Origin of the sequence: Nocardia rhizosphaerihabitans, assembly GCF_014646295.1 — a bacterium.
GTDB lineage: Bacteria > Actinomycetota > Actinomycetes > Mycobacteriales > Mycobacteriaceae > Nocardia > Nocardia rhizosphaerihabitans.
The window spans coordinates 755,641-870,983 of the sequence record NZ_BMNE01000004.1 but is presented as its reverse complement, the minus strand read 5'-3'; the positions used below and the strand labels follow the sequence as shown (position 1 = coordinate 870,983).

96 protein-coding genes, 1 tRNA gene and 1 pseudogene (2 of these 98 only partly in view) are annotated in these 115,343 nt (G+C 69.0%); 47 read left to right on the top strand and 51 right to left on the bottom strand.

Features of this window, described 5'->3' with window-relative positions; genetic code table 11:
* From IEY60_RS21365 to IEY60_RS21350, 4 genes are all read left to right on the top strand, one after another.
* Positions 1-387 carry the final stretch of an isochorismate synthase gene (locus tag IEY60_RS21365; protein WP_189030981.1) on the top strand. Its footprint begins 762 nt before the window's first position, so only the last 387 of its 1,149 coding nucleotides appear in the window; its start codon lies beyond the left edge, outside the window; the stop codon is at positions 385-387.
* Positions 388-418: 31 nt separating this feature from the next.
* Positions 419-1,075, top strand: coding sequence for an isochorismatase family protein (locus IEY60_RS21360; RefSeq protein WP_189030970.1), 657 nt, complete (start codon positions 419-421; stop codon positions 1,073-1,075).
* Between the two features lie 142 nt (positions 1,076-1,217).
* Positions 1,218-10,070 carry a non-ribosomal peptide synthetase gene (locus IEY60_RS21355; protein ID WP_189030968.1) on the top strand — a complete coding sequence of 2,951 codons (8,853 nt, stop codon included), beginning with the start codon at positions 1,218-1,220 and terminating at the stop codon, positions 10,068-10,070.
* 35 nt (positions 10,071-10,105) lie between these two features.
* Positions 10,106-11,104 carry an ABC transporter substrate-binding protein gene (locus IEY60_RS21350; RefSeq protein WP_229740005.1) on the top strand — a complete coding sequence of 333 codons (999 nt, stop codon included), beginning with the start codon at positions 10,106-10,108 and terminating at the stop codon, positions 11,102-11,104.
* Positions 11,105-11,196: 92 nt separating this feature from the next.
* On the opposite strand, the gene IEY60_RS21345 is transcribed toward IEY60_RS21350, so the two are convergent.
* From IEY60_RS21345 to IEY60_RS21325, 5 genes are all read right to left on the bottom strand, one after another.
* Positions 11,197-11,610 carry a type II toxin-antitoxin system VapC family toxin gene (locus tag IEY60_RS21345; RefSeq protein WP_189030966.1) on the bottom strand — a complete coding sequence of 138 codons (414 nt, stop codon included), beginning with the start codon at positions 11,608-11,610 and terminating at the stop codon, positions 11,197-11,199.
* Positions 11,607-11,867 (bottom strand): FitA-like ribbon-helix-helix domain-containing protein, encoded by a 261-nt coding sequence (locus tag IEY60_RS21340; RefSeq protein ID WP_189030964.1) that lies wholly within the window; start codon positions 11,865-11,867, stop codon positions 11,607-11,609. Before IEY60_RS21340 ends, IEY60_RS21345 begins: the two co-directional genes overlap by 4 nt.
* Before the next feature lie 142 nt (positions 11,868-12,009).
* A complete protein-coding gene (locus tag IEY60_RS21335; protein WP_189031382.1) occupies positions 12,010-13,431 on the bottom strand; it encodes an NAD(P)(+) transhydrogenase (Re/Si-specific) subunit beta in 1,422 nt (473 codons plus the stop codon).
* Between the two features lie 17 nt (positions 13,432-13,448).
* On the bottom strand, positions 13,449-13,751 hold the full coding sequence (locus IEY60_RS21330) for an NAD(P) transhydrogenase subunit alpha part 2 (RefSeq protein WP_056818017.1): 303 nt from the start codon (positions 13,749-13,751) through the stop codon (positions 13,449-13,451).
* Positions 13,751-14,869 (bottom strand): Re/Si-specific NAD(P)(+) transhydrogenase subunit alpha, encoded by a 1,119-nt coding sequence (locus tag IEY60_RS21325; protein WP_189030962.1) that lies wholly within the window; start codon positions 14,867-14,869, stop codon positions 13,751-13,753. The genes IEY60_RS21330 and IEY60_RS21325 overlap by 1 nt, the downstream gene beginning before the upstream one ends.
* A 409-nt stretch (positions 14,870-15,278) precedes the next feature.
* On the opposite strand from IEY60_RS21325, the gene IEY60_RS21320 reads away from it, so the two are divergent.
* From IEY60_RS21320 to IEY60_RS21310, 3 genes are read left to right on the top strand one after another with little or no spacing between them, the layout of a single operon-like run.
* Positions 15,279-15,731 carry an HIT family protein gene (locus IEY60_RS21320; RefSeq protein ID WP_189030960.1) on the top strand — a complete coding sequence of 151 codons (453 nt, stop codon included), beginning with the start codon at positions 15,279-15,281 and terminating at the stop codon, positions 15,729-15,731.
* Entirely contained in the window at positions 15,728-16,570 is an 843-nt protein-coding gene (locus IEY60_RS21315; protein ID WP_189030958.1) for a maleylpyruvate isomerase family mycothiol-dependent enzyme, read from the top strand. The genes IEY60_RS21320 and IEY60_RS21315 overlap by 4 nt, the downstream gene beginning before the upstream one ends.
* Positions 16,570-17,241 carry a Type 1 glutamine amidotransferase-like domain-containing protein gene (locus tag IEY60_RS21310; protein ID WP_189030956.1) on the top strand — a complete coding sequence of 224 codons (672 nt, stop codon included), beginning with the start codon at positions 16,570-16,572 and terminating at the stop codon, positions 17,239-17,241. The genes IEY60_RS21315 and IEY60_RS21310 overlap by 1 nt, the downstream gene beginning before the upstream one ends.
* Here the strand turns inward: IEY60_RS21310 and IEY60_RS21305 are convergent.
* Positions 17,212-17,685, bottom strand: a complete 474-nt coding sequence (locus tag IEY60_RS21305; protein WP_189031380.1) for a GtrA family protein — start codon at positions 17,683-17,685, stop codon at positions 17,212-17,214. The genes IEY60_RS21310 and IEY60_RS21305 overlap by 30 nt on opposite strands.
* A 94-nt stretch (positions 17,686-17,779) precedes the next feature.
* Positions 17,780-18,109, bottom strand: a complete 330-nt coding sequence (locus IEY60_RS21300; protein WP_189030954.1) for a hypothetical protein — start codon at positions 18,107-18,109, stop codon at positions 17,780-17,782.
* A 365-nt stretch (positions 18,110-18,474) separates the two neighbouring features.
* On the opposite strand from IEY60_RS21300, the gene IEY60_RS21295 reads away from it, so the two are divergent.
* Positions 18,475-19,848, top strand: coding sequence for an FAD-binding oxidoreductase (locus IEY60_RS21295; RefSeq protein WP_189030952.1), 1,374 nt, complete (start codon positions 18,475-18,477; stop codon positions 19,846-19,848).
* A gap of 37 nt (positions 19,849-19,885) precedes the next feature.
* On the top strand, positions 19,886-20,170 hold the full coding sequence (locus IEY60_RS21290; RefSeq protein WP_189030950.1) for a GNAT family N-acetyltransferase: 285 nt from the start codon (positions 19,886-19,888) through the stop codon (positions 20,168-20,170).
* On the opposite strand, the gene IEY60_RS21285 is transcribed toward IEY60_RS21290, so the two are convergent.
* The 6 genes from IEY60_RS21285 to IEY60_RS21260 form a co-directional block, all read right to left on the bottom strand.
* Positions 20,167-33,822 carry a non-ribosomal peptide synthetase gene (locus tag IEY60_RS21285; protein ID WP_189030948.1) on the bottom strand — a complete coding sequence of 4,552 codons (13,656 nt, stop codon included), beginning with the start codon at positions 33,820-33,822 and terminating at the stop codon, positions 20,167-20,169. The two genes, IEY60_RS21290 and IEY60_RS21285, sit on opposite strands and share 4 nt — an antisense overlap.
* A complete protein-coding gene (locus tag IEY60_RS21280; RefSeq protein ID WP_229740004.1) occupies positions 33,819-34,541 on the bottom strand; it encodes a DUF6875 domain-containing protein in 723 nt (240 codons plus the stop codon). Before IEY60_RS21280 ends, IEY60_RS21285 begins: the two co-directional genes overlap by 4 nt.
* A 516-nt stretch (positions 34,542-35,057) precedes the next feature.
* Positions 35,058-36,215: an acyl-CoA dehydrogenase gene (locus tag IEY60_RS21275; RefSeq protein ID WP_189030944.1), complete on the bottom strand. Its 1,158-nt coding sequence runs from the start codon at positions 36,213-36,215 to the stop codon at positions 35,058-35,060.
* A gap of 155 nt (positions 36,216-36,370) precedes the next feature.
* On the bottom strand, positions 36,371-37,030 hold the full coding sequence (locus IEY60_RS21270; protein ID WP_189030942.1) for a TetR family transcriptional regulator: 660 nt from the start codon (positions 37,028-37,030) through the stop codon (positions 36,371-36,373).
* A gap of 43 nt (positions 37,031-37,073) precedes the next feature.
* A complete protein-coding gene (gene purE, locus IEY60_RS21265) occupies positions 37,074-37,580 on the bottom strand; it encodes a 5-(carboxyamino)imidazole ribonucleotide mutase (protein ID WP_268241485.1) in 507 nt (168 codons plus the stop codon).
* Between the two features lie 151 nt (positions 37,581-37,731).
* Positions 37,732-38,955 (bottom strand): 5-(carboxyamino)imidazole ribonucleotide synthase, encoded by a 1,224-nt coding sequence (locus IEY60_RS21260; protein WP_189030940.1) that lies wholly within the window; start codon positions 38,953-38,955, stop codon positions 37,732-37,734.
* Between the two features lie 39 nt (positions 38,956-38,994).
* Between IEY60_RS21260 and IEY60_RS21255 the strand changes: the two genes are divergently transcribed.
* Positions 38,995-39,543: a GtrA family protein gene (locus tag IEY60_RS21255; protein WP_189030938.1), complete on the top strand. Its 549-nt coding sequence runs from the start codon at positions 38,995-38,997 to the stop codon at positions 39,541-39,543.
* A 124-nt stretch (positions 39,544-39,667) separates the two neighbouring features.
* Here the strand turns inward: IEY60_RS21255 and IEY60_RS21250 are convergent, their stop codons facing one another.
* Genes IEY60_RS21250 through IEY60_RS21240 form a run of 3 tightly spaced genes read right to left on the bottom strand, consistent with a single transcriptional unit; the run spans position 39,668 to position 42,247 of the window.
* A complete protein-coding gene (locus tag IEY60_RS21250; RefSeq protein ID WP_189030936.1) occupies positions 39,668-40,975 on the bottom strand; it encodes a sensor histidine kinase in 1,308 nt (435 codons plus the stop codon).
* Positions 40,975-41,676: a response regulator transcription factor gene (locus IEY60_RS21245; RefSeq protein ID WP_189030934.1), complete on the bottom strand. Its 702-nt coding sequence runs from the start codon at positions 41,674-41,676 to the stop codon at positions 40,975-40,977. The genes IEY60_RS21250 and IEY60_RS21245 overlap by 1 nt, the downstream gene beginning before the upstream one ends.
* A 40-nt stretch (positions 41,677-41,716) precedes the next feature.
* Complete coding sequence (locus tag IEY60_RS21240; RefSeq protein ID WP_189030932.1) at positions 41,717-42,247, bottom strand: PH domain-containing protein; 531 nt, start codon at positions 42,245-42,247, stop codon at positions 41,717-41,719.
* A 128-nt stretch (positions 42,248-42,375) separates the two neighbouring features.
* On the opposite strand from IEY60_RS21240, the gene IEY60_RS21235 reads away from it, so the two are divergent.
* Positions 42,376-43,344: an acyl-ACP desaturase gene (locus IEY60_RS21235; protein WP_189030930.1), complete on the top strand. Its 969-nt coding sequence runs from the start codon at positions 42,376-42,378 to the stop codon at positions 43,342-43,344.
* A 56-nt stretch (positions 43,345-43,400) separates the two neighbouring features.
* Here IEY60_RS21235 and IEY60_RS21230 read toward each other — a convergent pair whose 3' ends face one another.
* Entirely contained in the window at positions 43,401-44,195 is a 795-nt protein-coding gene (locus tag IEY60_RS21230; RefSeq protein WP_189030928.1) for a biotin--[acetyl-CoA-carboxylase] ligase, read from the bottom strand.
* A gap of 124 nt (positions 44,196-44,319) precedes the next feature.
* Between IEY60_RS21230 and IEY60_RS21225 the strand changes: the two genes are divergently transcribed.
* From IEY60_RS21225 to IEY60_RS21215, 3 genes are all read left to right on the top strand, one after another.
* Positions 44,320-45,960 (top strand): acyl-CoA carboxylase subunit beta, encoded by a 1,641-nt coding sequence (locus IEY60_RS21225; RefSeq protein ID WP_189030926.1) that lies wholly within the window; start codon positions 44,320-44,322, stop codon positions 45,958-45,960.
* Positions 45,961-46,125: 165 nt separating this feature from the next.
* Positions 46,126-46,455 carry an acyl-CoA carboxylase epsilon subunit gene (locus tag IEY60_RS21220; RefSeq protein WP_229740003.1) on the top strand — a complete coding sequence of 110 codons (330 nt, stop codon included), beginning with the start codon at positions 46,126-46,128 and terminating at the stop codon, positions 46,453-46,455.
* 5 nt (positions 46,456-46,460) lie between these two features.
* Positions 46,461-47,096, top strand: a complete 636-nt coding sequence (locus IEY60_RS21215) for a Maf family protein (protein WP_189030924.1) — start codon at positions 46,461-46,463, stop codon at positions 47,094-47,096.
* Here IEY60_RS21215 and IEY60_RS21210 read toward each other — a convergent pair.
* Entirely contained in the window at positions 47,022-47,795 is a 774-nt protein-coding gene (locus IEY60_RS21210) for a helix-turn-helix transcriptional regulator (protein ID WP_189030922.1), read from the bottom strand. The two genes, IEY60_RS21215 and IEY60_RS21210, sit on opposite strands and share 75 nt — an antisense overlap.
* Before the next feature lie 153 nt (positions 47,796-47,948).
* On the opposite strand from IEY60_RS21210, the gene IEY60_RS21205 reads away from it, so the two are divergent.
* The 4 genes from IEY60_RS21205 (at position 47,949) to IEY60_RS21190 (ending at position 52,495) form a co-directional block, all read left to right on the top strand.
* On the top strand, positions 47,949-48,839 hold the full coding sequence (locus tag IEY60_RS21205) for a sulfurtransferase (protein WP_189030920.1): 891 nt from the start codon (positions 47,949-47,951) through the stop codon (positions 48,837-48,839).
* 188 nt (positions 48,840-49,027) lie between these two features.
* On the top strand, positions 49,028-50,833 hold the full coding sequence (locus IEY60_RS21200; RefSeq protein ID WP_189030918.1) for an acetyl/propionyl/methylcrotonyl-CoA carboxylase subunit alpha: 1,806 nt from the start codon (positions 49,028-49,030) through the stop codon (positions 50,831-50,833).
* A 144-nt stretch (positions 50,834-50,977) separates the two neighbouring features.
* The gene (locus IEY60_RS21195) at positions 50,978-51,946 is read left to right on the top strand and encodes a patatin-like phospholipase family protein (protein WP_189030916.1); all 969 of its coding nucleotides are present in this window, start codon (positions 50,978-50,980) and stop codon (positions 51,944-51,946) included.
* A gap of 204 nt (positions 51,947-52,150) precedes the next feature.
* Positions 52,151-52,495, top strand: coding sequence for a hypothetical protein (locus IEY60_RS21190; protein ID WP_189030914.1), 345 nt, complete (start codon positions 52,151-52,153; stop codon positions 52,493-52,495).
* Between the two features lie 16 nt (positions 52,496-52,511).
* On the opposite strand, the gene IEY60_RS21185 is transcribed toward IEY60_RS21190, so the two are convergent.
* From IEY60_RS21185 to IEY60_RS21170, 4 genes are all read right to left on the bottom strand, one after another.
* A complete protein-coding gene (locus tag IEY60_RS21185) occupies positions 52,512-53,627 on the bottom strand; it encodes a metallophosphoesterase (RefSeq protein WP_189030912.1) in 1,116 nt (371 codons plus the stop codon).
* Positions 53,628-53,662: 35 nt separating this feature from the next.
* Complete coding sequence (locus IEY60_RS21180; protein ID WP_189030910.1) at positions 53,663-54,865, bottom strand: YVTN family beta-propeller repeat protein; 1,203 nt, start codon at positions 54,863-54,865, stop codon at positions 53,663-53,665.
* Between the two features lie 180 nt (positions 54,866-55,045).
* Positions 55,046-56,386, bottom strand: a complete 1,341-nt coding sequence (lat, locus tag IEY60_RS21175) for an L-lysine 6-transaminase (protein WP_189030908.1) — start codon at positions 56,384-56,386, stop codon at positions 55,046-55,048.
* Between the two features lie 65 nt (positions 56,387-56,451).
* Positions 56,452-56,904 (bottom strand): Lrp/AsnC family transcriptional regulator, encoded by a 453-nt coding sequence (locus IEY60_RS21170; protein ID WP_071926582.1) that lies wholly within the window; start codon positions 56,902-56,904, stop codon positions 56,452-56,454.
* Positions 56,905-57,018: 114 nt separating this feature from the next.
* Between IEY60_RS21170 and amaB the strand changes: the two genes are divergently transcribed.
* Together amaB and IEY60_RS21160 are read left to right on the top strand one after the other, a co-directional pair.
* The gene (gene amaB, locus IEY60_RS21165) at positions 57,019-58,542 is read left to right on the top strand and encodes an L-piperidine-6-carboxylate dehydrogenase (protein WP_189030906.1); all 1,524 of its coding nucleotides are present in this window, start codon (positions 57,019-57,021) and stop codon (positions 58,540-58,542) included.
* Positions 58,543-58,594: 52 nt separating this feature from the next.
* Positions 58,595-58,668 (top strand) — tRNA-Met (locus IEY60_RS21160).
* Between the two features lie 45 nt (positions 58,669-58,713).
* Here IEY60_RS21160 and IEY60_RS21155 read toward each other — a convergent pair.
* Positions 58,714-59,247, bottom strand: coding sequence for a histidine phosphatase family protein (locus IEY60_RS21155; RefSeq protein ID WP_444543804.1), 534 nt, complete (start codon positions 59,245-59,247; stop codon positions 58,714-58,716).
* Between the two features lie 119 nt (positions 59,248-59,366).
* Between IEY60_RS21155 and IEY60_RS21150 the strand changes: the two genes are divergently transcribed.
* Genes IEY60_RS21150 through IEY60_RS21135 form a run of 4 tightly spaced genes read left to right on the top strand, consistent with a single transcriptional unit; the run spans position 59,367 to position 66,403 of the window.
* Positions 59,367-64,193 carry an ATP-dependent helicase gene (locus IEY60_RS21150; protein ID WP_189030902.1) on the top strand — a complete coding sequence of 1,609 codons (4,827 nt, stop codon included), beginning with the start codon at positions 59,367-59,369 and terminating at the stop codon, positions 64,191-64,193.
* Positions 64,194-64,197: 4 nt separating this feature from the next.
* Positions 64,198-64,977, top strand: a complete 780-nt coding sequence (locus IEY60_RS21145) for an Fpg/Nei family DNA glycosylase (RefSeq protein WP_189030900.1) — start codon at positions 64,198-64,200, stop codon at positions 64,975-64,977.
* 32 nt (positions 64,978-65,009) lie between these two features.
* Positions 65,010-65,570, top strand: coding sequence for a TetR/AcrR family transcriptional regulator (locus tag IEY60_RS21140; protein WP_189030898.1), 561 nt, complete (start codon positions 65,010-65,012; stop codon positions 65,568-65,570).
* Positions 65,570-66,403 (top strand): MBL fold metallo-hydrolase, encoded by an 834-nt coding sequence (locus IEY60_RS21135; RefSeq protein WP_189030896.1) that lies wholly within the window; start codon positions 65,570-65,572, stop codon positions 66,401-66,403. Before IEY60_RS21140 ends, IEY60_RS21135 begins: the two co-directional genes overlap by 1 nt.
* A gap of 9 nt (positions 66,404-66,412) precedes the next feature.
* On the opposite strand, the gene glpD is transcribed toward IEY60_RS21135, so the two are convergent.
* Positions 66,413-68,203, bottom strand: a complete 1,791-nt coding sequence (glpD, locus tag IEY60_RS21130) for a glycerol-3-phosphate dehydrogenase (RefSeq protein WP_229740002.1) — start codon at positions 68,201-68,203, stop codon at positions 66,413-66,415.
* A gap of 166 nt (positions 68,204-68,369) precedes the next feature.
* On the opposite strand from glpD, the gene glpK reads away from it, so the two are divergent.
* Entirely contained in the window at positions 68,370-69,866 is a 1,497-nt protein-coding gene (gene glpK / locus IEY60_RS21125) for a glycerol kinase GlpK (protein ID WP_189030894.1), read from the top strand.
* On the opposite strand, the gene IEY60_RS21120 is transcribed toward glpK, so the two are convergent.
* From IEY60_RS21120 to IEY60_RS21095, 6 genes are all read right to left on the bottom strand, one after another.
* Positions 69,851-71,041 carry an NADH:flavin oxidoreductase gene (locus tag IEY60_RS21120; RefSeq protein ID WP_189030892.1) on the bottom strand — a complete coding sequence of 397 codons (1,191 nt, stop codon included), beginning with the start codon at positions 71,039-71,041 and terminating at the stop codon, positions 69,851-69,853. The two genes, glpK and IEY60_RS21120, sit on opposite strands and share 16 nt — an antisense overlap.
* The gene (locus tag IEY60_RS21115; protein WP_189030890.1) at positions 71,041-71,610 is read right to left on the bottom strand and encodes a TetR/AcrR family transcriptional regulator; all 570 of its coding nucleotides are present in this window, start codon (positions 71,608-71,610) and stop codon (positions 71,041-71,043) included. The genes IEY60_RS21120 and IEY60_RS21115 overlap by 1 nt, the downstream gene beginning before the upstream one ends.
* Before the next feature lie 55 nt (positions 71,611-71,665).
* Complete coding sequence (locus IEY60_RS21110) at positions 71,666-72,838, bottom strand: aminotransferase-like domain-containing protein (protein ID WP_189030888.1); 1,173 nt, start codon at positions 72,836-72,838, stop codon at positions 71,666-71,668.
* Positions 72,839-72,930: 92 nt separating this feature from the next.
* Positions 72,931-74,292, bottom strand: a complete 1,362-nt coding sequence (locus IEY60_RS21105; RefSeq protein WP_189030886.1) for a DUF8176 domain-containing protein — start codon at positions 74,290-74,292, stop codon at positions 72,931-72,933.
* A 70-nt stretch (positions 74,293-74,362) separates the two neighbouring features.
* Positions 74,363-75,367, bottom strand: coding sequence for a hypothetical protein (locus tag IEY60_RS21100; protein ID WP_189030884.1), 1,005 nt, complete (start codon positions 75,365-75,367; stop codon positions 74,363-74,365).
* Positions 75,368-75,685: 318 nt separating this feature from the next.
* A complete protein-coding gene (locus tag IEY60_RS21095; RefSeq protein ID WP_189030882.1) occupies positions 75,686-77,086 on the bottom strand; it encodes an NAD(P)H-quinone dehydrogenase in 1,401 nt (466 codons plus the stop codon).
* 208 nt (positions 77,087-77,294) lie between these two features.
* On the opposite strand from IEY60_RS21095, the gene IEY60_RS21090 reads away from it, so the two are divergent.
* Entirely contained in the window at positions 77,295-77,756 is a 462-nt protein-coding gene (locus IEY60_RS21090; protein WP_189030880.1) for a gamma-glutamylcyclotransferase family protein, read from the top strand.
* A 114-nt stretch (positions 77,757-77,870) separates the two neighbouring features.
* Here IEY60_RS21090 and IEY60_RS21085 read toward each other — a convergent pair whose 3' ends face one another.
* The 3 genes from IEY60_RS21085 to IEY60_RS21075 all read right to left on the bottom strand — a co-directional run bounded on the left by IEY60_RS21085 (position 77,871) and on the right by IEY60_RS21075 (position 81,120).
* Positions 77,871-79,043 carry a M20 family metallopeptidase gene (locus IEY60_RS21085; RefSeq protein ID WP_189031372.1) on the bottom strand — a complete coding sequence of 391 codons (1,173 nt, stop codon included), beginning with the start codon at positions 79,041-79,043 and terminating at the stop codon, positions 77,871-77,873.
* Positions 79,044-79,168: 125 nt separating this feature from the next.
* The gene (locus IEY60_RS21080; protein ID WP_189030878.1) at positions 79,169-80,371 is read right to left on the bottom strand and encodes a M20 family metallopeptidase; all 1,203 of its coding nucleotides are present in this window, start codon (positions 80,369-80,371) and stop codon (positions 79,169-79,171) included.
* Between the two features lie 47 nt (positions 80,372-80,418).
* Complete coding sequence (locus IEY60_RS21075; protein ID WP_189030876.1) at positions 80,419-81,120, bottom strand: enoyl-CoA hydratase-related protein; 702 nt, start codon at positions 81,118-81,120, stop codon at positions 80,419-80,421.
* A gap of 116 nt (positions 81,121-81,236) precedes the next feature.
* Between IEY60_RS21075 and IEY60_RS21070 the strand changes: the two genes are divergently transcribed.
* A complete protein-coding gene (locus tag IEY60_RS21070; RefSeq protein ID WP_189030874.1) occupies positions 81,237-82,016 on the top strand; it encodes a purine-nucleoside phosphorylase in 780 nt (259 codons plus the stop codon).
* Entirely contained in the window at positions 82,017-83,519 is a 1,503-nt protein-coding gene (locus tag IEY60_RS21065) for a phospho-sugar mutase (RefSeq protein WP_189030872.1), read from the top strand.
* A 4-nt stretch (positions 83,520-83,523) separates the two neighbouring features.
* Here IEY60_RS21065 and upp read toward each other — a convergent pair whose 3' ends face one another.
* Complete coding sequence (gene upp / locus IEY60_RS21060; RefSeq protein WP_189030870.1) at positions 83,524-84,147, bottom strand: uracil phosphoribosyltransferase; 624 nt, start codon at positions 84,145-84,147, stop codon at positions 83,524-83,526.
* Between the two features lie 144 nt (positions 84,148-84,291).
* Between upp and IEY60_RS21055 the strand changes: the two genes are divergently transcribed.
* From IEY60_RS21055 to IEY60_RS21035, 5 genes are read left to right on the top strand one after another with little or no spacing between them, the layout of a single operon-like run.
* Positions 84,292-84,621 (top strand): hypothetical protein, encoded by a 330-nt coding sequence (locus tag IEY60_RS21055; protein ID WP_189030868.1) that lies wholly within the window; start codon positions 84,292-84,294, stop codon positions 84,619-84,621.
* Positions 84,618-85,754, top strand: a complete 1,137-nt coding sequence (locus tag IEY60_RS21050) for a C40 family peptidase (protein WP_189030866.1) — start codon at positions 84,618-84,620, stop codon at positions 85,752-85,754. The genes IEY60_RS21055 and IEY60_RS21050 overlap by 4 nt, the downstream gene beginning before the upstream one ends.
* Positions 85,751-86,104, top strand: a complete 354-nt coding sequence (locus tag IEY60_RS21045) for a hypothetical protein (RefSeq protein WP_189030864.1) — start codon at positions 85,751-85,753, stop codon at positions 86,102-86,104. The genes IEY60_RS21050 and IEY60_RS21045 overlap by 4 nt, the downstream gene beginning before the upstream one ends.
* Positions 86,101-86,454, top strand: coding sequence for a YbaB/EbfC family nucleoid-associated protein (locus IEY60_RS21040; protein WP_229740001.1), 354 nt, complete (start codon positions 86,101-86,103; stop codon positions 86,452-86,454). Before IEY60_RS21045 ends, IEY60_RS21040 begins: the two co-directional genes overlap by 4 nt.
* Before the next feature lie 20 nt (positions 86,455-86,474).
* Positions 86,475-87,716, top strand: coding sequence for a SatS C-terminal domain-containing protein (locus IEY60_RS21035; protein WP_189030862.1), 1,242 nt, complete (start codon positions 86,475-86,477; stop codon positions 87,714-87,716).
* Positions 87,717-87,785: 69 nt separating this feature from the next.
* Here the strand turns inward: IEY60_RS21035 and IEY60_RS21030 are convergent, their stop codons facing one another.
* The 3 genes from IEY60_RS21030 to IEY60_RS21020 form a co-directional block, all read right to left on the bottom strand.
* The gene (locus tag IEY60_RS21030; RefSeq protein ID WP_189030860.1) at positions 87,786-88,883 is read right to left on the bottom strand and encodes an adenosine deaminase; all 1,098 of its coding nucleotides are present in this window, start codon (positions 88,881-88,883) and stop codon (positions 87,786-87,788) included.
* Between the two features lie 160 nt (positions 88,884-89,043).
* Positions 89,044-90,432, bottom strand: coding sequence for a thymidine phosphorylase (locus IEY60_RS21025; RefSeq protein WP_229740000.1), 1,389 nt, complete (start codon positions 90,430-90,432; stop codon positions 89,044-89,046).
* A gap of 19 nt (positions 90,433-90,451) precedes the next feature.
* Positions 90,452-90,865, bottom strand: coding sequence for a cytidine deaminase (locus tag IEY60_RS21020; protein ID WP_189030857.1), 414 nt, complete (start codon positions 90,863-90,865; stop codon positions 90,452-90,454).
* A gap of 290 nt (positions 90,866-91,155) precedes the next feature.
* On the opposite strand from IEY60_RS21020, the gene sdhC reads away from it, so the two are divergent.
* Genes sdhC through IEY60_RS21000 form a run of 4 tightly spaced genes read left to right on the top strand, consistent with a single transcriptional unit; the run spans position 91,156 to position 94,552 of the window.
* The gene (sdhC, locus tag IEY60_RS21015) at positions 91,156-91,560 is read left to right on the top strand and encodes a succinate dehydrogenase, cytochrome b556 subunit (protein ID WP_189030855.1); all 405 of its coding nucleotides are present in this window, start codon (positions 91,156-91,158) and stop codon (positions 91,558-91,560) included.
* Between the two features lies 1 nt (position 91,561).
* The gene (locus IEY60_RS21010) at positions 91,562-91,996 is read left to right on the top strand and encodes a succinate dehydrogenase hydrophobic membrane anchor subunit (protein WP_189030853.1); all 435 of its coding nucleotides are present in this window, start codon (positions 91,562-91,564) and stop codon (positions 91,994-91,996) included.
* Positions 91,997-92,012: 16 nt separating this feature from the next.
* Positions 92,013-93,782, top strand: coding sequence for a succinate dehydrogenase flavoprotein subunit (gene sdhA, locus IEY60_RS21005; RefSeq protein WP_229739999.1), 1,770 nt, complete (start codon positions 92,013-92,015; stop codon positions 93,780-93,782).
* Positions 93,782-94,552, top strand: coding sequence for a succinate dehydrogenase iron-sulfur subunit (locus IEY60_RS21000; protein WP_189030851.1), 771 nt, complete (start codon positions 93,782-93,784; stop codon positions 94,550-94,552). The genes sdhA and IEY60_RS21000 overlap by 1 nt, the downstream gene beginning before the upstream one ends.
* A gap of 64 nt (positions 94,553-94,616) precedes the next feature.
* Here the strand turns inward: IEY60_RS21000 and IEY60_RS20995 are convergent, their stop codons facing one another.
* Entirely contained in the window at positions 94,617-95,507 is an 891-nt protein-coding gene (locus IEY60_RS20995) for a fructosamine kinase family protein (protein WP_189030849.1), read from the bottom strand.
* A 180-nt stretch (positions 95,508-95,687) separates the two neighbouring features.
* Between IEY60_RS20995 and IEY60_RS20990 the strand changes: the two genes are divergently transcribed.
* The 3 genes from IEY60_RS20990 to IEY60_RS20980 all read left to right on the top strand — a co-directional run bounded on the left by IEY60_RS20990 (position 95,688) and on the right by IEY60_RS20980 (position 98,911).
* Positions 95,688-96,917: a cytochrome P450 gene (locus IEY60_RS20990; RefSeq protein WP_189030847.1), complete on the top strand. Its 1,230-nt coding sequence runs from the start codon at positions 95,688-95,690 to the stop codon at positions 96,915-96,917.
* A 28-nt stretch (positions 96,918-96,945) separates the two neighbouring features.
* On the top strand, positions 96,946-97,662 hold the full coding sequence (locus IEY60_RS20985; protein ID WP_189030845.1) for a TetR/AcrR family transcriptional regulator: 717 nt from the start codon (positions 96,946-96,948) through the stop codon (positions 97,660-97,662).
* A gap of 79 nt (positions 97,663-97,741) precedes the next feature.
* The gene (locus IEY60_RS20980) at positions 97,742-98,911 is read left to right on the top strand and encodes a DUF1444 domain-containing protein (RefSeq protein WP_189030843.1); all 1,170 of its coding nucleotides are present in this window, start codon (positions 97,742-97,744) and stop codon (positions 98,909-98,911) included.
* Between the two features lie 3 nt (positions 98,912-98,914).
* On the opposite strand, the gene IEY60_RS20975 is transcribed toward IEY60_RS20980, so the two are convergent.
* A complete protein-coding gene (locus IEY60_RS20975) occupies positions 98,915-99,583 on the bottom strand; it encodes a JAB domain-containing protein (protein WP_189030841.1) in 669 nt (222 codons plus the stop codon).
* Positions 99,584-99,649: 66 nt separating this feature from the next.
* Positions 99,650-99,868 carry a type II toxin-antitoxin system VapB family antitoxin gene (locus IEY60_RS20970; RefSeq protein WP_189030839.1) on the bottom strand — a complete coding sequence of 73 codons (219 nt, stop codon included), beginning with the start codon at positions 99,866-99,868 and terminating at the stop codon, positions 99,650-99,652.
* Positions 99,869-100,125: 257 nt separating this feature from the next.
* Between IEY60_RS20970 and IEY60_RS20965 the strand changes: the two genes are divergently transcribed.
* Together IEY60_RS20965 and IEY60_RS20960 are read left to right on the top strand one after the other, a co-directional pair.
* Complete coding sequence (locus IEY60_RS20965; RefSeq protein ID WP_189030837.1) at positions 100,126-101,022, top strand: phenylalanine 4-monooxygenase; 897 nt, start codon at positions 100,126-100,128, stop codon at positions 101,020-101,022.
* A gap of 154 nt (positions 101,023-101,176) precedes the next feature.
* Positions 101,177-101,860 carry a nuclear transport factor 2 family protein gene (locus IEY60_RS20960; RefSeq protein WP_229739998.1) on the top strand — a complete coding sequence of 228 codons (684 nt, stop codon included), beginning with the start codon at positions 101,177-101,179 and terminating at the stop codon, positions 101,858-101,860.
* Here IEY60_RS20960 and IEY60_RS20955 read toward each other — a convergent pair whose 3' ends face one another.
* A complete protein-coding gene (locus IEY60_RS20955) occupies positions 101,861-102,445 on the bottom strand; it encodes a TetR family transcriptional regulator (RefSeq protein WP_229739997.1) in 585 nt (194 codons plus the stop codon).
* Positions 102,435-103,946: an MFS transporter gene (locus IEY60_RS20950; protein ID WP_189030833.1), complete on the bottom strand. Its 1,512-nt coding sequence runs from the start codon at positions 103,944-103,946 to the stop codon at positions 102,435-102,437. The genes IEY60_RS20955 and IEY60_RS20950 overlap by 11 nt, the downstream gene beginning before the upstream one ends.
* 119 nt (positions 103,947-104,065) lie before the next feature.
* Between IEY60_RS20950 and IEY60_RS20945 the strand changes: the two genes are divergently transcribed.
* Complete coding sequence (locus tag IEY60_RS20945) at positions 104,066-105,373, top strand: D-alanyl-D-alanine carboxypeptidase family protein (protein ID WP_189030831.1); 1,308 nt, start codon at positions 104,066-104,068, stop codon at positions 105,371-105,373.
* 1 nt (position 105,374) lies between these two features.
* On the opposite strand, the gene yhjD is transcribed toward IEY60_RS20945, so the two are convergent.
* The 3 genes from yhjD to IEY60_RS20930 are packed head-to-tail and all read right to left on the bottom strand — an operon-like array spanning position 105,375 to position 108,438.
* On the bottom strand, positions 105,375-106,397 hold the full coding sequence (gene yhjD / locus IEY60_RS20940) for an inner membrane protein YhjD (protein WP_189030828.1): 1,023 nt from the start codon (positions 106,395-106,397) through the stop codon (positions 105,375-105,377).
* A 42-nt stretch (positions 106,398-106,439) separates the two neighbouring features.
* Complete coding sequence (gene trpS, locus IEY60_RS20935) at positions 106,440-107,471, bottom strand: tryptophan--tRNA ligase (protein ID WP_189030826.1); 1,032 nt, start codon at positions 107,469-107,471, stop codon at positions 106,440-106,442.
* Positions 107,472-107,493: 22 nt separating this feature from the next.
* The gene (locus tag IEY60_RS20930; RefSeq protein ID WP_189030824.1) at positions 107,494-108,438 is read right to left on the bottom strand and encodes an oxygenase MpaB family protein; all 945 of its coding nucleotides are present in this window, start codon (positions 108,436-108,438) and stop codon (positions 107,494-107,496) included.
* Positions 108,439-108,541: 103 nt separating this feature from the next.
* Between IEY60_RS20930 and IEY60_RS20925 the strand changes: the two genes are divergently transcribed.
* The gene (locus tag IEY60_RS20925; RefSeq protein ID WP_189030822.1) at positions 108,542-109,180 is read left to right on the top strand and encodes a TetR/AcrR family transcriptional regulator; all 639 of its coding nucleotides are present in this window, start codon (positions 108,542-108,544) and stop codon (positions 109,178-109,180) included.
* Between the two features lie 43 nt (positions 109,181-109,223).
* Here IEY60_RS20925 and IEY60_RS20920 read toward each other — a convergent pair whose 3' ends face one another.
* From IEY60_RS20920 to IEY60_RS36740, 5 genes and pseudogenes are all read right to left on the bottom strand, one after another.
* On the bottom strand, positions 109,224-109,466 hold the full coding sequence (locus IEY60_RS20920) for a hypothetical protein (RefSeq protein ID WP_189030820.1): 243 nt from the start codon (positions 109,464-109,466) through the stop codon (positions 109,224-109,226).
* A gap of 107 nt (positions 109,467-109,573) precedes the next feature.
* Positions 109,574-110,044: a barstar family protein gene (locus tag IEY60_RS20915; RefSeq protein WP_189030818.1), complete on the bottom strand. Its 471-nt coding sequence runs from the start codon at positions 110,042-110,044 to the stop codon at positions 109,574-109,576.
* Positions 110,044-110,538 (bottom strand): guanyl-specific ribonuclease, encoded by a 495-nt coding sequence (locus IEY60_RS20910; RefSeq protein WP_189030816.1) that lies wholly within the window; start codon positions 110,536-110,538, stop codon positions 110,044-110,046. The genes IEY60_RS20915 and IEY60_RS20910 overlap by 1 nt, the downstream gene beginning before the upstream one ends.
* Before the next feature lie 105 nt (positions 110,539-110,643).
* A complete protein-coding gene (locus IEY60_RS20905; RefSeq protein WP_505828135.1) occupies positions 110,644-111,681 on the bottom strand; it encodes an RNA-guided endonuclease InsQ/TnpB family protein in 1,038 nt (345 codons plus the stop codon).
* Positions 111,676-111,802: pseudogene (locus tag IEY60_RS36740) on the bottom strand (helix-turn-helix domain-containing protein); the annotation flags it as partial. The pseudogene IEY60_RS36740 and the gene IEY60_RS20905, both read right to left, overlap by 6 nt.
* A gap of 921 nt (positions 111,803-112,723) precedes the next feature.
* Between IEY60_RS36740 and IEY60_RS20900 the strand changes: the two are divergent.
* Entirely contained in the window at positions 112,724-113,065 is a 342-nt protein-coding gene (locus IEY60_RS20900; protein WP_189030814.1) for a hypothetical protein, read from the top strand.
* Positions 113,047-113,373 (top strand): divalent-cation tolerance protein CutA, encoded by a 327-nt coding sequence (cutA, locus tag IEY60_RS20895; protein WP_189030812.1) that lies wholly within the window; start codon positions 113,047-113,049, stop codon positions 113,371-113,373. The genes IEY60_RS20900 and cutA overlap by 19 nt, the downstream gene beginning before the upstream one ends.
* A gap of 294 nt (positions 113,374-113,667) precedes the next feature.
* Here the strand turns inward: cutA and IEY60_RS20890 are convergent, their stop codons facing one another.
* Positions 113,668-114,447, bottom strand: coding sequence for an exodeoxyribonuclease III (locus IEY60_RS20890; protein ID WP_189030810.1), 780 nt, complete (start codon positions 114,445-114,447; stop codon positions 113,668-113,670).
* A 71-nt stretch (positions 114,448-114,518) separates the two neighbouring features.
* Here IEY60_RS20890 and ephH point away from each other — a divergent pair, with 71 nt between their 5' ends.
* Positions 114,519-115,343, top strand: partial view of an epoxide hydrolase EphH gene (gene ephH, locus IEY60_RS20885; RefSeq protein ID WP_189030808.1) — the 5' portion only. 30 nt of this gene lie beyond the right edge of the window; only the first 825 of its 855 coding nucleotides appear in the window; its start codon is at positions 114,519-114,521; the stop codon falls past the right edge of the window.

The window sequence follows — 115,343 nt, the reverse complement described above, 5'->3', positions numbered from 1 at the left end:
GCGATGTGGCACCTCGGCACACCGATCTCGGCGACCGTGCCCCTGGCCGGGCCGTCCGCGCTCGAGCTCGCGGTGGCACTGCACCCGACGCCCGCGATCTGCGGCACCCCCACCGGCGCCGCGGCGCGCCTGATCGCCGAACTCGAAGGCGAGCGCGGCTTCTACGCGGGCGCGGTCGGCTGGTGCGATGCCGACGGCAACGGCGAGTGGATGGTGAGCATCCGCTGCGCCGAACTGTCCACGGACGGCACCACCCTGCTCGCGCACGCGGGCGGCGGGATCGTCGCCGCGTCCGATCCGGCCGCCGAACTGGCCGAGACCACCGGCAAATTCCAGCGCATCCTCGGTCCGCTCGGTATCGCGGATCTGCCCGTCACCGTCGGCTGACGCCGACTTTCCACCCGAACGAGAGACCGTCATGCCTATCCCCCCGATCGCGCCCTATCCGATGCCGAGTGCCGACGAGTTCACCGCCGACCAGGTCGACTGGACCGCCGAGCCCGGGCGCTGCGCGCTGCTGATCCACGACATGCAGCAGTACTTCCTCGATGCCTACGACCTGTATCGCGATCCAGCCCGCACCCTGATCGCGAACATCGCCCGGCTGCGCGACCGCTGCCACGAGCTCGACATCCCGGTGATCTACACGATGCAGCCCGGCAACCAGCACCCGTCCCGGCGCGGCATCCTCGCCGACTTCTGGGGCAGCGGCATGGCCGAGGGTGCCGACACCCAGGTCATCAACGCCATCGCCCCCGAGCCGCAGGATATCCAGGTCACCAAGTGGCGTTACTCGGCATTCCAGCGCACCGACCTGCGCGAGCTGCTCGGCTACTACCAGCGGGATCAGCTCCTGGTCACCGGCGTCTACACCCACATGGGCTGCATGCTCAGTGCGGCCGAGGCGTTCATGGGTGACGTGCGCCCGTTCCTCGTCCACGACGCGACCGCGGATTTCAGTCGTGAAGAGCACGTGATGGCGCTGAACTACGTCGCCCGGCGATGCGGTGCGGTCACCGGTACCGAGGACCTGCTGAGTCAGCTGGACCCGGCCCGGATCGAAGCCGACGCCTGACCCGGCTCGCGTGGCGAGGGCCACAATCTGCCATTGAAAGTAAAGCTAGGCTAACCTAACTTCGCCTCCCTCCTGCTGGGGCTCATCGAGCCCGGGTGGCGCGAGGGAAGGGGTCGGGGAACGTTGATGTGAAGGAGTTGCTGTGGGCTCGGTGGAACGGGACGACGTAAGCGCCGAACATCCCGGATTGCCGCTCACCGGAGCGCAACTGGGCATCTGGAACGCCCAGCGCCTCGATCCCGATTCGCTCAGCTACATGGTCGGTGAGGTGCTCGAGATCTCCGGTCCCGAGCCCATCGATGTGGCGTTGCTGGACGCCGCGATTCGCCGCACCATCGCCGAATCCGACACCATGCGACTGCGTTTCGACGACACCGCGGAGGGACCGCGGCAGCGGATCACCGAGCTGGAGCCCGAACTACGGCCGCTGGTGGATCTGCGCGGCGAGACCGACCCGGTCGCGGCCGCGCACCGGCTGGTCGCGGCCGAACGGGAACGCTCCGCCACCTATTGCCGGGCCATGGTCGACCGGCAGCTCTACACCTACACGCTGCTGCGCCTCACCGATAACCATGTGTGGTGCATCCAGCTCTACCACCACTTGATCATCGACGGCTACAGCGCGGCCATGGTGTCGCGCCGGGTCGCCGCCCACTACACCGCGCTCCGGCGCGGCGACGACGTGCCGCGCCTGCGGTGGGGCTCGATCGAGACGCTCGTGGCCGAAGACCTGGAATACCGTGCGAGCCAGGCACATCAGCACGACCGCGACTACTGGCGGGACCGGCTCACGCCGCTGCCGCCGCTGGACGGTCGCGGCCGTGCACCCGAGGGCGTGGTCGAGCAGACCCACGAGGCTCGCGCCGTCCTCGACGCCGATCTCGTGGCACGGGTCAAGGCGGCGGCCACGGCGGCGGGCATCACCTGGGCCGATGTGCTCGTCGCCGGATACGTGGGATTCGTGCACCGGTTGCTCGGCGAGACCGATGTGGTCATCGCGCTGCCGGTGATGGCGCGCGTCGGCAAGACGGCCCTCACCACCCCGTCCATGACGGTCAACGTTCTGCCGCTGCGGATTTCGGTCTCCAGCGCCGATCGCCTCGGCGAGCTCGGGAAGCGGGTGGCCGATGCGCTGCGGGAGGTGCGCGCCCACCAGCGATTCCGTGGTGAGGACCTGGCCCGCGAATTCGGCGGCGCGCAGACCGGGGCGCTGCTGCACGGCATCGGCATCAACCTCAAGGCCTTCGACTTCGCCCTCGATTTCGACGGTGCCACCGGCACTCTGCGCAATGTCGCCGGTGGGCCGCCGGAGGACCTCGGCCTGACCGTCACCCCGCTGTCGGAGGACCGGATCCAGCTCGGATTCGAGGTCGACGCCCGATCGCTGGACGCCGCGACGGCACGGCGGCGGATGGACGCGCTGGTCGCGCTGATCACCGAACTCGTCGACGCGGCGGACAAGCCCATCGGCGCGATCACTCTGTACCCCACCGAGATCGGCGCGGGTATCGCCGTCGATCGTGCCGCTGCCGCGCTGCCCGGTAGTCCCGAGGACGCGGTCGAAGTCTTCGACAGCATGGTCGCGGCGCAACCGGACGACATCGTGCTCGTCGACGGTGCCCACCGGCTCACCGCCGCCGAACTGGGCGCCCGGGTGCACCGGTTGGCCCGGTTCTTGCGCAGCCGGGGCGTCGGCCCCGAGGACATCGTCGGCATCGCGCTGCCGCGCACGGTGGAACTGGTCGTCGCCCTGCTCGCGGTGCGGCACGCGGGCGCGGCATTCCTGATCCTCGATATCGGTCATCCCGCCCAGCGCATCGCCGACATCGTCGACGATGCCACACCGGTGCTGATCCTCACCGACGACGCGGTCGCACTGACGGTGTTCGCCGATCGATCCGAGGCGCTGATCGCGATCACCGACGAGCCCGCGGACGTGGTGTCCGCAGATCGGTCGGCACCGAGTGGTGACGCGGAGCGCGCGCGGCGATCGGGCGCATTGATCCGACTGTCGGACGGCGGGATTCGGGAGGAAGTCGCCCGCTTCGCGAGCGGTCCGCTGACCGCGGCCGAACTCGCCGCGCCGCGCTCGGCCGCGCATCTGGCCTACGTCGTGTACACCTCGGGGTCCACCGGTAAGCCCAAGGGCGTGCAGATCTCCTGCGGTGCGATGGCCCAGCTACTGCACCATCACCGGTCGACCGTCTACGCCGACACCGCCGAGCGCGCGGGCGGGCGGCGGCTGCACGTCGCGCACACCTATTCCTTCGCCTTCGACGCGGCGCTGGACCAGCTGCTGTGGCTGTGGTGCGGACATCGGGTCCATTTGTACGACACCGATATTCAGAAGGACGCGGCCGCGCAGGTCGCCGCGTTCGGCGCCGATCGCATCGATGTCGTCGACACCACCCCGTCGATGGCGACCGCCCTGATCGACAACGGGCTGCTCGGCAGCGCGCACCGTCCCGAGCTGCTGCTGCTCGGTGGCGAGGCGACCCCGCCCGCCCTGTGGTCGGTCATCGTCGCCTCAAAGGTGTCCGCCCGCAATATGTACGGCCCGACGGAGGCCACCGTCGACGCGCTCAGCGCACCGGTCACCGGCGCGCTACCGCATGTCGGCGGTCCGCTCGACGGCACCCGCGCCTACCTGCTCGACGGTGCGCTGCAACTCGTCCCGCATGGCGAGATCGGCGAATTGTATTTGGCCGGTTCGCAATTGGCGCGCGGCTACCTCGGACGCGTCGCCGTGACGGCCGAGCGGTTCGTCGCCGATCCGTTCGCCGCGGGCGAGCGCATGTATCGCACCGGCGACCGCGCGCGGTGGCTACCCGGCCACGGCTACGACTACCTCGGCCGCGCCGACCAGCAGATCAAGGTGCGCGGCTATCGCGTGGAACTGGGCGAAGTCGAAGCGTCGCTCGGCGCACTGCCCGGCGTGGCCGCCGCGGCCGCCACCATCCGCAAGTCCGGCGACAGCACCCGCTTGGTGGGCTACCTGGTCCCCGAGGCAGGCCGCTCTCTCGATGCCGACCAGCTGCGCCACCGGCTGACCACCCTGGTGCCCGACCACCTGGTGCCCTCGGCGCTCGTGGTGCTCGATGCCCTCCCGACCACCGTCAACGGCAAGCTCGACCGTGCGGCCCTGCCCGCACCCCAGCTGACCTCGACCGGACGCCCGCCCGGCACCGAACAGGAGCGCGCACTCTGCGGTGTGGTCGCCGAGGTCCTCGGCCTGGCCCAGGTCAACGCCACCGACGACTTCTTCGGACTCGGCGGCGACAGCATCACCGCGATCGGCGTGAGCAGCCGCCTGCGCGCACTGGGCTGGGAAGTGCAGCCGAAAACACTGCTGGCCCAACGCGATCTGGCCGCCATCGCCGCCGCGGCCCAGGTCGTGGACCACCAGGCCGAGACCCCGGCCCCGGACGAGGCGACCGGGGCCGTCCCGATCCCACCGATGGTGGCCACGCTGCTCGAGGCGAACCCGAGCCGCACCGCCGTCGCCGGGTACGCCCAGTGGACCGCCCTGACTCTGCACGAGGACCTCACCCTCGACAACCTGACCACCGGCCTGCAAACACTGCTCGACCGCCACGACGCGCTCCGCCTGATCCTCGAGGAAGCGGACCGGCTGGAAGTTGCGGGCGTCGGAACCGTGCGCGCATCGGACCTGGTCCGTGAGCTGTCGTTCGACGACCCACGGTTGAGCGGTGCGGTTGCCGAGTCATCGCCACCGCAGCTCTCGGACGCCCCGGACGGCGGATCGAATTCCTCGGCGCACGGCGGGTTCGCTGAGGACGCGCTGATCGAGTCGGTAGCGACCGCGCTCGCGGGGGAATTGGATCCCGCTGCGGGTGTCGAGATTCGCGCCACGGTGGTGCGCACCGCGCCGGGGGCCGCCGACCGCCTGGTTCTGGTGGCCAATCACGTGGTGGTGGACGGGGTTTCGTGGCGAATCCTGGTACCTGAGCTGTACGCGGCGTGTGTGGCGGCGCGGGACGGGCGGCCGGCACGGATGTCCGCGAAGGGTAGTTCGTGGCGGCGGTACGCCACGCTGCTCGCCGAGGCGGGCGCTGCGGGCGATCATCGCCCGGAACTGGCGCACTGGGAACGCGCTCTCGGTGACGGCACGGTCGCGCCCCTCGGGAAACGACCGCTCGACCACGCCATTGATCTCGTCGAGAGCGCCGACCGGACAAGGACTTTCGCGGCTGCGGCGGTTTCCGAAGCGCTGCTGACCACGCTCCCCACCTCCTATCGGGCCAAGACCGACGACGTGCTGCTCGCGGCGCTCATGCTGGCGCTCAACGCCTGGCGGCACGAGCGTGGCGAGGCGCTCGAGTCGGGCAGGCCTGTCACGGTCGAGGGGCACGGGCGTGAAGCCCTGCGTGCCGATACCGATTTCGCCGGCACCGTCGGCTGGTTCACCAGCGAGTTCCCGGTGTGGACGCCCGCGACGGGAATCGACGACCCGGACGGGCTCGCCGACGCCCTGGCCGGTGGGGCGGCGGCCGGACGGCTGGTGCGGGCGGTCAAGGAGGCCAAGCGGGCCGTGCCCGGCAACGGCGTGGGGTACGGCGTGCTGCGCAGGCTCGATCCGGAGACCGCGCCGCGATTCACCGGGCGGCGCGCGCCCGAGGTGCTGCTCAACTATCTCGGCCGATTCGGCGGCGGTGGGGCCCTCGGCTGGAGTCTGCCCGAACACGACGCGTTCGCGGTGACCGAGCCACCGGAAAAGGCGCTCACGGAAGTGCTTTCGCTCAACGTCTTCGTGCACGAACCCACCGCCGGGGAGCCGGGTGCGCCCCGGCTCGCCGTGGAGTGGACCGCGGCGAGCCGGATTCTCGGTGCGCACCAGGTCGCGGAAATCCAGCGGCACTTCGAACTCGCGCTGGAGGCGTTCGCCGCGCACGCGGTGCTGTTCCCCGGTGGGCTCACGCCGTCGGACGCCCCCGGCATCGCCGTCGACCAGGAGACCATCGACGCACTGGAAGCCGCACACGGCCCGCTGGCCGAACTGCTGCCGTTGTCGCCGTTGCAGGAAGGGCTGCTGTTCCATGCGATTCGCGATGGCGCCGACGATGTCTACACCCTGAGCGCCCGCGTCGACCTGCACGGGCCGCTGGACGGTCCACGGTTGTCGGCCGCTTTCGACACCGTCGTGGGCAGATACCCCACCATGGCCGCGGCCTTCCACTACGAGGGCTTGGATCAGCCGGTGCAGGCGGTCCCCCGGGCTGTCGGGATGCCGTGGCGTGAGGTCGATCTGTCCGGGTTGCCGCTGCGCGCCGCACAGGCCGCCGCCGACCGGCTGGAAGTCGAAGCGATCCGGCACCGGTTCGCGGTGGACAGGTCCCCGATGTTGCGCGCCACGCTGATTCACATGCCGGGCGATGCGCACCGCCTCGTGCTCAATACCCATCACCTGGTGATCGACGGCTGGTCCACCCCGATCGTGTTGCGCGAGGTGCTGGCCACCTACCACGGGGATGAACTACCCTCACCCGCCTCCTACAGCGACTATCTGGCCTGGATCGGCACCCGTGATCGCGCGGCCGTCCGCGCGGCTTGGTCCCGGCGACTGGCCGGATTCGCCGAGCCGACGCTGGTGCGCACCAATACCTTCCGCGAGCGCGAGTTCCGGCAGTGGCAGGTTCCGCTGCCAGAATCTTTGTCCACGGCGCTGACCGAGCTCGGCCGCCGTCGCGGCCTGACGTTGAACACCCTGGTGCAGGGCACCTGGGCACTGGTGCTGGCCGCGCTCACCGGACGCACCGACGTCGTGTTCGGCGCGACCGTCTCCGGCAGACCCGCCGAGCTGCCGGGCGTAGCGGGCATGGTCGGTCTGTTCGCCAACACCGTGCCGGTGCGCTGCGTGTTCGACCGCGATCGCACGCTGCTCGAACAGTGGGCGGACCTGCAGGAAGACCAGTTCGCCATGCAGGAGTTCGACTACGCGGGACTCGCGGAGATCGAACGGATCGCGGGCATCGGCACCCTCTTCGACACCCTGGTCGCCTTCGAGAACTTCCCGAATTCCGGTGCCGGTCAACCGGAGTCGCATGAGCTGCGCCGCGGCGAGTTCCACAATCACGGCAACACGCACTATCCGATGACCCTGATCGCCCCGCCGGGCGACCGGCTCGAACTGGTGATCTGGTACGACCGCGCCGCCGTCCACGACACCACGCTCGCCCGGATCTCCGATCGAATCGGCGCGATCCTGGGGGCCGTCACCGCCACGGCGGAAGTCCGGCCCGAGGCCTTCCTCGAGCCGCTCGCGCCGCCCACTGCCGCCATGCTGACTGCCGTTTCGCCGACTGCCGCGGCGGCGACCGCTGCCGCTTCGCCGACTGCCGCCGCGACCGCTGCCGCCATGCCGATCGTCAAGCCCGCGCCAGCCACGACACGGCCGGACCCGCGCGGTGCGACCCTGGCCGAGTGGGGCGCCCCCGTCGATCCGACGGCACCGGCTATTACGGCCGAGGGCGTCACGATCGACTTCCGGGAATTCGATTCCAGGGCGAATCGCCTCGCCCGATGGCTCATCTCGCGCGGCGTCGGCCCCGAAACCGTGGTGGCCGTTGCCATGCCACGCACCATCGATTCGGTCGTCACGGCGCACGCCATCTGCCGGGCCGGTGGCGTCTACCTGCCGGTGGACCCGGAACAGCCCGCGCAGCGTGTCGAGAAGATCCTCGACACTGCCACTCCCGCAATGGTTCTGCATTCGCTGAGCGAGGCCGACACCAGCGGATTCGCCGCTACGCCGCTCACCGATACGGACCGGCTCGCACCGCTGCGCCCCGCCAACACCGCTTGTCTGCTGTTCACCTCCGGCTCCACCGGGGTGCCCAAGGGCGTGAGCCTCTCGCACGCCGCGATCATCTCCACTTTCGAGTGGCTGCAACACGAATGCCGATTCGGACCGGGCGACACGATGCTCTTCCGCACCCCGCCGATCTTCGACGCCTCGCTCATGGAGATGTTCCTGCCACTGCATGTCGGCGCCCGGATCGTGCTGACCCGGCCCGGCGGTCACCGCGATCCCTACTATCAGGCGCGGCTCATGAGCACCGAGCGGGTGACCGCGATGTGGATGACGACCTCCATGCTGACCGTGCTCGCCGAAGAGGCCGACCTGTCGGGATGCGCGGATCTGCGCTGTGTCCTGACCGGCGGTGAGGTGCTGCCGCCCGCGACGGCGCACCGCATGCGCGCGCTGACCGGCACCGCCGTCTACAACTTCTACGGTCCCACCGAGGCCGCGATCGGCTTCACCTTCCACGAGACCGTCGATGCCGACACCGCGTCGGTGCCGGTCGGCGCACCCGCCGACGCCGTCCGCATCCTCGACGACCAGCTGCGGCCGGTCCCCGAGGGAACCATCGGCGAGCTCTACATGACCGGTGTCCGGCTGGCGCGCGGCTATCTGGCCCGTCCCGATCTGAGCGCTGCCGCCTTCGTGGCCGACCCGTTCGGGACGGGCGAAAGGATGTACCGCACCGGCGATCTGGTGAAGCTGAATCCGCAGGGGGAACTCGACTACGTCGGCCGCACCGACAGCCAGGTGAAATTGCGCGGCCAGCGCATCGAACTGAGCGATATCGAATCGGCCCTGCTCACGTGTGCCGGTGTGGCCCACGCGGTGGTGCTGCTGCGCGAGGACACACCGGGTGATCAGCGCCTGGTCGCCTATCTCATGGCCAAGTCCGGAATCGCGCTCGACACCGGCGCGGTGCGCGAGCAGATACGAACGGCGTTGCCCGCGTACATGATTCCTGCTGCCTTCGTGGTGCTGGACCACATTCCGCGCACGGCGACCGAGAAGATCGCCCGGCAGGGGCTGCCCGCGCCTGAATCCGCGGCCATCCCCATCGCGGATACGCGCTCGGGAACCGCTTCCGAACCCGCTGCGGTCGGCACGGCTGCCGTAGTCGGCACGGCCAGCCCGGGCGGCGCAGCCAACACGGTGGGCGCGGCGGGCCCGGCGCACGCCGGCGCCGTCGCCGCGCAGGACGGTGGGCCGCTCGACCTCATTCGCGAGGCGATGGCGGCCGTCTTGTCGGTCGCCGAAATCGGCGCGGACGACGACTTCTTCGACAAGGGCGGCCACTCACTGCTCGCTGTGCGACTGATCGGCCGTCTGACCCGCGCGGACCTGCCTGTCGTCCTCGACGACGTCTTCTCCGCTCCCACCCCGCGCGGGCTCGCGGCACGCATCGGCACGGTCGATCCCACCGCACCTCGACCGGCAGACGGTCTCGCCAGCCTGGGCCGCCGCCTCGATCCGGTGCTCGAGCTGCGCACCGAAGGATCGGTCCCACCGCTGTTCTGCATCCACCAAATCGGCGGCACCGCATGGAAATACGCTCCGCTGGCCAGGCTGCTACGCGCCGAGCGACCGATCATCGGCCTGCAGATGCCCCAGCTCACCGAGCCGGACAAGCAGACGCGCACGCTCGACGAACTGGCGCGGTTCTACCTGGCCGCCGTCCGCCGAATCCAGCCGCAGGGCCCGTACCACCTGCTCGGCTACTCGCTGGGCGGCAATCTCGCCCACGCGATGGCCGCCATCCTGGAAGCCGAGGGCGAGCAGGTCGGCTATGTGGGTCTGCTCGATTCGCACCCGCTGTCGAACCTGACCGATCGGGCCGCCGCGACACTGGCCGACCCCTCCGGCATGGACGCGCTGCTGCCCGAAATCGCGGAGTACGCACCGGAATTGGCGGCCGTGGTCCGCAATGCCGCGACGGAGCTGCTGCGCATGGTCACGCAATCGGAGTCCCCTCACTACAGCGGCCCGATGGCCCTGTACTGCGCGGACAACGGCCTCGAACCCGAACGCGTACACGCGCAGCTGACCGGATGGCAGGCCGCGGGCGCGCAGCTGGTGGTCCGGCGACTTCCCTACACCCACAACGACATCGCGATGCCGGCCGGCTGGATCGAGGTCGCCGCGCTGCTCGACGCGGATCCCGCGATCCGCACCTGAACTTCCACCTGGATAGAAAGAAGGAAAACACCCCCATGTCAGCGCACCGAATGACGGCACGCATGCGTGCCGCCGTCGCACTCCTGATCGTCGCGGTGACCGCGACGGCAGTGGGCTGCGGCACCTCCACCTCCGACGAGGCGGCCGACACCGGCACCCGCCAGGTGGAAACCGCCAAGGGCCCGGTCACCGTACCCGCCGACCCGCAGCGCATCGTGGTCCTCAACGGCGCTCTCGCCGGCTACCTGTTCGACCTGGACGCCAAGGTGAAAGCCGCGGATCCGCGCATTCTGGGCGTCACGCTCGCGTCCGGCGAGTTCCCCGCCTCCTGGGCCGCGGACGCCAAGGAGCAGGGCACCGTTGCGGTGCCCTCCGGTGACGACCTGAACCTGGAGTTCATCGCCGCGCAGAAGCCGGACCTGATCATCGGCGGCGGACCTGGCTGGCCGGGACAGCAGACGATCAAGAACTACGACAAGCTCGCCGCCGTCGCGCCCACCGCGCTGGTGGCGTCCGACCTCGCCAACTGGCAGGACCAGTTGAAGGCGGTGGCCGACTTCGTGAACCGCCCCGAGAAGGTGAACGGCATGATCACCGCCTACACCGACAAGGTGGCGAAGGTGAAGTCCGCTCTGAAGCTGCCGCAGGGCGCGGCGGCCGTGTGGCAGTCCCAGGCGGACGGCAAGCCCATCCTGCTCGCCCCCAACACCCCGCTGGCAACGCTGCTGACCGACGTCGGCATCACCATCGACGACAAGATCGAAGCCAAGGCGGGCAACCCGCCCCGTGCCGCGGCAGGCGACTGGGTGACCTTCAGCCCCGAACTGGTGAGCACCGTCGTCGACGCCCCGGTGCTGTTCGTGATCAAGCTCGACGGCGGCCGCGACATCGCCCAGCTGAAGCAGGATCCGGCGATGGCCATGCTGCCCGCCTTCCAGAAGGGCCAGCTCTACGAGCTGCCCGCGACCGCCAAGCGCCCGGACTACCGGGAGGCCATGGCCACCCTCGACCTGCTGGCTCAGCGCTTCAAGTGAGATAACCCCGCACCACCATCACCCCGTCCGCCGAAAGCCCGGCGGCCGGGGTGATCGCGTATCGACACGACGCACGGCGATGCGGGACGCAATCATTCCCACGGGTCGATGACAGGGACGCCAGTTGCACGGAAAGCCGCGTCACGGGTCGCGATACTCATTCCAGCGGCCTTGGCAGTGGCCGCGATATAGCCGTCGGATCGGCCGATGGCTATACCCGCAGCGCGTGCGGTGGCCATGAGCTCGGCGTACGCCGCCGCGTCGGCCAGATCGAACGGAAGCACCCGCTTGGCGAACAACGGCATGATCCGGGTTTCGAACCGGTCGCGCATTCGCTCGCGCCGAGCCCCCGCTGGCATCGCGGCCAAGCCGCATCGGATCTCGGCGACGGTGATCGCCGACAGGTAGAGGGTGCGGAACGAGGTGGCGTCGAGCCAGGCGACGACGCGCGCATCAGGCGCCTTGCGCATGGTCTCGGAGATGACGTTGGTGTCGAGAACGATCACCAGTCGAACTCCAGTGGCTCGGCGGGTGTGCGGTCACGCTCGTTGATCAGGTCGTACTCATCGTCGGTCAACTCGAAATCGCGGCCGATCTCGGCCAGGAGCGAGCCGAGCTTGATGTCTTCCTCAGGTTCCGGCGTCACGGCGTCGGTCAGGATCGCACGGACCTCGGCCTCGGTACTACGCCCGTTCGCCGCCGCCCGCAGACGTAAGCGATCGCGCACGTCGTCGGGTAGATCGCGCACTGTCAATCGAGCCATCCCGCTCACCCACTCCAGGAAATGACGACACTGACGCCATTGACTTCATTGACGTCAATGCTAGGCGCGAGGTGGCCCGCCTACAACGCACAGGGGCCCTTGCCGTTCGCGATGAACGGCAAGGGCCCCTGTGGCGTGCGACTTACAGTGCCTTCAGTTCCTCGGTGACAGCACCGACGGACTTCTTGGCGTCGCCGAACAGCATGGAGGTGTGGTCGGCGTAGAACAGCGGGTTGTCGATGCCGGCGAAGCCGGAGTTCATCGAGCGCTTGAGGACGATGACGCTCTTGGCCTGGTCGACGTTGAGGACGGGCATGCCGTAGATCGGGCTGGACTTGTCCTCGCGGGCGGCCGGGTTGGTGACGTCGTTGGCGCCGATGACCAGGACGACGTCGGTGCGGCCGAATTCGCCGTTGATGTCGTCCATTTCCTTCATGGCGTCGTAGGAGACCTCGGCCTCGGCCAGCAGCACGTTCATGTGACCGGGCATGCGGCCGGCGACCGGGTGGATCGCGTACTTGACCTCGACACCCTTGCCCTCGAGCAGGGAGGCCATCTCCTTGACCGCGTGCTGGGCCTGGGCCACGGCCATGCCGTAGCCGGGGACCACGATGACCTGGTTGGCATAGGCCATCTGGATCGCGGCGTCGGCCGCCGAGGTCGCCTTGGCCTGCTTGTTCTCGCCACCGGCGCCGCCACCGGCCGCGCCGCCGCCACCACCGAAACCACCGGCGACGATGGCCGGGATGGAGCGGTTCATGGCTTTGGCCATCAGGTTGGTCAGGATGGTGCCGGACGCGCCGACGATCATGCCCGCCACGATCATCGCGGTGTTGTTCAGCGCCAGGCCGGCGGCCGCGGCCGACAGACCGGTCAGCGCGTTGAGCAGCGAGATGACGACCGGCATGTCCGCGCCGCCGATCGGCAGCACGACCATCAGGCCGAGGATGCCCGCGAGCACCAGCAGGCCGATCATCCACAGCTGCGAGACGCCACCGTTGTCGGCGCCGAGGCCGATCACCACTGCGCACACGATCGCGCCGACGAGCAGGATCAGGTTCAGCGGCTGCTGCAGCTTGCCGATGCCGATCGGCTTGCCGGACAGGATCTCCTGCAGCTTGGCGAAGGCGATGATCGAGCCCCAGAACGAGACCGAACCGATCACCGCGGCGAACAGCGAGCCGATGATGATGTGGATATTGGGCTCTTCGTGCAGCGCCGAGAAGCCCGAGCTGTCGATGAACTCGGCCCACGCGATGAGCGCGACCGTGCCACCACCGACACCGTTGAACGCGGCGACCAGCTGCGGCATCTCGGTCATCTTGGTGCGCACGGCGGGCGGAACACCCAGTGCCACACCGACGACCAGGCCCGCGCCGATCAGGATCCAGTTGATCATGTCCGCGTGGCGCACCGAGATCAGCGTGGCGATCACGGCGATGCCCATGCCGACCGCGGCGATCTGGTTGCCGCGCACGGCGGTCTTCGGGCCGGTCAGGCCCATCAGGCCGTAGATGAACATGGAGAAGGCCACGATGTAGAGGCCGTTGACCAGGTAGGTCATGTTGTCGACTGCGTGCATCACTCGGCCGCCTTCTTCTTGCCCTTGAACATGCCGAGCATGCGGTCGGTGACCACGAAACCACCGATGACGTTCAGCGTTCCGAACACCACGGCGACGAACAGGATCACCTGCACCAGCAGGGACGGGTCCTTCACATTGCCCAGCGTCACCAGCGCGCCGAGCACCACGATGCCGTGGATGGCGTTGGTGCCCGACATCAGCGGGGTGTGCAGGGTGTTGGGGACCTTGGAGATGACCGCGAAACCGACGAACCCGGACAGCACCAGGATCGCGATATTGGCGAGGAGTTCGGTGTACATCAGGCTTCCACCTCACGGGTGACGCAGGAATCCGCCAGCACCTGATCGCTGAAGTCGGGGGCGAGCTTGCCGTCGACCAGCATCAGTTCCAGCAGGGCCGCGATGTTCTTGGAGTACAGCTCGGAAGCGTGCTCGGGCATGGTCGCGGGCAGGTTCAGCGGCGAGGCGATGGTCACCTCGTGCTTGACCACGATCTCGCCGGGCTCGGTGAGTTCGCAGTTGCCGCCGGTCTCACCGGCCAGGTCGACGATCACGCTGCCGGGCTTCATGCCCTCGACAGCGGCGGCGGTGACCAGGCGCGGCGCGGGACGACCCGGCACCAGCGCGGTGGTGATCACCACGTCGAAACCCTTGATGGCGTCTTCGAGGGCCTGCTGCTGCTGAGCCTTCTCGTCTTCGGTGAGCTCGCGGGCGTAGCCGCCCTCACCGGCGGCGTCGATGCCGAGGTCGAGCCACTGCGCGCCGACCGAACGCACCTGATCGGCGACCTCGGGGCGCACGTCGTAACCGGTGGTGCGGCCACCGAGGCGCTTGGCCGTGGCCAGTGCCTGCAGCCCGGCGACACCGACACCGAGCACCAGCACGGTGGCCGGCTTCACGGTGCCCGCGGCGGTGGTCAGCATCGGGAAGAAGCGGGTCGACTCCGACGCGGCGAGCAGCACGGCCTTGTAACCGGCCACGTTGGCCTGCGACGACAGCGCGTCCATCACCTGCGCGCGCGAGATACGCGGGATCGCCTCCACCGCGAAAGCCTGCACGCCGGCGGACTTCAGCGCGCCGATCTGGTTCTCGGCATTGCGCGGCGCGAGGAACCCGATCAGGGTCTGCCCGGAGGACAGCTTGCCCACCTCGGCATCGCTGGGCGGGGCCACCTTGACGACGACGTCGGCCGACCACGGATCACCGATGGTCGCGCCCGCCTCGACATAGGCCGCGTCGGGAATGAGCGCGCCGAGGCCTGCACCGGCTTCCACGACCACCTCGACACCCTGCTTGGACAGGGCGGGGATGATCTTGGGCACCAAAGCGACCCGCCGCTCACCCGCGCCGGACTCGCGAACGACTCCGACACGCGCGCCGCGCGGCGAACCCTCGCCCACGTTTTGCGTTGTCTCCACTAGTCAGACTTCCTTTTCGTGCTGGCTTCGAGCCTGGGAACAACGGGGTCAGCCGAAGTTACCTACGAGTAAGATCGGCTTAAATCCTCGCAACTGTACTCGGCTCGCGGTGAGCCTAGCGGAGATGCCCGTCACAGCGGAGCGCTGGACTGACGAACCACAAATCGGACACTGCCGACCCGTTTCGCCAAGTTGACGAGCTTTCCGCTCGGCGGACGCGAGCTCGCGTCCTCGATCAGATTCGTCGCCGCAGGTAGGGCCGGACAAGACCGCACGTGCGAGTGGGGTACTTACCTGAACGTCCGGATCCTGGTCGAATGACCTGCTCGACGGGCGAACGTGACGCGTGTCATGCCGGTGCACGGTTCGGACTGTTGCGCGACCTGGGCCACACCGTAGGGTCGGAGCTGTGAACGACTGCGTCTTCTGCCGGATCGTGGCGGGTGCTGCACCGGCGACCAAGGTCTACGAGGACGACGCGGTGTGCGCGTTCCTCGACATCCGGCCGATCACCCGTGGGCACACCCTGGTCGTTCCCAAACAGCACGCCACCGAACTCGACGATCTCGACCCCGAGCTCGGTGCGACGATCTTCCGCACCGGTCACCGGCTCGCGCGCGCCCTGCGCCGCAGCGGCCTGGCCAGCGACGGCGCCAATCTCGTTCTCAACGACGGCACAGCGGCCTTCCAGACCGTGGGCCACGTCCACCTGCACGTGGTGCCGCGCAAGCACGGTGACAGACTCAGTTTCGCCAAGGGCTTTCTGCTGCGCAGGCCGCACGAACCGAACGCGACCGCAGCGGCGATCCGTGCCGGCATCACCGCGCTCGACCAGAGCGAAGCAGAAGGAGCACAGGGATGACCGACCGCACGCCCGATCGCGAGCAGCTCACCGACCTGCTCTCCCAGCAGTGGGAGGCCATCGGGATCCTGGTCGCCGACCTCGACGAGAAGGCGTGGCGCAAGCCGTCCCCACTGCCCGGCTGGACATTGTTCGACGTAGTCGCCCACGTGGTCGGCACCGAGTCGTGGCTGCTCGGCGACACCCCGCCGCCGCACGACCCGTTGCGCCCCAAGACCGATGTGCGGACGCTGCCGCACGTGCGCAACGAGGTCGCCGTGCTCAACGAGATCTGGGTCGACCGGTTGCGCCCGCTCTCCGGCAAGCGTCTGCTCGCCCTGTTCGACGAGGTGACCGACCGCAGGCGCGCGGCGCTGGCCGCGATGGACGAGCAGGCCTGGCAGACGCCGACGGTGTCGCCGGTCGGGCAGGTTCCCTACGGGCGGTTCATGCGGGTGCGGCTGTTCGACTGCTGGATGCACGAGCTCGACCTGGCCGACGGGATCGGCCGCACGGTGGCCGAGGGCGGCGGGCGCGCGGAGACCGCGTTCACCGAGCTCACCCTCGGTCTGGGCCGGGCCGTGGTGAAGGGTGCGAAGGCGCCGGACGGTTCGCGGATCACCATCGACCTCAGTGGGCCGGTCACCCGGCAGATCCACCTCGCGGTGGTCGACGGGCGCGGCGCGGTGCTGGAGGCGGCCGAGGGTGAACCGACCGCCGTGATCAGCATGGACTCCGGGTTGTTCGCGCGGTTGCGTGGCGGGCGGACCACCGCGGCCGCGCACCGCGATGCGGTCACCGTCACCGGTGACACCGCTCTCGGCGAGCGACTGGTACAGAACCTGGCCTTCACCATCTGATGCGGCTGTTCCTGGCGTCCTACCGGTTCGGCGCGTTCGCCGACCGGCTCGCCGGGCTGGTCGGCACACCCGGCCGGGTGGCGGTGATCCCGAACGCCTTCGACGCGTGGCCCGACGCCTGGTCGTCGGCGGTCACCAGTGATGTGCATCCGCTACGGCAGCAAGGGTATTCACCCGAGGTGGTCGATCTGCGCGATTATGCCGGACAGCCGGGCCTGCTCGAGCGGCGGTTGCGTGAGTTCGACATGGTGTGGGTGCGCGGCGGCAATACCTTCGTGCTGCGGGCCCAATTCGCCCGCAGCGGAGCCGATTCCGTACTGCCCGAGCTGCTACGCGAGGACACGCTGGTCTACGCGGGCTACAGCGCGGGGGCCTGTCTGCTCGGCCCCGACTTGCACGGGCTGGAGACGGTGGACGATCCTGCCGAGGTACTGCCCGCCACCGGTGTCGAACCGCGGTGGGACGGACTGGGATTGGTGGATCGGCGTCTGGTCGTCCACCTCGATTCGCCGACCGATCCGGACGGCGAGGCGGCGAAGATGCTGGCAAGCTGCCGGGCCGAGGGCGTCGCGCACTGGGCGCTCACCGACGACGATGTCGTCCTGGTGGACGGCGATCGGACCGAGGTGCTGCGCGGCCGGTCACCGGCCGGCTGCGACCGGATCCGCTGATCGCTTGCGCCGGAACACGATCCAGCGCATCGCGCAGTACATATACACCGCTTCGCAGGCGCCTGCCAGCACCCGCGCCACGTGGTACTCGACGCCGAGCGCGGACAGCCCGGAGCCGACGCCGAGGATGAACGCCAGGTAGTTGACCAGCACCACGACCGCGTACACCGCGGCCTGCCTGCCCATCGGGGCGTGCGAGTGGAAGTTGAAGGTGCGGTTGAGCAGGAAGGCCAGGCCGAACGCGACGATGTAGGCCAGGCTGATCGACAGCCAGACGGGCAGGTGAAGTCCCTCGTGCAGCAGCGTCAGCAGCAGCAGGTCGACGCCGAAGGTGAAGCTGTTGATCAGCGCGAAGCCGAGGAAGGTCGCGGGCACATACCGGTTCAGCCCGAACGGCAGACGGGCGACGACGTCCTCGCACCAGCGGGTGAACCGGTCGGCCATCGAGTCGGTGACACTCGCGTGCTGCTCCACGGGGCCAGCCTGCCAGCGCGAGATGACACCGAGGTGAGCAGACGGCAAACGGGTGAGGCGGCGCTCAGTGCGGCAGGGCGACAGCCTGCGCGGCGACGGGCTCGGCCGGGCCGCGGTCGAGCGTGGTCCAGGTGGCCAGGCAGCGGCGGCGGGTGAACTCGTCGGCCTCGGTCAGGAGAGCATCGCGCAGCAGGCGCGGGTCGGCGGCCCACTCGGCGGCGATCTCGGCCAGCGCGCGGATACCGAACATCCCGGTCGCTTCCAGCGCCGACAGCCATTCCGCGTGCGCGCCCGCGTGCACACGATGCATCGCCTCGGGGTCGATCCCCGCGTCGGCGCACTCGGCGGCCAGCAGGGCGCCGACCAATTCGCTGCGGTCCTGCGGTTCCTTCATCTTCCGGCCCTCCCGGCGAAATACGGTGCGACGCGGTGCGTCGGTTGATGCGATGCGCGAGCGGGCGCACCGTAGAGCGGAATTCGAAACGCGCCGGGCGCGCGACGGCGAATCGCTGTCGAACACACCCGTTATGGGCCATTGTGACGGGTTGGACGCCGTATACACCAACTGAACGCGCGGGATCACAGTCATGCGGAAATTCACTTGGTCGGCAACACATCGCATCGGGCACGAAACTGGTCAGCTGATCACCACGCTCAGGGGGCCGTCGATTCCCGGCCGATCCCTGCACCAGAGCGTGCTGATCAATCGACCATCGCGAGTGCCCGCGCGAGGCGGGTGGCGCGGGTTAGCGTTGACATGTGGACGAGAGCAGGGTTGACCTCGATGCGTTGATTTCCGCGGTGTCCGAGGGGGCGGTGGTCATCGATCCCGATCTGCTGGCGGGGTACCGGCAGGATTGGGCGCGTGATCCCGATGCGGGCACGCCGCTCGCGGTGGTGCGGGCGCGCAGCACCGCGGACGTGGTCGCCACACTCCGGTGGGCGCATGAGCGGCGGGTGCCCGTGGTGCCGCGCGGTGCCGGGTCAGGGTTGTCCGGCGGGGCGACCGCGGTGGACGGCGGGATCGTGCTGAGCACCGAGTTGATGCGGGAGATCAGCGTCGACGCGGTCACCCGGACCGCCGTGGTGCAGCCGGGCCTGCTCAATGCCGAGGTGAAGCGGGCCGTCGCGGCGGAGGGGCTGTGGTATCCGCCCGATCCGTCCTCGTTCGAAATGTGCTCGATCGGCGGCAACGCGGCGACCAACGCGGGCGGGCTCTGCTGTGTGAAATACGGCGTGACCACCGACTACGTGCTCGGCATGGAGGTGGTGCTCGCCGACGGGACCGTGGTGCGGCTCGGCGGGCCGCGGCTGAAGGACTCGGCCGGGCTGTCGCTGACCAAGCTGTTCGTCGGCAGCGAGGGCACGCTCGGGGTGATCACCGAGCTCACCCTGCGGCTGCTGCCAGCGCAGCCGCCGCAGGCGACCGTCGTCGCGAGTTTCGGCTCGCTCACCGCGGCCACCGACGCGATCCTGGCGATCACCTCGACATTGCGGCCCGCCATGCTCGAATTCATGGACACGGTGGCGATCAACGCCGTCGAGGACGAGATGCGGATGGGGCTGGATCGCACCGCCGCCGCGCTGCTGGTCGCCCGCTCCGACGCGCCGGGCGAGTTCGCCGCGCACGAGGCGAAGCTGATGGTGTCGCTGTGCGAGAAGGCCGGGGCGACAGAGGTTTTCGATACCGAGGATCCCGCCGAGGGTGAAGCCTTCACCGCCGCACGGCGATTCGCGATTCCCGCGGTGGAACGGATCGGGCCGCTGCTGCTCGAGGACGTCGGCGTCCCGCTCCCCCGGCTCGGTGACCTGATCACCGGCGTCACCGCGATCGGGGAACGCAACGACGTGCTGGTGTCGCTGATCGCGCACGCGGGTGACGGCAACACCCACCCGCTGATCGTGCACGACCCCACCGACCCCGACAACACCGCCCGCGCGCACCGCGCCTTCGGCGAGATCATGGACCTGGCCATCGCGCTCGGCGGCACGATCACCGGCGAGCACGGCGTCGGGCGCTTGAAGAAGGCGTGGCTGCCCGACCAGGTCGGTCCCGAGGTGATGGCGCTGACCCGCCGCATCAAGGACGCCCTCGACCCGGAGGGCATCCTCAATCCCGGCGCGGTCATCTAGTGGAACATCGGGACGGGCCGCCGGGTTAGCATCCGGTATGACCACCAGGCTCGAGCACAACGTCGCCGACACTCGTTTCGAGATCTACCTCGACGACGTCCTCGCCGGCTACGCCGACTACGCCGAACGCGAGGATCCGAAGGTCCGCGACTTCCACCACACCATGACCTTCCCCGAATTCCGTGGCCGTGGGGTCGCCGCCGATGTCGTCGAGTACGCGCTGCGCGATTCCCGCGCCAACGGCTACCAGATCATCCCGACCTGCTGGTACGTCGAGAAGTACATCGCCGAGCACCGCGAATACGCCGACCTGGTGGCTTAACCGCGTAGATAGCGGGTCAGGATCGGGCCGATCACGGCGAAGGCGTCCGGGCCGGTGAGCCGGTTGTGTTCGTGGCCGGTCTGGTTGTCGATGATCTCGCCGCTGACGTAGGGGCGCCAGGTGTCGACGTTGGCTTCGTAGCCGGGGCGGGCGGTGGTGCTGCTGAAGAACAGCAGGTCACCGTCGAAGATCCCGGGTTCGTACTCGGCCGCCTCGCGCACGATCTGCTGGTAGTCGGCGTAGAGCCGACGCAGGTCCGCCGCGGTGAGCGCGCCGAGCAGACCCGCGATCGGGTTACCGATGCCGGCGTCGACGTCATTGTCGACGCCAGGCAGCGGTGCGGCGGTGTACCGGTCCGCCGCGGAATCGGCCGACGACGCTGGCGGCGCGATTCGATCGGGAGCAGCGCCGGCGGCACCGGCGCGCAAGAGTTCGGCGGCGTGTTCGGGCGACCCGTCGCCGTCGAGCACTGCCGGGTCGAGGCCGCCGAACTCGGCGAGCAGCACTTCCGGCGGCGGCAGTTCGGCGGCACCGGCCGGGTCGACATCGGCGCGGCCGTCGAGGATGGTCAGCGTGTCGACCTCGGCGCCGCGGCGCTGGAGTTCGACCGCGACAGCGTGCGCGATCGGCCCGCCCGCGGAGTAGCCGAGCAGCCGGTACGGTCCGGCTGGCTGGATCGCCTGGATCTCGTCGGCGTAGCGAACCACCCGTTCCCGCAGCGGCCGGTCGGGTTGCTCGGCCGCGATTCCGGGCGACTGCAAGCCGTAGACGGGGAAGCCGGGATCGAGGTGGCCGGCCAGACCGGCGTAGCACCAGGCCACGCCGATCGCCGGGTGTACGCAGAACAGCGCGGGACCGCTACCGCCCGCGCGCAACGGCACGAGGGTTCGCAGTGCCGGGTCGACCGTGTCCCCGGTGGTGATGCGCTGGGCGAGCGCGCCGGGCGTCGGGTCGCCGAACATCCACTGCACCGGCACCGCGACATCGAGCCGGTCACGGATCTGGGCGACCAGCCGGACGGCGATCATGGAGGTGCCGCCGAGTTCGAAGAAGTTGTCGTCCAAGCCGACCCGCTCGACGCCGAGGACGGATTCGAACGCGGCGACGACGGCTTCCTCGACGGGGGTGACCGGCGGACGATAGGGCAGGTCGGCGCGGTGTTCGGGTGCGCGGACGATGGGGTGCACGATGGTTCCCGGCGGCGCGGTGACGTCGAGTTCGCCGAGGACGCGGCCCGGGTCGGCGGTGAGCGCGTCGAGCACGTCGACGAATCGGTGCGCCAATGTCCGCGCGGTGGCCTCCTCGAACAGATCGAGGGAGAAGGTGAGCGTTCCGGACATGCCCGCTGGCGCGCCGTCGGGGCCGAAGTTCTCGGCCAGCATCCACTCGAGGTCGAATTTCGCGCCGACCGGCGGCATGTCGAGCGGGTCGACCCGCAGGCCGGGCAGTTCTACCGCCTCGCGCTCGAAGTTCTGGAAGACGAGCAGCACCTGGAACAGCGGGTGGTAGGAGGTGGATCGGGTGGGAGCCATCACCTCGACCAGTCGTTCGAAGGGGATGTCGGCATTGCCGAACGCGTCCAGGTCGCCGTCCTTGGTCGCGGCGAGCAGAGAGTCGAAGGTGGCCTCGGGATGGACGTGGCTGCGCAGGACCAGCGTATTGACGAACATGCCGACGAGGTCGTCGAGATCGCCTTCGCCGCGGCCCGCGATGACCGAGCCGATCGCCACGTCGGTGGTGTCCGACAGCCTGGCCAGCAGGGCTGCCAGCGCCGCGTGGGCCATCATGAACACGCTGACACCGTGCCAGCGGGCCAGTTCGCGCAGCCTTGTCTGGATCGCGGGGTCGATGTCGAATTCCGTCAGGCCCGCCCGGTGGGTGAGCACGGCGGGACGCGGGTGGTCGCTGGGCAGTGCCGAGACCTCGGGCAGTCCGTGAAGAGCGGTGCGCCAGTACTCGAGTTGCCGGTGCGAGACGCTGCCGGGATCGTCCTCGTCGCCGAGTAGTTCGTGCTGCCACAATGCGTAGTCGGGGTATTGCAGGGGCAGTGGGGTCCAGCTGGGCGCGGCGCCCTCCTGGCGGGCCGCGTAGGCCACCAGCACGTCGCGGGTCAGCGGCGCCACCGACCAGCCGTCGGAGGCGATGTGGTGCAGGGTCGCCACCAGCACCCAGCGGTTGTGATCGATCCGGAACAGCTGGGCGCGCAGGGGTAGTTCGGTGGTGAGGTCGAATCCCTGCCCGATCTCGGTGGCGACCCGGTCCCCGACCTGTTCCGGCTCGATCGGGGTGATCCGGATCGGCACGGAGGTCTCGGTGGCGGCACGGACGTCCTGGTACGGCTCGCCGTCGGCGTCGACCGGGTACACCGTGCGCAGGGATTCGTGGCGGGCCACCACATCCATCAGTGCGGCCTGCAACGCCGCCACGTCGAGGTCGCCCTCGACCGCCAGCGCGATCGGCACATTGTGGGCGGGCGAGGTGGGGTCGTACCGGTTGAGGAACCACATGCGCCGCTGCGCCGCCGAGAGCGGGATCCTGTCGGGGCGGGGGCGAGGACCGGGACGCGGGCCGGGTGGGGTGGCCGCGGTGCGTACGGCGGCGGCCAGTTCCGCCACGGTCGGCGAGTCGAAGACGACGCGCACCGGGATGCGGGCGTCGAGGGCGGCGCCCAGTCTCGCCGCGATCCTCGTCGCGGTCAGGGAGTTGCCGCCGAGGGCGAAGAAGTTGTCGTCGAGGCCGACCTTGGGGACGCCGAGCAGTTCGGCGAAGGTGTCGGCCACCGTCTGTTCGGTCGGGGTGACGGGTGGGCGGAACCGACCGGACCTGATGTCGGGGGCGGGCAGGGCGCGGCGGTCGAGTTTGCCGTTGTCGGTGCGCGGCAGGGCGTCCAGGACGACGATCGCCGTGGGCACCATGTAGGACGGAAGTCGCTGCGCCAGCGCCTCTTTCACCGCATCGAGGTCGAAGTGGGCCGCGCGTTCCGGCACCAGGTAGGCGACGAGCAGTTCGCCGAGCGCGGCATCGGTGTGGACGGTGACCACGGCCTGGTGCACGGCTGGGCCGGCGGTGAACGCCGCCTCGATCTCGCCCGGTTCGATGCGCAGGCCGCGCAACTTCACCTGCAGGTCGGAACGGCCCAGGTACTCGAGGCCCTGCGCGCGCCTGCGCACCAGATCGCCGGTGCGATACATCCGCTCGCCCGGCGCCCCGTACGGGTCGGCGACGAAACGCGCGGTGGTGAGGTCGGGGCGGCCGTGATAGCCGCGGGCGAGTGCGGGCCCTGCCAGATACAGCTCGCCGGCGACGCCGTCGGGGACGGGGTGAAGTCGCTCGTCGAGCACGAGCGCGGCCAGGCCGGGAACCGCTGTGCCGATGGTGATCTCGGCACCGGGAACGAGCGGCCCCGCCCCGGTGGCCCAGATGGTGGCCTCGGTGGGGCCGTAGTCGTTGAAGTGCACGCGGCCCGGCGCGGCCCACCGCTGCACCAGTTCCGGCGGGCACGGTTCGCCGCCGGTGATGATCGCCCGCAAGTCGTCGTGTGCCACCGTATCCACGGAGGCCAGCGCCGACGGGGTGAGCGCGATGTGGGTGACCCGTTCGCGGGCGAGCAGGTCGCCCAGTTCCGCGCCGCCGAACGCGGTCGGCCCGGCGACCACCAGCGTCGCGCCTGCACCCGCGGCCAGCAGTAGTTCCAGCACTGCGGCGTCGAAGCTGGGCGAGGCGACGTGCAGCACCCGCGATTCGCTGGTGGTACCCAGCCGTTCCTGTTGCGCGGCAACCAGGTTCGCCAGTCCGGCATGCGTGACGACCACACCCTTGGGGCGGCCGGTGGAACCGGAGGTGAAAATGACATACGCCGGGTGCGCGAGTTGCGGAGTCGTGTGGCGTTCGCCGGGATCGATCGGCGCATCCGAGGTGGCAGAGAGCTGCGTCGTGAAGTCTGGGTCATCCAGCAACAACCAGCGCACGCACCGGGCGTCCGAGGGCGCGATGTCGGCCCGCACAGCACCGACCGCGGCATCGCCACGCGCGCTATCCACAAGGCCGGCATCGGCCGACGCGGCACCCCCAGGCGCGGTATGGCCAGGGGTGGCATCCATGGGCACGGCATCGGCACGCGCGACATCCGCAGGCCCGGCGTTCCCGGGCTCGGCATCCGCACGCGCGGCATCGACGGGCTCGGCATCCGGGCGCCTGGTATCTGCACGCCCGGCATCCCCAAGGGCGGCATCGGGACGCGCGGCGGCGGTCCACAGGCGGATCGAATCGGCGCCTGTCGTGGTGATGCCGAGGGAGGCGCCGGAGTCGGTCAGGATTTGGGCGATGCGGTCGACGGGGTAGGCGGGGTCGACGGGGACGAATGCGGCGCCGGTCTTGGCTACGGACCAGACTGCGAGGATCTGTTCGGCGCTGCGGCGGATGGCTATGACGACCAGGTTCTCTGGGCCTGCTCCGGCCTGGATCAGCGTGCGGGCCAGGCGGTTCGAGCGTTCGTCGAGTTCGCGGTAGGTGAGCCTGGTTGTCCCGTCGACGATCGCGATGCCGTCCGGGTTCGTGGTGACGGCGGTGGACAGTAGGTCGGGGAGGATGGCGGGTGGGGCGACAGCGGATAGTGCCGTGCCGGGCAGGGTCGCGTGCTCGTGTGAGGTGAGCAGGTCGATATCGCCGACCGGCACATCGGGATTCGCCACCACCGCGCGCAGCAGGGTGAGCCAGCGGTCGGCAAAGCGGGCCGCGGTGTCGGCGTCGAAAAGATCTGTGGCGTAACCGAAGCGGACCGACAGGCCGTCCGCGGCGTCGTCGCCGACCGTGACGCTGAGGTCGAACCGCAGGCTCTGCTGGTCCAGTTCCATCGCCTCGACGTGGAGGCCGGGCAGGGCAATCTCGGTGTGGCCGAGGTTCTGGAAGACCAGCATGGCCTGGATCAGCGGGTGCCTGGCCGCCGAGCGAGTGGGTTCGAGCAGGTCGACGAGTTGTTCGAAGGGGATCTCGGCGTGGGCGAAGGCGTCGAGGTCGGTGCGACGCACCTGGTCGAGCAGGTCGGTGAACGGCAGCGCGGCAGGAACTTCGGTGCGCAGCACGACGGTGTTGACGAACATGCCGACCACGTCGTCGAGTTCGGCGACACCACGACCGGCGACCGGGGTGCCGACGGCGACGTCGGAGGTGCCGCCGAGCCGGGCGAACAGCACTGCGAGGGCGCTGTGCAGCACCATGAACAGGGAGCACTGGCGCTGTGCGGCAAGGCGTTCCAGTCCGGTGCGCAGGTCGGGTTCCATCGTGCGCACAACAGTGCCCGCGCGCAGCGACGCGACGGCGGGCCTCGGCCGGTCGGCGGGTAGCTCGAGTCGATCCGGCAGTCCGGCGAGGGTTTCGGTCCAGTACGCCAGCTGCCGAGCCGCCAGCGAATCGGGGTCGTCGGTGTCACCGAGCCGATGCCGTTGCCAGAGTGTGTAATCCGCGAACTGCACGGCATGCTCCGGCCACCGGGGTGCGGTGCCTGCCACGCGGGCGGTGTAGGCGGACATCACATCGCGCGCCAGCGTGCCCATCGAGTACCCGTCCGCGCTGATGTGGTGCACTACCACGGCCAGCACGTGTTCCTCGGGGCCGACCCGGAACAGCCGCACCCGCAGCGGGACCGCGGCGGCGACGTCGAAACCCTCGGTGACGCAGTCGAGAACGGCGGCGGGCAGGTCGGCGGCGGTGACATCGATCGCCTCGAGGTGGCCGCCGAGTTCGGCCGGTGCGACGACGACCTGGTAGCCGATGCCGTCGTGATCGGGGTACATGGTGCGCAGCGCCTCGTGGCGGCTCATCACATCGGTCAGTGCCGCCCGCAGCGCGACGAGGTCGAGCCGTCCTGTGAGCCGCAGGACGGCCGGGATGTTGTAGGCGCCCGAGGACGGGTCGTACTGGTTGACGAACCACATGCGCCGTTGCGCGGGCGCGAGCGGAATCCGCTCCGGGCGCGGGCCCGCACTCGGGCCGCCAAGCGCTGTGGGGAGCATGGTGTCGCTGTCGAGCCGGGCGGCCAGGCCGTGCACGGTCGGCGCTTCGAACAGCAGCAGTACCGGTACCTCGACGCCGAGTTCGGCACCGAGCCGGGCGGCCACCCGCGTCGCCGACAGCGAGTCGCCGCCGAGCGCGAAGAAGTCGTCGTCGGCGCCTACCTCGGGGTGGCCGAGCACCCCGGCGTAGGCCTGGGCCACCAGCCGTTCCGCACCGACCGGAGCGACGTAGGGCGCCACCGTGTGTCGAGGTTCGGGCAGGGCGCGCACATCGACCTTGCCGTTGCCGGTGACCGGCAGCGCGTCCAGGACCGTGACCGTCGCGGGCACCAGGTGCCGGGGCAGGCGCCGCACCAGGAACTCGCGCAGCGCGGTCGGGGTCAACTCGACGCCGTCGGCGGGGGCGGCATACGACGCCAGGGTCTGCTCGCCCCTCGGTCCGCGCCGCGGCACGGTGACGGCCAGCGCGACGCCGGGAGCCGCGAGCAGCGCCGCGTCGACTTCGCCCGGCTCCACCCGGATTCCGTGCAGCTTGGTCTGGGAGTCGTTGCGCCCGACGTAGCTCAGGCGGGTCGTCGACGTCCGGCGCACCAGGTCGCCGGTGCGGTACATGCGCTCACCGGGGGCGCCGAACGGGTTGGCCACGAAGCGCTCCGCGGTGCGCGCGACCGCGCCCGCATAGCCGCGAGCCAGGCCGGGGCCCATCAGATACAGCTCGCCGACCGCGCCGGGCGGCACCGGACGCAGCCACCGGTCCAGGACCGCGAGGCCGCAACCCGGCAGGAGCGCACCGAGATCGTCCGCGTCGTCCTTGGTCAGCGGGGCGCTCAGAGTCACAGCCACTGTCGCTTCGGCCGGGCCGTAGGAGTTGAGCATCGTCCGTCCGTCGCTCAGCCGCGCGAGCAGCTCGGGCGGGCAGGCTTCGCCGCCTGTCACGATCGCGCGCACCCCGGCGACGGCGGCGGTGGGCAAGGTGGTGAGGACCGCCGGCGGCGCGACCAGATGGGTCACCGCATTGGCGGTGACCACCTCGGCGAGCGGTTCGCCCGCCGAGGCCCGCGGCGGCGCGACCACCAGCGTGGCTCCGGCGTGACAACCGGTCAGCCACACCAGGATCGAGGCATCGAAGGCCGGGTTCATGCACAGCAGGAGGCGGTCGCCGGAGGTGAGGTGCAGGCGCTCGGAGACGCCGTCGACCAGTCCGCCGAGACCGGCGTGGGTCACCATCACGCCCTTGGGAGCACCGGTCGAGCCGGAGGTGTAGATCAGGTAGGCGGGATGCCCGGGGTGCAGCGGTCGGATCCGTTCGGCGTCGGTCACCGGGCTTGCGGAGCGGATCGCGACTCTGTCCGCCGACGACTCGTCATCGATGACCAGCCAGGACACTGTGTCGGGCAACGTCTTTCGATGCGCGGCGATCGTGATCCCGAGGCGGGCACGGCAGTCGTGTGCGACGGTGGCGATGCGCTCGACCGGATGGTCGACGTCCACGGGGACGAACGCCGCACCGGACTTGGCGATCGCCCACGCGGCGAGCAGCCATTCCGGAGAGCGTGGCACGGCGATCAGCACGGCACCCTCGGGACCGGCACCCGCGGCGATCAGGGTGTGCGCCAACCGATTCGACTGCTCATCGAGCTCGGCGTACCCGGGCTCCACGCCGTCCCCGACGACGGCGATCCCGCCGGAACGCACCCCGGCGGTGAGCAGCTCGGGCAGCAGACGCACCGACGGCGGCGAGGTCCGGACGACCTCGGTCCCGTCGACGCCACGCACCGCCGCGACCGGCAGGGCCGGATCCGCGAGCCGGGCGACGATGCGGCCCAGCCGATTCGCCAGCGCGGTGGCTTCGGCGTCGTCGAAATACCGGTCCGAGCAGGTGAGGTGGAGCCGCAGTCCGTCGCGTGCCTCCGCGGACAGGCACAGTGGATAGTGGGTGCCGTCGCGGCCGTGGAAGTCGCGGATTCGCAGGCGCGCGTGCTCCGAGGCCGATCGCAGTGCCTCGACGTCCATCGGATACGACTCGAAGACCATGCTCGTGTCGAACAACGGACCGACCCCGGCGAGCGACTGGATCTCGTTGAGCCCCAGTATATTCCGGTCGACGAGGGCGCCCTGCTCGCGCTGGACACGGGTCAGCAGTTCGCCGACGGGCTCGTCCGGGACCAGACCGATCCGCGCCGGGACGGTATTGACCAGCATGCCGACGATCCGTTCCGATCCGGGCAGGTCCGGCGGGCGACCCGACACGGTGGTGCCGAAGACGACGTCGGTGTGCCCCGTCAGCTCGGCCAGCAGCAGCGCCCACGCGGTCTGCACGACCGTGTTCAGGGTGACGCCGCGTTCGGTGCGGTGACGGGTGAGCGCGGCGGCGATGTCCTGTGCCAGCGGCACCTCCCGGCGCAGCTCGCCGGGCTCACCGTCGTGGTCGAGTGGGGCGCGGACCGCCGTGATCAGCGTGGGACCGGCCAGCCCGGCCAGCGCTTCCGACCAGGCCGTGCGCGCGCCCGCCGCGTCCTGGCGGCCGAGCCACTCCAGATAGCGCAGGTACGAGACCGGTTCGCCGAGGTCGGCGTCTTCGGTGTCGTACAGCGCGAGCAGTTCGCCCAGCAGCACCGGCATCGACCAGCCGTCGAGCACCAGGTGATGGTTGGTGACGATCAGGCGGACGTCGCGCGGACCGCAGCGCACGCACAGGAAGCGCAGCAGCGGCGGCTGTTCGGGGTCGAACGGGCGGGCGAGCTCGCGCGCGGCGATCGCGGCGCAGTCGGCCGGGTCGGCCTCGATCACCTGCCACGGCACGGTGACCTCGTCGAGTACCAGTTGCGCCGCCGTGTCCGCGGTCGTCACGAAGGCGGTCCGCAGCGCGGGGTGCCTGCGCGCGAGCGTCGTCGCGGCGGATTCGAGGCGAGCGAGATCGACCTCGCCGTCGAGTTCGAAGACGGCTTGCACGGCGTACTTGTCGGCGTGTCCGGCGGCGAGCCGGGTGTGGAACAGCAGGCCCTGCTGCAAGGGCGCCAGCGGCCAGACATCCTCGATGGCGGGGTAGCGGCGCTGCCACCCGGCCAGCTGCGTCGCGGTGACCGGCAGCAGCGCGATATCCGAGGGGGTCAGTCCGCCCGCACCCGGCTCGGCGACGGCGTGCGCCATGGTTTCCAGTGTCGAAACCCAGTGTCGCGCAATATTTTCCACCTCAGTGCGGGAGATGACCGCGGAGGGGAATCGCCACACCGCGTGCACCACGGGACCGTCGGGCTCGTCCATGGTCATCGCGTCGACGGAGATGACCGCCGACGCGGGCAGCTCGGCATCGACGGCTCCGCCGAGCTGGTTCGTCACGTCGACCGGTACCCACGGGATGCCCGGTTCGGTGCCGGCGATCTGGCCAAGGTAGTTGAACCCGACCTGCGGGTTGTCCGCGGACCGCAGCCGGTCGTCGGCGCCGAGATGGCGCAGCAGACCGAAGCCGAAGCCGCCGTGCGGCACCGCGCGCAGCTGTTCCTTCACCGCGGCGATCGCGGACATCGGCCCTGGGTCGGCGCCGAGGTCGAGCGCGATCGGGAACTGGCTGGTGAACCAGCCGACGGTCCGCGAAAGGTCGGCGCCGGGGACGACGGTCTCGTCGCGGCCGTGCCGCTCCAGCATGAGCAGCATTGCTCCCGGCGCGCCCCGGTGCTCGGTCAGCGCCTCGACCAGGGCCGCGAGCAGCGCCTCCTCGATACCGCAGCGCAGCGCGGTCGGCAGGTGCCTGAGCAGCGGGACGCTGGTCTCGGCGGGTATCCGGATCTCGATGCGGTCGACGGCAGCTCCGACATCGCGGGACGGGTCGAGCGGGCGAGCGCCGAGTGGCGGCTGTGCGGTGTCGAGCACGCCGCGCCAGTAGTCCAGCTCATCGGTCCATTCCGTAGCGCTCGCGGCGGCGTGGAGCGCGTGCGCCCAGGTGCGCAGGGAGGTGCCGACCGGCGACAGCTGCGGGACCGCGCCTTCGGTCACCGCGGCCCAGGCGGCCATCAGGTCGGCGATCAGGATTCGCCAGGACACGGCGTCGACGGCGAGGTGATGCGCGGCGAGTACGAGGCGTCCGCCGGGACCGCCGGGGTCGAGCCAGGTGGCGGCGAGCGCGACCCCCGCGCCGGGGTCGAGCCGTTCGATCGTCGCCGCTGTCGCTCTGTCGATGGTGGCGGGGTCGATCGCCTGCTCGGTTGTGGCGACGTGGTCGACGATCTCGGCCGCGTCGATTGTCGAGGGCGAGGTGACCTCGAGCTGATCACCGTCGACGACGCGCACGCGGAGCATGTCGTGGTGGTCGATGACCGCTTGCAGTGTGCGCGTCAGCCGGGTGCGGTCGACGTCATCCGGCAGGGCCAGCACCATCGTCTGTGCGAACCGCTGCCAGCCGGGCTGGGTCAGCAGCCAGTCCACGATGGGGGTTCGTGGTACCGAACCCACACCGCCGCCGGGCATTTCACGCAGGACGGTCCGCTCCCCCGGCGCGCCGACGACCGCGGCCAGTCCGGCCGGGGTGGGATGCTCGAACACGTCGCGCGCCGAGAAGACCAGGTCGGCGGACCGGCCGCGCGCCACCAGCTGGATCGACAGGATCGAGTCGCCGCCGAGCGCGAAGAACGAGGACTCGGGGCCGACCTCCGGTACCCCGAGCACCTCGGCGAACAGTTCGCTCAGCGCCCGCTCGACCGCGGACGCTCCCGCCCGGGGTGCCGTCGGCGTGGTGTCGGGCTCGGGCAGTGCTTGCCGGTCGACCTTGCCGTTGCCGGTCAGCGGCAGCGCGTCCAGCATCGTGATCGTGCCCGGCACCAGGTGTGCGGGCAGTCGGTGCAGGCAGAACTCCCGCAGCGCCGCGGCGTCGAGCTCGGCCGCCTCGTGCGTCGGCACCACGTACGAGGCGAGCATCGCCCGGCCCGACGCGCCCTTGCGCACCACCGTCACCGCGAATTCCACACCGGGACAGGTGGTGAGCACGGCGTCGACTTCGCCAGGTTCCACGCGCATGCCGCGCAGTTTCACCTGGAAGTCGCTGCGACCCACGAATTCCAGGACGAATGATCCTGCGGTGTCTACCGCCCGCCAGCGGACCAGGTCGCCCGTGCGATACAGGCGGCTTCCGGGCGCGCCGAAGGGATTGGCGATCATGCGCTGCGCTGTCGCGCCGGGGCGTTCGGCGTATCCGCGGGCCAGGCCGGGGCCGGCGATGTACAGCTCGCCCGGGGTGCCGGCGGGCACCGGCCGCATCCGGCGATCGAGGACGTGCAGCGTGACCCCGGGCACCGGGAAGCCGATTCCCACCTCGCGGTGCGGAGTAAGGGGCGCCGTGAACGTCGCTGCCACAGTGGTTTCCGATGGGCCGTAGGAATTCACCAGGGCGCGACCAGGTCCGAAGCGGGCCACCACCTCCGGCGGGCAGGCCTCGCCGCCGGTGGACACCGCGCGCACGCCGTCGAGCGCGCCGGGTGGCAGCGTCGTCAGCACGGCGGGTGTGGAGCACAGGTGGGTGATCGACGACTCGCGGATCGTTGCGGCGAGTTCGGCCCCCGCCACCGAGTCGGCGTCGGCGATCACCAGTGTCGCGCCGGCGGTGAAGGCGACCAGTAGCTCGAGCAGGGACGCGTCGAAACTCGGGTTGAGACAGTGCAATACGCGCGACTGCCGATCCGCCCGGTAGGCGTCGCGCACCGCCGCGGTCAGCGTGGCGATGCCCGCGTGGGTCACCACGACGCCCTTGGGCGTCCCGGTGGAACCCGAGGTGAACACGATGTAGGCGGGATTTTCGATCCGCGGGCGCAGTAGTGGCTCGGCGTCAGTGTTGGCTGTGGCGGCGACCGTGGTGTCGGCGGCGGCGTCCAGCCCGTCGTCATCCAGCACGATCCAGGTCACCGAGTCGGGCAGGTCGGCCCGCAGCCTCGACGTCGTGATGCCGAGCCGCGCACCGCATTCCGCTGCCATTATCGCCAAGCGCTCGGCCGGGTTCGACACGCCGACCGGCACGTACGCCGCGCCCGATCGGGCAACACCCCAGAACGCCACCACCGATTCCATCGACCGCGGCAGCGCCACGAGCACGGCGGACTCCGGGCCCGCCCCCGCCGCGATGAGCCGGCGTGCCAGTCGGGACGAAACCTGGTCCAGCGCACCGTAGGTGAGTTCACGCTCACCGGACACCACTGCCGTCGCGAGGGGACCCGCCGTCAGGAGTCCGTCGTCGAGCACGTCGGCGAGCAATCGCGGCCTCGGCGCGGGCGCACCGCGCAGACCCGCGCGCAGGGCCAGCTCATCGGGGAGGAAGTACTCGAGCGAACGCACCGGTGTGTCCGGGGCGGCGTCGATCATCGCCTCGAACAGTGCGAGGAACCGGCGGTGATGGCGGGCCAGGGTCTGCGCGTCGTAGAGGTCGGGGTTCGCGGTGAAATCGACGTGGACGGGGCTGTTCGCGCCGTGCTGATAGAAGTTGACGAACAGGTCCTCGATCGGCCCCGAGGTCAGCACGTGCAGGCTCGTCTCGACATCGGCGAAGTCGACGTCGGTGGGGAACAGCATGATGTTGACCACCGGACCGACCAGGCCACGCCCGCCCGTCGCGTCGCCGTTCGTCTCGCCGTGGCGGATCTCCTCGTGGCGGAACTGCTGATGCCGCAGCGCGCCCGAGACCTCCACCCGGATCGCGTCGACCAGGTCGGCGACGGTGCTGTCGGCCCGTACCCGCACCCGCAGCGGCACCACATTGGCCAGCATGCCGCCGGATCGGCGCAGCACCGCGGTGGTGCGGCCGGACACCGGCAGGCTCAGTACGACGTCCTCGGTGCCGGTCGCCTGCGCGTAGTACACCGCCAGCGCCGCCATCGCCAGCCCCGGCGTCCCGACATCGAACCGCGCGGCGGCCGCGTCGAGGCGCGCCTTGGTGGCAGCCGACAGTTCCGCGCGGTGCTCGCGGCCGAGCGCGTGCGCGGGCGCGGCGGCGTCGACGAGACTGCACCGCTGCGGCATGTCGGCGATCCGCTGCGACCAGTACTCGGCGTCGGCGGTGAAGCGCGTGCTGTCGCGATAGCGCATCTCCGCGTCGTACACCGTGCGCAGGCTCGCGGCCTTGCACGGCGGCGGATCCTGCCCGGACAGCGCCGCGTTGTAGAGCTCGGCGGCCCGGTACAGCTCGGTCGCGGAGGCGTAGCCGTCGATCGCGATGTGATGGCCGCGCGAGTACCACAGCACCCGCTGCGGTCCGACCCGGATCAGCGCGAACATTCCCAACGGGTCACCGATCAAATTGATCGGCGCCTCGACATCGGCGCGCATCCACCGGAACGCCTCGGCCTCGGGGTCGGCGGCATCGCTGAAGTCCAGATAGGACACTGCCAGCTCGATCCGCCGGTCGACGACCTGGCGCGGCCCGTCCCCGGTGTCGACCAGCCGCAGCTGGCCCGACTCGAACTCACGACTCACCTGCTGGGAGACCGCGATGAGGGCGTCGATGTCGAGCGGACCGCGCATATCGATGTACTGCGCCTCGTAGAGCGGCACAGTGGGATCGAGTTGCTGGGCGTACCACAAGCCGAGCTGGGCCGGTGAGAGCGGAAACTCCTCGACCGCTGCCGGCTCGGTCGCCGGCGCGGTGGACAATTCGCGGGTCATCGCTGATTTCTCCCCGCGCCGACCTTCTGCGGTACCTGCTCCTCGACGAGGTGGTATTCGGGCACCTCGGCGTTCGCGCTCGCGATGAGCCTGCCCACCACCACGTTGCGCACATGCGCGGGCAGGCCGGGTGCGAACTTCTTGACGTAGGCCGACATCCACTCCGGCCGATCCAGCAGGAACGGGAAGTCGGTGGCCATCATCGTGCGCACCACCAGCATCGGGATCGGTGCGTCGAGCGGGTGGTACTGCTTGTTCCACAGGCCCGGCTGGGTGCAGCCGGGATAGAACTGCCCGAGCATCAGGCCGCGCTCGACGAACTGCGTCTTGAGCTCGGCGTGCAGGTCGTCGATGAGTGTGTAGTCGTGCAGATCGGGCATCGCCGTCACCAGGCAGCGCAGCACCGCGGACCCGCCGTTGTCCGGCGGCAACTTCGGGAACAACTCCAGCGCGTCCGAGAGCACCAGTCGCACATACGCGGGCCACGGTTGCGCGCCGGCGACCCGGCCGACCCAGATCAGGTCACGGCGCATCGCCGGGCCGACATACGGACAGACGGGGCCCTCACGGCCGATCGCGTCCAGCGGCTGGGTCAGATGATCGTGCGCCCACGTGCGAACCCGGTCGAGCAGATCCTGCGTGAACCGGGATCCCTCCCCCGAGCTGGACAGCGGGAGCCAGCTCATTCCTGAGCGGGTTCCTGAAATTGCCTCGGTCATAACTCACCTCGCCACATCGCGAGGTAGAGCATCGCGCCGGGACAGCAGTCGGCACGCGAGTAGTGGGCCACTCGAATTACGGTGGCAAGTCCTCACACACAAGGTTTCAGCACTATGAAACATGTCGTCGACTCCTGCTATAGACGCCTAAAGGGCCTGGTCACAGCCCTTATCTAGTCAGGAGGATCGACAGCAGCCACATACCTTCACCCCGACGGCTCAGTTTGATCCCACCTGTCTTGGTATATTGCATTGAAGGGCTGAAACGAATCGCCGCAGAGCTACGAATAAATAACCCTCCGATATCGTTTGAATTTACCGACAGATTGTCCGTTCAATCCACGGACACATTTCGATCGTCATTCCCCCAGTACGCGGGCACAATCGAGGTAACGCCCCGGAATCGGCCCCGAACCGGCTATCCGGCGGAGAGTGGTGCCGGCCCCATGCTTCAGAAAAGGGAACGGCCCCCCGATGAGTCCATCGAGGGGCCGTGAGGCGCTGAGAGCGAGAGGATCAGCGCAGGATCTGGCGGGACATGACCAGGCGCTGGATCTGGTTGGTGCCCTCGTAGATCTGGGTGATCTTGGCGTCGCGCATCATGCGCTCGACCGGGAAGTCGGTGGTGTAGCCAGCGCCACCGAAGAGCTGGACGGCGTTGGTGGTGACTTCCATGGCGACGTCGGAGGCGAAGCACTTGGCGGCGGCGGAGATGAAGCCGAGGTTCTTCTCGCCGCGCTCGGCGCGGGCCGCGGAGGTGTAGACCATGAGGCGGGCGGCCTCGACCTTCATCGCCATGTCGGCGAGCATGAACTGGGTGTTCTGGAAGTCGGCGATGGCCTTGCCGAACTGCTTGCGGTCCTTGGTGTAGGCGATCGCGGCGTCGAGCGCACCCTGGGCCAGGCCGACGGCCTGCGCGCCGATGGTCGGGCGGGTGTGGTCGAGGGTCTGCAGCGCGGTCTTGAAACCGGTGCCGGGCTCGCCGACGATGCGGTCGCCGGGGATGCGGCAGTTCTCGAAGTACAGCTCGGCGGTGGGCGAACCCTTGATGCCCAGCTTGTGCTCGAGCGGGCCGACGACGAAGCCCTCGTCGTCCTTGTTGACCATGAACGAGGAGATGCCGTTGGCACCCTTCTCGGCATCGGTCACGGCCATCACGGTGTACCACTCGGAGCGGCCGCCGTTGGTGATCCAGCACTTGGAGCCGTTGAGGATCCAGTCGTCGCCGTCAGCCTTGGCACGGGTACGCATGGACGCGGCGTCGGAACCGGCCTCACGCTCGGACAGCGCGTAGGAGGCCATCTTGCCGTCCACCAGGTCACCGAGGACCTTCTGCTTCAGCTCCTCGGAGCCGTTGAGGATCAGGCCCATGGTGCCGAGCTTGTTGACGGCGGGGATCAGCGAGGAGGAACCACAGACGCGGGCGACTTCCTCGATCACGATACAGGTGGCGACCGAGTCGGCACCCTGGCCGCCGTAGGCCTCGGGCACGTGCACGGCGTTGAAGCCTGCGGCGTTGAGGGCGGTCAGCGCCTCCTCGGGGAAGCGGGCGTTGCCGTCGACGTCCTTGGCGTAGGGAGCGATTTCCTTCTCGGCGAGGCCGCGGATGGCCGCACGGAGCTCATCGTGGAAGTCCTCGAGCTGGAACAGGTTGAAATCCGGGTTTCCCGCCATCGGGCACACTCCTGGTCGTGGTGGTGATCGCTGCGGTCAACAGCGCGTCTTGCTTCGGCACCGAGTGCCAGTCCGACTTGGATTATACCCCCGGCACTCTACCGCTACATGGGGATATACCGGTGGCACTCAGTGTCACTTCATGCTCGAGCCGCTCACAGGTTACCGAGCTGGGCGGTGATCAGGTCGGCCACCTTGCGCGGCGGCATGTCTCGCGGGAAGACCGCCAGCACCAGCTCCTCGCGTGGCGCCGCGTCCTGCCTGCCGCGCGGGATCAGGGCCAGCTCGCCGCGCAGATCGGTGACGGCGGCCGCCGACTCGCCGCGCACCATCCGGCGCAGCAGATAGTTGTGCGTCGCGGTGACCGCCGCGGTGAACTGCACGCGCGCCAGATCCGGCACGTCGGGCAACTGCTCACGCAGGAAATCGGTGAACAGGCGCTCGTACCGGAACACCGTCACGATCTCGCGCTCCCGCAACGCGGGCACCCGCCGCACCACCTGATACCGGCGCGCGGCGATGTCACGCCACTGCGTGAACCGCTCGAACACCCCGATCACGGACTCGCACACCGCATCCCACGGATCGCCGTCGGCCCGCGCCAGGAAATCCTCGGCCAGCGCGAGCTGGAATTCGTGATCGGCGAAGATCACGTCCTCCTTGGACCGGAACTGCCGGAAGAAGGTCCGCCGGGAGATCCCCGCCGCCACCGCGATCTCGTCCACCGTCGTCGCCTCGTACCCCCGCTCGGCGAACAACCGCAACGCCTGATCCACCACCGTGAGCCGGAACTGCGCCGCATCGTCGTGTGCCACCCGACCACCGTAGTCACCGGCCACGACAGGTCCCGACCGGGTTCTAGCCCAGCAGCTTGGTACGCAGGGCGGCGTCCTTGTCGAGGACCATCTGCTCGAGGCCGGCCTGGAACTGTTCCATGCGGGTGCGCAGGGCCGGATCGTGGGCGGCGAGGATGCGGACGGCCAGCAGGCCCGCGTTGCGGGCGCCACCGATGGAAACAGTGGCTACCGGGACCCCTGCGGGCATCTGGACGATCGAGAGCAGGGAGTCCATGCCGTCGAGGTACTTGAGGGGGACGGGGACGCCGATGACCGGGAGCGGGGTGGCCGAGGCGACCATGCCGGGCAGATGGGCGGCGCCGCCCGCGCCGGCGATGATCACCTGCAGGCCGCGGCCCGCGGCGTCCTTGGCGTAGTCGAGCATGCGCTGGGGGGTGCGGTGCGCGGAGACGACGCCGACCTCGAAGCGGATGCCGAACTCGGCCAGTGCCTCGGCGGCGGCCTCCATCGTCGGCCAGTCGGAATCGCTGCCCATGATCAGGCCGACCTGAGGTCCGGTGGTGGTCACATGCGCTCCTTGTGTCTATGGCGGCTGGCGCCGCGGGTTTTCGGCCTCGTGACCTCGCATCCGAGGGGCGAGACTGCGCCTTCGGCGTTCCGTCTCGCCCCTCGGATGCGAGGCGGCCGAAAACGTGGTGGTCACGATGAGGGATGGGGTGTCAGGCCCCGTGCGGGTCCCAGCCGTCGGTCCAGACGGCGTGCGACATCCAGTGCGCCGCCCGTTCGGCCTGCTCCCGCACCTCGGTGACATCGTCGCCGAGGATGTTGATGTGCCCGATCTTGCGGTCGGGGCGTTCGCCCTTGCCGTAGAGGTGGACCTTCGCCTGCGGCAGGCGGGCGAACAGGTGGTGCAGGCGCTCGTCCATCGACATCTCGGGCGCCTCGGGCGCGCCGAGGATGTTGGCCATCACCGTCACCGGCGCCAGCGGGCTGGTGTCACCGAGCGGGTAGTCCAGGACGGCACGCAGGTGCTGCTCGAACTGGCCGGTGCGGGCGCCGTCCATGCCCCAGTGGCCGGAGTTGTGCGGACGCATGGCGAGCTCGTTGACCAGCACCTCGCCGTCGTGGGTCTCGAACAGCTCGACGGCCATCACACCGACGACACCCAGCCCGGCGGCCAGTTCCAGCGCCATGGTCTCGGCGCGCGCGCCCAGCTCCTCGGACAGCTCGGGCGCGGGCGCGATGACCACCGCGCACTGCCCGTTGCGCTGCACGGTCTCCACCACCGGCCAGGTCGCCGCCTGCCCGAACGGCGAGCGCGCCACCATCGCCGACAGCTCACGCTTGAGGTCGACCTTCGCCTCGGCGAGCAGCTGCACGCCGTGCGCGAGCTGGTCGGTGACGAGCCGCTCGGCCTCGGCCGCGTCGGCGGGCATCCACACGCCACGGCCGTCGTACCCGCCGCGGACCGCCTTGAGGACGAACGGCCAGCCGTGCTCGTCACCGAAGGCGATCGCGTCGGCGGGCGCGGTGACCTCGACGAACGCGGGCACCGGCAGACCCAGCGCGGACAGCTTGGTGCGCATGGCGAGCTTGTCCTGGGCGAAGATCAGGGCCTGCGGCGGCGGCGCCACGTTCACGCCCTCGGCGACCAGGACCTCGAGGTGCGCCGTCGGCACGTGCTCGTGGTCGAAGGTCAGCGCGTGCGACCCGTTCGCCGCGCGACGCAGGGCGGCCAGGTCGTCGTGGCTGCCCAGCACCACGTCAGGGGTGACCTGCGCGGCGGGGTCGTCGGGACGCTCGGCCAGCACCCGCAGACGCTGGCCGAGGGCGACCGCGGCCTGGTGTGTCATACGCGCGAGCTGGCCACCACCGACCATCGTGACGGTGGGCATGGCAGACGGATCGAACGAACGTGCACTCACGTCGTGCAATGTTGTCATGTCGAAAGCGAATCTTTGCTACCGGTACACTCGGAACTCGTGTCAATCGTCGACGACGTGGTCAGCGTCCTTCCTCCGCGCCTGCGCGAGCTAGCGTTCCGGCATAAAGAGCTGATCAAGTTCGCCATCGTCGGCGCAACGACGTTCGTGATCGACAGCGGCCTGTTCTACCTCCTGAAATGGACGGTGCTGTCCGAGAAACCGGTCACCGCCAAGATCATTTCCGGCGTGGTCGCCGTGATCGCCTCCTACATTCTCAACCGCGAATGGTCGTTCAAGAATCGCGGCGGACGAGAGAAGCATCACGAGGCGTTGCTGTTCTTCGGTGTCAGCGGCATCGGCGTGATCCTGAGCAATATCCCGCTGTGGATCTCGAGCTACGTGTTCGACCTGCGGCAGCCGAACGTGAGCTTCCTGACCGAGAACGTCGCCGACTTCGTCAGCGCGTTCATCATCGGCAACCTGCTGCAGATGGCGTTCCGGTTCTGGGCGATGCGCCGCTGGGTGTTCCCCGACGAGATGAACGAGATCGTCGCCGAGCTCGAGGACCTGATCGAAGAGGAACAGGAACCCCTCGGCCGCAGTTGACATAGCGGCTGGCGCCGCGGGTTTCGGCCTCGTGACCTCGCATCCGAGGGGCGATACTGCGCCTTCGGCGTTCCGTCTCGCCCATCGGATGCGAGGCGGCCGAAAACGTGGTGGTCACCTACCCTCAGCGCGGCTCCGTGAGCGCTGCGTTCGGCGGCCGGTTGACCTTCGACCCGAGGAACACCGCGAACAGCGCCGGGCGGCGACGCTGGAGTTCCAAACGACCTCCGTCGGCTTCCACCAGGGCGCGCGCCAGGGCCAGGCCGACGCCGGTCGACCCGCCCGCCGAGAATCCGCGGTCGAAGACGTGCGGCGCGAGCTCGTCGCGGATGCCCTCGCCCTCGTCGGCCACCTCCACGCAGATCAGCGGATCGCGGGAGCTCATCGTCGGCACCGTGCGCACCGACACCGTGCAGGTGCCGCCGCCGTGCATCAAGGCATTGTCGACCAGCACCGCCACGGCCTCCCGCAGCCGCGAACCGGTGATGGGGGCGCGCAGGGACTCGTCGCCGATCAGGCGCAGTTCGCGGCCCTCCTCGGTGAAGGGGTGGGCCCACTCGGCCATCACGCCGCGCAGTTCGGCCATCACCGGGACGGGATCGCGGTCGGCGGCGTCCTCGTCGCGGGAGGCGCGGACCAGATCGTCGATGGCTTCGGTGAGCCGGTCGACCTGGGCCATGGCCTCCTCGGCCTCGTGCACGACCTCGGGGTCGGCGTGGGTGGACAGCTCGTCCAGGCGCAGGCGCACCGCGGTCAGGCGGCTGCGCAGCTGATGCGAGACGTCGGCGACCAGCGCGTGCTCGCGTTGCAGACGACCCGCGATCTCGACCGTCGCCGAGTCGAGCACGTCCGAGACGCGGTCGAGTTCGGCGATGCCGTGCCTGCGCGGGTCGGGCCGGAAGTCGCCCATCGCCAGCCGGGCGGCGCGGGCCGCCACGTCACGCAGCGGGTCGGCGACCCGGCGCGCGGTGACCACCGCGACCGAGAAGGCGGCGCCGAGCGAGGCGAGCACGGCCAGCGCGACCGCGGCGACGGCCTGCTCCTGGCGGGCGTGCATCGGCCCGGCGGGCACCTCGAGCCGCAGCGAACCGGAGGTGCCCATCGACAGCGATTCGACCAGCGGATCCTCGACGTGCTCGACGCCGATATCGGTGCGCGCGGCATTGTCGTGCGGCGCCGGATAGACGATCGTGAGCTTGCCGCCCTCGGGCACCAGTGCCCGCATGGCCCGCACGTCGAGGCCGTCGGGCACGGTGCCGTCGAGGCGTTCCTGGGCGATCACCTCGGCGGCGACCCGTTCCAGGCGGCTCTGCAGATCGTTGCGGGTGATGTCCTCGACCCACAGCCACGCCGTGTAGATCAGCGGCACGCCGAGCACCACCGTGGTGATGGTCAGCACGGTCAGGATCGAGCGCAGGATGCGGCGGCGCACTAGCCCCTGCTCGCGGTGGACGGCCCGTCGGTGTTCAACCGGAATCCGACACCGCGCACCGTGACGATGCGCCGCTCCGCCATCGGCCCCTCGTCCCCGATCTTGCGGCGCAACCAGGACATGTGCATGTCGAGCGTCTTGGAGCCGCGCAGATCCGCGTCGCCCCACACCTCACGCAGGATCGTCTCGCGCGGCACCACCTGACCTGCCCGGTCGATGAGCACCTTGAGCAGCTCGTACTCCTTGTTGGCCAGGTTCACCTCGGCCCCGTTGACCAGCACGCGCCGGGCCGCGGGCTCGAGCCGGATCCCGCCGACCTCCACCGCGTCGTCACCGATTCCGCTGCGCCGCAGCAGGGCTCGCACCCTGGCCAGCAGCTCGGCCAGCCGGAACGGTTTGCCGACGTAGTCGTCGGCGCCCGCGTCGAGGCCGACGACGAAGTCGACCTCGTCGGTGCGCGCGGTGAGCATCAGCACCGCCAGATCGGCACCGCTGGCCCTGACCTGCCTGCACACCTCGAGCCCGTCCATGCCGGGCAGGCCGAGGTCGAGGATCAGCAGGTCGTGATTGCCCTCGAGGGCGCGGCGCAGCACCGCGGGGCCGAACCGCTCGACAGTGACGGTATATCCCTCGCGACCGAGGGCGCGCGAGAGCGGGACGGCGATCGCCTCATCGTCTTCGGCGAGCAGTACGGCGGTCATGTGCTCAGATTACGGATCTCGGTCGCGGTGGGCCGACAGCTCACCGGTAACCGCCCCACGCCTGGTCACGGCGACTGCTGCCCGCCTCGAACACCTCGTGGTAGAGCAGCGCGTGCACCTGCTGCACCTGGGGGATGTCGTCGTATTCGAGCGGTTCCTCCGACGACGAGCCGATGATCAGCGTGCCGGTACCGAGCACCCGGTCGAACACGCCGTGTTCGAACTGCACGCTGGAGATGCGGCTGAGCGGGATGTCGATGCCGGTGTGGGTGATCACGCCCTGGCGCACCAGCACCCGCCGGTCGGTGATGATGAAATGCGTGGACTTCCAGCTGATCACCTTGCCGACGCAGCGCCACAGGATCAGCCCGAGCCAGATCAGCCCGATGAGCAGCAGCAGCACCGTGCGCACCGACCCCTCGGTGTTACGCCAGGCCAGCCCGCCGAGGAAGCCGGCGATCGCGGTGCCGCCGATCAACGTGACGACCGGCCACACCAGCATCTTCCAGTGCGGGTGACGATGCAGGATCAATTGTTCGTCGGGCGCGAGAACGTCCTCCGGGTACCCCATGGCCGAACGATACCCCGTTGCGAGGCCGCATTTCCCGATGCCACGGCCGAGGCGATACTGTGGATTCCACGCTAGATGCCAGGTTTTGCCCAATTCTGCTTGCTCGACACCCGACAGTGGAGGCACGCGTGACCAAAGCTCTGACTCAGCTCGAAATCCTCACCGCCCTCGAGCCGGTGGCCGAACAGAATCTCAACCGGCACCTTTCCATCGCCAAGGACTGGAATCCGCACGATTACGTCCCGTGGGACGAGGGCCGCAATTTCGCCGCGATGGGCGGAATCGATTGGGAGCCAGGACAATCCAGGCTCACCGAGGTCGCCAAGGCCGCGATGATCACCAATCTGCTCACCGAGGACAATCTCCCGTCCTACCACCGTGAGATCGCCGAGAACTTCTCCCAGGACGGCGCCTGGGGCACCTGGGTCGGTCGCTGGACCGCCGAGGAGAACCGGCACGGCATCGTGATCCGTGACTATCTGGTGGTCACCCGCGGCGTCGACCCGGTCGCTCTGGAAGAGGCCAGGATGATCCACATGACCCAGGGCGCGCACGCGCCGGCGAACTGGGGCGGATTCCTGGTCAATGTCGCGTATGTGACGTTCCAGGAGCTGGCAACCCGGGTCAGCCACCGCAATACCGGTCGCGTCTGCGACGACCCGGTCGCCGACCGCATGCTCGCCCGCGTCGCCACCGACGAGAACCTGCACATGATCTTCTACCGCAACCTGTGCGCGGCGGCGCTGGACCTGGTCCCCGATCAGGCGATGCCCGCGATCACCAAGGTGCTCACCAACTTCGAGATGCCCGGCGCGGGCATGCCGAACTGGCGGCGCAACGGCGTGCTGATGGCCAAGCACGGCATCTACGACCTGCGCCAGCATCTCGACGAGGTGGTGCTGCCGGTGCTCAAGCAGTGGAACGTCTTCGGCCGCAACGATTTCGGGCCGGCGGGCGAGGTGGCACGCGACGAACTCGCGCGGTTCCTGGACAAGCTGGAGAAGGATGTGCTCAAGTTCGAGGAGCAACGCGATCGGCTGCTGGCGCGCGAACGTGAGGTCGCCGAGCGCAAGGGGGCCGGGGTCGCCGCCCGCTGAGAAATCCGGAGCCCGTCGGTCAGGCGTACCTGGCCGACGGCCACCAGGGGCCGCCGTCAGTACTGTCCGCGCAGGTGCGACACATCGCCCGCCGAGACCGCGCTGTCGCCGATGAGCAGCCTGCCGGTGTCGTCGATGCCGGTCGCGACCCCGGTGATCACCTGGCCACCGGGCAGTTCGGCCCGCACCTCGACGCCGATCGTCGCGCACCGCTGGCGGTAGGCGGCGGCGATCTCGCTCGTCGCCCAGCCCGCCTGCTGCCAGGCGCTGAACCGGGCGGCGAATTCGGCCAGGATCGCGGCGACGAGCTCGGTGCGGTCGGTGTCGATACCGGCCAGCGTCAGCGAAGTCGCGTGCGGGACAGGCAGTTCGGACTCGTCGAGATCGACGTTGAGGCCGATGCCGACCACCACGGCGGGCGCGGCGCCGGTCGCGGCGACCTCGGCCAGGATGCCCGCGAGCTTGCGGTCGCCGAGCAGAACGTCGTTGGGCCACTTCAGTTCCGCGTCGGCGCCGGTGGAGCGGCGCAGCGCGTCGACCACCGCGACGCCGGTGAGCAACGGCAGCCAGCCCAGCGTGGTCGGGTCGATGTCGGGCAGCCGCACCAGGATCGACAGCGAGATCTGCGCGCGCGGCGGGCTCACCCACGTGCGGGCGTGCCTGCCGCGGCCGCTGACCTGTTCCTCGGCGAGCAGTGCCTGCCGGTCGGCGGTCGAATCGGCGGCCCTGGCGACGAGGTCGGCATTGGTCGATCCGGTCGACTCGACGACGTCGATCCGCTCGTAGAACGACAGCGGCCCGGCGGCCGAGGAGCTCTGCAGACGCTGCGCATCGATCGGTGCCCTGTTCATTCCCGGCAGGCTACTAGGCCTGCGGCTACAGGCCTGTGAGACGTACCTAGCTGCGGTTTCTCTACTGGTCGGTAAGTGAGACTGCCGTAGTGCTACGAGGTGTCACTCGTTACACTCGCAACCCATGACGAGTGTCCAGCAGCAGCCCGCATCGGAATCGGCGGGCGCCCCCGATATCCACACCACCGCCGGGAAGCTGGCTGATCTGCGGAATCGGCTGGAAGAAGCGCAACACCCGATGGGTGAGGCCGCGGTCGACAAGGTGCACGCCAAGGGCAAGATGACCGCGCGTGAGCGCATCCTCGCCCTGCTCGACGAAGGCTCCTTCGTCGAGCTCGACGCCCTCGCCAAGCATCGCAGCGTGAACTTCGGCCTGGAGAACAACCGCCCACTCGGCGACGGCGTCGTCACCGGCTACGGCACCATCGACGGCCGCGACGTCTGCATCTTCTCCCAGGACGTCACCGTCTTCGGTGGCTCGCTCGGCGAGGTCTACGGCGAGAAGATCGTCAAGGTGATGGACCTGGCGCTCAAGACCGGCCGTCCGCTGGTCGGCATCAACGAGGGCGCGGGCGCGCGCATCCAGGAGGGCGTCGTCTCCCTCGGTCTCTACGGCGAGATCTTCCACCGCAACGTGCAGGCCTCCGGCGTGATCCCGCAGATCTCGCTGATCATGGGCCCCGCCGCCGGTGGCCACGTGTACTCCCCCGCGCTCACCGACTTCGTGGTGATGGTCGATCAGACCTCGCAGATGTTCGTCACCGGTCCCGACGTGATCAAGACCGTCACCGGTGAAGAGGTCACCATGGAGGACCTGGGTGGCGCGCACACCCACATGACCAAGTCCGGCGTCGCCCACTACGTGGCCTCCGGCGAGCAGGACGCCCTCGACTACGTCAAGGACCTGCTGGGTTACCTGCCGAGCAACAACCGCGCCGAGGCGCCGCGGCACGCGCCGACCGATCCGATCAACGGCGCGATCGAGGACTCCCTCACCGACGAGGACATCGAGCTCGACACGATCATCCCGGACTCGCCGAACCAGCCCTACGACATGCACGAGGTCATCCGCCGTCTGCTCGACGACGACGAGTTCCTCGAGGTGCAGGCCGAGCGCGCGATGAACATCATCTGCGGCTTCGGTCGCGTCGACGGGCGCAGCGTCGGTATCGTCGCCAACCAGCCGACCCAGTTCGCCGGCTGCCTCGACATCGACGCCTCGGAGAAGGCCGCGCGCTTCGTGCGCACCTGCGACGCCTTCAACGTCCCGATCATCACCCTGGTCGACGTGCCCGGCTTCCTGCCCGGCACCGGCCAGGAATACAACGGCATCATCCGCCGCGGCGCGAAGCTGCTCTACGCCTACGGTGAGGCCACTGTGGGCAAGATCACGATCATCACCCGCAAGGCCTACGGCGGCGCCTACGACGTCATGGGTTCCAAGCACATGGGCGCCGATGTGAACCTGGCGTGGCCGACCGCGCAGATCGCCGTCATGGGCGCTTCCGGCGCCGTCGGATTCGTCTACCGCAAGCAGCTGCAGGAGGCCGCCAAGAACGGCGCCGACGTGGACGCTCTGCGCCTCGAGCTGCAGAACGAGTACGAGGACACCCTCGTGAACCCGTACGTGGCTGCCGAGCGCGGCTACGTCGACGCGGTCATCCCGCCGTCGCACACGCGCGGCCAGATCGTGTCGGCGCTGCGACTGCTCGAGCGCAAGATGGTGACCCTTCCGCCGAAGAAACACGGCAACATTCCGCTCTGATCGCGCGATAACCCCGGTAGGCCGCGCACACTGGTTGCTATGACGCAACTATTGATCGTCGCGTCCCTACCGGGAATGATCGCGTCAACCGCGCTGTAAGACATCGAAGTACCCAAGCTTCGCACCGGGGAGATCTCCCGGCCGAAGCAGGAAGGATCTGGCACTGTGACAACTGTGGCAGAAGAAGACGTGCTGACCGCCGCCGAGCTGGAGCTCGCCGTCGAACCACTCGTCGACGAGGTCGAACTGTCTGTGAGCGCGGTTGCCGACGAGCCCGCGGAGAGCCTCGGTGAGCCGATGTTCCGCATCATCAAGGGCTCGCCGACCGATGCGGATATCGCGGCCCTGGTCGCCGTGCTGAGCGCGGCGGCCGCGAGCGCCCCCGCAGGCGGCGCGACCGGCCCGTCCGACAACTGGGGCAAAGCGACGCTGCTGCACCGGGGCACGTCCCCGTTCTCGCCGTACGCGTACCCGTTGCTGTCGCACCTGCGCTGATCCGGGTGACCCGGCTGGTCTTGGCCTCCGCGTCCCCCGCCCGTCTCGGGATCCTGCGCACGGCGGGTATCGACCCCGTCGTGCGCGTCTCGGGTGTAGACGAGGACGCGGTGTCGGCCGCGCTCCCCCCTGATACCTCCTCGCCCGATGTCGTCATCGCCCTGGCTCGCGCCAAGGCCGTCGACGTCGCCGCGTCGATTCCCGAGTTCGCCGCCGACTGTGTCGTCGTCGGCTGCGATTCGATGCTGCTCGTCGACGGGCAGCTGCAAGGTAAACCGCACACGCCCGAGGTGGCCCGCGCCCGCTGGGCGGGGATGGCGGGCCGCAGCGCCGATCTGATCACCGGACATTGCGTGCTGCGGCTGCGTGACGGCGCGATCGTCGCCGAGTCCGAGGAGTGCAGCAGCACCACGGTGCATTTCGCCAAACCCGGCCCGGACGAGCTCGACGCCTACATCGCCTCCGGCGAACCACTGCAGGTCGCGGGTGCGTTCACGTTGGACGGGCTCGGCGGCTGGTTCGTCGACCGGATCGAGGGCGACCCGTCCAGCGTCATCGGGATCGGGCTACCGCTGTTGCGCAGGCTGCTCGAAGACGTCGGCGTCGGTGTCACGCAGCTGTGGCGGGATTCGCGGGCCTGACGGCGCGATCACCGGCTGTTCGCCGGTCACGGGCGCTCCGGATGCCTGCGCGGAGTTCTCCGCGCCCAGCGTCAGTTCCAGCCTGGCCGTGCACAGTTCCGGCTCGACGAACGGATGCAGCCGCACGTCGACCCGGCCGCGGGCGCCGTTGCGCTCCAGCACTTCCCGCATGAGCCCCATGTGCACCCCGCACACCACTTCGGAGTGCGAGCGGGCCAGTTCCCGCAGCGGGCAGGCGGTGAGGTTGATCTGCACGTGCTCGGCCGTCTCCCCGACCGGGTCCTTCTCCGGCGCGAACCCGAGCTCCGACATCAGCGACATGGTGATGTCCCTGGCATCGGCCAGCGTCTCCACCGGATGCGTACCGATGTCCATCCGTGCCCCCCAGGCGCGCCCCGCGGCGACCGCGGCGGCGGAGCGGGTGATCGGGTCTGGTCCGAGGTGGTCGGCGAGGACCTGGGCGAGTTCCTGGTATCCCACCGAGCGCTGCACGGCGCGATAGCCGATCCGCGGGCGTCCACGGCCGCGCGGCGGCTGCTGGAACTGGCGGACCAGCGATTCGCGGGTGAGCACATCGAGGTGGAAACGGACGGTGGTGACATGCTGTCCGGTGATTCTGGCCAGTTCCTGGGCGTCGAGAGGCTCGGTGGCGCCACGTAGGATCGCGAGCAGTCGCCGCCGCGGCCAAGAATCGGACATAGCTCACCCCTCCTCTCCAGAGACTTTATCGGACAGCTCTGCGCTTTATTCGACCATTGTGTCGATTCGTGATGTGCCGACACAGACATACCATCGGCTGCGACCTCAGCGCACTGTCGCACCCGCCCATACTCTCGCGTGAAGGACCACACCGTGCCCGTCGCCCCGGATCCGCACCCCGCCTTCGGTTCCTACGCAGTCCCGCATCGATTGGTAACCACAGAATGGTTGTCCGCAAACATCGGGGTGCCCGGTGTGAAGATCATCGAGTCGAACGATGACATCCTGCTCTATGACATCGGCCATGTCCCCGGTGCGGTCAAAATCGATTGGCGTGGCGACCTGAGCGACCCGGTGACCCGCGACTACGTCGACGGCCGCCGCTTCACCGAGCTGATGCGCGCCAAGGGCATCCAGCGCGAGGACACCGTGGTGATCTACGGCGATCGCGGCAATGCCCAGGCAGCGCATACCGCCTGGATCTTCACCCTTTTCGGGCACGAGGACGTGCGCCTGCTCGACGGCGGCCGCGACGCCTGGATCTCCGAGGAACGCGACACCACCTTCGACCTGCCCTACCCGTCCCCCGGCGACTATCCCCACGTCGAGCGCGACGACACCGTGGCGCGCGCGTTCCGCGACGAGGTGCTGGCCCGGCTCGGCGGCCCCCTGGTCGACGTGCGTTCGGAGCAGGAGTACTCGGGCGAGCTCGAGGACAAGCCGCTCAACCAGGATTACGCCACGCTGCGCGGCGGGCACGTGCCGACCGCGGTGAACATTCCGTGGACGCAGGCCTGCAACAGCGACGGCCGTTTCCGGTCCAGGGCCGAACTCGACGAGGTCTACGGCGCGCTGCCCGCCGAGGACCTGGTCGTCTACAGCCGGGTCGGCGAGCGCTCCAGCCACACCTGGTTCGTTCTGACCTTTCTGCTCGGCCGCAGGTCGGTGCGCAATTACGACGGCTCGTGGATCGAATGGGGCAACTCGGTGCGGCTGCCGATCGCGCAGGGCACCGAGCCGGGTGTTCCGAATCGAATCATTTGAAACATGTTCACATCACAGAGTGCCGCGTAGTGTGACCTGCGACCTACTCGACAGTAGGGCTAGCCGAGTTCGGGCCGAATTGGCACACTGCCTACACTCGCCCGAGACGAAAGTTGTCGATACCGGGCACGGGGCCTACACGGCGACCCGTCCCCCGAAGCGACCAAAGATTGCACACAGGAGGCTCAGTGCCCAGCCATGCCAGCGCACGGATCACGAAGGTACTCGTAGCTAACCGCGGCGAGATCGCGGTCCGCGTGATCCGGGCTGCCAAGGACGCGGGGATCACCAGCGTCGCGGTGTACGCCGAGCCCGATGCCGACGCTCCCTTCGTGAAGCTCGCCGATGAGGCGTTCGCCCTCGGCGGTCAGACCTCGGCCGAGTCGTACCTCGTGTTCGACAAGATCCTCGACGCCGCCGCCAAGTCCGGCGCCGACGCGATCCACCCGGGTTACGGCTTCCTCTCCGAGAACGCCGACTTCGCCCAGGCCGTCCTCGACGCCGGGCTCATCTGGATCGGCCCCTCGCCGCAGTCCATCCGCGACCTGGGCGACAAGGTCACCGCGCGCCACATCGCCGAGCGCGCGCAGGCCCCGATGGCCGCGGGCACCAAGGACCCGGTCAAGAACGCCGACGAGGTCGTCGCGTTCGCCAAGGAGTACGGCGTCCCGGTGGCCATCAAGGCCGCTTTCGGTGGCGGTGGCCGCGGCATGAAGGTCGCGCACACCATCGAGGAGATCCCCGAGCTGTTCGAGTCGGCGACCCGTGAGGCCATCGCCGCCTTCGGCCGCGGCGAGTGCTTCGTCGAGCAGTACCTGGACAAGGCCCGCCACGTCGAGGCCCAGGTCATCGCCGACCAGCACGGCAACGTCGTCGTGGCCGGTACCCGCGACTGCTCGCTGCAGCGCCGCTTCCAGAAGCTCGTCGAGGAGGCGCCTGCGCCGTTCCTGTCCGACGAGGTCCGCGCCAAGATCCACGACTCCGCCAAGCGCATCTGCCGCGAGGCCGGCTACTACGGCGCGGGCACCGTGGAGTACCTGGTACAGGGCGAGACCGTGTCCTTCCTCGAGGTGAACACCCGCCTGCAGGTCGAGCACCCGGTCACCGAGGAGACCGCGGGCATCGACCTGGTGCGTCAGCAGTTCGCGATCGCCAACGGCGAAGAGCTCTCGATCAAGGAAGACCCCACCCCGCGTGGCCACTCCTTCGAGTTCCGGATCAACGGTGAGGACGCCGGTCGCGGCTTCCTGCCCGCCCCCGGCCCGGTCAACATCTACCGCGAGCCCACCGGCCCCGGCGTGCGTGTCGACTCCGGCGTCGTCGCGGGCAGCGTCATCGGCGGTCAGTTCGACTCGATGCTGGCCAAGCTGATCGTCACCGGCGAGAACCGCGACCAGGCGCTGCAGCGTGCCCGCCGCGCACTGGCCGAGTTCGAGGTCGAGGGCCTGGCGACGGTCATCCCGTTCCACCGCGCGATCGTCGAGGACCCGGCGTTCATCGGTGACGGCGAGAAGTTCGACGTCTACACCAAGTGGATCGAAACCGAGTGGAAGAACACCGTCGAGCCGTACACGGCCGGTGGCGTCGCCGAGGACGACGAGGAGGACCTGCCCCGGCAGAAGGTCGTCGTCGAGGTCGGTGGCCGTCGCGTCGAGGTGTCGCTGCCCGGTCAGTTCACCCTCGGTGGCGGTGCCGCCGGTTCGGCCGGTAACGGCGCCGGCGTCATCCGCAAGAAGCCGAAGGCGCGTAAGCGTGGCGGCGCTGGTGCCGGTGCGGCCTCCGGTGACGCGGTCACCGCGCCCATGCAGGGCACCGTCGTGAAGGTCGCGGTCGAAGAGGGCCAGACCGTCGAGGCGGGCGACCTGATCGTGGTGCTCGAGGCCATGAAGATGGAGAACCCGGTCAACGCGCACAAGGCCGGTGTCGTCACCGGGCTGGCCGTCGAGGCGGGCGCCGCGATCACCCAGGGCACGGTCCTGGCGGAGATCAAGTAGTACGCACGACATAGACGGGCGCCGGTCGACCTCGACCGGCGCCCGTCGTCGTTTCGACACATTCGCCGCGACCCGGTGAACGGGCGGCGAAGATCATGCATCCGACCAGGCCGGACTCGGGCACCCTGTCGTATCGTGGGTCGGGTGACCAGCAGTGCGCGCATCGATCAGGACCCGTCGGCTTCACCGGGTCCGGCCACGGTCGCCGAGGTGATCCGGGCTCGACGTGAGGCCGGGAACCGTAGCGACGGGAATCGCCTGGCGCTGGTGATCGAGGGTGGCGGCAGCCGCGGTGTCTACTCCAGCGGCATGGTGCAGGCGCTCGAGGAGCTCGGCCTGGCCGGGGTGTTCGACGCCGTGTACGGCACGTCGGCGGGTGCGATCAACGGGGCGTGGCTGCTGTGCGGGCGCGCGGCGACGGGCATGCGGTCCTGGACCGACGCGACGATCATGCGCCGGGTGGTCGATCCGGTGCGGATCCTGCGCGGGCGCCCGGTCTTCGATCTGCGCTATCTGGTGCACCACGTCTACGACGGCATCGAGCCGATGGACTTCCCGGCGATCCTGGCCAACCCCACCACCTTCCACCCGATCGCGACCGACGTCCGCACCGGCCGTTCGGTGGACCTCGGCCCGCACATCGTGGACAAAACCACCCTGATGACCGCGCTGCGCGCCTCCGCGGGCCTGCCCCTGCTCGCCGGTCCCCCGGTCGATCTCGGCGGCCGCAGCTACTTCGACGGCGGCCTGTCCGAGACCGTCCCGATCCGCACCGCCGTCGCGGCGGGCACCACCCACGCGCTGGTCCTGCGCACCCGCCGCACCGACGAAGTCCGCCCGGCCGCACCCCTGCTGCACCGCATCGTCGGCGGCGGCTACATGCGTGCCATCGCCCCCGGCGCCTTCCGCGCCTGGTCCCAGCGCCCCGGCCAGCAGGCCGTCGAAGACAGCTTCCTCGCCGGCCTCGGCGACCGCGTCCTGCAGGTCCACCCGCCCGCCGACGCCCCCGCCATCGACAGCGCCGCCCGCGACACCGACCTGCTCACCCGCGCCCTCGACATCGGCCGCACCGCGGTCCACACCCTCCTCGGCACCACCCCCCGCCTGGCCTGACCCGGCGACGCCAGCAGTCCCACCATCCGGGCCACGCACGCCCCGACCTCGAGGAGGGGCCGCCGCGTCAGCGGCGGTTCGCGGCCGTCCCGCCGGTCAGGTGCCGGTGCGTAGGCGACGAAGGAGCAAGCAACGGTGCCTGACCGACGGGACCGGAGGGGCCGCGAACTCGAGCGCGCCAGCGCTCCAAATACACTGCTGACCGTGGAACCGATCGAGATCAACGCCGGCGCCTGGTACCTGCGAGCCCTGCGGGCAGACGAGCGCATCGACGACCGGCCTGCCCTGGCGGACGGCGGCATCACCGATCCCGACTACGTGACCACCCGCGCGGCCCAATGGGCCGACGAATCCCACTTCTCCTGGGCGGTCTGCGTCCCCACGACCGCCGAGCTGGTCGCCGAGATCGGCGTGACGCCCGGACCCGACGACACCGCGACCGTCACCGGCTGGGGCCGTCCCGGCGAGGACGAGGCGCTGGCGGCCGGGCTGGCCTCCGTCCACCGATTCGTCGCTGGCGCACTGGGACTGACCGCCGTCCCCGCCTGAGCCGCGGCAGGGCGCGTCAGCCCACGCGCAGCGTCAGCACCGCGATATCGGGCGGTGCGCCCACCCGGACCGGCGGTCCCCACGCACCCACACCGCGGGTCGTGAACATCTGCATCTCGCCTACCCGGCTGTGGCCCGCGACGGTGCCGTTGATCCACTTCGCCGGATACATCAGCGGCCACATCTGCCCGCCGTGGGTGTGCCCGGACAGCTGCAACTGCACGCCGTGCTCGCTCGCCACCGTCCCCTGCAACGGCTGGTGGGCGAGGAGCACGGTGAGCCGGCCCTGCTCCCGCCCGGCCAGCGCGGCCGCGACGTCGGGCGCCGGATCGGTGGCGGCGAAGTCGTAGACCCCGGCGATGTCGATGGACGCGTCCCCGACCGTCACCGCGGCGCGACTGTTGCGCAGCGAGGTGAGCCCCAACCGGTCGTAGTAGTCGAGCCAGCTGTCGGGCCGGTTCACATATCCTTCGTGATTGCCCGCGACGACGAATTTCCCGTACTTGGACCGCAATCCGGCCAGCGGGTCGATGTCGGCGGCGACGTGTTCGACCGCGCCGTCGAGCAGATCCCCCGGCAGCACGATGACATCGGGCTGCTGCTCGTTGACCAGCTCGACCACCCGCCGGGTGAATTCCGCGCCGCGTGCGGCGCCGACATGGATGTCGGCGACCACCACGACGCGCAGCCCGTCGAACTGACGCGGCAACTGCGCGAAGGTGAGGTCGGCCTCGACCACCCGCAACCGGTTCGCCTCGACCACGCCGTAGGCGACCGTGCCGACGGCGGCGACGATCACCACCGCCGACAGCCCCCGGATCAGCCGTCGCCGGTCCTGGTACTTCAGCAGGCGGGCCGCAAGGAGCACGAGCCCGGCAACCATCAGCCCGATCCCCAGATAGAACAGGACCGCGAGCCAGACCTCACCCAGGAAGACGATCGACCGGACAGGCTGCGGCGAGAAGGCGTTTCCCGCGCCGGCCGCGACGAACGGCGGGATCCACAGCAGCACGAGCCCGACCGCGACGGCCCGCCGAGCGGCGACCCCGAGACCGGGCGCGACCGCGAAACGCCGGTACAACAGCCAGTGCACGAGGCCGAGCACGGCGCCGACGAACAACATCTGGAACATTCGCACATGGTGCCATCACGACAGGCACCACCCCGCTAGCGCATGACCCCCGTGTGCCCGGTGGAGTAGCGCCCCGGCTGCGGCCACACCGTCAGCCCGTGCGGCCCGTGGCCGACGGGGATGCGCGCCACCAGGTTCCAGTTGACGATGTCGACCGCGTACACCTCGTTGTTGTGCCTGCCCGACACCCAGAACACCCGCCCGTCGGCGGAGATGTTGCCCATGTCCGGGCTACCGCCGCCGGGGATGAACCACTTGTGCACCAGCCCGTCGGCGCCGAAGTCCCACACCGAGATGCTGCCCTCGTGCCGGTTGGTGATCAGCATCTGCTTGGAGTCGCGCGTCACGTAAAGTCCGTGCGTCCCTTTGCCGGTGGGGATGAAGCCGGTGTTGACGAAGGTGTGCGCGTCGAAGGTGTAGATGCCGTCGGCCATCATGTCGGCGACGAAGAAGACGTGCCCGTCGGGCGAGAGCTTCACGTCCTGCGGCATACCGCCGCGCCCGCCCGGCAGGTCGATCATCTTGATCAGCGTCCGCTGCGCGACATCGAAAACCGCCATCCGCCCGATGAATTCACAGCTGGCGAGGGCGAAGCGCCCGTCGGCGGTGAAGTCCATGTGGTCGACGCCTGCGCACTCGGGCACCGCGAGGGCGTGCAGCTTCTGCCAGGTCACCGGATCGTAGAAGTCCAGCGACTTGTCCGCCTCGGCGACGACCAGGGCGAACTTGCCGTCCGGCGTGTAATACATGTTGTACGGGTCGCGCACCGGAATGGCCGGTCCCGCAGGCGCTCCGGTGCGCGGGTCGATCGGCAGCAGGCTGCCGCCGCCGATCGGCAGATCGTTGGTGGCGTACAGGGTTTGCATGTCGTAGGACGGCACCACGTGCTGGGGTTCGGAACCGCCCGAGGAGAACGTGTCGAGCACCTGGAAGGTGTTCTGGTCGATCACTGTCACCGTGTTGGACTTGCTGTTGGGCACGTAGACCAGCGGCCGGTGATCGGCGACCGACGGGCTGAGTTCCCGGTTGGCCGCGTAGATGTCGGTGGGCGAGAGCGGCGGCGGCATGCCGGGCAGCAGGTCGGTCATGTGCGGCGGCATGGCGGTCGGCGAGGTGGTCGACGTGGGCGCCGCTGTCGGCGTCTCGGCCGTCACGGCTTCGCTGTTCGAGCAGCCCGCCGCGACGGCGAGCAGCAAGGCAGCAGCAATTTGTCCGATTCGCGCGGTTCGGCGGCTCATGCGCAGCACCGTTCCATGTCGTACTGACATCCGGATGACATGGATGCGAAGCCTAGAAGCTACGACAGCGAAAATCTAGCTATCCCGCCTCTCCGCGATTTCAGCCAGACTCAGGCTCTACCACGGTAATACGGGCGGCCGGCGGCAATGCAGCCGCCGACGCAGCCCGTACCCGACGAGTTACCCGTGTTCTCGCGAGAGCACGGCATCGAACGCATCAGCGACCTGACCGAGTTCTTCCTCGGTGACCGTCAGCGGCGGACGGAACCGGATGCCACGCTCCCCGGTCCCCAACAGCAGCACGTGCTGACGTTCGCGCATCGCCGTCACCACCCGATCCCGCAGGTCCTGGCTGGCCAGCGTGATCGCGCACATCAGACCGCGACCGCGCGGCTCGCTCACCTTGTCCGGGTGCGCGGCGGCGAGCTGGCACAGCTGGTCGAGCAGGTAGGCCCCGAGATGCACCGACTTCTCGATCAGCCGATCCTGTTCCAGCACTTCGAGGATGCGCCGGGTGCGCACCATGTCGGTGAGGTTGCCGCCCCAGGTGGAGTTCAGGCGGGAGTTGACCCGGAAGACATTGTCGGGCACGTCGTCGACCCGCCCGCCTGCCATGACACCGCAGACCTGGGTCTTCTTGCCGAACGCCACCACATCGGGCTCCAGCCCCAATTGCTGGTACGCCCAGGTGGTTCCGGTCATCCCGACGCCGGTCTGCACCTCGTCGAGGACGAACAGCGCGTCGTTGTCGTGACACAGCCGCTGCATCGCGCCGAGGAACTGCGGGCGCAGATGCCGGTCACCGCCCTCGCCCTGGATCGGCTCGGCGATGAAGCAGGCGATGTCGTGCGGATAGTCGGCGAAGGCCTGCGCGGCCTGCGCGACGGCCCTGGCTTCGAGCACTTCGATGTCGGGGCCGGCCAGGGTGTGCGGTGTCTCGATGCGCGGCCAGTCGAACTTCGGGAAGCGCGCGGTCTTGATCGGGTCGGTGTTGGTCAGCGACATCGTATATCCGCTGCGGCCGTGGAAGGCGCCGGTCAGATGCAGCACCTTGGTGCCGAGTTCCGGTGAGCGGCCGCGTGACTCGTTGTGCCTGCTCTTCCAGTCGAACGCGACCTTCAGCGCGTTCTCCACCGCGAGGGCACCACCGTCGATGAAGAACAGATGCGGTAGTCGCGGATCGCCGATCACGCGGACGAAGGTCTCGACGAAGCGAGCCATCTCCACGGTGTACATATCGGAATTGCTCGGCTTGTTCAGCGCGGCGGTGGCCAGTTCGGCGCGGAAGCGCTCGTCGCCCGCCAGCGCGGGATGGTTCATCCCGAGCGCGTTGGAGGCGAAGAAGCCGAACATGTCGAGGTAGGCCGTGCCGTCACGTTCGTCGATGAGCGTGCGGCCGTGTGACTTGTGCAGATCGAGCACAAGTTCGAAGCCGTCCGCGAGGATGTGCGAGGACAGGATTTCGTGGACCCGGTTGGCGGGGGTGACCGCCGCGCCGGGGCGCTCCAGTTCGATGGTCACAAAACCGAGGGTACGCAAATATTTACGGAACCTCTACGGAATCGCGGAACTATTACGAGGAATCGTTACCTGTCATAGAATGTCTGCAGGATGATGGTGCTGCGCGTCCGCACGTTGGCGGTGGCCCGGATCTCCTGCAGCAGCTGTTCCAGGTGCCGCGGCGAGGCGACCCGGACCAGCAGGACATAGCTCTCCTCGCCCGCCACCGAGTGGCACGCCTCGATGCCGGGGATGTGCTGCAGCAGGGCGGGCGCGTCATCGGGCTGGGACGGGTCGAGAGGAGTGATCGCGACGAACGCCGACAACAGGTGGCCGAGCGCTTCGGGATCGACATGCGCCGCGTACCCGCGGATCACTCCGCGCGCTTCGAGCCTGCGCACCCGCGACTGCACTGCCGAGACCGAGAGGCTGGCCTTCTCCGCCAGGTTCGACAACGTGGCGCGACCATCGCTCATCAGTTCTTTGATCAATAGTCGGTCGATATCGTCGAGCTGGGGTCTAGCCGGTGTATCCGCCATCAGCGAAGGCTAACGCAGCACGGGGGTTGCGCGGGGAAAACTTCTTTCTGTTCCCCCACCGAATTCCACCGAACTTTTCCGTGAGCCGTACCAAACAGCAGAAGGTGAGCAGCGATGACCCACACCGTGACCGAGCACTTCTCCGAGCAGCTGGGGCTGCGTGCCAGGGCCCTGCTGCACGGCCTCGGCGCGAGCGTGCCCGAGCCCGGCTCCTTGCTCGCGCGCACGCCGATCTCCGGCGGCACCCTGCTGCCGCTGACCGCCGACACGCCCACCGAGGTCGATGCCGCGATCGGCCGGGCGGCCGTCGCGTTCCAGTCGTGGCGCACGGTGCCCGCGCCGGTCCGTGCGGCGCTCGTGCGCAGGCTGGCGCAGCTGCTGGTCGCGCATCAGGGTGAGCTCGCCGAACTGGTCACCCTGGAGGCGGGCAAGATCGGGCCGGAGGCGCTGGGCGAGGTCCAGGAGATGATCGACGTCTGCGAGTTCGCGATCGGCCTCTCGCGCCAGCTCTACGGCGTGACAATGCCTTCCGAGCGGCCGGGTCACCGGCTCATGGAGACCTGGCATCCACTGGGCGTCGTCGGCGTGATCTCGGCGTTCAACTTCCCGGTCGCGGTGTGGGCGTGGAATACCGCCATCGCGCTGGTCTGCGGTGACACGGTGGTGTGGAAGCCGTCGGAGACCACGCCGTTGACCGCGCTGGCCTGTCACACCCTGCTGCATCGCGCCGCGGTCGATGTGGGTGCGGATCCCGAAGTGCACCAGCTGATCCAGGGCGACGCGACGGTCGGCGAGGCGCTCGTCGACGACTCGCGGGTCGCGCTGCTCAGCGCGACCGGCTCGGTGCGGATGGGTGGCGTTGTCGCGCCGCGGGTGGCGGGGCGGTTCGGCCGCTGCCTGCTGGAGCTGGGTGGCAACAATGCCGCGATCGTCGCGCCGAGCGCGGATCTGGAACTGGCGGTGCGCGGGATCGTCTTCGCCGCGGCGGGGACGGCGGGTCAGCGCTGCACCACGCTGCGCAGGCTGATCGTGCACAGTTCGATCGCCGATCGGCTCGTCGAGCAGCTCGCGGCGGCGTATGGCCAACTGCGCGTGGGTAATCCGCTCGACGAGGGTGTGCTGGTCGGGCCGCTGATCAGCGAGCGCGCGTTCACCTCGATGCAGAAAGCGCTCTCCCGCGCGGTGGACGAGGGCGGCGAAATCATCTGCGGTGGTGAGCGAATCGATCTGTTAGGCCCCGACGCCTACTACGTGCGGCCCTCGGTGGTGCGGATGCCCGCACAGACGGAGCTGGTGCGCGAGGAGACCTTCGCGCCGATCCTCTACGTACTCACCTACGACGACATCGACGCCGCCATCGCACTCAACAACGATGTGCCGCAGGGACTTTCCTCGTCGATCTTCACCCTCGACCAGCGCGAGGCCGAACGATTCCTGGCCGGCTCGGACTGCGGCATCGCCAATGTCAATATCGGCACATCGGGCGCCGAGATCGGCGGCGCGTTCGGCGGCGAGAAGAACACCGGCGGCGGACGCGAATCCGGATCCGACTCGTGGAAGGCCTACATGCGCAGGGCCACCAACACCGTCAACTACTCGACCGAGCTCCCGCTGGCCCAGGGGATAACTTTCGGCTGATCAGAAACCGATTTCGTCATCCGTGCCGCGGCGTGTACAGTGGTGTTTACGACGCGGGATGGAGCAGCTCGGTAGCTCGCTGGGCTCATAACCCAGAGGTCGCAGGTTCAAATCCTGTTCCCGCTACTAGACGAAAGCCCCGGAGTTCAGACTCCGGGGCTTTCGCCGTTTCTAGCCCAGCCGCAGCGTCCAGTTGCCGCGGTAGTGCAGACGGGTGACGCTCGCCGGCGGAACATCGATGCGCCAGAACGACTTCGGCGGTGCGTCGAGCACGACGAGCAGCACCGCCCTGATCACCGCCGGATGCGTCACCGCCACCGTGTCCCGGCCCGCCGAGGCGATCTCGGCCAGCCAGAACCGCGCCCGGTCGACCAGGTCGGTCACCGATTCGCCACCGTGCCCACGGAATTCGGGATCGGTGAGCCACGCGAACAGCTGATCCTGTGCCAGACTGCCCATCTCGGTCCCCCGCCACGACCCGGAATCCAGATCCCGTAATCGCGCATCCAGCTCGCCGACCAGCCCTAGCGCCTCCGCCGTCTCCCGAGCCCGCCGCTCCGGCCCCGTCCGCACCTGGGCATCGGCCAACAATGCGTCCGCGCGCAGCGCAGCGCGCCCCGACTCGTCCAGTGGTTCGTCGACAGGGAATCGCGCCTTCCGTATCGCCTCGGTCAAGCCATGACCGACGAGGTCGACTCTGAGCACCGTTTGCACGAGAGCCCAGAGTAGCGCCGGTCACACTGCCCCTGCCATCAGCCCTTCTCCGGCTTCGCCGAACGCTCGCCTCGGCGGGATTGTCGGTGGCCCGGTGCACACTGAAACCTATGGATCGGTTCTCTCCCGCTACCGCGCAGTGGTTCGACGGGGCCTTCGCCGGGCCCACGTCGGCCCAGCTCGGGGCGTGGAAGGCGATCGCGGACGGGGAGCACACGCTGGTCGTCGCGCCCACCGGGTCGGGCAAGACGCTGTCGGCGTTCCTGTGGGCCATCGATCAGCTGGCCACGCGCCCTGCGCCGGAGCCTGGGACGCCGCGCGGAACCTCGGTGCTGTACGTCTCGCCGCTCAAGGCGCTGGCCGTGGATGTGGAGCGGAATCTGCGGGCGCCGCTGGTGGGGGTCACGCAGACAGCCAAGCGGCTGGGGCTCGAGCCGCTCGACATCTCCGTGGGCGTGCGCTCCGGCGACACCACACCGGCGCAGCGGCGGGCCATGCAGCGCACTCCGCCGGACATTCTCATCACCACACCCGAATCGCTGTTCCTGTTGCTCACCTCGGCGGCTCGCGAGACCCTGTCTCAGGTCAACACCGTGATCGTCGACGAGGTGCACGCCATCGCGGGCAGCAAGCGCGGCGCGCATCTGGCGTTGTCGCTGGCCCGGCTCGATCAGCTGACCGAGCGACCGGCACAGCGGATCGGGCTGTCGGCGACCGTCCGGCCGCCGGAAGAGGTCGCGCGGTTCCTGGTGGGATCGGCGCCGATCACCATCGTGCGACCGCCGGCGCCGAAGACCTTCGATCTGTCGGTGCGGGTTCCGGTCGCCGATATGACCGATCCCGGTGACTCCGACCAGCCGGGGTCGATCTGGCCGCACGTCGACGAAGCCATCGTCGACCTGGTGCTCGAGCATCGGTCCTCCATCGTGTTCGCCAACTCGCGGCGGCTGGCCGAACGGCTCACCGCGCGGCTCAACGAGGCCTACGCCGCCCGGCTGGGTGAGCCGGTGGACACCGAGCACGCGCCGCCCGCCCAGCTCGGGCCGTCCACCGAGGTGATCCACGGCGCCGACCAGCTGCTGGCACGCGCCCACCACGGGTCGGTCAGCAAGGAACAGCGGGCGCTCATCGAGGACGACCTCAAGAGCGGTCGGCTGCGCTGTGTGGTCGCCACCAGCAGCCTCGAACTCGGCATCGACATGGGCGCGGTCGACCTGGTGGTGCAGGTGGAGGCGCCGCCGTCGGTGGCCAGCGGATTGCAGCGGGTAGGCCGGGCCGGGCACCAGGTGGGCGAGATCTCGCGGGGCGTGCTGTTTCCCAAGCACCGCACCGACGTCATCCACTGCACCGTCGCCGCCCAGCGCATGCTCGCGGGCGAGATCGAACTACTCCAGATCCCCGCGCACCCGCTCGACATTCTCGCCCAGCAGACCGTCGCCGCCTGCGCGCTCGAACCCATCGACGTCGACGCCTGGTTCGACATCGTCCGCGCCACCGGCAGCTACGCGAACCTGCCCCGCTCGGCCTACGAATCCGTCCTCGACCTGCTCGCGGGCCGCTACCCCTCCGACGAGTTCGCCGAACTGCGCCCCCGCGTGGTGTGGGACCGCGACGCGGGCACCCTCACCGGCCGCCCCGGCGCCCAACGCCTCGCCGTCACCTCCGGCGGCGCGATCCCCGACCGCGGCATGTTCGCGGTGTTCATGGTCGGCGAAAAGGCCTCGCGGGTGGGCGAACTCGACGAGGAGATGGTCTACGAGTCGCGGGTCGGTGATGTCTTCGCGCTCGGCGCGACCAGCTGGCGGATCGAGGAAATCACCTTCGACCGGGTGCTGGTATCGCCCGCCTTCGGCCTGCCCGGCCGGCTGCCCTTCTGGCACGGCGACAGCCTGGGACGTCCGGCCGAACTGGGCACCGCCCTGGGCGAATTCGTGCGGACGGCGGGTCAGGTGTCCGCCGACGAGCTGTCCCGGATCGTCGCGGACATGGGCACCCGACCACCCGGATCGGCTGCGTCACAGGACAATTCGTCCGAACCCCGCAGCTCCGCCGTCGCGATCCACGAGCCCGCGTCCGACGGGAGCGAGAAGAAGACCACCCGTCCGCGTTCGACGAAGCGCGCGGAGAGCCCCGACGCCGCATCCGCCCGGCTGGAACAGCTCGTCCGCACCGCGGGCCTGGACCAGAACGCGACGGCGAACATGGTCGGGTTGCTCGAGGAGCAGCGCGCCGCCACCGGTCAGCTCCCCACCGACCGCACCCTGATCGTCGAGCGCTTCCGCGACGAACTCGGCGACTGGCGCCTGGTCCTGCACTCCCCCTATGGCACCCCGGTGCACGCACCGTGGGCACTGGCCGTCGGCGCCCGGCTGCAGGAGCGATTCGGCATCGATGCCGCGCCGACCGCCTCCGACGACGGCATCGTGGTGCGCCTGCCCGACACCACCGACGATCCGCCCGGCGCCGAACTGTTCGCCTTCGAGCCCGACGAGATCGACGACATCGTCACCGAACAGGTCGGCGGCTCCGCGCTGTTCGCCTCCCGGTTCCGCGAGTGCGCGGCCAGGGCACTGCTGCTGCCCCGGCGCGATCCCGGCAAGCGCGCACCGCTGTGGCAGCAGCGGCAGCGCTCGGCCCAATTGCTCGATGTGGCACGCAAATTCCCGGATTTCCCCATCCTGCTGGAAGCCGTCCGCGAGTGCCTGCGCGACGTCTACGACCTGCCCTCGCTGCGCGACCTGCTGACCAAGGTCGCCCGCCGCGAAATACGCCTGATCGATGTCGAGACCGCGAGCCCGTCCCCCTTCGCCAATGCCCTGCTGTTCTCCTACATCGGCCAGTTCCTCTACGACGGCGACAGCCCGCTGGCCGAACGCCGCGCCGCCGCACTGGCTCTGGACTCCAGCCTGCTCGCCGAACTCCTCGGCCGCGTCGAACTGCGCGAACTCCTCGACCCCGCGGTCATCGCCCTGACCGAACGCGAACTCCAGCGCCTCACCCCCGAACGCTGGGCCCGCGACGCCGAGGGCCTGGCCGACCTGTTGCGCCTGCTCGGCCCCCTCACCCCCGCCGAGGCAGCCGCCCGCTGCGTGCGGCGCAGCGCCGACGATGCAGCCACTCACCGCGCTGAACCGCAGGACAGCGATATAGACCTCGCCGACTCCGATGCCCCCACCTGGTTCGCCGAATTGCGCGATGCCCATCGCGCACTGGAGGTTTCGTTCGCGGGCGAGACCTGGTGGGTGGCGATCGAGGACGCCGCCCGCCTGCGGGACGCGCTCGGTGTACCCCTGCCGATCGGCGTGCCCGCGGCATTCATCGAACCCGTCCCCGACCCGCTCGGCGACCTCGTCGGACGCTACGCCCGCACCCACGCACCGTTCACCACTGCCGACGTCGCCGCCCGCTTCGGGCTCGGATCCGCGGTCGCCGCCACCGCCCTGCATCGGCTGCTGGCCGAGAAACGCGTGGTGGAAGGCGAATTCACCCCGGCGACCGCGGGCACCGAATGGTGCGACGCCCAGGTGCTGCGCCGGTTGCGGCGCCGGTCACTGGCCGCGGCCCGGCACGAGGTGGAGCCGGTGTCCACCGCCGCTCTCGGCCGCTTCCTGCCCGCCTGGCAGCACGTGGGCTCCGGCGAACTACGCGGCATCGACGGTGTCGCGACCGTGGTCGAACAGCTCGCGGGCGTGCCGATTCCGGCCTCGGCTTGGGAATCGCTGATCCTGCCGACGCGCGTACGCGACTACTCCCCCGCCATGCTGGACGAACTGATGGCGAGCGGCGAGGTCATCTGGTCCGGCCACGGCGCGATCACCGCCCGCGACGGCTGGATCGCCCTGCACCTGGCCGACCAGGCCCCCTTCACCCTGCCGCCGCCCGACGACATCGATCCCACCGACATCCAGCTCGGCCTCCTCGCGGCCCTGGGCGCCCCGCTCGAACCCTGGCCGCCACGCGTCGATCGGACGCCGACTGTCGACCAGGACAACCCGCGACGACTTCCAGCCACCTTGCACGGCGGCGGCGCCTACTTCTTCCGTCAGCTCTCCGACGCCACCGGTCTCCTCGACGACAAGGCCGTCGGCGACGCGCTCTGGCAACTCGTCTGGGCCGGCTACGTCTCCGGTGACACCTTCGCCCCGGTGCGCGCCCTCCTCTCCGGCACCGCACGCAGCACCACCGCCCACCGCACCCCGCGCCGAGCGCCCCGCGGCCGCGCCTACCTCCCGCGCCCGTCCATGCCGACCCGCACCGGCCCACCCACGCTGGCGGGCCGCTGGTCGATCCTGCCGGAACGTGTGCAGGACAACACCCTTCGCGCCCACGCCACCGCCGACCAGCTGCTCGAACGCTACGGCGTACTGACCCGAGGCTCGGTGCAGAACGAGGGCGTGCCGGGCGGCTTCGCGCTGATGTACCGGGTGCTCACCGAGTTCGAGGATCGCGGCCGGTGCCGCCGCGGCTATTTCGTCGACACCCTCGGCGGCGCCCAGTTCTCCACCACCGACACCGTCGACCGATTGCGCTCGTTCGACACCGACCGCAATACGGCCCAGCCCGGCGTCGCGCTGGCCCTGGCCTCCTGCGATCCGGCCAACCCGTACGGTGCCGCGCTGCCGTGGCCGAAGGGCGACGCCGAAGGCGGACACCGTCCCGGCCGCAAGGCGGGCGCCCTGGTGGTGCTGGTCGGTGGCGAGCTGGTGCTCTACGTGGAACGCGGCGGCAAGACCCTGCTCAGCTTCACCGAGGACCCCGGCCTGCGCCGGATGGCCGCGACCGCCCTGGCCGGTCTCGTGCACGACCGCAGGGTCGACGGACTGGTGGTCGACAAGATCAACGGAGAAACCGTGCACGGCAACACCTTCGCCGACGTCCTCGTCGAGGCGGGCTTCTCGATGACACCGCGCGGCCTGCGGCTGCGCAGGCAGGTGTAGCCGAATGCCCGAGGGCGACACCGTGTTCCGCGCCGCCGAGCGGCTGCGCACAGCACTGGCCGGGAAGACCCTCACCCGCAGCGACTTCCGGGTGCCCCGGTACGCGACGGTCGACCTGGTCGGCGATGTGGTGACGGAGGTCGGCAGCTACGGCAAGCACCTGTTCATCCGCACCGACCGGGTGAGCATCCACACCCACCTGAAGATGGAGGGCGTGTGGCGCGTATTCCACCGCGGCCAGCGGTGGACCAAACCGCCGGTCACCGCGCGGTTGGTGCTCGCCACCGACGAGTTCGAGGCCGTCGGCTTCGAACTCGGCAAGGTGCAGGTGCTGCCCCGCACCGAGGAACACACCGTCATCGACCATCTCGGCCCCGACCTGCTCGGCCCGAATTGGGACGCGGCCGAGGCCCAGCGCCGACTCTCCGAATACCCCCGCCGCCCCATCGGCCTAGCCCTGCTCGACCAGCGCAATCTGGCGGGCATCGGCAACATCTACCGCAGCGAGATCTGCTTCCTGCGCCGGGTGCACCCGGCGACCCCGGTCGGCGACATCCCCGACCTGCCCGCGCTGGTCGACGAAGCCCACCGCGTCCTCGGCAAGGCCGCGCACCAACCGCCCTGGCGACCGCTGGCCTACGGCCGAACCCGCCGCCCGTGCCAACGCTGCGGCACGGCGATCGTCTCCCGCCTGCTCGGCGAGGACGACCCGGCCGACCGCATCACCCAGCGCGAACGCGGCATCTACTTCTGCCCCCGCTGCCAGCCGGAGCCGACTAACTAGACCGGTCGTCATACTCGAGCTACGCTGAGACGGTGACTCCACGCACGGACTCCCGGCAGCGTTTCCTCGACGCCGCCGCCGACCTGTTCCACACCCAGGGCTACCACGCCACCGGCGTCAACCAGCTGGTCAGCGCGGGCGGCGCACCCAAGGGCTCCTTCTACTTCCATTTCCCCGGTGGCAAGGAACAACTCGCCGCCGAGGCCGTCGTCCAGTCGGCCGACGCGCTGCGGACCCTGCTCGAAGCAGCGCTCGAATCCGGGGACATCGACGGCGTGTTCACCGCACTCGGCACGATGCTCACCGACTCGAACTTCCAGCGCGGCTGCCCCATCGCCACCATCGCCCTCGACGCGGGCGACAGCGAGCCGATCCGGGAAGCCTGCGCCACCGGTTTCGACACGTGGCGCACCGCGATCGACGACTTCCTGCGCGCCAAGGGCATTCCCCGCGAGCGCGCCAGGGAGCTGTCCCTCGTGGCGCTGGCCATGCTCGAGGGCGGGCTGCTGCTCGCCCGCACCCGACGCGACCTCACCCCTTTGCGCGCGGTCGCCGACCATCTGCGCGCCACCCTCGAACAGGAGCTCTCCTGATGCGTATCCACCACATCGACGGCGGCACCATGCGCCCCTTCGGCGGCCGCCTCCTCGACGGCGTCGGCGGCATCACCCGCCGGGCCGAGATGGTCTGCCACTGCGTGCTCATCGAACTCGACGACCGCCTCGTCCTGATCGAGACCGGGATCGGCGAGGGCGCGGTCCGGCGCCCCGACGAATGGCTCGGCCGCCGCTTCATCCGGATGACCCGCCCCGTGCTCGACCTCGAGCGCACCGTGGCCCGCCGCATCGAGGCGCTGGGCTACCGCCGCGAGGACGTCACCGACATCGTGCTCACCCACCTCGATCTCGACCACGCGGGCGGCCTCGCCGAATTCCCGCAGGCCAGGGTGCACGTCTACGGCGAGGAATTGCGCGCCCTCGACGGCAAATTCGGCCCACGCGAGAAGTTCCGTTACCGCGCGGCGCAATTCGCGCACGGCCCGCGCTGGGAGAGCTACGACGAACTCGGCGAGCCCTGGTTCGGTTTCGGCGCGGTGCGCCAATTACGCGGTCTCCCAGCAGAACTGCTGATCATCCCGCTGGCGGGGCACACGCGCGGCCACGCCGGAATCGCGATCGATACCGGCGCCGGCTGGAAGTTCGCGGTCGGCGACGCCTACTTCCATCCCGGCCAGCTCGACCTGGAGCACCCGCACCAGCCGCCCGGCGCCGCGCTGTTCGAACGACTCGTGCAAACCGTCGGCCCCGCGCGGATCGACAATCAGGAGCGGCTGCGCGAACTGCTGCGCGGTCACGGCGACGAGGTCGAGGTGTTCAGCGCGCACAATGCCGTCGAACTGCGCGCGCTGCAGTCGGCGACCGTCTGACGCCGGTCCTCACCGATCCTGCGGGACCGGTTCGAGCAACTGGGGTCGCGGTTCGGGTGCCGCGGCCCGCAGCGCGTCGGCGGAGATGTCGTCGGGCTGGGTCTGCGATTCGATCTCGGCCCGCACCCGCGCCTGATAGGTGGACACCTCGCGGTCGATCTCGTCGGCGTCCCACCCGAGGACGGGCGCGACCAGATGCGCGACCTGCTCGGCGCAATGCGCGCCGCGATCGGCGTACTCGATCGAGATGCGGGTGCGCCGGGCCAGGATGTCGTCGAGGTGCAGCGCGCCCTCGGCGGCGGCCGCGTACACGGCTTCGACCTGCAGGTAGGCGGGAGCGTCGGTAATCGGTTGCAGCAGTTCGGGTTTGCCCGTTGTCAGCGACAGCACCTCGTCGACCACCGAGCCGTAGCGATCGAGCAGGTGCGTCATCCGGTACGGGTGCACGCCGTAGTGCTCGGCCAGTTGCACGGTCTGATTCACCAGGGCGAAGTAGCCGTCGGCGCCGAGGAGTGCGACCTTCTCGGTGATCGACGGCGACACCCGCGCCGGAATGTCCTGTGCCGCTTCGTCCATCGCGTCGGCGGCCATCACCCGATAGGTGGTGTACTTGCCGCCCGCGATGCTCACCAGACCGGGCGCGACGCGGGCAACGGCGTGCTCGCGCGACAGCTTGGAGGTCTCGTCGCTCTCCCCGGCGAGCAGCGGGCGCAGTCCCGCGTAGACGCCGTCGATGTCGGCCGCGGTGAGCGGAGTGACCAGCACTTCGTTCACCCGCTCGAGCAGGTAATCGATGTCGGCCTTGGTGGCGGCCGGGTGCGCGAGGTCGAGGTTCCAGTCGGTGTCGGTGGTGCCGATGATCCAGTGCGCGCCCCACGGGATGACGAACAGCACCGAGGTGGTGGTGCGCAGGATGATCGCGGCATCGCTGACGATGCGGTCCCGCGGCACCACGATGTGCACACCCTTGGACGCGCGCACATGGAACCGGCCGCGCTGCCGCGACAGACCCTGCACCTCGTCGGTCCACACGCCGGTCGCGTTGATCACCACATTCGCGCGCGCCTCGCCGGTACGCCCGTCCTCGGTGTCGCGCATCTTCACGCCGACGACCCGGTCGGCCTCCCGCAGGAACCCCACGACCTGCGTGGACGTGCGGATGACCGCGCCGTAATGGGCGGCGGTGCGAGCGACGGTCATGGTGTGGCGGGCGTCGTCGACGACGGTGTCGTAGTAGGTGACGCCGCCGATCATCGAATCCCGGCGCAGCCCCGGAGCCAGCCGCATCGCGCCGTGCCGGGTCAGATGATGCTGTCCGGGAACAGATTTCGACCCGCCCATGGTGTCGTAGAGAGTCAGGCCCGCGGCCACGTACGGCCGCTCCCACACCCGATGGGTCAGCGGATACAGGAAGCGCAACGGCTTCACCAGGTGCGGGGCCAGCGTCGACAGCGCCAGCTCGCGTTCCTTCAGCGCCTCCCTGACCAGTCCGAATTCGAACTGTTCGAGGTAGCGCAGGCCACCGTGGAACATCTTCGACGACCGGCTCGAGGTACCCGATGCCAGATCGCGGGCCTCCACGAGTGCGACCGACAGGCCACGGGTCGCCGCGTCGAGCGCGATGCCCGCACCGACCACGCCGCCGCCGACGACCAGGACGTCGAACTGGTCCTTGCCGAGGCGGGCCCAGGCGGTGCGCCGCCGTTCCGGTCCGAGCTGACCTGGCCCGAGCCGGTCCCGCTGGCCGCCCGCGACCAGTTCCCCGGGGTGCAGGAACGGAAATTCCGGTGTCTGCGACATGCTCGACTCCTCGCCGCCGACCGCGGAACGGCCGGTCCCAGCCGACAGTGGGTCGACGCCGGTGCACGCTCCCGGCGCCGCTGCGTACAAGTTAAACGTAGTGCTACCTCGCCGCTCGTGCTGGATTCGGCGGGGCGCGCCTCCCGCCTTTCGGTAACCTGCATCAATGCGTCGCTATGTGGCCGCCATCGATCAGGGCACGACTTCGAGTCGGTGCATCGTCTTCGACCGGCAGGGCCGGATCGTCGGGACCGCGCAGCGGGAACACCGGCAGATCTTCCCGAAACCGGGCTGGGTCGAGCACGATCCTGCGGAGGTGTGGCGCAATACCGAATGGGTGCTCGGCGCGGCGCTGGGCAACAGCGGCTGCTCGGCCGGTGACCTGGCCGCGATCGGCATCACCAACCAGCGCGAGACCACCGTCGTCTGGGATCGGGCCACCGGCGAACCGGTGTACAACGCCATCGTCTGGCAGGACACCCGCACCGATCAGCTGTGCACCGAACTGGCGGGCGAGCATGGCCCGCAGCGCTACGCCGAGCGCACCGGCCTGCCGCTGTCGACCTATTTCGCCGGACCGAAGCTGCGCTGGATCCTCGACAATGTCGACGGCGTCCGTGCCCGCGCCGAGGCCGGTGACCTCTGTTTCGGCACCATGGACAGCTGGGTGCTGTGGAAGCTGACCGGCGAGCACCTCACCGACGTCACCAATGCCTCGCGCACCATGCTGATGGATCTGCGCACGCTGCAATGGGATTCGCAGATCTGCGCCGAATTCGGCATCCCGATGTCACTGCTCCCGCAGATCCGCAGCTCCTCGGAGGTCTACGCCGAGATCACCGCGGGCCCGTTCGCGGGCGCACCGGTGGCTGGCATCCTCGGCGACCAGCAGGCCGCCACCTTCGGCCAGGCGTGCCTGTCGCCCGGTGAAGCCAAGAACACCTACGGCACCGGCAATTTCATGCTGCTCAACACCGGAACCACACCGGTGATCAGCAAGCACGGCCTGCTCACCACCGCCTGCTATCAACTCGGCGACCAACCCGCCGTGTATGCCCTGGAAGGGTCCATCGCCGTCACCGGTTCCCTCGTCCAGTGGCTGCGGGACAATCTGGGCATCATCGGCTCGGCCGAGGAGGTCGAACCGCTGGCCCGCAGCGTCGACGACAACGGCGGCGCCTACTTCGTCCCCGCCTTCTCCGGCCTGTTCGCCCCGCGCTGGCGCCCCGACGCCCGCGGCGTCATCGCCGGCCTCACCCGTTTCGTCACCAAGGCCCACTTGGCCAGGGCCGCACTGGAATCCACCGCGTTCCAGACCCGCGAGGTCGTCGTCGCCATGCGCGCCGACGCCGCCGCCCAGCAACTCGACCTGGAACTGACCACCCTCAAGGTCGACGGCGGTATGACCGGCAACGACCTGCTCATGCAGTTCCAATCCGACATCCTCGACGTCCCCGTCGTCCGCCCGGTGGTCCGCGAAACCACCGCCCTCGGCGCCGCCTACGCCGCAGGCCTCGCCGTCGGCTACTGGTCCGGCCTCGACGACCTCCGCGCCAACTGGACCGCCGACCACACCTGGTCCCCCACCATGCCGGACGACGAACGCACCCTGCGCTACAGCGAATGGAACAAGGCCGTCGAACGCACCTACGGCTGGGTCTGAGCGGCCCGCAGATCGGGGCCGGCCAGCACGCAGGTGGTGCGGCTGAAGATCGAGGGCATGCACTTGTTGCAGTGCGTACACAGCGACGGCGTCTGCTCGTTCTCCTGGATACGGAGCAGCAGATCGGGCTGGCGCAGCAGGGCACGTCCCATCGCGACGAACTCGAATCCTTCGTTCATCGCCAGCCGCATCGACTCGGCCGAGGCGATGCCGCCGAGCAGGACAAGCGGCATCTTCAGCTCGTACCGGAACTGGCGGGCCAGGTCCAGCATGTACGCCTCGCGGTAGGGGTATTCGCGCAGGAAGAAACGGCCGCCCAGCCGCATTCCCCAGCGCATCGGTCCGCTGAACGCCTTGGCGAAGGCCGCGCGCGGCGCATCGCCGTGGAACAGGTACATCGGGTTGAGCAGGGAGCTGCCGATGGTCAGCTCGAGCGCGTCGAGCGTGCCGTCTGCCTCGAGCCAGCGTCCGATCTGCAGGCTCTCCTCCAGGTGGAGACCCCCGACCACGCCGTCGTCCATGTTCAGTTTCGCCAGCACCGCGATCCGGCCGCCGACCGCCTCGCGCACCGCCAGCGCCACCTCACGAGCCAGGCGAGCGCGATTGGCCAAGCTGCCACCGTAGCCGTCGCGGCGGCGGTTCAGCAGCGGGCTGAAGAACGAGCTGATCAGGTAGTTGTGCCCGAAATGCAGTTCGACGGCGTCGAATCCGGCGGTTTCGGCGGTCAGTGCCGCGTCGGCGAAGGCGCGGATCACGCGCTGGAGGTCGGCGGCGTCGGGCCGGACGGTCCACGCGGTGCCCAGCGGGCTGAACAACCGGCTCGGCGCCAGCGCGGGCAGCCGGTTCGATGCCGCGTTGGCGACCGGCCCCGCGTGCCCGATCTGCGCGCTCGCGGCGGCGCCTTCGGCGTGGATGGCCGCGGTGAGCCGGCGTAGACCGGGCACCGCCTCCGGGCGCATCCAGATCTGGTGGCGGTCGGTGCGGCCCTCCGGGGCAACGGCGCAGTAGGCCACCGTTGTCATCCCGACCCCGCCCGCGGCATGCGCCCGGTGGAATTCGATCAGGTCATCGGTGACGAGCGCGTCGGGCGTACGGCCTTCGAACGTCGCGGCCTTGATCACCCGGTTGCGCAGCGTCACCGGTCCGAGCTGGGCGGGGGTGAATACCGTGTTCATCATGACTCCAAGCCGGCGGTGACGAACGCGCGCAGCGTGGTGACCGCGCGCGCGGACAGGACATGGTCATCGGCGAGCGGTGCGCCGAACTGGCCGAGAATGAGATCGAAGGCCAGCATCCAGCGCGTGCGCGCCTCATGCTCGGGCAACTCAGGGTGCTGCCGACGCAGCAGCTCGACAAAGGGGTCGAGCGTAAACCAGCGCTCGGTCCAGGCGATGTCCTGGCGGCCGAGCACCAGCCGCGACAGCAGCCTCAGATGCAACCGGCCGATCGGATCCGCCGCCAGCACCACCAGGGGATCGATGACCCCGGACACGCACTCCGCGACGGAGGCCCCACGTCCTTCGAGGCCTTCCATCGACGACTCCCACAGCGGACCGAGCCGACTCTGCAGCAGCGCGGCGACCAGCGCTTCCTTCGACCCGAAGTGGTAGTGCACGGCCGCCGGGTTCACCTCGGCAGCGGCACAGACCGCGCGGATCGAGACGCGCTCGTAGCCCGTTTCGAGGAGCAGGCTCTCGGCCGCTGTCAGCAGCCGTTCCCTGGTCGTGTACTCAGCTTGTCGCACCCAGCAAGTAGAACATGTTTCAATCGCTGATTCAATCAGTGATAGAAACCGGCAGTCACCGCGCAGCCGAAGCGAGCCTGTCGATCGCCGCGGCCAGCACGGCCTCGTCGGAGGTGGTGAAGCACAGGCGCATCGAGTTGCGGTACGAGTCCGAGACGGCGAAAGCTGCGCCGGGGACGTAGGCGACGCCGGCTTCGAGGGCCTTGGGAAGGAGGGCGGAGGTGTCGGTGCCGTCGGTGAAGTCGGCCCAGACGAACATGCCGCCCGCGGCGTCGGTGCAGCGGACGCGGTCGGTGAAGGTGGTGCGGACGGCGTCGACCAGGGCGTTGGCGCGGGCGCGGTAGGCCTGGCGGACCGAATCGATATGGGCGACAAGCCAATCGGTGTCGGTCAGCAGGTCGGCGGCGATCTGATGGGTGAGCGCGGAGCCGCACAGGTCGGCGCCCTGCTTGAGGAGTTCGACTGCGCGACAGACACGGTCGGGGGCGGCCATCCAGCCGACGCGCAGGGCCGGGGCCAGGATCTTGGAGACGCTGGAGAGGCGGATCACCTGGGGTGAATAGCTCGCGACCGGGTCGGGGGCAGGCTGGTCGAACCAGAGTTCGCCGTACGGATCGTCTTCGATGACCCAGAAGCCGTGCGCCTCAGCGAGTTCCGCGAGACGGCGGCGGCGTTCGGGGGCGAGGGTGACGCCGCCGGGGTTGTGGAAATTGGAGACGGTGTGCACGACGGCGGGGCGTTCACCCGCGATCAGCAGGTCTTCCAGGACGTCGACGCGCATGCCGTCGGAGTCCAGCGGCACAGCCACGATGCGCGCGCCCGCGGCCCGGAACACTTGCAGCGCACCGACATACGCCGGATCCTCGACGATCACGAGCGCACCGGGATCGAGCAGCACCTCGGCGAGCAGCGACAGCGCCTGCTGGGAACCGTGGGTGATGAACACCTCGTCCACCGGCACGGTGCGGCCGATCCTGGCGGTCTCCCTGGCCGCGATCACCGCGCGCAGTGCGGGCAGGCCGGGCGACTCGGTGTACTGCAGGACCGCGGCACCGGCCAGCGCGGACTCCGCGGCCACGGCGATCCGCTCGCGCGGCATCAGCGCCGCGTCGGGCAGCCCGCCCGCCAGGCTGATGACGTCGGCGCGCGCGGTGAGTTTGAGCAGGTCCCTGATCGCCGAGCTCTGCAGGCCCGCGAGCTTGCCCGCCAATGGAGTGGTCAGCGACATGGAAACCTCCGGGGTACACCAAGGGAAGCAATCATCCTACGATTGCATATCGCTCACCAGAATGTGAAATTGGCGTCCCGAATAGTGAGACCTTACCGAGCGGTGATCGACTTGACCTGCCACTTTCCTTCGGTGTTGGTGGTGACGATCTCCTGCTTGTAGACGATGGCCGACCCGTCGGGATGCCATTCGCGCAGTTCCACGTCATACCTGCCGAGGGTGGTTTCGCGCATCTTCACGCAGTGCTTGGAACCGGCCGGGATCAGGTCGTCGATCGCCTTCTGGATCGTCTCGGCCGGGGAGATGTTCTCCGCGTCGGGCGCGACATACTCGCGCACCTTGGCGCCGGACCGGTCGACGTAGAAGGCGTACTGGAAGCCGAGGATCGCCTTGGCGCCCGTCGACGTGTCACCGGGACCGTTGCCCACGGTGACCGCCTGCTCGGCCACGGCCTTGCAGTCGGTGGGCGAGGTGATCGACGGGATCGGGGCCGCGGTCACGCCCGGATCTTCGCCGCCACCGCGCTTGACCAGGCCGATCATGAGCACCAGCGCGACAACGAGCAGCACCGCGGCCCCCACGCCACCGAGGATCCAGCGCATCCGCTGGTCGGTTTCCTTGTTCTCGCTGACCGGCGCGACCGGGGTCTTCGGCGCGAGCCTGCGGGCGATCGGATCATCGGCCCAGGACAGCCCCTGCTCGGCGGGCGGCTTCGGCACCCCGCCACTCTCGTCGGGGCTGTTCCACCAGGCCTTGTCCTCGGCCTTGGATTCCTCGGCGATCGGCATGCGGGTGGTTTCGGGCGCGGGCTGGCGCACCATGTCCGGCGTCGACATGCGCACGGTCTCGGATGCGGGCTCGGCGGGAGCTTCCGCACGCGGTCCCGGCTGGCCGCGCCGGATCACCTCGGTGAGTTCGCGTCCCGAGGTCACCGGCACCGAGTCACCGAAGGGCGAACTGTCCCGGCGCTGCGGCGGCTCACCGGTGAATCGGACGGTCTGGTCCTCCGACGGCGCGCCGACCCGCGGGTCGGGGGCGCCGAACGGCGAAGGGTCGCCAGCGGGACGCGGCGGCGGGCTCTGTGGCGGAACCGGCGGCGGCGTCGCCACCGCATCGCCGAAGACAGACGTCGGCGCGGATTGGTTGCGCGGCGGCTGGATTGGAGCGCGAGGCGGCATGGTCGGCGGACCCGGCGGCGGCGCGACCGGTGGCATCCCGGCGACCGGCGCGCCGAACGGACTCGCGGCAGGCGGACCCGACGCGGGTGGACCGGCCGGACGCCAGCCCATCTCCGGTATCGAACCCGGCGGGGCAGGCGGCGGCGCCGCGGCGAGCGGCCCACCGAAACCAGCGGGCTCGCCGTCGACCGGCGGCCCGAAATCGCCTACGGGAGGACCGAATCCGGCCGCGGGTCGTTGATTGCCGCGCTCGTTGTCGTCACCGTCGGTGCCCAAGTCCAATCCTTTCCCCAGGACACACGTGTGGGGCGGTCGCACCCGACCGCCCCACACGACGTACTGCGTGTCAGTACTGGAGCGAGCCACCCCACTGGGTGGTGACACCTGCGACGTTCACCGTCTGAAGCAGCTCCCCCGGCACCGGAAGTGTAGCCTTCGCGGCGGCTTCCATCGCGGCAACGCCACCCGGCTGCGCCTTGATCCAGTTCTCGACCGCCGCCTTGGCGAGGTTGGCCTGGGTGGTGTCGAGAACGGTCACGGTGGTGTTGTCGGCACGGCCGTCGCCACCGTTGTAGGTGGTGACCTTGACCGAGTTCTCGCCGATGTACTCGACCGAGACGCCCGCGTCACCGTAACCGGTCGGCGTGCGGTAGCCGACGGTGCCGACGTAGCCCGAGGCGTTGTTGTAGTGGTGGGTGTTCACCACACCGGGCAGCACGCCGCCGCCGTCGACGGAGACACCGAGTTCCTGGTGCGGGCCTTCCATCTCGACGACCGGCGCGGCCGGAGCGTCCGAGAAGTGCGGCGCCTGCCAGGTCGGCGTCTGGACGAGCTTGTCGGAACCCTCGTCCTCGGCATCAGCGCCCGCGCCCTGGTCGGACGGCACGGTCGGCTGGGCCTGCGACGGCTGCGCGGGCTGGCCCTGTGACTGCTGCCCCGGGGTCGCGGCGCCCGGCTGACCGGGGGTGGTCTCCTGCTCGGGTGTGGTGCCCGCGCGCTCCGGCGACACGGCAGGCTGCGCCTGGCTGCCCTGGCCGGTCTGACCCGGCACCGGCAGCGGTGCGACGCGCGGGGTGGTGACACCCGGCTGGCTCGGGGTCGGCTTGGCAGGCGTGGCCTGGCCCGGCTGACCCGGCGCGGGGCTGGTGACACCCGGCTGGGCCGGGGTCGGCTTGGTCTCGCCCGGCTTCACATTCTCCGGGGTCTCCGGCTGCGTCTGCTCGGGGGCTCCGGTCTCCGGCGCCTCGTTCGAAGGCTGCTCGGTGCCCGGCTGCGCAGGAGCCGGTGTGGCCGGCGTCGTCGGCTGGTCGCTGGGGACCGCGCCGGCGGGAGCCGCAAGAAGGGTTGCCACGGCGGCTGCAGCAGCCAGGGGCAACGACGTGCTTGCCATCGCTCGCTGCGCCCGACTCGGCTTACGATGCTTCACTTTTCGCTTATCCCTTTCCCGGAGGGAATCCCCCACAAATCCACCACGCGATCACAATCTGATCGCGCCTCGGCCGTGAGTCAACCACATGAGCGCGGGACAGGCAACGCAGCAGTAAGATTCGCGCCGCCTGGGCAAATGCCCTTGGAGATCACCACCGGGGAACGGCGACGAGCGTTGGCGAACAAGACAATTCGAAACCTACCCCGCCGGTGATCCGTCTCACATTCCGGCGGGCGCGGGTCAGTCCAGGTCGTCGTGGCGCATCAGCAAACGACCGGCTTCGGTGACCGAACCGGTCAGCGACGGGTACACCGAGAACGTCTGCGCGAGATCGGTGACGGTGAGGTTGTTCTGCACCGCCAGCGCGATCGGCAGGATCAGCTCCGAGGCGATCGGCGCGACCACGACACCGCCGATCACCACACCGGTCGCCGGGCGGCAGAAGATCTTCACGAAGCCGCGCCGCAGCCCCGACATCTTCGCGCGCGGGTTGGTGTTCAACGGCAGCATCACCGTGCGCGCGGGCACCTCGCCGTTGTCGATGGCGGTCTGGCTGACGCCGACCGTCGCGATCTCCGGGCGGGTGAACACCGCCGAGGCCACCGTCTTCAACCGGATCGGGCTCACGCCCTCACCCAGCGCGTGATACATCGCGATCCGGCCCTGCATGGCGGCCACCGAGGCCAGCGGCAGCAGACCCGTGCAGTCGCCCGCGGCGTAGATGCCGGGCACCGAGGTGCGCGAAACCCGGTCGACGCGAAGGTATCCGCCGCGATCGAGCTCGATGCCGACCCGGTCCAGGCCCAGGTTCTGGGTGTTCGGGGTGGAGCCGACGGTCATCAGCGCGTGCGAGCCGGTCACGGTGCGCCCGTCGGACAGCTTCACCACGATGCCGTCGGCGGTGCGCTCCACCGCGTCGGCGCGGGCGTGCTTGACCAGTTCCACGCCACGCTCGGCGAGCGCCTCCTCCAGCACGAGCGCCGCGTCGGCGTCCTCGCCCGGCAGCACGCGGTCGCGGCTGGAGACAAGCTTCACCCGCACGCCCATCTCGGTATACGCCGAGACGAACTCGGCGCCGGTGACACCGGATCCGACCACCACCAGAGTCTCCGGCAGTTCGTGCAGGTCGTAGAGCTGACGCCAGTTCAGGATGCGCTCGCCGTCGGGCTCGGCGCCGGGCAGCACGCGCGGGCTGGCGCCGGTCGCGATCAGCACGACCTCGGCCTCGAACTCCTCGGTGCTGCCGTCGGCCAGCGTCGCGCGGACGCGGTGCGCCAGTCCGGGGGCAGGCCCGACCAATTCGCCCTGGCCCGACAGCAGCTGCACGCCCGCGGCCTGCAGCTTCGCCCGGATATCGGCGGACTGCGCCAGCGCCAGCGCCTTCACGCGGCCGTTCACCTCGGGCAGGTGCACCTTGGCCTGGTCGGCGTCGAGGGTGATGCCGAGGTCACGCGCGCGGCGCAGATCGGTGCGCAGACCGGTCGAGGCGATGAAGGTCTTGGACGGCACGCAATCCCACAGCACACACGCGCCACCGATGCCGTCGGCGTCCACCAGGGTTACCGACGCCCCGTGCTGGGCCGCTACCAGCGCCGCCTCGTATCCCGCCGGTCCGCCACCGATGATCGCAATCCGTGCCACAGCCACGCTCCCTGTATTCGCCTGATCGGCCGCGTCCCTTGTGAGGACTCGCCCGTACTGTCGCCCCATCATTTCAGGTGCGCGATGACAGGCCCGGGTCGGATCGGTGAACAAGTTCGGCGTGTTCGGCCACGCCACGACTGTGACCGTCAGCCGATCTGGGTGGGAGACAGGAATTCCGCTGCTGTTATTGGCTACAGTTCGTCAGGTGCCGATCTATGCCGCTTACGGGTCCAACATGGACTCGACGCAGATGCTGGAACGCTGCCCGCATTCGCCCATGTCCGGGACCGGGTGGCTGGAAGGTTGGCGCCTGACCTTCGCCGGTGACGACATCGGCTGGGAAGGGCCGTTGGCCACCGTCGTCGAAGATCCGGGCTCCCGGGTGTTCGTCGTCCTCTACGACGTCTCCCCCGAGGACGAGGAGCGCCTCGACCGATGGGAGGGCTCCGACTTCGGAATCCACAAGAAGATCCGGCTCCGGGTCACCGGCACCCAGGGCGAGTCCCGGCTGGCCTGGCTGTATGTGCTGGACGCCTACGAGGGTGGGCTGCCGTCGGCGCGCTACATCGGTGTCATCGCCGATGCCGCCGAAAAGGCAGGCGCCCCTGAGGATTACGTCCACGCCCTGCGCACGCGCAACAGCAAAAACGTAGGCCCCGGCGCTTAGGCTCCCCGCCTCTCCGCGTATTTGGCCAGACTCGCCAGCCGCTGACGATTCGTCGGCGGCTGGCGGTCGGTCGGTGTCTGGGTTAGCTCGTACCCGGTGAGTTACCCATGTTCTTCAGTGCTGCTTTGTTTGGAGAACGATGTTCGTCAGGGTTCGCACACCCACCGCCAGGGCGCGTTCGTCGATGTCGAACGTGGGCTGGTGCAGGTCGAGCTGGTCGCCGGTGCCCGACCAGACGCCGAGGCGGCCCATGGCGCCGGGGACTTCCTCCAGGTACCAGGAGAAGTCCTCGCCGCCGCCGGACTGCGGCGTGTCGGCCAATGCGTCGGGGCCCATCGCCAGGACGGCGTTCTCGAACATCAGGGTCGAGGCCGGGTCGTTGACCACCGGCGGGACGCCGCGCTTGTAGTTGAGTTGATAGCGCACGCCGGTCGGGGCGAGCAGGCCGTCGACGATCTCGCGGACCAGGGGTTCCAGCAGTAGCCAGGTGGCGTGGTCGCCGGTGCGGACGGTGCCGGTGAGCATGCCGGTCTGCGGGATGGCGTTGGGCGCCTTGCCCGCGCTCACCGCGCCCCACACCATCACGGTGCTGGTGCGTGGATCGACCCGGCGGCTCAGCAGGCCGGGCAGGCCGGTGATCACGGTGCCGATCGCGTAGACCAGATCGCTGGTCAGATGCGGGCGCGAGGTGTGCCCGCCGGGCGAGTCGAGCACCAGCTCGACCGTGTCGGCGGCCGAGGTGATCGCGCCGATCCGCAGGCCGACCTTGCCGACCTCGAGCCGCGGATCGCAGTGCAGCGCGAAGATCCGGTCGACACCCTCCATCGCGCCCGCGGCGACGACGTCGATCGCGCCACCCGGCATCACCTCCTCGGCGGGCTGGAACACCAGCCGCACGCCGACCGGCAGCGTGTCCTGCGCCTCGGCGAGCGCGAGCCCGGCGCCGAGCAGCACCGTGGTGTGCGCGTCGTGCCCGCAGGCGTGCGAGACACCCGGCACGGACGAGGCGAAGCTCAGGCCGGTGAATTCCTGCATGGGCAGCGCGTCCATGTCGGCGCGCAGGGCGATCCGCGGACCGTCGGACGGGCCGAGGTCGCAGATCAGGCCGGTGCCGCCGGGCAGCACCTGCCAGGTCAGCCCGGCCTTGCTCAGCCAGCCCGTGACGAACTCGGTGGTGGCGAACTCCGCGCGCGACAGTTCGGGGTTCGCGTGGATGTGCCTGCGCCATTGCACGAGGTCGGCCGTGTGCTCGGCCAGCCACGCGTCGACGATCTCGGTTCCTGACATGTCGATTCGTCCGGTGTCCGGCATGGTCGGACACGCCGCGTTCTCACGCATCATCGAGTGGGCGCCCACGCCCACCGATAGCGCCTCGGCGCCTGCGCGCGCGGTGCCCGAATAGCCGGAAATGCTCACCGAATGTCCTCCTGTCGGTCGACCAGCCGTTGCAACAACCTGTCTCTGTGTACTTCATCGCGTGCTATTGCGACAGCGGTACGCGCCAGCGCCAGCGCGCCGTCGAGTACCGCCCGATCCGCCGAGGCGTTCACCGCGGCCGCGGCGAAGTCCGGCTGATGGGTCACCGCGCCACCGGCATCGATGCCGATCACCGGGTGGATACCGGGGATCACATTGGTGACGTTGCCCATGTCGGTGCTCCCGAGCGGCCGCAGCACCTCGAGCTCGGGCGCGATCGGCACCCTGCCCAATCCGGTGATCTGCGCGCGGTAGACAGCCGAAAGAACCGGATCGGGGGTGAGCTCGGTATAGGTGGGCGCGAGCGTCCGTATGTCGTGGGTGCAGCCGGTTGCCAGGGCGCCCGCTTCGAAACACGCTTTCGCTCGTCGCATCAGGTCGTCGAGTGACGCGGAATCGGCCGCGCGGAGGTAGTACAGCAACTCCGCTCGTCCGGGCACGATGTTGGGGGCTACGCCACCGTCAGCGACTATACCGTGGAGTTGCTGGCCAGGGCGCAAATGCTGCCGTAGCAAGCCGACGGCAACCTGGGTCAGGGTCACCGCGTCGCCCGCGTTGCGGCCGAGCTCGGGCGCGGCGCTGGCGTGGGCCTCACGGCCGTGGAAGACGATCGACAGGTCGGCCAGTGCCAGCGAGCGGGCGCCGACGATGTCGGCGGGGCCGGGGTGGACCATCATCGCCATCGCGAGATCGTCGAAGGCGCCCGCGTCGAGCATCAGCACCTTGCCGCCGCCGCTCTCCTCCGCCGGCGTGCCGAGGACGACGACGGTCAAGCCCAGCTGGTCGGCGACTTCGGCGAGTCCGACCGCGGCGCCGACCGCGGACGCGGCGATGATGTTGTGCCCGCAGGCGTGCCCGATCTCGGGCAGGGCGTCGTATTCGGCGCAGATACCGACGGTCAGCGGGCCGCTGCCGTAGACGGCGCGAAACGCCGTCGGCAGGCCCGCGATGCCGGTGGTGATGTCGAAACCTCGCTCGGCCAGCGGCGCGAGGATCTTGGCGACGCTGCGCGTCTCGGCGAACGCGAGCTCCGGTTCGGCATGGATCGCGTGCGAGAGGGCGATCAGCTCCGCCGATGCCGCGTCGATCGCGGCATCGGAGGCGGTGGCCGAGAATTCGCCGGTGCGCGAGAGTGCCATACCCCCAGTCTTGCATTCCGGGGTGGCACCGGCGCACCGGCGAGCGGTCAGTTGCCGAAGGGGAGGTTCTCCGGGGTGACGGGGGTGGCCAGCGCGGCGAGGGTCTCGGCGTGCAGCGCGGTCTTGATGATCGGGGTGATCGGCTTGCGCAGGCTCGTCAAGGCGGCCGCGCGCGCGATGGCGGCGGACAGCACCTCGTCGGCGTCGGCCTTGGCGTCGGCGATGCCCGCGGCGATCGCCTCGTCGGCGGCGAAGCGGTGGCCGGTGGTCATGGCCTGCACACACACCTGGTTGCTCAGACGGCCCTTCAGCAGGGCGTTCATGCCGATGGTGAAGGGCATGCCCAGGTGCACCTCGGGCAGCGACCAGAAGCCGCGATCGCCGCGCATCACCCGGAAGTCGTGGGACGAGGCCAGCATCGCGCCCGCGCCGAACGCGTGGCCGTTGATCGCCGCGACCGTCGGCATCGGGAAGGTCAGCAGCCGGGTGTACAGGGTGTGCACGCGGTCCAGGTAACCGTGGATCTTGTCGAGGTTGCCGAACACCCAGTCGGTGTCGAGGCCGTTGCTGTAGAACTTGCCGGTCGCGACGGTGACCAGCGCGGCGGCACCCTCGGACGCCTCGACCTCGTCGAGTGCGGCGTGGAAGGCATCGATCCAGTCCGGCGAGAAACGGTTCTCGTTGTCGGTCTCACCCTCGTTCCCGAGGTAGAGGACGAACACATCACCGGAGCGCTCCAAATACGGCATGCGGGGAAGAATAATCCGCAGTTCGGCGATACCTACTGGCGGGTACGCACCGGCGCTTCCCGTACTCCCGACCTCGTGGAGGGCGCGCCTGCGCTCCGACGACATACACTCGCCCCATGCTTGCCGAACAGGCCGCTCAGGCGATTGCCGAACGTACGGGAGTGCCGCGTCATCGCGTGGCCGTGGTGCTGGGATCGGGGTGGCAGGAGGCAGCGGCCGAGATCGGCGCGCCGCATGCCTCGATCGCGATGCCGGAGTTACCCGGCTTCGGTAAGCCCAGCGCGCAGGGCCACGGCGGGATGGTCCATTCGGTGTCGGTGAACGACAACACCGTGTTGCTGCTGATGGGTCGTCAGCATCTGTACGAGGGCTACACGCCCCAGCAGGTGGTGCACCCGGTGACGGCGGCGATCGCGGCCGGCGCCGAGATCGTGCTGCTCACCAATGCCGCGGGCGGGATCAGGCCCGGCCTGCAGGTCGGTGAGCCGGTGCTCATCGCCGACCACCTCAACCTCACCGCGCGCACGCCGCTGGAGGGCGCCCGATTCGTCGACCTGGTCGACGCCTGGGACCCGCAACTGCGCGCCCTGGCCAGGGAGATCGACCCGAGCCTGACCGAGGGCGTCTACGCGGGCCTGACCGGTCCGCAGTACGAGACGCCCGCCGAGATCCGCATGCTGGCCACGATCGGCGCCGATCTGGTCGGCATGTCGACGGTGCTCGAGGCGATCGAGGCGCGCTCGCGTGGCGCCAGGGTGCTCGGCATCTCGCTGGTCACCAATCTCGCGGCCGGGGTCACCGGGCAGCATCTGTCGCACGCGGAGGTGCTCGCCGAGGGCCAGGCCGCCGCGCCGCGCCTCGGCAAGCTGCTGCGCGGGATCCTGGAGCGCGTGTAGATGCTGCGCTTCGGGACGGCGGGCCTGCGCGGACCGCTGCGTGACGGCCCGGACGGCATGAATGTGACCACGGTGTCGCGGGCGACGGCCGGTGTCGCGGCCTGGCTGCGCGAGCGGTGCCTCGGTGGCGGCGTGGTCGTCGTCGGGCGTGACGCCAGGCACGGGTCGGCCGAGTTCGCGACCGCGACCGCCGAGATCTTCACGGCGGCAGGCTTTCCGGTGACGCTGCTGCCCGAGCCGGTGCCCACGCCGGTGGTGGCCTTCGCCGTCCGGCAGCTGGGCGCGGTTGCCGGGGTGCAGATCACCGCCTCGCACAATCCGCCCGCCGACAACGGTTACAAGGTGTACCTCGACGGCGGCTCCCAGCTCATCGCGCCCGCCGACACCGAGATCGAGCAGTGCATCGACGCGGTCGCCGAACCTGTTGCGCGGGAATCCGTTTCCCCTTCCGGCGCGGAACTGGTCGACCGCTACCTCGCGCGGGTCGCCGAGCTGCCCGGCGTCCTCGGCGGCGCGGGCGAGCGGGCCCCGGTGCGGATCGCGCTGACCCCGCTGCACGGTGTCGGCGGCGAGCTCGCGGTGCGGGCGCTGGCCGCGGCCGGGTTCACCGACGTGCACGTCGTCGACGAGCAGTTCGCTCCCGACCCCGACTTCCCCACCGTCGCGTTCCCGAACCCCGAGGAGCCCGGGGCCGCCGACCTGCTGCTGGCGCTCGCCGCGCGAGTCGACGCCGATCTCGCGATCGCCCTCGACCCCGATGCCGACCGCTGTGCCGTCGGCATCCCCGGCCCGCACGGCTGGCGCATGCTGCGCGGCGACGAAACCGGTGTCCTGCTGGCCGATTACGTCCTGCGCACCGCCACCGCCGACCCCCTGGTCGCCACCACCATCGTCTCCTCCCGCCTGCTCGCGAAGCTGGCCGCGGCCCGCTCGGCCCGCTACGCCGAGACCCTCACCGGCTTCAAATGGCTGGCCAGAGCGGGCGAAGGACTCGTCTACGCCTACGAGGAAGCCATCGGCCACTGCGTCGACCCCGCCACGGTGCGCGACAAGGACGGCATCTCCGCGGCCGTCTCGGCCGCCGACCTGGTCGCCCTGCTCGCGGCGCACGGCCGCACCCTGCAAGACGAACTCGACTCCTACGCAGTCGAATTCGGCCTGCATTCCGGCGACCAGGTGTCCCTGCGCCTCCCCGACCAGGTGGCAGCGAGCGCCCTCGCCGCCACCCTGCGCGCCGACCCGCCCAGCGAGATCGCAGGCACCCCGGTCAAATTCACCGACCAGGCCCAGGTTCGCGGCCGCATGCGCACCGACGCCCTGATCTTCGACGCCGACGATTTCCGCATCGTCGTCCGCCCGTCGGGCACCGAACCGAAACTCAAGTGCTACCTCGAAGTCTTCGCCCCGGTGCCCGACGCCGCCGCCCTCCCGCAGGCACGCGCCACGGCCGCCGATCGCCTCGCCGAGCTGGCCACCTACTGCAGGTCTCTCGGCGACCGCTGAGAACTCAGCGTGGCCCGAACTGGCGGTCGCCCGCGTCGCCGAGGCCGGGGACGATGTAGGCGTTCTCGTTGAGTTTCTCGTCGATGGTGGCGGTGACCAGGCGGACCGGCAGACCCGAGTCGGCCAGGGCGGCAACACCTTCGGGGGCGGAGACGACGCAGACCGCGGTGATGTCGGTGGCACCGCGGGCGACCAGGAGTTCGAGGGTGTAGCGCATCGAGCCGCCGGTGGCGAGCATCGGGTCGAGGACGAAGACGGGCAGGCCGGTCAGGTCGGCGGGCAGCGATTCCAGGTACGGCACCGGCTGATGGGTCTGTTCGTCGCGGGCGATGCCGACGAAGCCGACCCTGGCCTGTGGCACGAGTTCGGCGGCGGCATAGACCATGCCGAGGCCGGCCCGCAGCACCGGAACGAGCAGCGGCGGGGCGGCGAGGCGGACGCCCTCGGTGACCGCCACCGGCGTGTCGATCGGCGCACGCACCACCGGCGCGTCGCGCAGCGCCTCGTACATGAGAATGCCGGTGAGGTCGCGCAATGCGGTGCGGAAGGCAGCGTTGTCGGTGCGGACGTCCCGCATGATGCTCAGCAGGGTCGCGGCGAGCGGATGGTCGACGGTGTCGGTGCGCATGAAAAAACGATAGGGTCGCCAGGCGCTCCGGGTACGACTGCTGGGGATATTTTTTGCGGTCGTTGGAACCGAATGCGGCCCCGGTGCGTCGAAGCAAGTGAGTGACATACTCTGCCCGGGAACTCGAGGATTGGGGGAAGTTCGATGCGAAAGATGTCGGCCGATGCCGAAGGTATCGTCGCCTATAGCGCGACCGCCGAGGTCATGGCCACCGACTTGGCAACGGCGGCAGCTGGTTCGGTCGCCTCCGATCCCACCCTCCTCGGCCCGATCATGGGCTTGATCGGCGGCGATTTCGTCACCGCCTACGCGGCCGCGCACGCGGGCCATGTGGCCGCGATCGGCCAACTCTCAGCGGTCATGGCGAGCATGGGCGTGGCCACCGCGAGCGCGGCCACTACCCTCGTCGACACCGACCTCGGCAACGCGGCCCCGCTCACGTCGGCCGCCGGCGACATCGGTGCCGAGGCATGATCGACCTCAGCGGATTGACCCAGCCACTGCTCGACCTGCTGTCCAGCTTCGGCACCGGCGTGCTCGGCACCGGCGGCGCGTCCGACGGCCTGCGCTCGACCTCGACCAATCTCGACCAGATCTACGAGCTCGGCCGCAACGCCATCAACAACGTGAACACCGCGTGGGACGGCATGGCGGTCGACGCCGCCACCTCCAAGGCGCTGCGCGTGCAGACCTCCTCGGCCACCCTGTCCGACACCGGCAACGAGATGGCGACGGTGCTCGATCAGGCCGCGGCCTACGTGGAGACCGGACAGAAGGATCTCGACGCCGTCGTGAACTCCTTCCTCAGCGATGTGTCCGCGCTCAGTCCCACCCTCGGCACCCCCGTCGGCCTGGCCGCCGTGGTGAGCTCGGCGATCGACCACATCGGTCAGGGCCTCGGCGTCGTCAGCCGGGTGCAGGACGAACTGAGCACCCAGACCGCGTCGATCCAGGAACTCACCCCCGCCCCGTCGAGCACCTCGCTGGCGAGCGCCTCCTCCGGCGCCAGCAACCTCGCGTCGTCGGCCTCGAGCCTGCTCTCGGGCACCGGCGGCTCGGTGCTCAGCGCGGTCTCGTCCGGCTTGTCGAGCGCGCTGAGCAGCACGTCGAGCGGCTCGAAGTCGGCGACCAACGGCACAACCAACAACGGCGGCAAGACCTCGACGGGGTCGGGGTCTTCGTCCGGCTCGTCGACGGGGTCCGACGGGACCGGCGTCAAGATCACCCTGCCCGACGGCAGCACGGTCGAAGCGCCCAACGAGGAAGCGGCGACCGCCGTCCGCTCCGCGATCAGCGCGGTCGGCACCCCGTACGTGTGGGGCGGCAACAGCCCCGGCTCCGGCATCGACTGCAGCGGGCTCACCAAGTACGCCTACGGCGAGGCCGGGGTCGAGCTGCCGCGGCTCGCGCAGGAACAGCACATCGGACATCCTCAGGTATCCCCCGGTGACCTGATGCCGGGCGATCTGGCCGTGTGGGACGGTCACGTCGCCATGGTGGTCGGCAACGGGCAGCTCGTCGAGGCAGGCGATCCGGTCTCGATCAGTTCCATCCGAACGGAGAACAGTGGCATGGAGTTCTACGGCTTCTACAGGCCTACCGCATGACCGGCACGCCGATCCCCGAGGTTCCCAATGTGGAGTCCGCGGTCAGCACCAACCGGTCGGGCACGATCTCGGTCCGCGCGACCAGCATGGGCCTGCCGATCGCGATCAAATTCGAACGCAGCGAATACCAGTACGGTGCGCAGGCGCTCGCCGATGAGATCCTGCGCCTGACCCGGCGCTCGACCATCGCCGCCGCGGCCCGGCTGCGCGAGATCTACAGCGAACAGGCGCAGATCCCCGACCAGCTGCTGGACCGGATGAACCTGCCCACCCGGCGCCAGGCGGTCGACGAGCTCGATCGCATCGACGACGCCGACACCGGTCAGACGAGTTGGATGAGGCCACTGTGAGTGCGGAAATGGATGCCCTGGTCGCCGGTGTCACCGGCAAGCTCGAGGCGCTGGAGGCGGCGCTGTACGGGTTGAAGCAGGTCAACGGGCGATTCACCACCGAGGACGGACTGGTCACCGCCGAGGTGAACAGCGACGGCGCGCTGGTCGCGCTGACCCTGGACGAGGGGATCACGGCACTGGCGCCCAGCGAGGCCGCGCAGCTGATCCTGACGGCGTGCAAACAGGCCACCGAGAGCGCCGGCGCGGCACGTTCCAACATCATTGCGACACTGAACGAATCGCTCACCGGGTCCGCGCCGACGGGGTCTGAGCAATTAGCACCCGGGCCGGATAGTGCCCGGCGCTGAAGCTCGATAGGCTTCGCGTCATGGCTTCTGGAGACATCGTCCCGATCGAGCTCGGTCTGACCGATGGCGATCTCGTCACCCTGTGGGCACCGCGCTGGCGCGACGGTGACGACGAGTGGGAGGCGTTCCTCGGTCACGAGGACGACCTCTACGGTTTCGAGTCCGTTGCGGAGCTGGCGGCGTTCATCCGCACCAACACCGACAACGACCTCGTCGACCACCCCGCCTGGGCGATCATCGCCGGGCTCTCGGCGGCGGAACTGGAGCCGGAGGAGAACTTCAGCTTCGATCTGGTCGCCGTGCCCGAGCTCGCCGCCGGTGATCCGGACGTCGATGTCGTCGGCGAGCTCGAGGACACCCTGGCGATGGTGCGCAACATCGGCGAGGTGTGCGAGCTCGATGTGGTGACCAAGTTCTTCGGGTCCAACCCGATCCTCGGCGCGCTGGCCAGCGGGGCGAACACGTTCGCGGGCCGCGACGGCGAGGAGCTGTGGGATCAGGTCGGCGCCGCGATCGTCAAGGGCTGGGACGACGTGCTCGACGCGATCGACAGCGTCGTCAGCACGCCCGACGTCGACGCGGCCGCGGTCGCCGTCGCCGAGGCCGAGCTGCTGGCCGCCGAGGAGAACGTGGTCGACGCCGACGACGTCGCCGAGGAGGACGAGGAGTTCGAGCCCGTCGACCTCGACGCCGAGGACGACGAAGACGAGGACGAGTCGTTCTGGCACGAGGTCGGCATCGACCCGGTCAAGATCGTCACCTCCGACGGCGAGCAGTACACCCTGCGCTGCTACCTCGACGACGAGCCGATCTTCCTGGGCAACGGCCGCACCATCACCGTGTTCGGTTCCGAGCGCGCGCTGGCCCGCTACCTGGCCGACGATCACGAGCACGAGCTCGCCCGCGTCTCCACCTTCGCCGAGGTGCAGACCGCGGCGGTCGACGGTTCGCTCGAGGTCGAGGTGACCGACGAGAACGTCTACGTGCTCACCGGTCTGGTCGACGATCTGGCCGAGGGCCCGGAAGCGGTCGACGTCGAACAGCTCGACCTGGCCGTCGAACTGTTCAGCGATGCCGCCGACTACGCCGACGACGACAGCGTGGAACAGGCGCTGGCACCGTCGACTCCGCTCGGCTGGTACGTCTCCTACCTGCTCAACCCCGACCCGAACCGGATGGCGCCCAACCCGCCGTTCGCCGCCGAGGCCCAGCAGTTCCGTGACCTGCAGCGCGCGTTCGAGGCGCGGCTCGTCAGCGAGTAGCGCGGAAACAGCAAGCCGGGGTGGCACCGTCGTGGTGCCACCCCGGCGTCGTTTCAGCGTGCTACACCATCATCCGAGCAGGACCGCGTAGCCCGGCTTGATCACCTCGTCGATGATCTTGAGACGGTCGGGGAACGGGATGAACGCCGACTTCATGGCATTGATCGTGAACCGCTCCAGATCGCTCCAGCCGTAGCCGAAGGTGACGACCAGTTTGAGCATCTCCTCGCTCATGGTGGTGTCGCTCATCAGCCGGTTGTCGGTGTTGACGGTGACCCGGAAGCGCAGCCGGGCGAGCAGGTCGAACGGATGCTTGTCCAGCGAGGGCACCGCGCCGGTCTGCACATTCGACGACGGACACAGCTCCAGCGGGATGCGCATGTCGCGCACATAGTTGGCGACCAGGCCGAGCTGGGCGTCCTCGATATTGCCGGGCACGGTGATGTCATCGGTGATGCGCACGCCGTGGCCGAGCCGATCACAGCCGCAGAACGCGAGCGCCTCATGAATGGAGGGCAGGCCGAAGGCCTCACCCGCGTGAATCGTGAAGTGCGCGTGGTTGGCTCGCAGATACTCGAAGGCGTCGAGGTGCCGGGTGGGCGGGAAGCCCGCCTCGGCGCCCGCGATGTCGAAGCCGCCGACCCCGCGGTCCCGGAACCGCACCGTCAGCTCGGCGATCTCCCTCGACCTGGCCGCGTGCCGCATCGCCGTGAGCAGACACGTCACCCGGATGATGTTGCCCTGCTCGGCGGCGATCGCCTCACCCTCACGGAAACCCTCGATGGTGTGCTCGACGACCTCGTCGAGAGTGAGACCCTTCTCCAGATGCTGCTCGGGGGCGAACCGCACCTCGGCATAGACCACACCGTCGGCAGCGAGGTCGATCGCGCACTCGCGCGCCACCCGCCGCAGCCCCTCCGGGGTCTGCATCACGGCAACCGTGTGGTCGAAGGTTTCGAGATACCGCTCGAGCGATCCACTGTCGGCGGCGTCGCGAAACCACGCCCCCAAACTCGCCGCGTCGGAAGCGGGTAATTCGTCGTAGCCGCAGTCGGCGGCGAGCTCGAGCACCGTCTCGGGCCGCAGACCACCGTCGAGGTGATCGTGCAGCAAAGCCTTCGGTGCGCGTCGGATCGAAGCAAGGTCAAGGGGCGCCGGTCCAGTCATGTTTAGACGGTAGCGGCACTCGCCGATCCCGGCAGCGAACTCGCCCCGTGGCAACCGTCTCGTTGATTATCCGACCTGCAACGGACTATTGCGGGCCATGCGCAGTGCACCCGCGCGGCCTCGACGGCGGCGCTCCAGCGCCAGCCGGCCCACGCTCGCCTCAGCCGATCCGGCCGAGGACCAGCTCGCCCTGCTTCCCTTCGGCGCTCGCTTCGACAGTCACCGCGTCCGCGAGCTCGGCCACCGCGCCGTCGAAGGCTTCCGGCGTATCGGTGTGCAGGGTGAGCAGCGGCTGACCGGCGACCACGACATCGCCCGGCTTGGCGTGCATCTCGATCCCCGCGCCCGCCTGTACCTGTTCGCCCTGGCGGGCGCGGCCCGCGCCGAGCCGCCAGGCGGCGACGCCGACACCCATGGCGTCGAGCCGGGTGAGGATGCCGCTCGACTCGGCCCGGACGATCTCGGTGTGCCGCGCCTGCGGCAGCGGCGCGTCCGGGTCGCCGCCCTGCGCCTGGATCATCGCGCGCCAGTGGTCCATGGCCCTGCCGTCGGCGAGGACGTCGGCGGGGTCGACGTCCAGCCCGGCCTGGGCGACCATCTCGCGGGCGAGGGTGAGGGTCAGTTCGACCACGTCGGCCGGTCCGCCACCCGCGAGCACCTCCACCGACTCGGCGACTTCGAGCGCGTTGCCCGCGGTCCGGCCGAGCGGGGTGTCCATCGCGGTGAGCAGCGCGACCGTGTTCACGCCCGCGTCGCGGCCCAGCTCGACCATCGCGGACGCCAGTTCCCGCGCGCCGTCGAGGGTCTTGAGGAACGCGCCCGACCCGACCTTCACGTCCAGGACCAGCGCCGCCGTGCCCTCGGCGATCTTCTTGCTCATGATCGAGCTGGCGATCAGCGGAATCGACTCGACGGTGCCCGTGACGTCGCGCAGCGCGTAGAGCCGCTTGTCGGCCGGAGCCAGATCCGCGCCCGCCGCGCAGACCACGGCGCCGATCGCCGGGTCGGCCAGGATCTCGCGCATCCGCGGCACGCTGACATCGGCCTGCCAGCCCGGGATCGACTCGAGTTTGTCCAGCGTGCCGCCGGTGTGGCCGAGGCCGCGGCCCGACAGCTGGGGCACCGCCGCGCCACAGGCCGCCACCAGCGGGGCCAGCGGCAGGGTGATCTTGTCGCCGACGCCGCCGGTCGAATGCTTGTCGACGGTGGGCCTGGGCAGGTCGGTGAAGTCCATCCGGCTACCGGAGCCGATCATCGCCGCGGTCCAGCGGGCGGTCTCGCGCCGGGTCATCCCGCGCCAGAGAATCGCCATGGCCAGCGCCGACATCTGCTCGTCGGCGACTATCCCCCGGGTGAACCCGTCCACCACCCAGTCGATCTGTGCGTCGGACAGTTCCCCGCCGTCGCGCTTGACCCTGATGACCGATACCGCGCTGTGGCTGTTACCGCCTCTCCGCGACTTCGGGCCAGACTTCAGCGCGGACGGACTCCCGTCGGCGGCCGGCGGCAAGTGGGTGGAGCGTTCGTTCGTCCCCGACGAGTTACCCATGTGCCCACTAAATCAGTGGTTACGGGCCATTGCCAGTCCGACCGGCCGTCAGATCGTCCGGACCGAACGCGTACGGCAACAGCTCTCTCAACGGCTTCGGTCCCTCGGCATGAGCGACGAGCAACTCGCCCCCGCCGTGCTCGAACAACAGCTGCCGGCACCGCCCACACGGCATGAGGATTTCCCCTCGGGAATCGGTCACCGAGACCGCGATGAGACGCCCGCCACCGGTCGCGAATAAGTTACCGACGAGTACACATTCGGCACACAGGGTTAGCCCATATGAGACATTTTCCACATTGCAACCGCTCACAATTCGACCGGACGTCGTGAGAGCTGCCGCACCGACCGGGAAACCCGAGTACGGCGCATACGCCAGCCCCATAGCGTGAATTGCCTTGTCGTGCAAGGTATTCCAGTCGATTTCGGGCATCGCGAACCTCCAGCCGATCCCGCCGAACGCGTCGGCAATCAGGCCTCCGCACCAGTATCCGGCAAGGAGAAAGGTAAACCTAACTCGGCTGATTCGCACGCAACGCACGGCACGCCGAATTAGTTCCGCGAAACAGAGAGGATTAGAGTCAGCCGAAGATCGGTTCAGGTTCCCGGCGGCGGGCCAGCGCTCGAGAACACAGCGCAGCCACCTGGGCATTTGCCTCTCCACGCATGCCGGCGTCGGATCTGTGACCGGGTCCATCAACGACGTTGGAGGCACCGCACTCTATGACCACGATAGAAGCTCCGGCTCCGGCCCAGCCGAAGCGGAAGAGCCTGTACCGCGGCGACCCCGGCATGTGGTCGTGGGCGCTGCACCGGATCACCGGTGTCACGCTCTTCTTCTTCCTCTTCGTGCACGTGCTGGACACAGCACTGGTTCGGGTAAACCCCGACACCTACGACCACTCGATCGCCATCTACAAGAACCCCGTGGTCGCGTTGATGGAGATGGGCCTGGTCGTCGCCGTCCTGTTCCACGCGCTCAACGGCGTCCGGGTCATCCTGGTCGACTTCTGGTCGCAGGGTCCGCGCTTCCAGAAGCAGATGCTGTGGATCGTGCTGGCCATCTGGGTTCTGGTCTCCGCCGCAGGCGTCGGCCGCCAGTTCTTCTACCTGCTGACGGAGCACTGATATGTCTGCACCTATCCTCGGCAAGTCCTACGATCGCCCGGCCAGCCTCGACGCGCCCCGCTCCCCCCGGGCCAAGTCGAACAGCAACTTCGAGAAGTACGCATGGCTGTTCATGCGTCTGTCGGGCCTGCTGCTGATCATCCTGGTCCTCGGCCACATGTTCATCATGCTGATGATCGACGGTGGCGTGAACCGCCTGAACTTCGCGTTCGTGGCCGGACGCTGGTCCAGCCCGTTCTGGCAGTTCTGGGACCTGTCCATGCTGTGGCTGGCGCAGCTGCACGGCGGCAACGGTCTGCGCACCATCATCGATGACTACTCCCGCAAGGACTCCACCCGGTTCTGGCTCAAGACCATCCTCGTGGTCTCGATGATCCTGATCGTGAGCGTCGGCACGTACGTCATCTTCACCTTCGACCCCAACATCACCGGTTAGGAACAGGCCACCTCGCATGAGTGAATCCCGTCCGATTCAGGAGCATCGCTACGACGTCGTCATCGTCGGCGCCGGTGGCGCGGGTATGCGCGCGGCAATCGAAGCAGGCCCCCGGGCTCGCACCGCGGTCCTGACCAAGCTGTACCCGACGCGCAGCCACACCGGCGCTGCCCAGGGTGGCATGTGCGCCGCGCTGGCCAACGTCGAAGAAGACAACTGGGAATGGCACACCTTCGACACCGTCAAGGGTGGTGACTACCTGGTCGACCAGGACGCCGCGGAGATCATGGCCAAAGAGGCCATCGACGCGGTCATGGACCTGGAGAAGATGGGCCTGCCGTTCAACCGCACGCCCGAGGGCAAGATCGACCAGCGTCGCTTCGGTGGCCACACCCGTGACCACGGCAAGGCGCCCGTGCGTCGCGCGTGTTATGCCGCCGACCGCACCGGTCACATGATCCTGCAGACGCTCTACCAGAACTGCGTCAAGCACGACGTCGAGTTCTACAACGAGTTCTACGTGCTCGATCTGGTGATGACCGACACCGAGCGTGGCCCCGTCGCCACCGGCGTCGTCGCCTACGAGCTGGCCACCGGCGAGATCCACGTCTTCCACGCGAAGTCGATCGTGTTCGCCACCGGCGGCTCGGGCCGCATGTACAAGACCACCTCGAACGCGCACACGCTGACCGGTGACGGCATGGCGATCGTGTTCCGCAAGGGCCTGCCGCTCGAGGACATGGAGTTCCACCAGTTCCACCCGACAGGCCTCGCGGGCCTGGGCATCCTCATCTCCGAGGCTGTGCGTGGTGAGGGTGGCATCCTGCGCAACGCCTCCGGTGAGCGCTTCATGGAGCGCTACGCCCCCACCATCAAGGACCTCGCGCCGCGTGACATCGTCGCCCGCTCGATGGTGCTCGAGGTGCTCGAGGGCCGTGGCGCCGGGCCGAACAAGGACTACGTCTACATCGACGTGACCCACCTCGGCGAGGACGTGCTCGAGGAGAAGCTGCCCGACATCACCGAGTTCGCGCGCACCTACCTGGGCGTCGACCCGGTCAAGGAGCTCGTGCCGGTCATGCCGACCTGCCACTACGTGATGGGCGGTATCCCCACCCGCATCCGTGGCGAGGTGCTGCGCAACAACACCGACGTGGTCCCCGGCCTCTACGCCGCCGGTGAGTGCGCCTGCGTCTCCGTGCACGGCGCGAACCGTCTGGGCACCAACTCGCTGCTCGACATCAACGTGTTCGGCCGTCGCGCCGGCATCGCGGCCGCCGAGTACGCCCAGCGCACCGAGTTCGTCGAGATGCCGGAGAACCCGGCGCAGATGGTGCAGGACTGGCTGTCGCTGATCCTGTCCGACCACGGCAACGAGCGCGTGGCCGACATCCGCACCGAACTGCAGTACACGATGGACATGAACGCCGCCGTGTTCCGCACCGAGGACACCCTCAAGCAGGCCCTCACCGATATCCACGCGCTCAAGGAGCGCTACACCCGGATCACGGTGCAGGACAAGGGCAAGCGCTACAACAGCGACCTGCTCGAGGCCGTCGAGCTGGGCTTCCTGCTCGAGCTGGCCGAGGTCACCGTCGTCGGCGCGCTCAACCGCAAGGAATCGCGTGGCGGCCACGCCCGCGAGGACTACCCGGATCGCGACGACGTGAACTTCATGCGGCACACCATGGCGTACAAGGAGGGCCCGGAGCTCATCTCCGAGATCCGCCTCGACTTCAAGCCGGTGGTGCAGACCCGCTACGAGCCGATGGAGCGTAAGTACTGATGACTGCTGTAGCCGAACCCACCACGCAGAAGCCGGCGCCCGTTCCCGAGGGCTCGGTCATGGTCACCGTCAAGGTGGCCCGGTTCAGCACCGAGAACGACAAGGGCGCGTACTGGGACTCGTTCCAGGTGCCGGTCCTGCCGACCGACCGCTTCCTCAACGTGCTGATCTACATCAAGTCCTACCTGGACGGCACCCTCACCTTCCGGCGCTCCTGCGCCCACGGTGTGTGCGGTTCGGACGCGATGCGGATCAACGGCGTGAACCGGCTGGCCTGCAAGGTGCTGATGAAGGACATGCTGCCCAAGGGCGACAAGACCCTCACCATGACCGTCGAGCCGATCCGCGGCCTGCCGGTGGAGAAGGACCTCGTCGTCGACATGGAGCCGTTCTTCGACGCCTTCCGTGCCGTCAAGCCGTATCTGATCACCTCGGGTAACGAGCCGACCCGCGAGCGCATCCAGTCCCAGCACGACCGCGCCCGCTTCGACGACACCACCAAGTGCATCCTGTGCGCCTGCTGCACCACCTCCTGCCCCGTGTACTGGAGCGACGGCAGCTACTTCGGCCCGGCCGCGATCGTGAACGCCCACCGCTTCATCTTCGACAGCCGCGACGAAGCCGCCCGCGAGCGCCTCGACATCCTCAACGACGTCGAAGGCGTGTGGCGCTGCCGCACCACCTTCAACTGCACCGACGCGTGCCCCCGCGGCATCGAGGTCACCAAGGCCATCCAGGAAGTCAAGCGGGCCCTGCTCTTCACCCGCTGACCTTCCCCCGGTCCCCCGAAGGCCGCCTTCATCGAAAGATGAAGGCGGCCTTCGCCGTTTCCGCCTACCGGTAGTGCGCCGCGGCGTCGAGGACGGCGGAGCGGTAGGGGCGGCCGAAGAGGATGGCGTGGGCCAACAGGAGGGTGAGGTTGTGGAGGGGGATGCGGGATTGCCAGTCGGGTGAGAGGGGGTGGATGTCGTTGTAGGCGGCGATGATTCGGGGGAAGTGGGAGGCGGCGCCGAAGAGGGTGAGGGTGGCGAGGTCGGTTTCGCGGTGGCCGCCGTGGGTGGCGGGGTCGATCAGCCAGGGGGTGTCGGCGGGGCCCCAGAGGATGTTGCCGGGCCACAGGTCGCCGTGGATGCGGGACGGGGGTTCGGGTGGGGCTTCGATGTGGATCGATTCGACGGTGGTGGCATCGGCGGGGTCGAGGGCGCCCGCGTCGACGGCGAGTTTCAGGTACGGCAGGATGCGGTGCTCGCGATACCAGATCGGCCAGTCGTCGCCGGGGGTGTTGTCCAGGGGTAGGCCGCCGAGGAAGCCGTCGGTGGGGGCGCCGAAGGCCGGGGCGCCCGCTCGGTGGGTATGCGCCAGGGCCGCGCCGAATCGTTCGGCGGCCGCGCGACTCGGTTCGGCGTGGTCGATCCACTCCATCAGCAGGAGTTCTTCGGTGACCGCGTAGACCTCGGGCACCGCGACCCCGCGTGCCTCACGCAGCCAGCGCAAACCCTCCGCTTCGGCCGCGAAGAGACCGGCGGGCGCAGCCGTGGACTCAGCCGTCGGTGCGGCGGAAACGCCACCGGGCCAGGTCTTGAGAAACAGCTGCGTCCCGTCGTCGAGCACGATCCGCTCGGCGACACAGATCGATCCACCCGAGACAGGCGTCGTTCGCAAGCGCTGATGCGCGAGGAAGGTCGGCAGCAGATGCGGGTTCGCTCGCAGAAACGGCAGGTCCACGCGGCCATCTTGCCCATCCGGCGGCGATCGCGGTCGGCGAACCGCCCGAATGCCGTGACCACTCTTTGTAAACAGGTATTACTAAACGCTGTTCATAAACTGCGTCGGCATGGTCTCATGGACTCGGAACGTGTTCTACATCACCCGCGAGAGCGGCGTGACGGACCGGAGGAGACACCCGTGATCAGCCCGAATATCCCGGCAGGATTCGATTTCACCGACCCCGACCTGCTGGCGACCCGATTGCCGATCGAGGAGTTCGCCGAGTTGCGGCGGACGGCGCCGGTCTGGTGGTGCGCGCAGCCGGACCGGGCCAGCGGGTTCGACGACGGTGGCTACTGGGTGGTGTCCAAGCTGGCCGACATCAAGGAGATCTCGAAGAATCCCGACGACTTCTCCTCGCACGAGAACACCGCCATCATCCGGTTCAACGAGGAGACCACGCGCGAGCAGATCGACATGCTCGGCAACATGCTGATGCTGAATCTGGATCCGCCGCAGCACACCAAGATCCGCCGGATCGTGTCCAAGGGATTCACCCCGCGCGCGGTGGAGAATCTGCGGGCGGCGCTCACCGAGCGGGCCGAGCGGATCGTGTGGGAGGCCAAGAAGACCGGGCGGGGTGACTTCGTCGAGCAGGTCGCGTGCGAACTGCCGCTGCAGGCCATCGCCGAGCTGATCGGCGTGCCGCAGGAAGACCGGATGAAGCTGTTCGACTGGACCAATCAGATGATCTCCTACGACGATCCGGAGTTCGAGGGCAACCACCACACCGCGACGGCCGAGGTGATGGGCTACGCCTGGAACATGGCCGAGCAACGGCGCGGGTGTCCCGCCTCCGACATCGTCACCCAGCTGGTCAACGCCGATGTCGACGGCGAGCATCTCGGCTCGGACGAGTTCGCGTTCTTCGTCATCCTGCTCGCGGTCGCAGGCAACGAGACCACCCGCAACTCGATCACCCACGGCATGAAGGCCTTCGTCGACAACCCCGACCAGTGGGAGCTCTACAAGGAGCAGCGCCCGCGCACCGCCCCGGACGAGATCGTGCGCTGGGCGACGCCGGTGACCGCGTTCCAGCGCACCGCCACCCGCGATCTGGAACTCGGCGGTCAGCAGATCAAGAAGGGCCAGCGGATCGGCTTGTTCTACAGCTCGGCCAATTTCGACGAGGAGGCCTTCGCCAACCCCTTCGAGTTCGACGTTCTGCGCAACCCCAACCCGCACGTCGGCTTCGGCGGCACCGGCACGCACTACTGTGTCGGCGCCAATCTCGCCCGCCTCGAGATCGATCTGATGTTCAATGCCATCGCCGACGCGATGCCGAACCTGCGCCAGGTCGCCGATCCGGTGCGGCTGCGCAGCGGCTGGCTCAACGGCATCAAGCGCTGGGAAGTCGAATACGCTTGAACCGAGACGTGATCGAGGGGGTGGCCGGGTGACGGGCAAGACGCGAGGCCGTGCGCCGCTGGTGACCGATGCCGATATCCGGCGGGTCTCGCGGGCGCTGCTGGCCGAGCAGGGTCCGGACGCGGTCACCCTGCGGGCGATCGCCCGCGAACTCGGGGTCACCGCGCCCGCGCTGTACCGGCACTACGCCTCGCGCGACGAGTTGATCGAGCGGATGCGGGTCGAGTTCTGCGCCGATCTGGCCGAATACCTCTCGGCCGAGATCGAGCCGCTGCCCGATGACGGCGCGGTGCAGTTCCTGGCCATCTGCCGCGGCTTCCGGCGGTGGGCGCTGGCGAATCCGAGGGAATTCACCCTGGTGTTCGCCTCGCCCACCTCGGGCCGGTCGATGATGCGCCGCTTCGACGAACCCTTCGGCCGGATCTTCCTCGCCGCGGCGGGCAGGCTGCTGGCCGGTTTCGAGATCGCGACCCCGCCGGGCGAGACCATTCCGGCCGAACTCCGCGACGACCTCATCGGTTTCCAGACCGAACTGCTCGCGATGCTCTCGGAGTCCGGGCAGAAGTTCCCGGCCGAGAAGCTGGACCTCGGCGTCACGTACCTGATGGTGCAGATCTGGGCCCGGCTGTTCGGTCATGTCACCCTCGAGGTCTTCGGGAACTACCCCATCCCGCTGGCCGACCCGGAGATCATGTTCGACGCCATGCTCGCCGACCTGGCCCGCACCACCGGTTTCGCCGGCTGAGGTCTGCTACGTCTCGACTCTGTCGGTGCGGTGGGCCAAGATCGAAGCGGTAACCGACAGGGACGGGGAGTGACTGGCGATGGAGCGCGAGCAGTTCGTGCAGACGGTGATGGCGAGCGTGCGGGCGCACGGGGTCGGCGATGCCGAATACTCCGCCGACGACTTCAGCGTGCACCACAGCGATGGCCGGGTCATGTATCTGGGCAACATCTTTCGCGAGTGCGAGGGCCTGGAGCCCGAGGAGCGCGAAGACCGGATCACCACGTTCGTCGCCGCGATGACCAGTTCGCACGAGGTGCCCGAGGATTGGGATTCGGCGCGCCCGCTGCTGCGCTCGGTGCTGCGTCCGGTGACACTCGGCCAGGATCTGCCCCGGCCGCTGCATCGCGCGGCGTTCCCGTTCGTGGACGAGGTGGTCGTCGTCGACCTGCCGCGGACCCGGTCGTTCGTCTCCGCCGATCAGGTCGCGACGTGGGGCGTCACCGCCGAGCAGGTCTTCGCCGAGGCGCGAACCAACCTGGCGGCGCTGGCCAAGCCCGGCTCGCCCGATGAACTCCAGATCGTGCGCTTTCTCGGTGACCCCGACGCCTATTTCGCCTCGTGGCTGCTGGTGCCCGGTTGGCTGGCCGGATACGCGGGCGGACAGTTCCGGCCGGTCGCCTTCATCGCCGAAAACGATTCGCTGCTGGTCGTTCCCGACGATCCCGAACTGCTGGTCGAGGTGTTCGAGATGGTGGAGCAGCAGTACCGCGACGCCGCCCGCCCGGTCTCGCCGCAGGGCTACACCGTGAACGAGGACGGCGCCGTCGTCCCCTTCGACGAGGCGGGCGAGCACCCGTCGATGCCGCTGGCGCTGCGGGCCCGGGCAGGCCTGGCCGCGACCGAATACAGCATCCAGACCGACTACCTCAACAACACCTTCGAAGAATTCCTGGAACTGCCCGACCTCGACATCGACCCCGCCTACGCGGCCACCGTCAACTACGAGGAATCGACCGACGGCGCCTTCACCTCGGTCGTCTGGGGCGAGGGCGTCGAATACCTGCTCCCCGAAACCGATGTCGTCCGTTTCCTGCGCCGCGACGACAACGACGAGGTAGAGCTCCTGTGCACCGTCCCCTTCCCCACCGTCGTGGAAATCCTCGGCCTCACTCCTCTACCCACCCTCGAACCCACCCGCTTCGAAGCCCGCACCTGGCCCGACCCCACCGCCCTCGCCCGCCTCGTCGCCGCCGACATCGAACAGTAGGGCTCACTCCAGAGGTGGTGCGGTGGACCAGGTTTCGCCTGCGATGACGAGGTGGTCCAGGTAGCGCAGGCCTACGGTGGTGGCTGCTCGGGTGAGCAGGGTGCTGGCGCGGCGGTCGTCGAGGCTGGGGGTCGGGTCGCCGGAGGGGTGGTTGTGGACTACGGCGAAGGCTCGGCCGTCGTGGCGCAGGACGGTGTTGAGGATTTCGCGGACGGGAACCGCCACATGGTCGATGGCGCCTTCGGCGACGAAGGCGCGGTGGCGCAGGCGGTTCTGGGTGTCGCAGATGAGGACGAGCAGGCGTTCGACTCTGGCACCGGCGAACAGGGGAACCGCGACGCGGGCGATGTCGTCGGGGGTGGCCAGTTGCGGGACCGATTCGGTGGTGCGGGAGCGGGTGCCGAGGTGAAACGCGGCGATCACCGTTGCCGCTTTGGCGGGCCCGATGCCCGCTCTGCGGGCCAGTTCCTCCGGTCGCGCCGCGGCGAGTTCGGCCAATCCGCGGTATTCGCCGAGCAATTGGGCGGCCAGCTCCAGCGCGGACTGCCCGCGCGTGCCCTGCCCGAGCAACAGCGCGAGCAGTTCACCGTCGCTGAGCGCGTGCGGGCCGAGTAGCAGCAGCCGCTCGCGCGGACGCTGGGTGACTGGCAGATTCGCGATCGGTACCGACATCGTTCCCCCTGCGGATCGGCGACGAGGACGATGATCCCAGCAGGTACCGACAGATTCGCGGCGCAGCTATCCTTCGGCCACCGGTTCGGCGCCGACGACCGAGTCGGCCGGTGGTGCGCTGAAGATCGAATCGGCCATGAGCCGCTCCAGATTGCGAAGCTGGCGCTCGTGCACGACGATGCGCCGTAGCGCCTCGTTGACGGTCGCGTTGCTGTCGGCTGTGCCCATGATGTCGGCTGCCGCGGCCAGCAGGTGCTGATCGAGATCTATCCGCAGGGATCGCAATCGTCCTCCTTCGTCGGTCGCAATCTTGCGTTATTCGCGGCGCGCGCGTCCGCCGATTCACCGCGTCGTTACCGAATAATCGCGTTCGCAAGTACGCACAGCAACCGTGCGGAGCCGCGTCGATCACCCGTCAGCAAGCGCACAGAAAACCCTGATGATCGCCGGAATCAGCGGGTGAGCGGCATCCGAACTGTGCAGTTTGCACAGTTGTGCGCGTCGTTGTTGTCGCCATGGCGGCGCGGTGCTTGCCTTGAGGCATGTTCTCCGAGGCACAGCTGTATTCGCCGGTGACGCGCGAGCGCGACGGCGATGTCACCGTGCACCTGAGCTCGGATCACCCCGGCGTCAACGACGAGGTCTACCGCGCGCGGCGCAACGCCATCGCCGCGATGGCACTCGACTACACCAAGGGCAGCCCGATACCGCACGTCGACTACACCGACGAGGAACAGGAAGTCTGGCGGATCGCCTCGGCGGAGCTGGCCCGCAAGCACGAGATCTACGCATGCGGCGAAGTGCGCGAGGCAGCGGCGAGGCTGGCCCTTCCACGTGATCACATCCCGCAGCTCGACGAGGTCTCCAGCCTGCTCGGACCGCTCACCGGCTTCAGCTACGTGCCTGCAGCCGGCCTGGTGCCGCTGCGCGAGTTCTTCGGGTCCTTCGCCGAGCGCACCTTCCACTCGACCCAGTACATCCGCCACCACTCGGCGCCGCTGTACACCCCCGAACCCGACGCGATCCACGAGATCATCGGCCACGCCAACCAGATCGCGAGCCCGCGCTTCGCCGCGCTGTACGAGACGGTCGGCGCGGCGGTCGGCCGATTGCAGACCCAGACCGCCCTCAAATTCCTGGCCGACGTGTTCTGGTTCTCGCTCGAGTTCGGCGTTGTCCGCGAGGGTGCCGAGATCCGCTGTTACGGCGCCGGATTGCTGTCCTCCTACGGTGAGATCGACGAATTCCGACACGCCCGGCTACGTCCGCTCGACGTCGCCGAAATGGGCACCATCGAGTACGACATCACCCACTACCAGCCGGTGTTGTTCTGCGCGGAGTCGGTGAATCAGATCGTCGATGTGCTCGGCGAATTCTTCGCGACCATGGACGACGAGACACCGGCCAGGCTCGGGCACCGCCCGCACCCGGTGGCATAGCTCCATTCGAAAACGTTGTTACAGAACACAGTTCAGCATTCTCCCGTTCTCATCTACTGAGATCTGACAGGCGCGACGGGCTGATCGGCTGTTATTTTCGACCGGTTCTTCGAGCTTTTTGAAAGGGTCGGGTAGACCGAAAATGACTGTGGATGTGACAGATACGCAAGCCGAACAGAACCCCGAGCCGGAAGCGCCCTTGTGGCTGCAAGGCCGCGAAGCGGTGATCGCCGCCGCCGCGCCGGAGGAATGGCGCGGCAATGTCCCCGACTACGCACTGAGCCACGAGGTGATCCCCCGCGAGCGCAGCACCGAGCACGCTCCCGGCTCACTCGAGGCGATCGTCGAGGACCTGGTGAAGGTCTTCGAGATGGAGGTCTCGCACAAGGGAGATCCGGCCACCTGGCTCTCGGTCGTCGCCGAGCAGTACCGCGGCCGGGTCAACGGCGGCGAGTGGCAGGACGCCGAGGAATTCGCGCGGATCGGCAGCTACAACATCCTGATCGGCGACAACCCGTTCTACGAGGCCGCGAACGAGACCTTCGAGTCCTCGCACACGGTCTTCCACACCGCGTTCCCCGGTGGCTTCTTCTGGGAGGTCATCGAGGTGCTGTCCGGCCCGCCGACCGTGAGCTTCCGCTGGCGGCACTGGGGCAAGTACGAGGGCGAGTACAAGGGCCACCAGCCCACCGGCGAGCAGATCGAGATGTTCGGTGTGACCATCGCCCGCGTCAGCGAGGACCTGCGCATCCTCGAGCTGGAGCACTTCTACGACAACAACAAGCTGCTCGGCCCGCTGGCCCACGGCTGCCCGGTGCAGCACGGCAAGTCGGAGTGATCAGGCCTGATCGTCGAACGGCAGGCCTGCCTGCAGGAATGTCAGGGCGTCGCTGACGTTGGTGGCATTCATCGGAGTGGCGGGCGCGATGGCGAGCATGGAGCCGATCATCGCGCCCGCGGCTACCCGCACATCGAAATCGTCCGCGGACCGACCCGTGTAGTCGGCCAGCAGCTGGGCGGCGAGTTCGATACTGCGCAGAAATTCCAAACCGATCGCCGAGCGTAGTTCCGGCACGTGGAACAGCAGCGCCTGTCGTTCCTGCTCGAAGGCGAGGTCGGCGGGCGACATCCGCCCGAACACCGCCGCGGTCGCGGTGCGGATGGCGGTGATCGGATTCAGGCCGCGCGGGAGCGTGGCCAGCTCCTCGATCATCACCGGGTCCTGGTCGTCGGCGATGACCAGCTGTTCCTTGGTCGGAAAGTAGCGGAAGAAGGTACTCGGGGACACCTCGGCCGCCGCCGCGATCTGCTCCACCGTCGTCTCGGTGTAGCCCTGTTCCCGGAACAGCCGGAACGCCTCGACCCTGATCGTTCGGCGGGTCCGCTCCTTCTTCCGCTCGCGCAGCGACATCTCAACCGGCATGTATCGATTCTGCCGCATCCGAGTCGGTAACCGGTGCCGTCGGTCGCCGCAGCGCCAGCGCGGTCACGAGTCCGGCGACCAGACACAGCGCCGCGCACAGCCCGAGCATCGTGTCCATGCCCGCGACGAAGGCCTGCTGCACCTGCCCCAGCATCGCCGGATCACCGGTCTCGCGCGCGACCGCGACGCCCGCGTTGACACCGTCGGAGATCGGCGCACGGTCGAGCGCGCCGAGGTCGGCCCGGTACCGGGTGGACAGCACGGTGCCGAGGACAGCCACGCCGATGGTGCCGCCTGCCTGCCGAAGCGCTTGCAGCAGTGCCGAACCCGAGCCGGAACGTTCGGCGGTCAGCTCGCCCATCGCCAGGCCGACCGCGGCGGGCATGACCAGGCCCATCCCTGCGCCGAGCACCGTCGTCCACAGCGCTGTCAGCCCGTAACCGCTTTCGACCGTGGTGAACGCGCCGAGTCCGAGGCCACCGGCGAGCACGAGCAGTCCGGCGGTGATCACCACCCGCACGCCGAGCCGGGGCAGCAACAGGTCGACCAGTCTGCTGCCGATGACGAGTCCGCCGATCAACGGCAGCAGCCGCAGCCCGCTGCCGAGCGCGTCGACGCCGAGCACCGCCTGGAAGTACTGCGGGACGGTGAAGAACATGCCGAACATCGCGAAGCTGACCAGGATCGAGATCGCGGTGCCCCACCGGAAGCCGGGCGCGGCGAACAGCGCGAGGTCGATCAGCGGATACTCGGTGCGGCGCTGCCACCACAGGAACACGGCGAGCGTCGCCGCCCCGGCCGCGACGACGAGCCAGCCGACCAGGTCGTCCCAGCCGCGTTCACCGATCCGGATGAAACCGTAGGTCAGCCCGAGCATGCCTGCCGCGGAGAGCAGTGCGCCGAGGAGATCGACGCGAAAAATGGTGTCGCTCTGTGATTCCGGCACCAGGGTGGCGACGGCCAGCGCGCCGATGACGACCAGCGGCACATTGATCAGGAACACCGAACCCCACCAGAAGTGCTGCAGCAGCCAGCCGCCGAGGATCGGGCCGAGCGGCAGGCCGATGGCGGTCGAGGTGACCCAGATCGTCAGCGCGCGCTGCCGCTCGACGGGGTCGGCGAACAGCACCGGCAGCACCGACATCGACAGCGGCACCAGCGCGGCGGCGGCGATGCCGAGCACCACCCGCGCCACGATCAGCTGGCCGGCCGATGCGGCGAGCGCGCAGGCCACCGAGGCCGCGCCGAACAGCACGAGCGCCGCGAGCAGGACCTTCTTGCGCCCGTACCGGTCGCCGAGCGCGCCGGCTGGCAGCATCAGCGCGGCCAGCGCGAGCGTGTAGGCGCTGCTGAACCATTGCAGCGCAGCGGTATTCGCGTGCAGGTCGACCGCGAGGGTCGGCAGCGCGACAGTGAGCACCGTGACGTCGAGCCCGATCGTGAGCATCGCCAGGGCGAGCGCGCCGAGCGCGAGCCAGCGGCGGGTGGCTTCCGTCCGCATATCTCCTCCAAAAATGACAGTTACTATCTTTTGCTAGTAACTCTCATTTGAGAGTCTATGTCAAGATCCGTCCCCGGCCGACGCGCCGTCGCCGCGAGGGCTCGCTACTCTCTGAAGCGATGAAGATCCGTGAACTCGGCGTGCGCGCCGCCTGTACCCTCGGCGCCGCCGCGATCGCCGCGGTCATGGCCAGCGCTCCCGCCACCGCCGTGCCGACGACCGATGCACCGCCGAGCAACGGCTCGAGCACGACGACCACACCCCCGTTCACCACCCCGAACACCGACAGCTGCCCGCAGCGGACGCAGCCGCCGCCCCCGGTCGACACCTCCGAGGTGCCCGCCCCGGGCGAACCGACGCCGAGCGCACTGCCGGTGCCGTCGCCCGCCATCGGCGGCGATCGGCTGAGCGGGTGCGGCGTCGTCCTGCCCAAGGGCGCGCCCCCGCTGCCCGCCGACATCTCGGCCACCTCGTGGATGGTGTCGGACCTCGACACCGGCCGGGTGCTCGCCGCCAAGGACCCGCACGGCCGCTACCGGCCCGCCAGCACCATCAAGGTCGCGCTCGCCATCGTCGCGCTGCGCACCCTGGACCTGGACACGGTCGTCATCGGCACGCAGGCCGACGCCGACGTCGACGGCACCAGGGTCGGCATCGGGCCCGGCGGCCGCTACACCAACCGCCAGCTCATGCAAGCGCTGATCATGTGCTCGGGCAACGACGCCGCCCATGCCATCGCCACCCAGCTCGGCGGCGACAAGGCCGCCGTGGCCAAGATGAACGATGTGGCGAAGTCGTTGCGCGCGTTGGACACTCGCGCGGCGACCCCGTCCGGTCTCGACGGCCCCGGCATGAGCACCTCGGCCTACGACCTGTCGGTGCTGTTCCGCGAGGCGATGAACATCCCGCTGTTCGCCGAGCTCATCCACACCGAGCAGGTCGACTTCCCCGGCTACCCGGCCAACCCGGCGATCCCCGACGACAAGGACCACCCCGGCTTCCCGATCGCCAACGACAACCAGCTGCTCTACAACTACGAGGGCGCGATCGGCGGCAAGACCGGGTTCACCGACGACGCACGCCAGACCTTCGTCGCCGCGGCCGAACGCGACGGCCACCGGCTGGTCGTCACCTTGCTCAAGGCCGACGTGCGCCCGATCCGGCCGTGGGAACAGGCCGCCCGCCTGCTCGACTACGGCTTCGCGCTCGACGCCGACGACCGGATCGGCAAGCTGCCCGAAGCGGGCAGCGAGGCAGTGCAACCCAGCGTGCCGCTGGCCTCACCCCCGCCGCGCGCCGACGGCTCGCAAGCCCAACCCGACCGGCAGCCGCATCAAGCCGCGCGCGTGGCCACGCTGATCGGCGCGCCGCTGTTCGTCATGGTGGTGCTGCTCTGGTTGCGGCGAGCGTCCCGGCGCAGGCGCTGAGTCAGCGACGCCTGCCGAACACCATCAGTGCCAGCGCGGCGATCGCGCCCGCACCGAAGTAGGCCGCGCCCGTGCCGGTCGACATGGTGCGCTCGACCACGCGCGGCCGGATGACCACCGCGTTCGGCGGCGCGATGTCGGCGCTGCGCTCGTTGTCGGCCGAGGTCGCCGCCCACGCGGTGGCGAAGAGCAGGATCCGGTAGGTGATGTAGCTGAACACCATCAGGCCGATGATCGAGCCGAAGGTCGCGCCCGCCGGGCTGCGCAACACTATCTGCAGGTAGAACGCGGCGATGACCTTGAACACCTCGAACGCGATCGCCGCCAGCGCCGCCGCCCGCGCGGCACTGCGCAGCGAGACCGGCTCACGCGGCAATCGCGCGATCATCCAGGCGAACACCGCCCACGAGGCGAGCAGGCCGAGCCCGATCGACACCACCGACAGCACCACCGTCGCCCCCGGCAGATGATCCGCCCCGATCGCCGCGAGCAGTTGCGCGCCGAGATCACTCTGCGCGAGCGCGGACAGCCCGAGCGAGACGACGGAGGCAAGACCGAGGCCGATCAGCGCGCCGACATCGGACAGTTTGCTTCGCCACCAAGGACTTTCGGGGCTCTGCACCTCCCACTGCTCGGTGAGCGCCGCCCGCAGGTTCGCGATCCAGCCGAGCCCGGTGTACAGACCGACGACCAGACCGAGCAGACCGACGGTGCCGCGCGAGCGGATCGCCTGGTCGATGAGGTCGTTGATCTGGGTGCCGAAGGAACCGGGAATGTTCTCCTTGACGCTCTCCTGGAGCTGGGTCAGCAGATCGGGCTGACCGGCCAGGATGAAACCCGCCACCGAGAAGGCCACCATCAGCAGCGGAAACAGTGACAGCACAGTGAAATAGGTGATGCCCGCGGCGAAGTAGTCACCGCGTTGACGCTGGAATCGCCCGCCCGCCCTGACCAGATGATCCAGCCAGGGCCTGCGCCCGATCTGCTTCTCGACCGCGGCCGAGATATTGTCGACGACCTGCATGGCACGCGCCCCTTCAGCCGAAAACCTCAGGCGCGCACCGGGTCAGCGAGCCAGGAAGCCCACCCGGTCGTACACCTGAGCCAGTGTGTTGCCTGCGATCTCACGCGCCCGCTCGGCCCCCGCGGCGAGGATCCGATCCAGTTCGGCCTGATCGGACAGGTACTCCTGCACCTTCTTCTGGACGGGGGTGACGAATTCGACCAGCGCGTCGGCCACGTCGGCCTTGAGATCACCGTAGCCCTTGCCCGCGAAATTCTCCTCCAGTGTCACGATCGGAGTTTCGGTGAGCGAGCTCAGGATGACGAGCAGGTTGCTCACGCCCGCCTTGTTCTCGGGGTCGTAGCGGATCTCACGCTCGGTGTCGGTGACCGCCGACTTGACCCGCTTCGCGGTGATCTTCGGGTCGTCGAGCAGGTTGATCAGGCCGGCGTCGGTGGAGGCCGACTTGCTCATCTTCGCGGTCGGATCCTGCAGGTCGAAGATCTTCGCGGTGCCCTTGACGATGTGCGGCTCCGGCACGACGAAGGTCTTCTTGAAGCGGGTGTTGAAGCGCTGGGCCAGGTTTCGGGTCAGCTCCAGATGCTGGCGCTGGTCCTCGCCGACCGGCACCTGGTGCGGGCGGTAGAGCAGGATGTCGGCGGCCATCAGCACCGGGTAGGTGAACAGGCCGACGGTCGCGTTCTCCGCGCCTTGCTTGACCGACTTGTCCTTGAACTGGGTCATCCGGCTGGCCTCACCGAAACCGGTGATGCAGCTCAGGACCCAGGTCAGCTCGGCGTGCTCGGGCACCTGGCTCTGCACGAACAGGGTGGACTTGGCCGGGTCGACGCCGAGCGCGAGCAGCTGCGCGACGGCGCCCTTGGTGCGGGCCCGCAGCGCCTTGGGGTCCTGGCTGACGGTGATCGCGTGCATATCGGGGATGAAGTACAGCGCGTCGAAGTCGTCCTGCATGGTCACCCAGTACTGCAGCGCACCCAGGTAGTTACCGAGGTGGAAGGAGTCGCTGGTGGGCTGGATGCCCGACAGCACCCGCTGCTTGCGTTCGGCCGTCGCGGCCGGGGCAGGACTGGACATGCCCCTGATCTTTCCATGGCCCTCAAGCGGAATTTCGCTGCACCCAGTTGCGCGGATCGACCCCGGGCATACTCGGCTTGCCCGCCTTGACCATTCGCTGTTCGCGCCGGGCGAGCAGCTGGTACGACGGCGTGCTCGGCCCGGCGAGCGCACCGGCCAGTACCCGGGGCGCCAGCGGCGGGGCGACGTGCGCGGTGCGCAGGCTGCGGCACAGTGTGCTGTAGGCGAGCTGATCGGCGATCCCCCACTCGATGCCGTACATCCGCCGGATCCGGTCCGGGAGACTGCCTTGGACCAGCAGATACAGCGCCGTGCCGACCTGCTCGGCGGGCGGGCGCAGCCGGTAGGCCTTGCGGTGGCCGGCCAGGTAGGAACCGACCAGGTGGGCCTCGTCGGTGAGGAACAGCTCCGCGGAGTTCAGGTAGCCGTCGAAGTACCGGCGGAAGGCCGGGTAGTCGGCGGGCGCCGCGTCGCGCGGCATGCCGAACAGCTCGCCCCAGCGGACGTAGTCCTGGTAGAGGTCCTCGCGTTCGGTGGCGGTGAGCTCGCGCACCAGCCGGTCGTACATCGCCTCGGCCGAGTCGAAGGTGAAGGCCATGGTCATGAACATCAGGTGCGGATCGTGGGCCGCGTAGGCGGTGCCCGCCGGATGGTGTGCGCCCGCGTCCTCGGGCAGCGCGCCGACGACCTTGTCGTGCTTGCGCCGGGTGAAGGCCAGCGCGCGATCGGCTTCGGCCTTGCTGCCCAGGAAGACCGCCTCGAACAGGGCGCCGGTGACGGCCAGCCGGGTGTAGGGCGTCGCGCGATGCGCGGTGTGCTCGCTGGTGCCGACGAACAGCAGCGGATGGACCGCGCCGATCACCAGGGCCCGTACACCGTAGGTCAGGCCAACCGCCCGCTTGCTCATCACCCTGCGGATCATCGAATCGTCGGCGAAATATCCGGGTTCGCCCTGCCGTGCGGCCATGCTGTGCCTCCTCGTCGAGTGCATCTGGCAATAGAATCCACCAGATTTGGTAATCTGGCAAGAGTCCCTACCAGAAAACTATCGACGAACGGCAGCACGCAGAATGGATGCTGTGACAGCACAACGGACATACGGTGGCGTCTCGGCGCAACAGCGACAGGCCCAGCGCCGTACCGCCCTGCTGGACGCGGCGCTCGACATCGTCGCCGAAGAGGGGCAGGCCAAGCTCACCGTCGCCGGGCTGTGCGCCCGCGCCGGGCTCAACGAGCGCTACTACTACGAGAATTTCGAGACTCGCGAAAGCGTGCTGGAGGCCCTGCTCGATCGCATCGCCGAGGAACTGACCGGCGCGATCGTGGCGGCGTTGACCACCGCGCCCCCCGACAGCCGGTCCCAGTCGCACGCCGCGATCGACGCGGGCATCTCGGTACTCACCGACGATCCGCGCAAGGCGCAGGCCGCGCTGATCGCGGGCATGGCGACCCCGGAGTTGCGGGCGCGCACCGCCCGTACGGTGCGGGCCTTCGCCCGGCTGGTCGCCGCGGAAGGCACCGGCTTCTACGGGGTCGAGGTCCCGCAGAACCTGGTCGACTTCCGCGCGATCTACCTCATCGGCGGGCTGACCCAGACCCTGACGACCTGGCTGGCCGGCGATCTGGATCTCACCCGCGAGGAACTGATCAACCAGGTCACCGAGGTGTTCGTGCTACTCGGCGACGACCTCGCGGGCCGCTACCGCTGACGGACAGTCGGCACCGCGGGCCGACCAGCGCGACCTGGACCTGCTAGGGCTGGGCCGGGAGCGGCACACACGCGTCGAGCATGACACCATCGCATTCCGCGGCGGAGCCGGTCGACAGCGCGTTCAGCAGATTGCCGAGCAGATCGCTGGACCCCGCGGACGGCTCGGCGATCTGCGCGATGCCGGCCTGGTCGCCCGGTGCCGAATCGGCGTCGGCCACCGCCATTCCGGTACTCGCCACCATGATCGCGGTGAAGATGCTCGCGCTCGCCAGTACTCGCTTCAACGTTCTCTCCTCACGGGCGACCTCGGAACGGCCGCACCGGCGACGACGTTAAACGGACTGATCAGTCTTCGGCAGCCGCCAATTCCGGTGGCAGCGGAAACCCCGGATCATTCCGTGAGGGCTACGGCGCCGAAGGTGTCCGGCTCGCCCTGCAGGACGACGCGGAAGGCGACGTCGCGGCGGGACCAGTAGGCGGCGCAGTCGCGCATGGCGCTGGCGAACCAGGCGCGTTCGGCGGGCTCCTCGGCCAGCACGTCGGCCGAATTGCGCACCACCGCGACGTAACCGGGCGCGTCGCCGACGAAATCGTCCAGGTCACGCAGGCATTCGTCGAAGGCGTCCTTGTTCGCGCCGAAGTAGTACGGGAACTGGAAGGCCGCGGCGAATTCGTCGAAGAGTGCGGCGGTGGTACGCATCTTGGGGCCGCGGAGTTCGCGGACCCGGTAGTCGGCGGGCGAGTCATAGCGGACGCCGCTGAACGCGGCGGCATCGACGGCCAGCGCGCCGAACACCGGCTGCGACACGGCGGGCGCCTCGGTGGTGGGATGAGCAAGAAACTGCGACAACGTCATTCGCATCAGCGCATCCTCGTGAAGGTCTCGTAGTGGTCGCCGGTGTACCAGGCCGTCCCGTCGCTGCCGGTGACGATGCGTTCGGCATCACGCCCCCGATTGCGCTGCTTGGGATTGACGTCCCACTCCTGATAGGTCACCGGCTTGCCCGCCGAATCCTTCGGCGGCAGTTTGGTTCCCCGGTTCATCCACTGCTCACCGCCCTTGGTACCCGGCGCGTTCGCCGAATCCGGCCAGCGGCCCCCATCGATCTCGAGGAGGGTCGCGTAGGCGCGATCGGGCACGCCCGCAGCCGTGTTGCCCGGCGCTGCGCTGGCATTCCCGATGGGCGGGCCCGGTTTCGGCGCGGCCTTGGTGGTGGTGATCCCGGCGACCGCGCGAGTGGTGGTCGCCGTCGTGGCGTCGTTGCCGCCGCGTCCGGTGAACAGGGTGAACCCCACCGCGAGAACGATGAGCAGCAGTCCGCCGAGCAGTCCGAGCGTTTTGCGCGAGAGATTCACCGGTACTGCACCTTGACATCCTCCCGGCCATGAATGACCGGGATTCCTACCAGCACCCTTCGGGCGCTCTCAGTGGGTTCCTGTTTCACAGGGACGTGCCTTCCGCTAAGCGGCTGGACTTACCGTCCCTCCGCAGGCGTTTAACCTCTCGGCCTGCCCGGCCGCGAGGATATTGATTGCCGCGTTGAGATCACGGTCGTGGGTTGCGCCGCACGCGCAAGACCATTCCCGAACATACAGCGGCTTCTTGTCACCGATCAACCCACACGCCGAGCACAACCGAGTTGACGGGAACCAGCGGTCGACCCTGGCGAACGAACGCCCGTACCGACTGGCTTTCTCTGCCAACATGCGGGTGAACATGCCCCACCCAGCATCATGGACCGACTTCGCCAACCGAGTACGAGCCAACGCGGCAATGCACAAGTCTTCGACGAATACCGCTTGGTTATCACGGATGATCGCCATGGCATACTTGTGCGCCCAATCACGCCTGGTATCAGCCAATTTCGCATGAATCCTCGCCACCTTCACGCGGGATTTCGCTCTATCGCTGGAGCCCTTGTGCTTGCGGGACAACGCTTTCTGCGCTCGCCGCAACCGGCGTTCTACCTGACGCAGGTACCTTGGTGAGGCGATCGTTCTCCCGTCGGACAGCACCGCGAACGTCGCCAAACCCAGGTCGATCCCCACCTCGGACTCGACCGGAGGCAACGGCGAATCGTCTACCGACACGACGAACGACGCAAAATATCGACCCGCCGGGTCCTTGGTGATCGTGACCGACGACGGAACCGATGGCAGTTCCCGTGACCACGAGAGTTTCAACTCCCCGACCTTGGCTACATAGAGTCGGCGGTTCGGGCGCAGGCTGAACCCGTTGCGGGTCAATCGGATCGACTGACGATTGTCTTTGCGGGACCGAAACCGTGGTGGCGCAACCTTGCCACCCTTGCGTTTGCCCGTGACCGAGGCGAAGAAGTTTCGGTACGCAGTGTGCAGATCAGCCAACGCCTGCACCAGCACTACCGACGATACTTCCCCCAACCATGCACGTTCCGGAGTCTTCTTCGCGGTAGTGATCACCCGGGTTTGCAACGCCGCGCCCCTGATGTAGGGCAACCCGGCAGTGTGGGCTTGCAGCCGAGCGCGTAGCCCATCGTTGTACACCACCCGCGCGCATCCGAACGCGAGCCAACGAAATCTGTTGGCCGGGCGTCGGATAGACGCGGAAGTTGTACCGGAGCTGCACAAACCCGACCATATCATCACGCTATGACTCGCGGCGATCGGAATCCGCACCTCCTGCAGCAACAACGACCCCGGGTGCTACCGCGGCGTTCGGTGACTCCCCGGCACCGAATCGCAGTCGCGCGGGCTGCAGCCCACATTGCCGTAGCCGGTAGGTCCGGTCCCGCTGCTACACGGGCCTAGGGCGCAACAGTAGACACGGCGAGCGCGAGCAGAATCAGCGGACATCAGTAGTCCGCACTGAAGCCGATAGCCGACAGTGCGACGGTTTGAACGTCGCTTGCCTCCGCAGCGGTCAACCACGCATCCAAGTTGCCGAGAGAACCGCGACACACAACCCGGTATGGCGAACTCAGCTCCCATCCATACGGCGGTTCGGGGGCCCGCCGGACCGACAACGACCGAAGTGCAGCCCGCTCTGCAAACGCATTCAGCCGTTGCTGTACCGGTTCACTCACTTGGCGCCCCGCTTCGGTTCCCCCTTGTCGAGCGCTTCCAATAGTCGACGAATGATCGTCGGTGGGGCAACCTCCACCTGATATAGCCGCTTGGTACCCGGTATCCGTTTAGGCAGTGTCACTTTCCCCTCCTGATGCTCGGCCGATGGCTGCACACCCGGCGTTGCGGCCCCTCTCCCCAACGCCGGGGTGCTGTCAAGATTTTGATCGGCGTGAGGCGAAACCGTCTACGCTAGACATATGCGTCTGAAATACGCTGGAAGCATGAACGCGACAGGCGATGTGATCCGGCGTCGCCGGAAACAGCTCGACATGTCGACGTCATCACCGGCACCAAGCTTGCCGATGTCCTCGGTGTCTCCGTCAACGAACTAGCTGGGCGCGCGTCCCACACGCTCGATCTGTCCGGCGACTGGTGGGCCGCATGGCAGACATGGGGCGATACTGGCGAACGTGTCGACGTACACGAACTCGGCATGGTGCAAGACGGCTCGTTCCTCGAATTGGACGGGGCACGCGCCCGCCCAGTAGACGAAGGTTCGTACACATGGCGTGGCGAACTTCGGTTGTGGGACAACGAATCTCTGATGGGCTGGTACGTCGCGACCGAAGGTGCGGTCAGGTCCAAAGGATCGTTGTACTTTGCGCTGCATCCGCAAGGGCTCGCGCTGGCCGGTTCATGGGTCGGCCAATCCGCTGCCGGTCTCGTGATCCGTGGTTGGGGTGCGATCGTCCGGCACAAGCGGCTCGCTGTGCCTTTGGTAGACCTGCTCAGGGCTACTGATGGAAACTTGACCGCATGGCCGAAGAGTCTCTAGTCACCGTCACGATTACCGCTGAAACCGCAGAGTGGCTAGCCGAGTTCACTCGCCGCTTGGTGGCAGACCGGCTAGCCGCGTGCGGGAACATCGTTCCGGCGGTGCGGTCGATCTACTCGTGGAACGGTGAAGTCCAGGACGACGCCGAAGCGTTGGTGCTGATCCACACTCGTGCATCGCTGGTCGACGCGATCATCCGCAGAGCGGACGACGAACACCCGTACGACACTCCCCAGGTCTTGGCTGTCCCGCTTACCGGCGCACACCCGGGGTATGCAGCGTGGGTGGTCGAGCAGACCATTGGTTGATCTGAGCAAGCCGGAGCCGGGCAAGCTGCGTGCACACGCTTGGAAGAACCCGGTCACCCAGTACGTCCTGGTGGCGGGCTGCCACGGCCTCGAGATCGCCGAACGATTGTACCTAAACCATCTGGACGCGCTGGCCGAGGCTTTCGTGCCGCTTCCGCCGATATACGGCCGTTGCGGCACTACTCCCCGTCTACGCGAGATGGGAAAAAATGCTTTTCGGGACTACCGAATCAGCACTCCCTGACGATGTACACATCTGTGTACGAAATGCATTCTGCGCGAGAAGTTTAAGATTCACCGGTACTGCACGGTAACGGGAGCGTGGTCGGACCACCGCTGGTCGTAGGCGGCGGCGCGTTCGACTACAGCCTGCTTGGCGCGGGTGGTCAGCTCGCCCAAGGCGAGCTGATAGTCGATCCGCCATCCGGAGTCGTTGTCGAAGGCGCGGCCGCGGTAGGACCACCAGCTGTAGGGGCCCGCGACGTCGGGGTGCAGGGCACGCACCACGTCGACGTAGCCCGCGGCCAGCAGTTCGGCGATCCAGGCGCGTTCCTCGGGCAGGAAGCCGGCCGACTTCTGGTTGCCCTTCCAGTTCTTGAGGTCGACTTCGGCGGGGGCGATATTCCAGTCCCCGCTCACCACGAACTCCCCGGTGCGCGTCTTCAGGTAGGCGCCGAGCTCGGCCATGAACCGGTACTTCTCGTCCTGCTTCGGGGTGTTCTCCTCGCCCGAATGCACGTACACGCTCGCGACGGTGACCTCGCCGAAGTCGGCCTCGAGATAGCGCCCCGATTCGGCGAACTCGCTGCTCCCGAACCCGATCCGCACCGCGTCGGGCGCGCGCCGCGACAGAATCCCGACCCCTGCCCGCCCCTTCGACTCCGGTTCGGCGTGCGAGAGCACCCACCCCGCGTCGAGTGCGGGCGCCAGCGCGGTGGCGACCTGCGCGTCGGTCGCCCTGGTCTCCTGCAGGCACACGATGTCGGCTTCGGTCGCGTCCAGCCACGGCAACATGCCCTTGGTGGCGGCGGCGCGCACGCCGTTGACGTTCACAGTGGAGAGGATTATCGGCACCGAACGACCGTACAATGGCTAGTCAGGAATGCTCCCCCCGGACACTGTCGTCCAGGAAGGGGTGAATGACGATGACGTCACGCACCGCCAAGTCCACTGTCCCCGCCGCGCCTGTCAAGGCATTGCACCTCGGGTCCGGTGACCCGGTCCTGCTGCTGCACGGGTTCATGTTGTCGCCGCACTGTTGGGAGCAGGTCGCGCGGCGAATGTCGTCGAATTGCGAGGTCTATGCCCCGGCCTTCGCCGGGCACTGGGGTGGACCCAAGGTCGAGGGCTGGTTTCTGGACGTCTACGCGCTCGCCGATCAGATCGAGGACCAGCTCGACGCGCTGGGCTGGCGCACCTGCCATATCGCGGGCAATTCGCTGGGCGGCTGGGTGGGTCTCGAGCTGGCGCGCCGCGGCCGCGCCCGCACCCTGACCACGGTGGCCGCGGCCGGCGGCTGGGCCTCGCCCTCGATCAGCCAGGTCAGGGTCGGCCTGAAGTTCGCCGCGATGATCCCGTTCGTCGAGATCGGCAGGCTGCTCGGCGGGGTGGCGATCAACAATGCGCTCATCCAGCACGTGGCCGCGCTCCTGCTGAGCAAGAACACCGGCGCCGTCTCGCGCCGCGACCTGGCGACCATCATCACGGCCGTGCTGCGCTGCGACGCGATGATCCCGCTGATCCTCGGCAGCCTCCGCGCCCCGGGGATGGACGACCTCGGCGAGCTCACCACCCCCGTGCGCATGCTGCTCGCCGAGTACGACCGGATCATCCCCAACCGCGTCTACGCCACCCGCTACCTGCGCGAACTCCCCGACTCCGCCGACCGCATCCTGGTGCACGGCGTGGGCCACGTGCCGATGCTGGAGGCGCCGGACCGCATCGCGACGCTCATCGCCGAGCACATCTAC

Coding starts and splice junctions, on each gene's coding strand:
- IEY60_RS21080 (WP_189030878.1), bottom strand. CDS start 80,371: ATGGCACTCTCGCGCACCGGCGAATTCTCGGCCACCGCCTCCGATGCC.
- IEY60_RS20915 (WP_189030818.1), bottom strand. CDS start 110,044: ATGCGAATGACGTTGTCGCAGTTTCTTGCTCATCCCACCACCGAGGCG.
- IEY60_RS21245 (WP_189030934.1), bottom strand. CDS start 41,676: ATGACCGCCGTACTGCTCGCCGAAGACGATGAGGCGATCGCCGTCCCG.
- IEY60_RS21335 (WP_189031382.1), bottom strand. CDS start 13,431: ATGACCTACCTGGTCAACGGCCTCTACATCGTGGCCTTCTCCATGTTC.
- IEY60_RS21305 (WP_189031380.1), bottom strand. CDS start 17,685: ATGGCCGACCGGTTCACCCGCTGGTGCGAGGACGTCGTCGCCCGTCTG.
- IEY60_RS21045 (WP_189030864.1), top strand. CDS start 85,751: ATGACCGGCACGCCGATCCCCGAGGTTCCCAATGTGGAGTCCGCGGTC.
- IEY60_RS21050 (WP_189030866.1), top strand. CDS start 84,618: ATGATCGACCTCAGCGGATTGACCCAGCCACTGCTCGACCTGCTGTCC.
- IEY60_RS21150 (WP_189030902.1), top strand. CDS start 59,367: ATGGATCGGTTCTCTCCCGCTACCGCGCAGTGGTTCGACGGGGCCTTC.
- IEY60_RS21020 (WP_189030857.1), bottom strand. CDS start 90,865: ATGCCCGAAATCGACTGGAATACCTTGCACGACAAGGCAATTCACGCT.
- IEY60_RS21145 (WP_189030900.1), top strand. CDS start 64,198: ATGCCCGAGGGCGACACCGTGTTCCGCGCCGCCGAGCGGCTGCGCACA.
- IEY60_RS20925 (WP_189030822.1), top strand. CDS start 108,542: ATGGATGCTGTGACAGCACAACGGACATACGGTGGCGTCTCGGCGCAA.
- IEY60_RS21330 (WP_056818017.1), bottom strand. CDS start 13,751: ATGTACACCGAACTCCTCGCCAATATCGCGATCCTGGTGCTGTCCGGG.
- IEY60_RS21170 (WP_071926582.1), bottom strand. CDS start 56,904: ATGGCGGATACACCGGCTAGACCCCAGCTCGACGATATCGACCGACTA.
- IEY60_RS20980 (WP_189030843.1), top strand. CDS start 97,742: ATGGAGCGCGAGCAGTTCGTGCAGACGGTGATGGCGAGCGTGCGGGCG.
- trpS (WP_189030826.1), bottom strand. CDS start 107,471: ATGTCCAGTCCTGCCCCGGCCGCGACGGCCGAACGCAAGCAGCGGGTG.
- IEY60_RS21275 (WP_189030944.1), bottom strand. CDS start 36,215: ATGGCGGGAAACCCGGATTTCAACCTGTTCCAGCTCGAGGACTTCCAC.
- upp (WP_189030870.1), bottom strand. CDS start 84,147: ATGCGCACCGACACCGTCGACCATCCGCTCGCCGCGACCCTGCTGAGC.
- IEY60_RS21360 (WP_189030970.1), top strand. CDS start 419: ATGCCTATCCCCCCGATCGCGCCCTATCCGATGCCGAGTGCCGACGAG.
- IEY60_RS20900 (WP_189030814.1), top strand. CDS start 112,724: ATGGTGCAAGACGGCTCGTTCCTCGAATTGGACGGGGCACGCGCCCGC.
- IEY60_RS20930 (WP_189030824.1), bottom strand. CDS start 108,438: ATGGCCGCACGGCAGGGCGAACCCGGATATTTCGCCGACGATTCGATG.
- sdhC (WP_189030855.1), top strand. CDS start 91,156: ATGACCACGATAGAAGCTCCGGCTCCGGCCCAGCCGAAGCGGAAGAGC.
- IEY60_RS21180 (WP_189030910.1), bottom strand. CDS start 54,865: ATGAGCCGCCGAACCGCGCGAATCGGACAAATTGCTGCTGCCTTGCTG.
- IEY60_RS21070 (WP_189030874.1), top strand. CDS start 81,237: ATGCTTGCCGAACAGGCCGCTCAGGCGATTGCCGAACGTACGGGAGTG.
- IEY60_RS21290 (WP_189030950.1), top strand. CDS start 19,886: ATGACCACCAGGCTCGAGCACAACGTCGCCGACACTCGTTTCGAGATC.
- IEY60_RS21065 (WP_189030872.1), top strand. CDS start 82,017: ATGCTGCGCTTCGGGACGGCGGGCCTGCGCGGACCGCTGCGTGACGGC.
- IEY60_RS20955 (WP_229739997.1), bottom strand. CDS start 102,445: ATGCCGGTTGAGATGTCGCTGCGCGAGCGGAAGAAGGAGCGGACCCGC.
- IEY60_RS21110 (WP_189030888.1), bottom strand. CDS start 72,838: ATGTCGCTGACCACTCCATTGGCGGGCAAGCTCGCGGGCCTGCAGAGC.
- IEY60_RS21085 (WP_189031372.1), bottom strand. CDS start 79,043: ATGTCAGGAACCGAGATCGTCGACGCGTGGCTGGCCGAGCACACGGCC.
- glpK (WP_189030894.1), top strand. CDS start 68,370: ATGCGTCGCTATGTGGCCGCCATCGATCAGGGCACGACTTCGAGTCGG.
- IEY60_RS21210 (WP_189030922.1), bottom strand. CDS start 47,795: ATGTCCGATTCTTGGCCGCGGCGGCGACTGCTCGCGATCCTACGTGGC.
- IEY60_RS21315 (WP_189030958.1), top strand. CDS start 15,728: ATGACCGACCGCACGCCCGATCGCGAGCAGCTCACCGACCTGCTCTCC.
- sdhA (WP_229739999.1), top strand. CDS start 92,013: ATGAGTGAATCCCGTCCGATTCAGGAGCATCGCTACGACGTCGTCATC.
- IEY60_RS20950 (WP_189030833.1), bottom strand. CDS start 103,946: ATGCGGACGGAAGCCACCCGCCGCTGGCTCGCGCTCGGCGCGCTCGCC.
- IEY60_RS20945 (WP_189030831.1), top strand. CDS start 104,066: ATGAAGATCCGTGAACTCGGCGTGCGCGCCGCCTGTACCCTCGGCGCC.
- IEY60_RS21120 (WP_189030892.1), bottom strand. CDS start 71,041: ATGAACACGGTATTCACCCCCGCCCAGCTCGGACCGGTGACGCTGCGC.
- IEY60_RS21340 (WP_189030964.1), bottom strand. CDS start 11,867: ATGGCTCGATTGACAGTGCGCGATCTACCCGACGACGTGCGCGATCGC.
- IEY60_RS21055 (WP_189030868.1), top strand. CDS start 84,292: ATGCGAAAGATGTCGGCCGATGCCGAAGGTATCGTCGCCTATAGCGCG.
- glpD (WP_229740002.1), bottom strand. CDS start 68,203: ATGTCGCAGACACCGGAATTTCCGTTCCTGCACCCCGGGGAACTGGTC.
- IEY60_RS21230 (WP_189030928.1), bottom strand. CDS start 44,195: ATGAACAGGGCACCGATCGATGCGCAGCGTCTGCAGAGCTCCTCGGCC.
- IEY60_RS21135 (WP_189030896.1), top strand. CDS start 65,570: ATGCGTATCCACCACATCGACGGCGGCACCATGCGCCCCTTCGGCGGC.
- IEY60_RS21025 (WP_229740000.1), bottom strand. CDS start 90,432: ATGGGTAACTCGTCGGGGACGAACGAACGCTCCACCCACTTGCCGCCG.
- amaB (WP_189030906.1), top strand. CDS start 57,019: ATGACCCACACCGTGACCGAGCACTTCTCCGAGCAGCTGGGGCTGCGT.
- IEY60_RS20975 (WP_189030841.1), bottom strand. CDS start 99,583: ATGTCGGTACCGATCGCGAATCTGCCAGTCACCCAGCGTCCGCGCGAG.
- IEY60_RS21350 (WP_229740005.1), top strand. CDS start 10,106: ATGTCAGCGCACCGAATGACGGCACGCATGCGTGCCGCCGTCGCACTC.
- IEY60_RS21240 (WP_189030932.1), bottom strand. CDS start 42,247: ATGGGGTACCCGGAGGACGTTCTCGCGCCCGACGAACAATTGATCCTG.
- IEY60_RS21000 (WP_189030851.1), top strand. CDS start 93,782: ATGACTGCTGTAGCCGAACCCACCACGCAGAAGCCGGCGCCCGTTCCC.
- yhjD (WP_189030828.1), bottom strand. CDS start 106,397: ATGCAGGTCGTCGACAATATCTCGGCCGCGGTCGAGAAGCAGATCGGG.
- IEY60_RS21225 (WP_189030926.1), top strand. CDS start 44,320: ATGACGAGTGTCCAGCAGCAGCCCGCATCGGAATCGGCGGGCGCCCCC.
- IEY60_RS21185 (WP_189030912.1), bottom strand. CDS start 53,627: ATGTTCCAGATGTTGTTCGTCGGCGCCGTGCTCGGCCTCGTGCACTGG.
- IEY60_RS21300 (WP_189030954.1), bottom strand. CDS start 18,109: ATGAAGGAACCGCAGGACCGCAGCGAATTGGTCGGCGCCCTGCTGGCC.
- IEY60_RS21030 (WP_189030860.1), bottom strand. CDS start 88,883: ATGACTGGACCGGCGCCCCTTGACCTTGCTTCGATCCGACGCGCACCG.
- cutA (WP_189030812.1), top strand. CDS start 113,047: ATGGCCGAAGAGTCTCTAGTCACCGTCACGATTACCGCTGAAACCGCA.
- IEY60_RS21280 (WP_229740004.1), bottom strand. CDS start 34,541: ATGACCGAGGCAATTTCAGGAACCCGCTCAGGAATGAGCTGGCTCCCG.
- IEY60_RS21285 (WP_189030948.1), bottom strand. CDS start 33,822: ATGACCCGCGAATTGTCCACCGCGCCGGCGACCGAGCCGGCAGCGGTC.
- IEY60_RS21075 (WP_189030876.1), bottom strand. CDS start 81,120: ATGCCGTATTTGGAGCGCTCCGGTGATGTGTTCGTCCTCTACCTCGGG.
- IEY60_RS21010 (WP_189030853.1), top strand. CDS start 91,562: ATGTCTGCACCTATCCTCGGCAAGTCCTACGATCGCCCGGCCAGCCTC.
- IEY60_RS21035 (WP_189030862.1), top strand. CDS start 86,475: ATGGCTTCTGGAGACATCGTCCCGATCGAGCTCGGTCTGACCGATGGC.
- IEY60_RS21260 (WP_189030940.1), bottom strand. CDS start 38,955: ATGACAACATTGCACGACGTGAGTGCACGTTCGTTCGATCCGTCTGCC.
- IEY60_RS20965 (WP_189030837.1), top strand. CDS start 100,126: ATGTTCTCCGAGGCACAGCTGTATTCGCCGGTGACGCGCGAGCGCGAC.
- IEY60_RS21310 (WP_189030956.1), top strand. CDS start 16,570: ATGCGGCTGTTCCTGGCGTCCTACCGGTTCGGCGCGTTCGCCGACCGG.